Annotated in this window: 103 protein-coding genes (2 of these 103 running past the window's edge); 37 read left to right on the top strand and 66 right to left on the bottom strand. The window is 70.5% G+C overall.

The window, feature by feature from the left end; all coding sequences use genetic code 11:
• The 5 genes from metH to SLUN_RS33755 all read right to left on the bottom strand — a co-directional run.
• A protein-coding gene (gene metH / locus SLUN_RS33775; protein ID WP_108153723.1) for a methionine synthase crosses the window boundary here: on the bottom strand, window positions 1-2,310 show its 5' portion. Its footprint begins 1,188 nt before the window's first position; 2,310 of the gene's 3,498 nt are visible here — the first part of the coding sequence; its start codon is at window positions 2,308-2,310; its stop codon lies off the left edge, out of view.
• Window positions 2,307-3,311, bottom strand: coding sequence for a carbohydrate kinase family protein (locus SLUN_RS33770; RefSeq protein ID WP_108155084.1), 1,005 nt, complete (start codon window positions 3,309-3,311; stop codon window positions 2,307-2,309). Before SLUN_RS33770 ends, metH begins: the two co-directional genes overlap by 4 nt.
• Window positions 3,312-3,389: 78 nt before the next feature.
• A complete protein-coding gene (metK, locus tag SLUN_RS33765; RefSeq protein ID WP_108153722.1) occupies window positions 3,390-4,601 on the bottom strand; it encodes a methionine adenosyltransferase in 1,212 nt (403 codons plus the stop codon).
• A 94-nt stretch (window positions 4,602-4,695) separates the two neighbouring features.
• Window positions 4,696-5,139 (bottom strand): SCP2 sterol-binding domain-containing protein, encoded by a 444-nt coding sequence (locus tag SLUN_RS33760; RefSeq protein ID WP_108153721.1) that lies wholly within the window; start codon window positions 5,137-5,139, stop codon window positions 4,696-4,698.
• The gene (locus SLUN_RS33755) at window positions 5,136-6,398 is read right to left on the bottom strand and encodes an NAD(P)-binding domain-containing protein (RefSeq protein ID WP_108153720.1); all 1,263 of its coding nucleotides are present in this window, start codon (window positions 6,396-6,398) and stop codon (window positions 5,136-5,138) included. The genes SLUN_RS33760 and SLUN_RS33755 overlap by 4 nt, the downstream gene beginning before the upstream one ends.
• Before the next feature lie 153 nt (window positions 6,399-6,551).
• Here SLUN_RS33755 and SLUN_RS33750 point away from each other — a divergent pair, with 153 nt between their 5' ends.
• From SLUN_RS33750 to SLUN_RS33710, 9 genes are all read left to right on the top strand, one after another.
• Entirely contained in the window at window positions 6,552-7,034 is a 483-nt protein-coding gene (locus SLUN_RS33750) for a hypothetical protein (protein ID WP_159100388.1), read from the top strand.
• The gene (locus SLUN_RS33745) at window positions 7,031-8,647 is read left to right on the top strand and encodes a multicopper oxidase family protein (RefSeq protein ID WP_108153718.1); all 1,617 of its coding nucleotides are present in this window, start codon (window positions 7,031-7,033) and stop codon (window positions 8,645-8,647) included. The genes SLUN_RS33750 and SLUN_RS33745 overlap by 4 nt, the downstream gene beginning before the upstream one ends.
• Window positions 8,648-8,777: 130 nt before the next feature.
• Window positions 8,778-9,953, top strand: coding sequence for a nucleotide disphospho-sugar-binding domain-containing protein (locus SLUN_RS33740; protein WP_108153717.1), 1,176 nt, complete (start codon window positions 8,778-8,780; stop codon window positions 9,951-9,953).
• Window positions 9,941-11,791, top strand: a complete 1,851-nt coding sequence (gene asnB / locus SLUN_RS33735) for an asparagine synthase (glutamine-hydrolyzing) (protein WP_108153716.1) — start codon at window positions 9,941-9,943, stop codon at window positions 11,789-11,791. The genes SLUN_RS33740 and asnB overlap by 13 nt, the downstream gene beginning before the upstream one ends.
• Window positions 11,792-11,806: 15 nt before the next feature.
• Window positions 11,807-12,475 carry a TenA family protein gene (locus SLUN_RS33730; RefSeq protein ID WP_108153715.1) on the top strand — a complete coding sequence of 223 codons (669 nt, stop codon included), beginning with the start codon at window positions 11,807-11,809 and terminating at the stop codon, window positions 12,473-12,475.
• Window positions 12,476-12,514: 39 nt separating this feature from the next.
• Window positions 12,515-13,717: a cytochrome P450 gene (locus SLUN_RS33725; protein ID WP_170146634.1), complete on the top strand. Its 1,203-nt coding sequence runs from the start codon at window positions 12,515-12,517 to the stop codon at window positions 13,715-13,717.
• 10 nt (window positions 13,718-13,727) lie between these two features.
• Window positions 13,728-14,012, top strand: coding sequence for a ferredoxin (locus SLUN_RS33720; protein ID WP_108153713.1), 285 nt, complete (start codon window positions 13,728-13,730; stop codon window positions 14,010-14,012).
• Window positions 14,009-16,138: an MMPL family transporter gene (locus SLUN_RS33715; protein ID WP_108153712.1), complete on the top strand. Its 2,130-nt coding sequence runs from the start codon at window positions 14,009-14,011 to the stop codon at window positions 16,136-16,138. Before SLUN_RS33720 ends, SLUN_RS33715 begins: the two co-directional genes overlap by 4 nt.
• Window positions 16,139-16,263: 125 nt before the next feature.
• A complete protein-coding gene (locus SLUN_RS33710; RefSeq protein WP_108153711.1) occupies window positions 16,264-17,475 on the top strand; it encodes an FAD-dependent monooxygenase in 1,212 nt (403 codons plus the stop codon).
• Between the two features lie 106 nt (window positions 17,476-17,581).
• On the opposite strand, the gene SLUN_RS33705 is transcribed toward SLUN_RS33710, so the two are convergent.
• Window positions 17,582-18,112: a VOC family protein gene (locus tag SLUN_RS33705; protein WP_108153710.1), complete on the bottom strand. Its 531-nt coding sequence runs from the start codon at window positions 18,110-18,112 to the stop codon at window positions 17,582-17,584.
• 135 nt (window positions 18,113-18,247) lie between these two features.
• On the opposite strand from SLUN_RS33705, the gene SLUN_RS33700 reads away from it, so the two are divergent.
• The 6 genes from SLUN_RS33700 (at window position 18,248) to SLUN_RS33675 (ending at window position 23,903) form a co-directional block, all read left to right on the top strand.
• A complete protein-coding gene (locus SLUN_RS33700; protein WP_108153709.1) occupies window positions 18,248-18,475 on the top strand; it encodes a hypothetical protein in 228 nt (75 codons plus the stop codon).
• Between the two features lie 56 nt (window positions 18,476-18,531).
• Window positions 18,532-18,837, top strand: coding sequence for a hypothetical protein (locus tag SLUN_RS33695; RefSeq protein ID WP_159100387.1), 306 nt, complete (start codon window positions 18,532-18,534; stop codon window positions 18,835-18,837).
• A 112-nt stretch (window positions 18,838-18,949) separates the two neighbouring features.
• Window positions 18,950-20,353 (top strand): NAD(P)/FAD-dependent oxidoreductase, encoded by a 1,404-nt coding sequence (locus SLUN_RS33690; protein ID WP_108153707.1) that lies wholly within the window; start codon window positions 18,950-18,952, stop codon window positions 20,351-20,353.
• A complete protein-coding gene (locus SLUN_RS33685) occupies window positions 20,350-21,900 on the top strand; it encodes a peptide MFS transporter (protein WP_108153706.1) in 1,551 nt (516 codons plus the stop codon). Before SLUN_RS33690 ends, SLUN_RS33685 begins: the two co-directional genes overlap by 4 nt.
• On the top strand, window positions 21,897-22,916 hold the full coding sequence (locus SLUN_RS33680) for a methyltransferase (RefSeq protein ID WP_108153705.1): 1,020 nt from the start codon (window positions 21,897-21,899) through the stop codon (window positions 22,914-22,916). The genes SLUN_RS33685 and SLUN_RS33680 overlap by 4 nt, the downstream gene beginning before the upstream one ends.
• A gap of 129 nt (window positions 22,917-23,045) precedes the next feature.
• Entirely contained in the window at window positions 23,046-23,903 is an 858-nt protein-coding gene (locus tag SLUN_RS33675) for an LLM class flavin-dependent oxidoreductase (protein ID WP_108153704.1), read from the top strand.
• 74 nt (window positions 23,904-23,977) lie between these two features.
• Here SLUN_RS33675 and SLUN_RS33670 read toward each other — a convergent pair whose 3' ends face one another.
• Both SLUN_RS33670 and SLUN_RS33665 read right to left on the bottom strand, forming a co-directional pair.
• Window positions 23,978-25,273, bottom strand: a complete 1,296-nt coding sequence (locus SLUN_RS33670) for a cation:proton antiporter domain-containing protein (protein WP_108153703.1) — start codon at window positions 25,271-25,273, stop codon at window positions 23,978-23,980.
• Window positions 25,274-25,366: 93 nt separating this feature from the next.
• On the bottom strand, window positions 25,367-25,888 hold the full coding sequence (locus SLUN_RS33665; protein WP_108153702.1) for a hypothetical protein: 522 nt from the start codon (window positions 25,886-25,888) through the stop codon (window positions 25,367-25,369).
• 113 nt (window positions 25,889-26,001) lie between these two features.
• On the opposite strand from SLUN_RS33665, the gene SLUN_RS33660 reads away from it, so the two are divergent.
• Entirely contained in the window at window positions 26,002-26,463 is a 462-nt protein-coding gene (locus SLUN_RS33660; RefSeq protein WP_108153701.1) for a MarR family winged helix-turn-helix transcriptional regulator, read from the top strand.
• Between the two features lie 22 nt (window positions 26,464-26,485).
• On the opposite strand, the gene SLUN_RS33655 is transcribed toward SLUN_RS33660, so the two are convergent.
• Both SLUN_RS33655 and SLUN_RS33650 read right to left on the bottom strand, forming a co-directional pair.
• Window positions 26,486-27,508 (bottom strand): methyltransferase, encoded by a 1,023-nt coding sequence (locus SLUN_RS33655; protein WP_108153700.1) that lies wholly within the window; start codon window positions 27,506-27,508, stop codon window positions 26,486-26,488.
• A gap of 17 nt (window positions 27,509-27,525) precedes the next feature.
• Window positions 27,526-29,148, bottom strand: a complete 1,623-nt coding sequence (locus SLUN_RS33650; RefSeq protein WP_108153699.1) for an FAD-dependent monooxygenase — start codon at window positions 29,146-29,148, stop codon at window positions 27,526-27,528.
• Window positions 29,149-29,356: 208 nt separating this feature from the next.
• On the opposite strand from SLUN_RS33650, the gene SLUN_RS33645 reads away from it, so the two are divergent.
• The 3 genes from SLUN_RS33645 to SLUN_RS33635 all read left to right on the top strand — a co-directional run bounded on the left by SLUN_RS33645 (window position 29,357) and on the right by SLUN_RS33635 (window position 32,795).
• A complete protein-coding gene (locus tag SLUN_RS33645; protein WP_108153698.1) occupies window positions 29,357-30,373 on the top strand; it encodes a methyltransferase in 1,017 nt (338 codons plus the stop codon).
• A 46-nt stretch (window positions 30,374-30,419) separates the two neighbouring features.
• Window positions 30,420-32,018 (top strand): FAD-dependent monooxygenase, encoded by a 1,599-nt coding sequence (locus SLUN_RS33640; RefSeq protein ID WP_108153697.1) that lies wholly within the window; start codon window positions 30,420-30,422, stop codon window positions 32,016-32,018.
• Between the two features lie 90 nt (window positions 32,019-32,108).
• Window positions 32,109-32,795, top strand: a complete 687-nt coding sequence (locus SLUN_RS33635) for an SDR family NAD(P)-dependent oxidoreductase (RefSeq protein WP_108153696.1) — start codon at window positions 32,109-32,111, stop codon at window positions 32,793-32,795.
• A 77-nt stretch (window positions 32,796-32,872) separates the two neighbouring features.
• Here SLUN_RS33635 and accC read toward each other — a convergent pair whose 3' ends face one another.
• The 11 genes from accC to SLUN_RS33580 form a co-directional block, all read right to left on the bottom strand.
• On the bottom strand, window positions 32,873-34,222 hold the full coding sequence (accC, locus tag SLUN_RS33630) for an acetyl-CoA carboxylase biotin carboxylase subunit (RefSeq protein ID WP_108153695.1): 1,350 nt from the start codon (window positions 34,220-34,222) through the stop codon (window positions 32,873-32,875).
• A complete protein-coding gene (locus SLUN_RS33625; RefSeq protein ID WP_108155083.1) occupies window positions 34,219-34,746 on the bottom strand; it encodes an acetyl-CoA carboxylase biotin carboxyl carrier protein in 528 nt (175 codons plus the stop codon). The genes accC and SLUN_RS33625 overlap by 4 nt, the downstream gene beginning before the upstream one ends.
• A 53-nt stretch (window positions 34,747-34,799) precedes the next feature.
• Window positions 34,800-36,497, bottom strand: coding sequence for an acetyl-CoA carboxylase, carboxyltransferase subunit beta (gene accD / locus SLUN_RS33620; protein ID WP_108153694.1), 1,698 nt, complete (start codon window positions 36,495-36,497; stop codon window positions 34,800-34,802).
• Between the two features lie 310 nt (window positions 36,498-36,807).
• The gene (locus SLUN_RS33615; RefSeq protein ID WP_108153693.1) at window positions 36,808-37,119 is read right to left on the bottom strand and encodes an antibiotic biosynthesis monooxygenase family protein; all 312 of its coding nucleotides are present in this window, start codon (window positions 37,117-37,119) and stop codon (window positions 36,808-36,810) included.
• Window positions 37,109-37,471, bottom strand: coding sequence for an antibiotic biosynthesis monooxygenase family protein (locus tag SLUN_RS33610; protein WP_108153692.1), 363 nt, complete (start codon window positions 37,469-37,471; stop codon window positions 37,109-37,111). The genes SLUN_RS33615 and SLUN_RS33610 overlap by 11 nt, the downstream gene beginning before the upstream one ends.
• Window positions 37,471-38,223, bottom strand: a complete 753-nt coding sequence (locus SLUN_RS33605; RefSeq protein ID WP_108153691.1) for an SDR family NAD(P)-dependent oxidoreductase — start codon at window positions 38,221-38,223, stop codon at window positions 37,471-37,473. The genes SLUN_RS33610 and SLUN_RS33605 overlap by 1 nt, the downstream gene beginning before the upstream one ends.
• 20 nt (window positions 38,224-38,243) lie before the next feature.
• Window positions 38,244-38,705 carry an anthrone oxygenase family protein gene (locus tag SLUN_RS33600; protein WP_108153690.1) on the bottom strand — a complete coding sequence of 154 codons (462 nt, stop codon included), beginning with the start codon at window positions 38,703-38,705 and terminating at the stop codon, window positions 38,244-38,246.
• 4 nt (window positions 38,706-38,709) lie between these two features.
• Window positions 38,710-39,183: an SRPBCC family protein gene (locus SLUN_RS33595; RefSeq protein WP_108153689.1), complete on the bottom strand. Its 474-nt coding sequence runs from the start codon at window positions 39,181-39,183 to the stop codon at window positions 38,710-38,712.
• A 36-nt stretch (window positions 39,184-39,219) separates the two neighbouring features.
• Complete coding sequence (locus SLUN_RS33590) at window positions 39,220-40,452, bottom strand: ketosynthase chain-length factor (protein ID WP_218929503.1); 1,233 nt, start codon at window positions 40,450-40,452, stop codon at window positions 39,220-39,222.
• 2 nt (window positions 40,453-40,454) lie between these two features.
• On the bottom strand, window positions 40,455-41,732 hold the full coding sequence (locus tag SLUN_RS33585; protein WP_108153688.1) for a beta-ketoacyl-[acyl-carrier-protein] synthase family protein: 1,278 nt from the start codon (window positions 41,730-41,732) through the stop codon (window positions 40,455-40,457).
• A complete protein-coding gene (locus tag SLUN_RS33580) occupies window positions 41,729-42,163 on the bottom strand; it encodes a cupin domain-containing protein (protein WP_108153687.1) in 435 nt (144 codons plus the stop codon). The genes SLUN_RS33585 and SLUN_RS33580 overlap by 4 nt, the downstream gene beginning before the upstream one ends.
• A gap of 185 nt (window positions 42,164-42,348) precedes the next feature.
• Between SLUN_RS33580 and SLUN_RS33575 the strand changes: the two genes are divergently transcribed.
• Both SLUN_RS33575 and SLUN_RS33570 read left to right on the top strand, forming a co-directional pair.
• Window positions 42,349-42,735, top strand: coding sequence for a SchA/CurD-like domain-containing protein (locus SLUN_RS33575; RefSeq protein ID WP_108153686.1), 387 nt, complete (start codon window positions 42,349-42,351; stop codon window positions 42,733-42,735).
• 10 nt (window positions 42,736-42,745) lie between these two features.
• Window positions 42,746-44,164, top strand: a complete 1,419-nt coding sequence (locus tag SLUN_RS33570; RefSeq protein ID WP_108153685.1) for a multicopper oxidase family protein — start codon at window positions 42,746-42,748, stop codon at window positions 44,162-44,164.
• Between the two features lie 44 nt (window positions 44,165-44,208).
• On the opposite strand, the gene SLUN_RS33565 is transcribed toward SLUN_RS33570, so the two are convergent.
• Genes SLUN_RS33565 through SLUN_RS33515 form a run of 11 tightly spaced genes read right to left on the bottom strand, consistent with a single transcriptional unit; the run spans window position 44,209 to window position 53,768 of the window.
• On the bottom strand, window positions 44,209-44,664 hold the full coding sequence (locus SLUN_RS33565; RefSeq protein ID WP_108153684.1) for an anthrone oxygenase family protein: 456 nt from the start codon (window positions 44,662-44,664) through the stop codon (window positions 44,209-44,211).
• A 5-nt stretch (window positions 44,665-44,669) separates the two neighbouring features.
• On the bottom strand, window positions 44,670-45,050 hold the full coding sequence (locus SLUN_RS33560) for a SchA/CurD-like domain-containing protein (RefSeq protein ID WP_108153683.1): 381 nt from the start codon (window positions 45,048-45,050) through the stop codon (window positions 44,670-44,672).
• Entirely contained in the window at window positions 45,050-45,805 is a 756-nt protein-coding gene (locus SLUN_RS33555; RefSeq protein WP_108153682.1) for an SDR family NAD(P)-dependent oxidoreductase, read from the bottom strand. Before SLUN_RS33555 ends, SLUN_RS33560 begins: the two co-directional genes overlap by 1 nt.
• Complete coding sequence (locus SLUN_RS33550; RefSeq protein ID WP_108153681.1) at window positions 45,802-46,062, bottom strand: acyl carrier protein; 261 nt, start codon at window positions 46,060-46,062, stop codon at window positions 45,802-45,804. The genes SLUN_RS33555 and SLUN_RS33550 overlap by 4 nt, the downstream gene beginning before the upstream one ends.
• Window positions 46,059-46,397: a TcmI family type II polyketide cyclase gene (locus SLUN_RS33545; protein WP_108153680.1), complete on the bottom strand. Its 339-nt coding sequence runs from the start codon at window positions 46,395-46,397 to the stop codon at window positions 46,059-46,061. The genes SLUN_RS33550 and SLUN_RS33545 overlap by 4 nt, the downstream gene beginning before the upstream one ends.
• Window positions 46,376-47,590, bottom strand: coding sequence for a GNAT family N-acetyltransferase (locus tag SLUN_RS33540; protein ID WP_108153679.1), 1,215 nt, complete (start codon window positions 47,588-47,590; stop codon window positions 46,376-46,378). The genes SLUN_RS33545 and SLUN_RS33540 overlap by 22 nt, the downstream gene beginning before the upstream one ends.
• Entirely contained in the window at window positions 47,587-48,786 is a 1,200-nt protein-coding gene (locus SLUN_RS33535; RefSeq protein WP_108153678.1) for a beta-ketoacyl synthase N-terminal-like domain-containing protein, read from the bottom strand. The genes SLUN_RS33540 and SLUN_RS33535 overlap by 4 nt, the downstream gene beginning before the upstream one ends.
• Window positions 48,786-50,159 (bottom strand): class I adenylate-forming enzyme family protein, encoded by a 1,374-nt coding sequence (locus SLUN_RS33530; RefSeq protein ID WP_108153677.1) that lies wholly within the window; start codon window positions 50,157-50,159, stop codon window positions 48,786-48,788. The genes SLUN_RS33535 and SLUN_RS33530 overlap by 1 nt, the downstream gene beginning before the upstream one ends.
• Window positions 50,156-51,853: a thiamine pyrophosphate-binding protein gene (locus SLUN_RS33525; protein ID WP_108153676.1), complete on the bottom strand. Its 1,698-nt coding sequence runs from the start codon at window positions 51,851-51,853 to the stop codon at window positions 50,156-50,158. The genes SLUN_RS33530 and SLUN_RS33525 overlap by 4 nt, the downstream gene beginning before the upstream one ends.
• Window positions 51,850-52,518, bottom strand: a complete 669-nt coding sequence (locus SLUN_RS33520; protein ID WP_108153675.1) for a hypothetical protein — start codon at window positions 52,516-52,518, stop codon at window positions 51,850-51,852. Before SLUN_RS33520 ends, SLUN_RS33525 begins: the two co-directional genes overlap by 4 nt.
• Window positions 52,515-53,768: an aldehyde dehydrogenase family protein gene (locus SLUN_RS33515; protein WP_108153674.1), complete on the bottom strand. Its 1,254-nt coding sequence runs from the start codon at window positions 53,766-53,768 to the stop codon at window positions 52,515-52,517. Before SLUN_RS33515 ends, SLUN_RS33520 begins: the two co-directional genes overlap by 4 nt.
• A gap of 229 nt (window positions 53,769-53,997) precedes the next feature.
• Between SLUN_RS33515 and SLUN_RS33510 the strand changes: the two genes are divergently transcribed.
• The 5 genes from SLUN_RS33510 to SLUN_RS33490 all read left to right on the top strand — a co-directional run bounded on the left by SLUN_RS33510 (window position 53,998) and on the right by SLUN_RS33490 (window position 60,708).
• Window positions 53,998-55,272: an MFS transporter gene (locus SLUN_RS33510; protein WP_108153673.1), complete on the top strand. Its 1,275-nt coding sequence runs from the start codon at window positions 53,998-54,000 to the stop codon at window positions 55,270-55,272.
• A gap of 3 nt (window positions 55,273-55,275) precedes the next feature.
• Window positions 55,276-56,667, top strand: coding sequence for a condensation domain-containing protein (locus tag SLUN_RS33505; protein ID WP_108153672.1), 1,392 nt, complete (start codon window positions 55,276-55,278; stop codon window positions 56,665-56,667).
• A 74-nt stretch (window positions 56,668-56,741) separates the two neighbouring features.
• Window positions 56,742-58,151 carry a DUF6002 family protein gene (locus SLUN_RS33500; protein WP_108153671.1) on the top strand — a complete coding sequence of 470 codons (1,410 nt, stop codon included), beginning with the start codon at window positions 56,742-56,744 and terminating at the stop codon, window positions 58,149-58,151.
• Window positions 58,148-59,572, top strand: coding sequence for an ATP-grasp domain-containing protein (locus SLUN_RS33495; RefSeq protein WP_108153670.1), 1,425 nt, complete (start codon window positions 58,148-58,150; stop codon window positions 59,570-59,572). The genes SLUN_RS33500 and SLUN_RS33495 overlap by 4 nt, the downstream gene beginning before the upstream one ends.
• Entirely contained in the window at window positions 59,569-60,708 is a 1,140-nt protein-coding gene (locus SLUN_RS33490) for a potassium transporter TrkA (protein ID WP_108153669.1), read from the top strand. Before SLUN_RS33495 ends, SLUN_RS33490 begins: the two co-directional genes overlap by 4 nt.
• Window positions 60,709-60,712: 4 nt before the next feature.
• On the opposite strand, the gene SLUN_RS33485 is transcribed toward SLUN_RS33490, so the two are convergent.
• The 3 genes from SLUN_RS33485 to SLUN_RS33475 form a co-directional block, all read right to left on the bottom strand.
• Entirely contained in the window at window positions 60,713-61,567 is an 855-nt protein-coding gene (locus SLUN_RS33485; RefSeq protein WP_108153668.1) for an AfsR/SARP family transcriptional regulator, read from the bottom strand.
• Between the two features lie 29 nt (window positions 61,568-61,596).
• Complete coding sequence (locus SLUN_RS33480; protein WP_108153667.1) at window positions 61,597-62,358, bottom strand: thioesterase II family protein; 762 nt, start codon at window positions 62,356-62,358, stop codon at window positions 61,597-61,599.
• A gap of 118 nt (window positions 62,359-62,476) precedes the next feature.
• The gene (locus SLUN_RS33475; RefSeq protein WP_108155081.1) at window positions 62,477-63,298 is read right to left on the bottom strand and encodes an AfsR/SARP family transcriptional regulator; all 822 of its coding nucleotides are present in this window, start codon (window positions 63,296-63,298) and stop codon (window positions 62,477-62,479) included.
• Window positions 63,299-63,648: 350 nt separating this feature from the next.
• Between SLUN_RS33475 and SLUN_RS39700 the strand changes: the two genes are divergently transcribed.
• The 3 genes from SLUN_RS39700 to SLUN_RS33465 all read left to right on the top strand — a co-directional run bounded on the left by SLUN_RS39700 (window position 63,649) and on the right by SLUN_RS33465 (window position 67,546).
• The gene (locus tag SLUN_RS39700) at window positions 63,649-63,960 is read left to right on the top strand and encodes a putative TOMM peptide (RefSeq protein WP_159100386.1); all 312 of its coding nucleotides are present in this window, start codon (window positions 63,649-63,651) and stop codon (window positions 63,958-63,960) included.
• A 7-nt stretch (window positions 63,961-63,967) separates the two neighbouring features.
• On the top strand, window positions 63,968-66,220 hold the full coding sequence (locus SLUN_RS33470) for a TOMM precursor leader peptide-binding protein (protein WP_257153843.1): 2,253 nt from the start codon (window positions 63,968-63,970) through the stop codon (window positions 66,218-66,220).
• Between the two features lie 105 nt (window positions 66,221-66,325).
• On the top strand, window positions 66,326-67,546 hold the full coding sequence (locus tag SLUN_RS33465; RefSeq protein WP_254709825.1) for a sensor histidine kinase: 1,221 nt from the start codon (window positions 66,326-66,328) through the stop codon (window positions 67,544-67,546).
• A 30-nt stretch (window positions 67,547-67,576) separates the two neighbouring features.
• Here SLUN_RS33465 and SLUN_RS33460 read toward each other — a convergent pair whose 3' ends face one another.
• Window positions 67,577-68,182, bottom strand: coding sequence for a response regulator transcription factor (locus SLUN_RS33460; protein WP_108153665.1), 606 nt, complete (start codon window positions 68,180-68,182; stop codon window positions 67,577-67,579).
• A gap of 125 nt (window positions 68,183-68,307) precedes the next feature.
• Here SLUN_RS33460 and SLUN_RS33455 point away from each other — a divergent pair, with 125 nt between their 5' ends.
• A complete protein-coding gene (locus SLUN_RS33455; protein ID WP_108153664.1) occupies window positions 68,308-69,507 on the top strand; it encodes a cytochrome P450 in 1,200 nt (399 codons plus the stop codon).
• 12 nt (window positions 69,508-69,519) lie between these two features.
• Here SLUN_RS33455 and SLUN_RS33450 read toward each other — a convergent pair whose 3' ends face one another.
• The 16 genes from SLUN_RS33450 to SLUN_RS33375 all read right to left on the bottom strand — a co-directional run bounded on the left by SLUN_RS33450 (window position 69,520) and on the right by SLUN_RS33375 (window position 89,351).
• Window positions 69,520-69,918, bottom strand: a complete 399-nt coding sequence (locus SLUN_RS33450; RefSeq protein ID WP_108153663.1) for a DUF4260 family protein — start codon at window positions 69,916-69,918, stop codon at window positions 69,520-69,522.
• A 22-nt stretch (window positions 69,919-69,940) separates the two neighbouring features.
• Complete coding sequence (locus tag SLUN_RS33445) at window positions 69,941-71,050, bottom strand: alpha/beta fold hydrolase (RefSeq protein ID WP_108153662.1); 1,110 nt, start codon at window positions 71,048-71,050, stop codon at window positions 69,941-69,943.
• Window positions 71,047-72,297 carry an FAD-dependent oxidoreductase gene (locus tag SLUN_RS33440; RefSeq protein WP_108153661.1) on the bottom strand — a complete coding sequence of 417 codons (1,251 nt, stop codon included), beginning with the start codon at window positions 72,295-72,297 and terminating at the stop codon, window positions 71,047-71,049. Before SLUN_RS33440 ends, SLUN_RS33445 begins: the two co-directional genes overlap by 4 nt.
• The gene (locus SLUN_RS33435; protein WP_108153660.1) at window positions 72,294-73,160 is read right to left on the bottom strand and encodes a 4'-phosphopantetheinyl transferase family protein; all 867 of its coding nucleotides are present in this window, start codon (window positions 73,158-73,160) and stop codon (window positions 72,294-72,296) included. Before SLUN_RS33435 ends, SLUN_RS33440 begins: the two co-directional genes overlap by 4 nt.
• The gene (locus SLUN_RS33430) at window positions 73,057-73,908 is read right to left on the bottom strand and encodes a 2-oxo acid dehydrogenase subunit E2 (protein ID WP_108155079.1); all 852 of its coding nucleotides are present in this window, start codon (window positions 73,906-73,908) and stop codon (window positions 73,057-73,059) included. Before SLUN_RS33430 ends, SLUN_RS33435 begins: the two co-directional genes overlap by 104 nt.
• A complete protein-coding gene (locus SLUN_RS33425; RefSeq protein WP_108153659.1) occupies window positions 73,905-74,132 on the bottom strand; it encodes a phosphopantetheine-binding protein in 228 nt (75 codons plus the stop codon). Before SLUN_RS33425 ends, SLUN_RS33430 begins: the two co-directional genes overlap by 4 nt.
• Entirely contained in the window at window positions 74,111-76,102 is a 1,992-nt protein-coding gene (locus SLUN_RS33420) for an HAD-IIIC family phosphatase (protein WP_108153658.1), read from the bottom strand. The genes SLUN_RS33425 and SLUN_RS33420 overlap by 22 nt, the downstream gene beginning before the upstream one ends.
• A complete protein-coding gene (locus SLUN_RS33415) occupies window positions 76,099-77,151 on the bottom strand; it encodes a beta-ketoacyl-[acyl-carrier-protein] synthase family protein (RefSeq protein WP_108153657.1) in 1,053 nt (350 codons plus the stop codon). The genes SLUN_RS33420 and SLUN_RS33415 overlap by 4 nt, the downstream gene beginning before the upstream one ends.
• The gene (locus tag SLUN_RS33410; RefSeq protein WP_108153656.1) at window positions 77,148-80,066 is read right to left on the bottom strand and encodes a type I polyketide synthase; all 2,919 of its coding nucleotides are present in this window, start codon (window positions 80,064-80,066) and stop codon (window positions 77,148-77,150) included. Before SLUN_RS33410 ends, SLUN_RS33415 begins: the two co-directional genes overlap by 4 nt.
• A gap of 2 nt (window positions 80,067-80,068) precedes the next feature.
• Entirely contained in the window at window positions 80,069-80,398 is a 330-nt protein-coding gene (locus SLUN_RS33405) for an acyl carrier protein (protein ID WP_108153655.1), read from the bottom strand.
• A 25-nt stretch (window positions 80,399-80,423) separates the two neighbouring features.
• On the bottom strand, window positions 80,424-82,166 hold the full coding sequence (locus SLUN_RS33400; RefSeq protein WP_108153654.1) for an acyl-CoA dehydrogenase family protein: 1,743 nt from the start codon (window positions 82,164-82,166) through the stop codon (window positions 80,424-80,426).
• A complete protein-coding gene (locus tag SLUN_RS33395; RefSeq protein WP_108153653.1) occupies window positions 82,160-84,076 on the bottom strand; it encodes an acyl-CoA dehydrogenase family protein in 1,917 nt (638 codons plus the stop codon). The genes SLUN_RS33400 and SLUN_RS33395 overlap by 7 nt, the downstream gene beginning before the upstream one ends.
• Window positions 84,073-85,848, bottom strand: coding sequence for a fatty acyl-AMP ligase (locus tag SLUN_RS33390; protein ID WP_108153652.1), 1,776 nt, complete (start codon window positions 85,846-85,848; stop codon window positions 84,073-84,075). Before SLUN_RS33390 ends, SLUN_RS33395 begins: the two co-directional genes overlap by 4 nt.
• Before the next feature lie 49 nt (window positions 85,849-85,897).
• Window positions 85,898-86,098 carry a hypothetical protein gene (locus tag SLUN_RS33385; RefSeq protein WP_108153651.1) on the bottom strand — a complete coding sequence of 67 codons (201 nt, stop codon included), beginning with the start codon at window positions 86,096-86,098 and terminating at the stop codon, window positions 85,898-85,900.
• A gap of 92 nt (window positions 86,099-86,190) precedes the next feature.
• A complete protein-coding gene (locus tag SLUN_RS33380; protein WP_108153650.1) occupies window positions 86,191-88,011 on the bottom strand; it encodes a glycoside hydrolase family 15 protein in 1,821 nt (606 codons plus the stop codon).
• Window positions 88,012-88,271: 260 nt separating this feature from the next.
• Window positions 88,272-89,351 (bottom strand): helix-turn-helix domain-containing protein, encoded by a 1,080-nt coding sequence (locus SLUN_RS33375; RefSeq protein ID WP_108155078.1) that lies wholly within the window; start codon window positions 89,349-89,351, stop codon window positions 88,272-88,274.
• A 236-nt stretch (window positions 89,352-89,587) separates the two neighbouring features.
• Between SLUN_RS33375 and SLUN_RS33370 the strand changes: the two genes are divergently transcribed.
• Window positions 89,588-90,220, top strand: a complete 633-nt coding sequence (locus SLUN_RS33370; protein WP_108153649.1) for a helix-turn-helix domain-containing protein — start codon at window positions 89,588-89,590, stop codon at window positions 90,218-90,220.
• Window positions 90,221-90,298: 78 nt separating this feature from the next.
• A complete protein-coding gene (locus SLUN_RS33365) occupies window positions 90,299-90,829 on the top strand; it encodes a toxin-antitoxin system, toxin component (protein ID WP_108155077.1) in 531 nt (176 codons plus the stop codon).
• A gap of 51 nt (window positions 90,830-90,880) precedes the next feature.
• Here the strand turns inward: SLUN_RS33365 and SLUN_RS33360 are convergent, their stop codons facing one another.
• Together SLUN_RS33360 and SLUN_RS33355 are read right to left on the bottom strand one after the other, a co-directional pair.
• Window positions 90,881-92,008 (bottom strand): tetratricopeptide repeat protein, encoded by a 1,128-nt coding sequence (locus SLUN_RS33360; RefSeq protein WP_159100385.1) that lies wholly within the window; start codon window positions 92,006-92,008, stop codon window positions 90,881-90,883.
• Window positions 92,005-93,321 carry an ATP-binding protein gene (locus tag SLUN_RS33355; protein ID WP_108153647.1) on the bottom strand — a complete coding sequence of 439 codons (1,317 nt, stop codon included), beginning with the start codon at window positions 93,319-93,321 and terminating at the stop codon, window positions 92,005-92,007. Before SLUN_RS33355 ends, SLUN_RS33360 begins: the two co-directional genes overlap by 4 nt.
• 398 nt (window positions 93,322-93,719) lie before the next feature.
• Here SLUN_RS33355 and SLUN_RS33350 point away from each other — a divergent pair, with 398 nt between their 5' ends.
• Window positions 93,720-94,961 carry an ROK family protein gene (locus tag SLUN_RS33350; protein WP_108153646.1) on the top strand — a complete coding sequence of 414 codons (1,242 nt, stop codon included), beginning with the start codon at window positions 93,720-93,722 and terminating at the stop codon, window positions 94,959-94,961.
• Window positions 94,962-95,108: 147 nt separating this feature from the next.
• Here the strand turns inward: SLUN_RS33350 and xylA are convergent, their stop codons facing one another.
• Window positions 95,109-96,278, bottom strand: coding sequence for a xylose isomerase (gene xylA, locus SLUN_RS33345; RefSeq protein ID WP_108153645.1), 1,170 nt, complete (start codon window positions 96,276-96,278; stop codon window positions 95,109-95,111).
• A 159-nt stretch (window positions 96,279-96,437) separates the two neighbouring features.
• Between xylA and xylB the strand changes: the two genes are divergently transcribed.
• On the top strand, window positions 96,438-97,913 hold the full coding sequence (xylB, locus tag SLUN_RS33340; protein ID WP_108153644.1) for a xylulokinase: 1,476 nt from the start codon (window positions 96,438-96,440) through the stop codon (window positions 97,911-97,913).
• Window positions 97,914-98,018: 105 nt separating this feature from the next.
• Here the strand turns inward: xylB and SLUN_RS33335 are convergent, their stop codons facing one another.
• The 4 genes from SLUN_RS33335 to SLUN_RS33320 form a co-directional block, all read right to left on the bottom strand.
• Complete coding sequence (locus tag SLUN_RS33335; RefSeq protein ID WP_108153643.1) at window positions 98,019-99,068, bottom strand: YeiH family protein; 1,050 nt, start codon at window positions 99,066-99,068, stop codon at window positions 98,019-98,021.
• On the bottom strand, window positions 99,068-99,646 hold the full coding sequence (locus SLUN_RS33330) for a cysteine dioxygenase family protein (RefSeq protein WP_108153642.1): 579 nt from the start codon (window positions 99,644-99,646) through the stop codon (window positions 99,068-99,070). Before SLUN_RS33330 ends, SLUN_RS33335 begins: the two co-directional genes overlap by 1 nt.
• 91 nt (window positions 99,647-99,737) lie before the next feature.
• Window positions 99,738-100,643, bottom strand: coding sequence for a LysR family transcriptional regulator (locus SLUN_RS33325; RefSeq protein WP_108153641.1), 906 nt, complete (start codon window positions 100,641-100,643; stop codon window positions 99,738-99,740).
• Between the two features lie 40 nt (window positions 100,644-100,683).
• Window positions 100,684-101,496: an SAM-dependent methyltransferase gene (locus SLUN_RS33320; RefSeq protein WP_108153640.1), complete on the bottom strand. Its 813-nt coding sequence runs from the start codon at window positions 101,494-101,496 to the stop codon at window positions 100,684-100,686.
• 370 nt (window positions 101,497-101,866) lie between these two features.
• On the opposite strand from SLUN_RS33320, the gene SLUN_RS33315 reads away from it, so the two are divergent.
• Window positions 101,867-102,415 (top strand): GNAT family N-acetyltransferase, encoded by a 549-nt coding sequence (locus tag SLUN_RS33315; protein ID WP_170146633.1) that lies wholly within the window; start codon window positions 101,867-101,869, stop codon window positions 102,413-102,415.
• Window positions 102,416-102,867: 452 nt separating this feature from the next.
• Here SLUN_RS33315 and SLUN_RS33310 read toward each other — a convergent pair whose 3' ends face one another.
• The 6 genes from SLUN_RS33310 to SLUN_RS33285 form a co-directional block, all read right to left on the bottom strand.
• Complete coding sequence (locus SLUN_RS33310; protein WP_108153639.1) at window positions 102,868-103,431, bottom strand: SUKH-4 family immunity protein; 564 nt, start codon at window positions 103,429-103,431, stop codon at window positions 102,868-102,870.
• Between the two features lie 17 nt (window positions 103,432-103,448).
• On the bottom strand, window positions 103,449-104,975 hold the full coding sequence (locus tag SLUN_RS33305; RefSeq protein ID WP_217505245.1) for a nucleic acid/nucleotide deaminase domain-containing protein: 1,527 nt from the start codon (window positions 104,973-104,975) through the stop codon (window positions 103,449-103,451).
• Window positions 104,976-105,080: 105 nt separating this feature from the next.
• Window positions 105,081-105,896 carry a WD40 repeat domain-containing protein gene (locus SLUN_RS33300; protein WP_108153637.1) on the bottom strand — a complete coding sequence of 272 codons (816 nt, stop codon included), beginning with the start codon at window positions 105,894-105,896 and terminating at the stop codon, window positions 105,081-105,083.
• Between the two features lie 312 nt (window positions 105,897-106,208).
• Complete coding sequence (locus SLUN_RS33295) at window positions 106,209-106,538, bottom strand: hypothetical protein (RefSeq protein ID WP_159100384.1); 330 nt, start codon at window positions 106,536-106,538, stop codon at window positions 106,209-106,211.
• Window positions 106,539-106,762: 224 nt separating this feature from the next.
• Entirely contained in the window at window positions 106,763-107,617 is an 855-nt protein-coding gene (locus SLUN_RS33290; RefSeq protein ID WP_254709973.1) for an SUKH-4 family immunity protein, read from the bottom strand.
• A gap of 231 nt (window positions 107,618-107,848) precedes the next feature.
• On the bottom strand, window positions 107,849-108,244 hold the full coding sequence (locus tag SLUN_RS33285; RefSeq protein WP_108155075.1) for an ATP-binding protein: 396 nt from the start codon (window positions 108,242-108,244) through the stop codon (window positions 107,849-107,851).
• 272 nt (window positions 108,245-108,516) lie between these two features.
• Here SLUN_RS33285 and SLUN_RS33280 point away from each other — a divergent pair, with 272 nt between their 5' ends.
• Window positions 108,517-108,816, top strand: coding sequence for an NIPSNAP family protein (locus SLUN_RS33280; RefSeq protein WP_108153634.1), 300 nt, complete (start codon window positions 108,517-108,519; stop codon window positions 108,814-108,816).
• Between the two features lie 10 nt (window positions 108,817-108,826).
• Here SLUN_RS33280 and SLUN_RS33275 read toward each other — a convergent pair whose 3' ends face one another.
• Window positions 108,827-112,378: a WD40 repeat domain-containing protein gene (locus tag SLUN_RS33275; protein ID WP_254709970.1), complete on the bottom strand. Its 3,552-nt coding sequence runs from the start codon at window positions 112,376-112,378 to the stop codon at window positions 108,827-108,829.
• Between the two features lie 683 nt (window positions 112,379-113,061).
• Here SLUN_RS33275 and SLUN_RS33265 point away from each other — a divergent pair.
• Window positions 113,062-113,361 carry the start of a helix-turn-helix domain-containing protein gene (locus SLUN_RS33265; protein ID WP_108153632.1) on the top strand. Its footprint extends 549 nt past the window's final position, so the window shows 300 of its 849 coding nt (coding positions 1-300); it begins with the start codon at window positions 113,062-113,064; the stop codon falls past the right edge of the window.

The following is a 113,361-nucleotide window of genomic DNA, read 5'->3' as shown; positions in this document are numbered from 1 at the left end:
TTCCAGGATCGCGGAGACGGGCTGCTTGATCCCCAGATTCACCACGTTGTAGCCATTGTTGGACAGGATGATGTCGACCAGGTTCTTGCCGATGTCATGGACATCGCCGCGCACCGTGGCGAGCACGATCGTGCCCTTGCCCTCCGCGTCCGACTTCTCCATGTGCGGCTCGAGATGGGCGACGGCGGTCTTCATGACCTCGGCGGACTGCAGCACGAACGGCAACTGCATCTGACCCGAACCGAACAGCTCACCCACAACCTTCATACCCTCAAGCAGAACGTCGTTGACGATCTCCAGCGCGGGACGCCCGGACAGGGCTTCGTCCAAGTCCTGTTCCAGACCGTTCTTCTCGCCGTCGATGATGCGGCGCTGCAGGCGCTCCTCCAGCGGAAGGGCGAGGAGTTCCTCGGCCCTGCCCGCCTTCATCGACTTCATATTGACGCCCTCGAAGAGCTCCATGAGCTTCTGCAGCGGGTCATACCCCTCGGCACGGCGGTCGTAGATCAGGTCGAGGGCGACCTTGACCTGCTCCTCCTCCAGCCGCGCGATCGGCAGGATCTTCGAGGCGTGCACGATCGCCGAGTCGAGGCCGGCCTTGACACACTCGTCGAGGAAGACGGAGTTGAGGACCACGCGGGCGGCCGGGTTGAGGCCGAAGGAGATGTTCGACAGACCCAGGGTGGTCTGGACGTCCGGGTGGCGGCGCTTCAGCTCGCGGATCGCACCGATGGTGGCGATGCCATCGCCGCGGGACTCCTCCTGGCCCGTGCAGATCGTGAAGGTCAGCGTGTCGATGAGGATGTCCGACTCGTACACCCCCCAGTTGCCGGTCAGATCCTCGATCAGCCGCTCGGCGATGGCGACCTTGTGCTCGACGGTGCGGGCCTGCCCCTCCTCATCGATCGTCAAAGCGATCAGCGCGGCGCCGTGCTCGACGGCCAGCTTGGTGACCTTCGCAAACCGCGACTCCGGGCCGTCGCCGTCCTCGTAGTTGACCGAATTGATGACAGCGCGGCCGCCGAGCTTCTCCAACCCCGCCTGCAGAACAGGCAGTTCGGTGGAGTCGAGGACGATGGGCAGCGTGGACGCGGTGGCGAAGCGGCCCGCCAGCTCCTCCATGTCGGCAACACCGTCCCGGCCGACGTAGTCGACGCACAGGTCGAGCATGTGCGCGCCCTCACGGATCTGGTCCCGGGCCATCTCCACACAGTCGTCCCAGCGCCCGTCCAGCATGGCCTCGCGGAACTTCCTCGAGCCATTGGCATTCGTCCGCTCACCGATCGCCAGGTACGAGGTGTCCTGACGGAAGGGCACGGTCTGGTAGAGCGAGGTCGCGCCGGGCTCCGGGCGCGGGTCACGCACTGTCGGGGCCATATCGCGGACCCGCTCCACCACCTGCCGCAAATGCTCCGGAGTCGTACCGCAGCAGCCACCCACCAGCGAGAGACCGTAATCGCGTACGAAGTTCTCGTGGGCATCAGCCAGTTCAGCAGGACTCAAAGGGTAGTGGGCACCGTTCTTGCCCAGTACCGGCAGGCCCGCATTCGGCATCGCCGACACTCTCGTCCGCGCGTGCCGAGCCAGATACCGCAGGTGCTCATTCATTTCCGCCGGGCCGGTCGCGCAGTTCAGACCGATCATGTCGATGCCCAGCGGCTCCAGCGCCGTCAGCGCCGCACCGATCTCCGACCCGAGCAGCATCGTCCCGGTCGTCTCCACCGTCACCGAGCAGATCACCGGCAGATCCGCGCCGGTGGCATCCAGCGCCCGGCGGGCACCCAGAACCGCGGCCTTGGTCTGCAGGAGGTCCTGTGTGGTCTCCACCAGCAGCGCATCCGCACCACCGGCAATCATGCCTTCCGCGTTCCGCTGGTAGGCGTCCCGCAGCTTCACATACGGGGCATGGCCCAGAGTCGGCAGCTTCGTACCAGGACCCATCGAACCCAACACCCAGCGCTGCCGCCCGGTCGACGCCGTGAACTCGTCCGCCACCTCTCGCGCGATCCGCGCCCCGGACTCCGACAGCTCGAAGACCCGCTCGGGAATGTCGTACTCCCCCAGCGCGGCGAGGTTCGCACCGAAGGTGTTCGTCTCGACGCAGTCCACACCGACCGCGAAATACGCCTCGTGGACCGAGCGCACAATGTCGGGACGGGTCACGTTCAGGATCTCGTTGCAGCCTTCGAGGTTCTCGAAGTCCTCCAGCGTCGGATCCTGCTCCTGGAGCATCGTGCCCATGGCCCCGTCAGCGACCACCACGCGTGTCGCGAACGCCTCACGCAGAGCGTCGATCCGGGCCGCGCTCATCCCGCTGCCACCGCGTGCCGGGCAACGGGGGCAACGTACCCGGCCAGTTGGCCGGCGGCCGCCGTGCCGTAGGTGCCGCGCACCCGGGCCAGCAGGTCGGCACCGTTCAGCTGGTCGGGCTGGGTGCCGGTGGTCTCCAGGACAGTGGTGGCCAGTGCGCTGCCCAGTTGCGCCGCACGTTTCAGGCCGAGGCCCCACGCGGTCGCGGCCAGGAACCCTGCCCGGAACGCGTCTCCGGCTCCGGTCGGTTCGATCGTGCCCGTCGGCGGGACCGACGGTACGTCGACGGAGTGCAGCCCGGCCCGTTCCACATGGACGCCGTCCGCACCCCGGGTGGTCACCCAGGTGCCGACCCGGCCCAGGATCTGCTGTTCGGTCCAGCCGGTCTTCTCCTGGAGGAGCACGCTCTCGTACTCATTGGTGAAGAGATATGCGGGGTGGGCGAGGAGTTCCCGGACCTCCTCGCGTCCCATGAAGGCGAGCTGCTGCGAGGGGTCGGCGGCGAACGGTACGGCGAGGTCCGCGCATTCGCGCGTGTGGCGGACCATGGCCTCGGGGTCGTTCGGCGAGATCACCACCAGGTCGAGGCCGCCGGCCCGTTCGTGCACCGGGCGCAGTTCGATGGTGCGTGCTTCGCTCATGGCTCCCGCGTAGAAGGAGCCGATCTGATTGTGGTCGGCGTCGCTGGTGCACACGAAGCGCGCGGTGTGCAGTGACTCGCTGATGTGCACCGAGCCGGTGTCGACGCCGTTCTCCTTGAGCCAGACCTCGTAGTCGGCGAAGTCCGTGCCCACCGCTCCGACGAGGTACGGGCCGAGGCCCAGTCGGCCGAGGCCGAAGGCGATGTTCGCTGCGACGCCGCCGCGCCGGATCTGGAGCTCCTCCACGAGGAAGGAGAGCGAGACCTTGTCGAGGCTGCCGGCGATGAGCTGCTCGGTGAACCGGCCGGGGAAGACCATGAGGTGGTCCGTTGCGATCGAACCAGTTACGGCTATGCGCACGGTCACTGCTCCTTGGCTCTGCGGTGGATGGTGCGTTGTGCGGACTCACCGGTCGCTCCGGCCGGGTGAGCCGGCCGGTCAGTCGGCGATGGCCGCCTGGCGCAGCTTCTCGGCGCGGTCGGTGGTCTCCCAGGTGAAGTCGGGGAGGGCCCGGCCGAAGTGCCCGTACGCGGCGGTCTGTGCGTAGATCGGCCGCAGCAGGTCGAGGTCGCGGATGATGGCGGCGGGGCGCAGGTCGAAGACCTGGTCGATGGCGGCCTGGATGACCTCCACAGGGACGGTCTCGGTGCCGAAGGTCTCGACGAAGAGTCCGACGGGCTCGGCCTTGCCGATGGCGTACGCGACCTGGACCTCGCAGCGCGCCGCGAGCCCGGCCGCCACCACGTTCTTGGCGACCCAGCGCATCGCGTAGGCGGCGCTGCGGTCCACCTTCGACGGGTCCTTGCCCGAGAAGGCGCCGCCGCCGTGGCGGGCCATGCCGCCGTAGGTGTCGATGATGATCTTGCGGCCCGTGAGGCCGGCGTCGCCCATCGGGCCGCCGATCTCGAAGCGGCCGGTCGGGTTCACCAGCAGCCTGTAGCCATCGGTACGCAGCCGTACGCCGTCCTCGGCGAGCTGCCGCAGCACCGGCTGCACCACGCTGTCGCGGATGTCGGGGATGAGCAGCGCGTCCAGGTCGATGCCGGGGGCGTGCTGCGAGGAGACGACCACGGTGTCCAGACGCACGGCCTTGTCGCCGTCGTACTCGATGGTGACCTGGGTCTTGCCGTCGGGACGCAGGTAGGGGATGGTCCCGTTTTTACGGACCTCGGAGAGCCGCAGGGCGAGCCGGTGGGCGAGGGTGATGGGCAGCGGCATCAGCTCGGGGGTCTCGTCGCAGGCGTAGCCGAACATCAGGCCCTGGTCACCGGCGCCCTGCTTGTCCAGCTCGTCCTCATCGCCCTCGACGCGCTTCTCGTACGCGGTGTCGACGCCCTGCGCGATGTCCTGCGACTGCGCACCGATGGAGACCGAGACGCCGCAGGACGCGCCGTCGAAGCCCTTGGCGGAGGAGTCGTAGCCGATCTTGAGGACGGTCTCCCTGACCAGGCTCTGGATCTCGGCGTAGCCCTGGGTGGTGACCTCACCGGCCACATGTACCTGGCCGGTGGTGATCAGCGTCTCGACGGCGACGCGCGACGCGGGGTCCTGCGTCAGGAGCGCGTCGAGGATCGTGTCGCTGATCTGGTCGGCGATCTTGTCGGGATGACCCTCGGTCACAGATTCCGAGGTGAAGAGGCGAAGGGACACGAATCCTCCAATGGGCGGCGCGCAGTTGCCGGACGGTCGTTCCCGGCAGACTGCGCGCCCTGGCTGCAGGAGGGCTCAAAGGCAGCTAAAAACGTCAGTCGTCCGCAGGCGGTGTGCTGCGGGAGCCGAACCACTCGATCCAGTTCATGGCGAAGAAGACATCGCCGGAGATCTTCAGACGCCCGTTGACGAACGCGTCCGTGCCCTTCAGTTCGCCGATGGCCAGAGCGAGGAGGTCGTCGATGTCCACGCCGATGACGGCGTCCGCCGGGCGGTCGACGGCGGTCATGGCGACACAGCTGCCGCCCTCGACGACGATGTAGCGGTGGCGTACGCCCAGGGGGGTGTTGACCGCGTACTCGAAGGTCCCGGACCGGCCGCAGGCGCGCTCCGGGCTGAAGCAGGAGCGGAACCACTCGAAGACCAGCCCCAGCAGGCGGTCGACGTCGTCGTCCGGCGACCGGCTGCCACGTGCCGCCGCGCCCGCCTCGGCGAGATGCCTGAGCTGGAGGTGGCGGGCGTCGGGAGGCCGCGTCATGACGCGGCACCGTGGGAGGAGGCCGCGGTCATGTGCTCGATCAGGACGGAGGCGTCCTTGTCGCCGTCGCCCGCCGCGACCACGGCGGCGAATCCGGCTCTGACCGTGTCCAGGACGGGGAGCTCGACCCCTGCCCCGGTGGCGTCGTCGATGGCGAGACGCAGGTCCTTCTCCATGAGCGCGGAGCGGAAGAAGGCCGGTTCGTAGCTCCCCTTGCGCATCAGCTCGGCGCGGAAGCGCATGACGATGGAACTGAATCCGCTCCCGGCGATGGCGGAGAGCAGCTGGTCGCGGTCCAGTCCGGTCCGTATGCCGTAGGCCACTGCTTCGGAGAGCGAGGCGACCTGTGCGCCGAGGAGCAGATTGAAGATGAGCTTGAGGGTGGTGGCCGCGCCGGGGGCGCCCAGGTGCAGGACCTCGGAGCCGATGGTGTCGAGGATGCCGGCGACCTCGGCGACGTCCTGCTCCGCGCCGCTGGTGTAGACGCGCAGCTTGCCCTCGCGGGCCTGGATGGGGTTGCCGACGACGCAGGCCTCGACGCGGCGAAGTCCCGCGTCGGCCAGCCGGATCGCCGCGGTTCGCGCGTACGCCGGGGAGACGGTGGAGGTGTCGACGACAATGCTGCCGGGCGCGAGCACCGGCACGATCTGGCCGAACAGCACGTCGTCCACGGCGGCTTCGTCGCTCAGGCTGAGCAGGACGACGGAGTGGCCGGCGGCCGCGGCCGCGGGGCTCTCGGCCGCGGTGGCACCGGCGTCGACGAGGACGCGGGCCTTGGCGGCCGTGCGGTTGTACACGGTGAGGCCGCGACCGGAGCCGAGGAGCGCATGGGCCATGCCGCCGCCCATGTTGCCGAGACCGATGAAGGCGAGGGGTGTGCGGTCCCCGCCGGCGGCGGGCGTCGCGGGCACGGCCCGCGGGCCGGGAACGGCCCCGGGCCCCGGCGACGGTGGGATGTCGAACACCGTCTGGGTGGTCGTCATCTCGCCGCTCGTGCGGTACTTCCCGAGCCGGCGCCGGTGTTCGACATGCGCCTCGCTCACCTCGAACGTGCGGAACGCACTCTCGTCCGTCCAGTCCGTGATCACGTAGTAGACGGGCGTATCGCCCTCCGTCGCACGGGTCAGCGTCTGGCCGCGGTTGGCGGGCTGACGGGCGATCGCCGATCCCACCTCCCACCAGGTCCTTTCGAACTCGTCCTGTGTTCCGGACTGGATTTCCATCCGCAGGATCACGCGGAAGCGGGGAGTCTCGGCCATCGGTCAGCCTCCAAGGCGTAGGGATGCTGCACCCCAGGTTCTCCGCCAGCGCTCGATGCCGGATCGAGGACCGGTCCGGCCCCCGCCCGCTCGAGCCCCACTCGAGTCGCGCCTGTCACCGTCGAAGATGTCGACGACTTGGAAGGGTTTCCCATGAGCCAGACACCGGACATCCGCCCGGCGGACTCCTTAGACCCTGCCGACGGGGCGGCGCGTTCATCCCTGCGACGACGGGCGAACGGGGCCCCGGCCGTGCGAAAGATCCGGCGGTGGCCGCTGATCACGCTGCGCTGCCTGATCACCGTGTTCCTGCTGCTGACCCTGGTGCAGCCGGTGCTGGCCGGCATGTTCATCACGGGCGATGTGGACCTGCTGGATCTGCACGAGATCAACGCGCTGACCATCGGCTTCCTGAGCTGGCTGCTGGTCATCAACACGGTCCTGCTGTGGCGGCCGGGACGCGGGCCGGCCTGGCCGATCGGGCTGGCGGTGGTGCTCGCCGTCCTCGTACAGACCCAGACCGGCACGGGCTTCTCCAGGTCGCTGGGCGTGCACATCCCGCTCGGGGTCGCGCTGGTCGCCGTTGCGACCGCTCTCACCTACTGGGCCTTCGCCTACCGCGGCGGCCGCCGATGAGCGCGGGCCGCAGCCGCACCGTACCGCTGTCCCGCCGACGGCTGTTGGGGGTGGCCGGCGCCGCGGGCGTGGCCGCCGCGGCCGGAATCGCCGGCTGCGGCAGCCTGACCCGGGAGGTCGCAGGCGAGCTGCTCTCCAGCGCCGGCCGGCTGCCGGAGCCGTTCCGGGTGCCGCTGCCGGTGCCGAGGACTGCCGTGCCGGTGCGCACGGCCAACGGTGTCGACCACTACGAACTGGTGCAGCGCGTCGCCGACGTCGAGATCCTGCCCGGCCTGAAGACCGAGGTGTGGGGGTACGACGGGAGCTTCCCCGGCACCACCCTCGTGGGCAGGTCGGGGCGTCAGATCGTCGTACGGGTGCGCAATGAGCTGCCCGTGCCGACCTCGACGCATCTGCACGGCGGTATCCAGGCTCCCGATTCGGACGGCTATCCGACGGATCTCGTGGTGCCGAAGGGGTACCGGCACGATCCCGCGTCGTCGGGCAAGGGCGATCACGGGCATGGGGCCGGCCACGGCGGGGCGATGCACGTCGCCCCGGCCGACTGGACGTTGTCACAGGGTGCCAAGGAGTACACCTATCCGCTCGATCAGCCGGCCGCGACGCTCTGGTACCACGATCACCGGATGGACTTCAGCGCACCGCAGGTCTGGCGAGGGCTGGCCGGGATGTTCCTCGTACGTGACGACGAGGAGGAGGCGCTGGGGCTGCCGACGGGTGATCGGGACATCCCGCTGATGATCTGCGACCGCGCGTTCGACGAGGACGGCGCCCTGCGCTATCCGTCTCTCGAACCTTCGCTGACGGGCACCCCGGGCGTCGAGGACGCCTACATGGAGGGCGTCATGGGCGATGTGGTGCTGGTCAACGGCGCTCCGTGGCCCGAGCTCGAGGTGGACGCCGCCCGTTACCGCTTCCGTCTGCTCAACGCCTCCAACGCGCGCCGCTACCGGCTCGAACTCGAGCCGGGAGGCCGGTTCACCCAGATCGGCAGCGATGCCGGGCTGCTCGCCGCACCCCGCTCGCACGAGCAACTGCCCATCGCTCCCGCCGAACGCTTCGACGTGGTCGTCGACTTCGCCGCGTATCCGGTGGGGTCCACGGTCACCCTGGTCAATACGCTCGGCGAGGGCCGCACCCGGCAGGTGATGCGGTTCAAGGTCGCCCGGCGTGCGAAGGACGACAGCAACGTGCCGTCCAGGCTCGCCGACGTGGAACCGCTGCGCGCCGCCGCGGCCGTGGCCGAGCGGCGGTTCGACTTCCGCCAGACGAGCACCTCGGACGGCACGAGGATCTGGACGGTCAACGGAAAGCCTTTCCGTTCCGCCGAGTTCGCGGCCAGGCCGCGGCTCGGAACGGTGGAGCGCTGGCGTTTCACCAGCGACTTCCACCATCCGGTGCATCTGCATCTGGCGCACTTCCAGGTGGTGGCCCGCAGCGGCAGGGAGCCGCTGGCCACGGACGCGGGCTGGAAGGACACGGTCGATGTGCGGCCCTTCGAGGTGGTCGATGTGCTGGCCCGCTTCTCGGGCCACCGCGGCCGGTACATGTTCCACTGCCACAACCTGGAGCACGAGGACATGGCCATGATGGCCAACTTCCAGGTGGTGTAACGGAGTTCGGGTTCTCCTCCAGCGGACTACGACCGGACCGATAGGCCGCTGCGTCACCGTCGGCGCATCGCGGACCTCGCCTGATTCCCGGGCGGGACGCAGTCGGCACAGAGAGGGGTTGGGGCGAGCCATGCGCGTACTGTTCACGACCTGGGCCTGGCCTTCGCATCTGTATGCGATGGTGCCGTTGGCATGGGCTTTCCGGGCCGCTGGCCATGACGTGCTGGTCGCGAGCCAGCCGGCCTTGAGCGAGGAGACCGCGAGGACCGGTCTGCCCGGCGTCAGCGTCGGCACGGATGTCGACGCCGTGGGGATGGTGCGCGGCTACGTTCTCCCCACGGCGAACGACTCGGGCGACGGCGGCGGGCAGGCCCCGCGCAGCGGCAAAGGGCCGCGCGCGATGCAGATGTTCTACGCCCATGCCGACTCCATGACCGACGATCTGGCGGCGCTGGCACGCGACTGGCGTGCGGACGCCGTGGTCTTCGAACCGACGGCGCTGGCGGGGCCGTTGGCGGCCGCGGCGGCGGGCGTTCCCGCCGTACGCCTGCTGTACGGAACGGATCTGATGGCGCGGGCCCGCGGCCTGCTGCCGCAGGTCCTCGCCCCGCTCGCCGAGCGCAACGGAGTCACCGACTTCGACCCGTTCGGCCTGCTGACCGTCGATCCGTGCCCGGACGACTTCCAGGTGCCGGTCGACCATCCGCGCCTCGCCATGCGGTACGTCCCCTTCAACGGCCCCGGCGGGCCGCCTCGTCCCCCGCTCGGCCCGCCGGGGACCGCCAGTCGGCGCATCGTGGTGACCTGGGGTCACACGATGGCGCGGCTGGCTCCGGAGCGGTTCCTGGCCGGTCAGGTCGCCGGCGCGCTGGCCGGGCCCGGCACCGAGGTCGTCCTCGCCGTCAGCGCCGGGCAGCGCCGACTGCTCGGCGACCTTCCCGACAGCGTCCGCGTCGTCGAGGACACCCCGCTGCATCTGCTCGTCGACGGCGCCGATCTGGTCGTCGCGCACGGCGGTGCGGGCACGGTGCTGACCTCACTGCGGGCCGGCGTACCGCTGCTGCTCGTACCCCAACTGCCCGACCATCTCGGCCACTCGGGCCGGGTGCTGGCCACCGGCGCCGGCGAGGTGCTCACCCGCGACGAGGCCACCCCGGAGCGGCTGCGCGCCGAGGCGGACCGACTGATCGACGGCGATGCGCACCGCGCCGCCGCGAACAAGCTGCGCGAGCAGATGCTGAGCCTGCCGTCCCCGGCCGAACTGGTCGCCGAGATCGAGTCGAGGGTGGTCGCATGTGCGGCATAGCGGGCTGGGTCGACTTCGAGCGCGGGCTCAGGGAAGAGGCCTCCACGGTACGCACCATGGTGGGAACGCTCGCCAACCGCGGCCCCGACGCCGAGGCCGTGTGGACCGACGAGCGCGCCGCTCTGGGCCACCGCAGGCTCGCCGTCATCGACGTGGACGGCAGTCCGCAGCCGATGGTCGCCGAGGAGGACGGCCGTGCCCTCGCCGTCCTGGTGCACAACGGCGAGATCTACAACTTCCGCCAGGTGCGAGCCCAGTTGGAGTCGCTCGGCCACCGCTTCCGTACGGCCGGGGACACCGAGGTGGTGCTGCGCGCCTATCTGGAGTGGGGCGAGCGGTGCGCGGAGCGGCTCGAGGGCATGTTCGCCTTCGCCGTCTGGGATCCGCGCGCCGGGAAGCTGGTGATGGTCCGGGACCGCCTCGGCATCAAGCCGCTGTACTACGCCGCGGCCGGCCGGGGCCTGGTCTTCGGCTCCGAGCCGAAGGCGCTGCTCGCCCACCCGTCGATCGAGTGCGTCGTCGACACGGAGGGCCTGGCGGAGCTGCTCGCCTACATCGCGACCCCCGGCCATGCCGTCTACCGCGGGATGCGTGAAGTCCCCGCGGGCCATGTGACGGTGGTACGGGACGGTTCGGTCACCGAGTCCCGGTACTGGACACTGCCGAACCACGAGCACCCGGACGATCTCGCGACCACGATCGACACCGTCCGGGGCCTGCTGCAGGAGGCCGTCGCCAGCCATCTCGTCTCCGACGTGCCGCTGTGCACGCTGCTCTCCGGCGGCGTGGACTCCAGCGCGATCGCCGCGTTCGCCGCGCAGTCCGTGACGGACGGCCGCCGGCCCAAGACCTTCGCCGTGGACTTCGAGGGGCACACCGAGCGGTTCCGCAAGGACTTCTGGCACGAGGACCCGGACGCGCCGTACGCCGCCGAGGTCGCGCGCCATGTCGGCACCGACCATGAGCCGGTGGTGCTGCGCACCTCCGACCTCGCCGATCCGGTGGTCGACGCGGCCGCGCTGCGCGCCCAGGATCTGCCGCGCCCGATTCCCGACATGGACCGCTCGCTGTATCTGCTGCTGCGTTCGGTGCGCCAGCGCTCCACGGTCGCCCTGATGGGCGAGGTCGCCGACGAACTCTTCGGCGGCTACCAGTCGTTCCGCGATCCGACGCTGGTGGACACCGCGAACTTCCCGTGGGTCACGATGGGACTGCGGGTCGCCCCGAACGGCATGAGCACGGGACTGCTCGACCCCGGCTTCCTGAAGAAGATCGACGTGCCCGGGTATTCGGCCCAGCGGTACTCCGAGACGGTCGCCGAAGTCCCGCGGGTGCCGGGCGAGTCCGGCCAGGAGCACACCATGCGCGTGGTCGGCCACGCTCACCTCTCACGCTGGCTGCCGCTGCTGCTCTCCCGCGACGACCGCCTCAGCATGGCGGTGGGCCTGGAGCTGCGGGTGCCATACTGCGACCACCGGCTCGTCGAGTACGTCTACAACATCCCCTGGGGGATGAAGACGGCCGACGGCCGGGAGAAGAGCGTACTGCGCTCCGCGGTCGCGGATCTGCTGCCCGCTTCGGTGACCCAGCGCCGCAAGAGCCCCTTCCCGGTCACTCAGGATCCGCGCTACGGCGAGGTGCTGCGCAGCCGCTTCAACGCCGTCGTCGGCGATCCGTCCAGCCCGGTGCGTCCACTCCTCGACAGCCCGGCCTGCGCCGAGCTCGCGAAGGAGGACCGCCCGATCGCGGTGGACGGCTGGGGCGAGCGGCGGAACGTGGAGATGGTCCTCCAACTGGACGCGTGGCTGCGGCACTACCGCGTACGACTCGACATCTGAGAGGGGCAAGGGACCATGCTGCAAGAAGAGCTCAAGGAGCTCGCCGCGCCGATCCTGGACAAGGTCAGGGCGCATCCGTTCTGGTCCGGCCTGCGGGACGGGTCGCTGCCCGGTGAGTCGCTGGCCCACTTCGTCGAGCAGGACACCGGATACCTGCTGCCCTCCTACGCCCGGGGCCTGGCCCGGGCGGCCGCGGCCGCCCGCGGCGACGAGTACACCGCGCTGCTGGGGCGGTCGATCACCGGGACGCTGGAGGCGCGCGACAAGCTGCGCGAGGCGTACGGATCTCTCGCCGGCGAGCTCGGCACCCCGGCGCTCGACCCCGAGGCGGCCGTCGATCCCGCCGCTCACGCCCACAGCTCCTTCTTCCAGGCGGCGACGGCGACGTCGTTCGCCGCCGGGTTCGGGGCGCTGCTGCCGATGGTCTGGTTCAACTACCAGGTTTCCAACGACCTGTTGGAGCGGCACACATCGGGCTCGCGCTATGCGCCCTGGATCGAGATCTACCACCCGGGCGAGGGCTACGGCTACGCGGTGAAGGCCTTCATGGGCGTCGCCGACCGGCTCGGCGAGGAGCTGTCCGGGGCCGAACGCGCCGAACTCGTCGACCACTTCGCCATCAGCACCCGCTACGAGTGGGCCTTCGCCGAGGCCGCCTGGTCCAGGCCGTCCTGGCCGTTCTGACGCTTTATCACCCATACACACTGATCGGAAGGGACTGCCGTGAGCACCCAGACCCCGCCCAGGTATCCGTTCGCGTGGACCCCGCCCATGCAGGTCCCCGAAGCGCTGCGGAACATACACAAGACATCGGCGATGGAAGTGACCCTGCCGAGCGGGGACACCGCCACGCTGGTGACCCGCTACAAGGACGTGCGGGCACTCTTCGCCGACAAGCGGCTCTCCCGCAATATCGCCCGCCCCGACTGCGCCCGGATCTCCAAGGACAACGACCTGTTCATGGACCCGAACATCGACCCGGACCCGCCGGAGCACACCCGGGTGCGGTCGCTGGTCACCAAGGCGTTCACGGCCCGCCGCATCGAGGCGCTGCGGCCCTATGTGCAGCAGGTCGCCGACCAGCTGCTGGACGAGATGGAGGCCGGCCCGCAGCCGGTCGAGCTGAACGAGGCGCTGGCCTTCCCGCTGCCGATCATGGTGATCTGCAAGCTGCTCGGCGTGCCGGCGGAGGACCGCGACCAGTTCCGCGCGTACGTCGACGGCTTCCTGTCGGTGACCAAGCTGTCGCCGGAGGAGGTCGGGGCATGCCGCCAGAACCTGTGGAAGTACCTGGGCGACCTGATCGACTCCAAGCGCGACAACCCCGGCGACGACCTGGTCAGCGAGCTGATCCGGGTGCGGGACGACGAGGACGACAGCCGGCTCAACGACCATGAGCTGCACTTCTGGACGCAGGGTCTGCTCATCGCCGGCTATGTCACCACGGCGAGCCAGATCGGCACCGGCACAGCCGTGCTGCTGCACCACCCGGAGTTCGTACGCGCCATCCGGGAGGACTGGTCGCTCGTGCCGTCGACCGTCGAGGAGCTGCTGCGCACCCAGATCATGGGCTCGTCGGTGGGCACGATGCGGTACGCCATCGACGACATCCCGCTCTCGGACGGCACCGTCATCAAGAAGGGCACCAGCGTCCTGCTCTCCGAGGAGGGCGCCAACGTGGACCCCGAGGTCTTCGAGTGCCCCATGGAGCTGGACATCCGCCGCACCGAGAACCACCACATGACGTTCGGCGCGGGGCTGCACTACTGCGTGGGCGCTGCGCTGGCCCGGATGGAGCTGCAGGTCGCCACGGAGTCCCTGCTGCGCCGCTTCCCGAACATCAGGCTGGCGGCGCCCGCCGAGAAACTGCCGCGTGCGCTGGGCGGGTTCATGGAGGGCTTCACCGAGATCCCTGTCGAATGGTGAGGAGAGCCCGATGCGTGTGACGGCCAACTCCGAGACGTGCGCGGTGAGCAGTCTGTGCGTCTACCGCGTGCCCGGGGTGTTCGACCAGGACGAGGACGGGCTCGTACTCGTCCTGGACGAGTCGCCTGCCGAGAGCCTGTACGAGGAGATCCGCCGGGCCGCCCGCGGCTGCCCGACCAAGTCCATCCGTGTCGTGGAGGATTCGGAAGTCGGCGAAGCAGCCCAGGCGGCTCCGGCAGCTCCGGCAGCTCCGGCAGTGGAAACGGCTGATGCGGCCACGGGCGGTGCCGCATGAAGCGTCTGGCGACCGCCCCGGGCGGCAGGCGGGCCAAATGGTTCTTCCTGGCCGCCTGGCTGATCATCGCGATGGCTCTGGGTCCGCTGGCGGGCAAGGTCGCCGACGTCGAGGACAACGGCGCCAACGCCTATCTGCCGGGCAATGCGGAAGCCGCCCTGGTCAACGACCGGCTGGAGGAGTTCCGTACCGACGAGGTCATCCCCGCGGTCATCGTCTATGTGCGCGACAGCGGCATCACGACGGCGGACCGGGCGAAGGCGGAGGCGGACCGCAAGGAGCTCGCCCCGCTCGTCCCCGGCGGGGCGATCGAGGCGGCGGCGCCGTCCAAGGACGGCAAGGCGCTGCTGCTGACCGTGCCCGCCCCGTACAGCGACGAGTTCTCCGACACGGTGAACAAGGCGCGCGATGTCGCCGGTCAGGATGTGCCGGCCGATCTGGGGGTCAAGGTCGCCGGGCCCGCCGGCGCGCTCCAGGACACCATCAACGTCTTCGACGAGCTGGACGGAACGCTGCTGCTCGGCAGCGCGATCGTCGTCGCCCTGCTGCTCCTGCTGATCTACCGCAGCCCGGTGCTGTGGCTGGTGCCGCTGATCTCGGTGGGCTTCGCCGCCGTGCTGTCCCAGGTGGTCACGTACGCGGGCGGGAAGTTCGCCGGTCTGCCGGTGGACAGCCAGAGTTCGGGCCTGCTGACCGTGCTCGTCTTCGGAGTGGGCACGGACTACGCGCTGCTGCTCATCGCCCGCTACCGCGAGGAGCTGACGCGCGACGAGGACCGGCACAGCGCCATGCAGATCGCGCTGCGCCGTTCGGGCCCCGCGATCCTCGCATCGGCGGGGACGATCGTCATCGGGCTGCTCTGTCTGCTGCTGGCCGACCTGAACTCCTCGCGCAGTCTCGGCTGGGTGGGCGCGGCCGGTGTGCTGTGCGGCTTCCTCGCCATGGTCACCGTGCTGCCCGCCCTGCTGGTCATCCTGGGGCGCTGGGTGTTCTGGCCGTTCGTGCCGCGCTTCGGGCAGGCGCAGCCGGCCGGGCACAGTGGCTGGGCGCGCGTCGGCGCTGCCGTGGGGCGCCGCCCCCGGCTGTCCTGGCTGGCGGCCACGGTCGTCATGGGGGCGCTGGCACTGGGGGCGACGGGCATCAGCTTCGGGCTGACCCAGTCGGAGATGTACACCACGACCCCCGAATCGGTCGCCGGTCAGCGGCTGGTGGCCGCGCACTATCCGGGCGGCTCGTCGGCGCCCGCCGACGTCATCGCGAAGGCCTCGTCCGAGAAGCGGGTCGTGGAGGCCGTCGGCCGGCTCGAGGGTGTCGCCGAGGTCCAGCCGGCCGAGCTCTCGCGCGACCGCGGACTCGTCCATATCCCCGTGGTGTTCGAGGACGACCCCGACTCCCCCGCCGCGGAGCGCGCCATCGACCGGCTGCGGGACACGGTGCACGGGATCGAGGGCGCGGACGCCCTCGTGGGCGGGGCGACCGCTAGCGAGCTGGACACCCAGCGGGCCGTCTCGCGGGACAGCAAGCTGGTCATCCCCGTGGTGCTGGCCGTGGTACTTCTGGTGCTGATCGCCTTGCTGCGGGCGCTCGTTGCACCTCTGGTGCTGCTGGCGACCGTGGTGCTCTCGTACTTCGGAGCGCTGGGAGCGAGCAGCCTGCTCTTCGAGCATGCATTCGACTGGACCGGGGTAGATCACTCCCTGCCGCTGCTGGGTTTCGTCTTCCTGGTGGCGCTGGGCATCGACTACAACATCTTCCTGATGACCCGGGTCCGCGAGGAGGTAGGTCTGCTGGGCCATGTGCGTGGAGTGCAGTCCGGTCTCGCCAGTACCGGCGCGGTGATCACGAGCGCGGGTCTGGTGCTGGCCGCCACGTTCTCGATCCTGGTCTCGCTCCCCCTGGTGACCACGGCCGAACTCGGCGTACTGGTGGGCCTCGGCGTCCTCCTGGACACTTTCCTGGTGCGCACCGTCCTGGTACCGGCCCTCTCCCTGGACATCGGCAAGGCCATGTGGTGGCCCGGCTCGCTGCACCGCCGTCTGAGCGGCGGCGACCCGTCAGCACCCGCGGACTCTGCGGACTCCCCCGCCGATACGGCACGCCCCCAGGGGGAACACATCCCCCGCTGACCACTCACCGCAACGGCCGGCCCGCCCTACCACGGACGGGCCGGCTCCAGGCCCCTGGATCCGGCCCCTGCCGGAGCCAGGGGCCATACGACCGCACAGGAACCACACAGGAAGTGAGACTGAGCATGGGCAACGGAGCAGCAGCAGGGACGCGGAGGGCCGTGCTGATCGGCTGCGGCATCGCGGGCCCCGTACTGGCGATGTTCCTGCAGAGGATCGGCATCACCGCCGTGATCTACGAAGGGATCGATGCGCCCCGGGACGAGGTCGGGGCGTTCTTGAACCTGGCCCCCAACGGACTTGCCGTGCTGGACACGCTCGGCATCCGCGCGGAGGTCGAGAAGTACGGCACGCAGACCACCAGCACCGCGTTCCTCAACCACAAGGGCAAGCAGCTGGGTCTGAACCCGGCCGAGACTCTGCTGATCAGGCGCGGACTGCTCACCAAGGGCCTGCGCGAGGCGGCCGTCGCGCGAGGCGTCCAGGTCGAGTTCGGCAAGTTCTTCGAGAGTGTCGAGCACACCGGCGACGGGATCGTGGCCCGCTTCAAGGACGGTTCTACCGCCGAGGGCGACTTCCTGGTGGGCTGCGACGGCATCCACTCCAAGACCCGGTACACGGTGCTGCCCGACGCGCCCCACCCCCAGTACACCGGGGTGATCGGCACCGCCGGCTACACCCGCAGCGACCAGGCGGCGCCCGCGGACGGCGTGATGCGGATGACGTTCTGCCTGGAGGGCTTCTTCGGCTACCAGACCTTCCCGTCCGGCGAGATCTACTGGTTCGAGAACTACCACCAGGCCAAGGAGCCGGAGCGCGGCGAGCTGGACCGGACTCCGCACGAGGTGTGGAAGCCGAAGCTCCTCGCCAAGCACCGCCAGGACCACCACCCCATCTCGGCGATCATCGAATCCACCCAGAGCGGCATCCTCGGCTACCCGATCTACGACATGCTCTCCATCCCGACCTGGCACAAGGATCTGGTCTGCCTGGTCGGGGACGCGGCTCACGCCACCTCGCCGCATGTGGGCCAGGGCGCGTCGATGGCGATGGAGGACTCGATCGTCCTGACCAAGTGCCTGCGCGATCTGCCCGATCCGCAGCAGGCGTTCGCGGCTTTCCAGGCGCTCCGCAAGGAGCGGGTGGAGAAGATCATCAAGGAGGGCCGCAAGACAGGTAACCAGAAGGCCGCGTCCAACAACTTCCAGCGGACCGTACGGGACCTGGTGCTGCCCTTCTTCCTCAAGCTCGGCGTGAAGGCGACCCACCCCGTCTACGCGTACCGCGTCGACTGGGACGAGCCCACCCCGGCCCCGGCGGCAAGTTCCGCACGCTGAGGCACGCGCCCTCGGGCGCGTGCCTCAGTGCACCACTTTCGGGCTGGGCCGTGTCTGACAAATAGCGCCGGGCGGGATTTGTCAGACACGGCCCAGGGCCGGTCGGCTACTGCCTGTGCGTCGAGATCTGGACGAAGTTGCCCTCGGGGTCGGCCACATAGGCGGACCGCTCGCCCCAGGGCTGATCCTTGGGCGGCATGAGGACCCTCGCCCTGGCCTTCTGCGCGCGGGCGAAGAGAGCATCGACGTCCGGGGTCAGTACCACGACCTCGGACTGGTGCACCTTCGACCGGCCGATGCCCGCAATTCCCGTCGCCTGACGCACGGTGTCGTACGTGGTGAAGGTGATGTAGTAGTCGGGGCCGAGCAGGACCGTGCCGAACACCGCGGGACCTGTGTCCGGGAAGCGGTACAGCACGGTGAATCCGAGAGCGTCCCGGTAGAAGTTGAGCAGCGTGTCGACGTTCGTCGTGTAGAGCGTCGTCTGGCCGTACCGGACCTCCTCCGCCGCCGTGAGCGTCGGCCTGGGCCTGGTGGTCTCGGCCCCGGCGGTGGTGCCGGCCGCGACCAGGCTCACGGCGAGCAGCGCGCTCGCCGTCGCGCCGGCCGCCCACATCCGGGCGGTACGTGCAGCCATTGGGCTCTCCCTTGGTCGATGAAATCCGGCCATTACTGAGCCAGATCCCGGCAGGAACTCGCTCGAGCCGCACTCGACTCCGCTCCGTCACACTCCCCCCGGCTCCCGATGTCCGCACAGGAGGCGAGGCACGGTATGACGACCGTGGACCGGAACAGCACGACGGAACTCGCCGACAGCCATCCGCGGCGCTGGGCCGCGCTGTTCGTCATGCTCGGCGCGGCATTCATGGATCTGCTGGACGTCACGATCGTCAACATCGCCCTGCCGGCCGTCCGGGACGATCTGGGGGCGTCGTTCGCGTCCGCGCAGTGGGTCCTCTCCGGTGTCGCCGTCTTCACCGCCGCCCCCGGCGCGCACTGAGCCCGGACAGCGCCTGGTCGGCGCTCGGTCCCGCGCTCTTCGTCGCGGGGGTCGGGATGGGGGCTGTGTTCGGGCCGGCGTTCACCGTCGCCGGAGCCTCGGTCGAGGCGCGGGACGCGGGGGCGGCCTCCGGCACCCTCGGCGCCGCGCTCCAGATCGGCAACGCGGCCGGGGCGGCCCTGCTCGGTGTGCTGTTTTTCGCGCCGCTCAGGGACGCGGCCGGGCAGGCCCGCTCGGACATGTTCATCGAGGCGTTCCGCGGCTTCAGCTGGTTCACGATCGGCGGGCTCGCGCTGGTGGCTCCGGTGGCGCAGGCGATGCCGCGCCGGGTGGCGGGGTACGCCGCCGACGCGTCCGGCTGAGCCGGACCGGAGCGGGCGTCGAGTTCGGCTCCAGCACTCCTCCGGTGGCCCGGTGCACCGTGCAGCGGACGGTCAGTACCCGTTCGCGAGCTCCGGAGGATTGGAGAAATACATGCGTGGTTCCACCCAGATCCTCGTCATCGGGGGTGGGCCCGCGGGCTCCACCGCTGCCGGCCTGCTGGCCAAGGAGGGCTTCCAGGTCACGCTCTTGGAGCGCGACCAGTTCCCCCGCTACCACATCGGCGAATCGATCCTCCCGTCCTGCCGGCCGATCCTGGAACTCCTCGGCGTCTGGGACAAGGTGGAGGCGTACGGCTTCCAGCCCAAGGGCGGCGCCTACTTCTTCTGGGGTCCGGAGGAGTGGGAGGTCAAGTTCAACAGCCTCGGCGAGAACGGCGCCAACGCCTGGCAGGTCGTGCGCTCCGAGTTCGACGAGCTGCTGCTGCGGCACGCGGCCGAACTCGGCGTCGAGGTGGTCGAGAACATCACGGTCAAGGAACTCGAGTTCGACGGCGAACGCCCGGTGGCGGCCCTGTGGGCGGGCACCAAGGACGCCGCGCAGAGCGGCCGTATCGCCTTCGACTACGTCATCGACGCCTCGGGCCGCGGCGGGGTCTTCGCCGCCCGGCACCTCAAGAACCGTGAATACCACGAGATCTTCCGCAATGTCGCGGCCTGGTCGTACTGGAAGAACGTCAAGCCCCTGGACCGCGGGCCGGACGGCGCGATCGCCGTCCTGTCGTCGGCCGACGGCTGGTTCTGGAACATTCCGCTGCACAACGGCACCACCAGCATCGGCCTGGTCACCGGAAGGGACATCTTCAACGAGAAGAAGAACTCCCTCGGCGGTATCCAGCAGGTCTACGACAAGGCCATCTCCGAGTGCACACACCTGCTCCCCCTCCTGGAGGGCGCCGAGCAGGTCGCCGGCATGAAGGTCGAGCAGGACTACTCGTACACCGCGGAGAGCTTCGGCGGCCCCGGTTATCTGCTCAGCGGCGACGCCGCCTGCTTCCTGGACCCGCTGCTCTCCACCGGTGTGCACCTGGCCACCTACAGCGCGATGCTCGCCGCCGCCAGCGTCTCCAGCGTGCTGCGCGGCGAGGTGGAGGAGAAGGAGGCCTGGGACTTCTACAACACGGTCTACCGGCACGCGTACGAGCGGCTGCTGGTGCTCGTCTCCGTCTTCTACGAGAGCTACCGCGGCAAGGAGCACCACTTCTACAACGCCCAGAAGCTCACCAGCGCCCAGCGCGAGGGCCTCAGCATCCAGGACGCCTTCGACCGCATCGTGACCGGCATCGCCGACCTCGAGGACGCGCAGGACGTGTACTCGCGGGTGCACGCACACCTCAACGGCGCGGAGAGCGGCGACCCCAACCCGCTGGCCAACCTGAACAAGGTGCACGAGCAGAAGCAGGCGCCGATGAATCCGCAGAACGCGGTCGGCGGACTGTATCTCTCCTTCCGGCCCCGCCTGCACCTTGCGCGTACGGAGGGAGAGCGCACCACATGACCACCGCACGCGCTGATCAGGATCCCGGTGTCGGCGGTGCCGGCACCCGGTCCGTCAGAAGCTGGCCGCCGTGGTACCGCACGCTCTTCATGAGCGATGTGTGGGAGCGCTTCGGCTTCTTCGGCATGCAGGCCATCCTCGTCCTGTACGCGGTCGCCCCGCGCTCCGAAGGCGGACTGGGGCTGGCGAAGGCCGATTCCGCGGCGCTGTTCGGCGCGTGGATCGGGCTCGCCTTCATGCTCTGCCTCCCCGGGGGCTGGGTGGCCGACCGGCTGCTCGGCCCCCGGCGGACCCTGATCATCGGGGCGTGCGTCACCACGGTGGGCCACTTCGCGCTGGCCTCGCCGTGGCTGTGGACGACGCCCCTCGGGCTGATCCTCCTCGCGCTCGGCCTCGGCCTGTACAAGCCGAACCACCAGGCCATGCTCAACCTGATGTTCGGCAAGGACAGCGGCCGGCGCGAGGCCGGCATCTCGCTGATGTACGTCGGCATCCAGGTGAGCGCCCTGCTCTCGCCGCTGATCGCCGGATTCCTCGGCGAGCGTGTCGACTGGCACCTCGGCTTCGCCGTCTCCGGTACGGCCATGCTGCTCGGCACGATCCAACTCTGGATCAGCCAGCACCAGTTCAAGGAGGTCGGGAACGCTCCCGGGCGGCCGCTGAACCCCGAGGAGTCCCGGCGGGCGTTCCGGCTGATCGGTACGACCGCCGCCGTGGTGGTCCTGCTGGTCACGGGCGGCGTGGCGTCCGGCGGTCTGGGTCCGGGCGGCGCCATCGGTCTGGTCGGCACGGCCAGCATCATCGCCCCGGTGGCCGCCTACCTGGTGCTCTACCGCAGCCGTGAGCTGAGCCCGGGTGACCGCCGGCGGCTGCGCGCCTTTCTGTGGATCTTCCTCGGCTCGACGCTCTTCTGGTCGATGATCGCGCAGGACGGCTCCTCGCTCACCCTGTTCGCCAAGGAGTCGACGGACCGTCATGTCCTCGGCTTCGACGTGCCGGTGAGCTGGCTGCAGTCCGCGACCCCGCTGTTCATCCTGATCCTGGCCCCGGTGTTCGCCTGGGCGCTGCTGAAGTACGGCGGCAGGCGCAGCGGGGTGCCGGTGAAGTTCTCCGTCGGACTGACGCTGACCGGTGTCAGCTTCCTGATCATGGCGCTGGCCGCGGCCCTCGCCTCGGGCGGCGAGAAGGTCTCGCCGGTGTGGCTGCTCGTCGTGTATCTCATGCACGCCTGCGGTGAGCTGATCGTCGCCGCGGTGGGTATAGCGGCGGTCGCCGATGTACTGCCCCGGAAGTTCATCGCCCACATGCTCGGACTGCTGTGGCTCTTCGCCGCGCTCGGCGGCGGCGCCGGCAGCGGCATGGTCCGGCTCATCGACGTCATCCCCGAGTCCGTCTACTACCTGATGCTCGCGGTGTTCGCGCTGGCGATGGGCGGCGCCATGGCGCTGAACCGGCACGCCATCGTGCGCGGCCTGTCCGGCGACGACGAGCGCGTACCGGGCGACGACACGGACGACACGACCGTCAAGGAGGACAGCCCGGCATGACCACCATCAATCCGTTGACGGACCCCAAGGACCCCTTCGGCATCAGCCAGTTGGGCCTGGGGTTCGCCTCGGCGAAGCTGCTGCTGACCGCCCTGGAACTGGGGGTGTTCAGCACGCTCGCCGAAACCGCCGACAGTGAGGCCGCGGTGGAGGAGCTGCGGGCGGCCCTCGGCCTGCACCCGCGGGCCGCCACCGACTTCTTCGACGCCCTGGTCGCGCTCGGACTGCTGGAGCGCAGCTCCGGCCGCTACCGCAACAGCGAGGCCGCGCAGCGGTATCTCGTACGCGGGGAGAGCTATGCGGGCGGCTTCCTCGAAGGCGCCAACTTCGTGCTGTATCCCGCCTGGGGGCGCCTGACGCAGGCGCTGCGCACGGGCGCCCCGCAGGCCGAGGGCGACTTCGAGGCGATGCTCAGCGATCCGGCCGCGCAGCGGGTGTTCCTGGCCATGCAGGACTCGCTGAGCGCTCCCCTGGTGCCGTATCTGCTCGGAGCCGTGGAGTGGAGCGGCTGGAGCACGGTGACCGATGTCGGCGGCGCCCGGGGCAATCTCGCCGGGCTGCTGCTGCGCGCCCAGCCGCAGCTGACCGGCCGGGTCTTCGACCGGCCGCAGAACGAGACACCGTGCGCCGAGCATGCGCGCACGCTCGGCGTCGGTGACCGACTGGCCTTCACCGGCGGGGACTTCTTCGCCGACGAACTGCCCGAGGCCGATGTCGTGGTGATCGGCCATGTGCTGGCGGACTTCTCGCTGGAGGAGCGCAAGGTCCTGATCGACAAGGCGTTCACGGCGGTACGGCCGGGGGGCGCGCTGCTCGTCTACGACCCCATGCCCGGCGACAAGCCCGATCTGCCCTCTCTGGTCGCGAGCCTGCACATGCTGGTGATGACCCCGGCCGGGGCGGGCTACCACCCGGGCGACTGCGGCCAGTGGATGCTGCAGGCGGGGTTCACCGGCGTCGCCGAGCACGAACTGCCGCTCGGCAACACGCTGGTGACCGGCCGCAAGCCGCGCTGACCGACTGCCGAACCGGGGGCTGCGCCCCCGGACCCCGTACGGCCTTCGGCCGTGTCCTCAATCGCCGGACGGGCTTGAGTTGCCGGCGGTTGAGACACGGCCCAACAGACCGACGATCAAGGAGACCCCGTGGAGATCGGAGTGGGCCTGCCCACGACAGTGCCGGACATCGACGGGCGCCGCCTCGTCGACTGGGCGCGGCTGGCGGAGAACCACGGGTTCTCCAGCCTCGGCACCCTCGACCGTCTGGTGTACGACAGTTATGAGCCGCTGACCTCGCTCGCCGCCGCGGCCGCGGTGACCGAGCGGATCCGGCTGACGACGTCCATCCTGCTCGCCGCCTACCGCCCCGGCACCCCGCTGCTGGCCAAGCAGCTCGCCACGATCCATGAGATCTCGGGCGGCCGGCTGACGGTCGGGGTGGCGGCCGGCGGCCGCGACGACGACTTCCGCGCCACCGGCGCCCCCTACGGCGACCGTGGGAAGCGTCTCGACGGCATCCTCACGGAGCTGCGGGAGGTGTGGGGCGGCAAGGGTCCGGTGCCCGGTATCGGGCCGTTCCCCAAGGGTGCGGGGCCGGAGATCATCGTGGGCGGCCACACTCCCGCGGCGATGGCGCGCGCGGCCAGGTTCGCCGACGGCTGGATCGCCGGCGGCAGCTCAGCGACCGCCTACGCCGAGCTTGCCCGTCAGGCCCGTGCGGCGTGGCAGGACCGGGGCCGTACCGGCGCACCGCGGCTGGTGGCGCTGGTGTACGCGTGCCTCGGCCCGGGCGCCACGGAGGTCGCCCAGTCGTATCTGCGGGCGTACTACTCCTTCATCGGCCCGAAGGCGGAGATGGCGGCCAAGGCGGTCATCACCGACGCGGCACGGCTGCGCGAGACGGCCGCCGCGTACGAGGCGGCGGGCTGCGACGAGTTGCTGGTCTTCCCCTGCACCTCCGATGCGGGGCAACTGGAGCTGCTCGCAGGGGCGACGCTGGGCTGAGAGGCCGAACGCCGCACACAGAAGGGTCCGCCGGCCAGGCCGGCGGACCCTTCTGCTGTCGTGCCGTCAGCCTCTCAGCCCGTCGGCCGGCCGGCCGACGCGACGGGCCGCTCCTTCCCCGCCTCGTCCTCCACCGCGGCCTCGTCGTAGTTCCCGATGGCCTCGGAGCCGCCCGCGCGCCGCTTGAACAGATACAGCAGCGGTCCGGCCATCGCGGTCGTCACCAGCGCCATGACCACCATGAGGGCGTACAACCCGGCGTCGAGGACGCCCAGTTGAAGTCCGATGGTGAGAATGACGATCTCGGTGAGCCCTCGGGTGTTCATCAGTGTCGCGAGGACTCCGCTCTGCAGCGCGGGCACGCCGTTGACCCGGGCACCGACGAAGGCACCGATGAACTTGCCCGAGATGGCGACGAGCAGGATGAGCCCGAGTTCGCCGAGGCCCTTCAGACCGGTCTGCGACAGATCGACCTTCAGGCCGGCGACGACGAAGAACGCCGGGAGCAGCAGCAGCCGGCTGAGGTGTTCGAAGCGGTCGACGACCTGCATCCGGACCAGTTCGGAGGTGCTGCGGGGCATGATGACGCCGAACAGGAACGCGCCGAAGACGAAGTGCACCCCGAGCCACTCGGTGGCCCAGCAGGACAGCATCAGGCCGCCGAGTACGACGATGAGCCGGTCCGCGGTGATCCGCCCGCTGCCCCCTCGGTCGTCGAACAGCCGCCGCAGCCCCGGCTTGACCACGAAGAACATCAGGGCCAGATAGACCGGTGCGAGCAGCATCGCCCACTGATCGCCACCGCCCGAGACCGTGACCACGACGGCCAGCAGCGACCAGGCCACGATGTCGTCGAAGGCCGCGCTGGCGAGCGCGATCCCGCCGATCCTGGTCCGGCCGAGGCCGCTGTCGGCCAGGATTCTGGCCAGTACCGGGAAGGCGGTGACGGACATGGCCGCGCCGATGAAGAGCACGAACCCGGTCCGGTTGGTGGTGTGGTGACTGTTGCTCAGATGGAGCGCGAGCAGCACGCCGAGAGAGAAGGGGAGCACGACCGAGCAGAGCGAGACGCTCGCCGCGACCTTCTCCTTGCCGCGCAGCAGGGCCAGGTCCAGTTCGTATCCGATGACGAACATGAAGAGGACCAGGCCGAGGTTGGCCAGCGCGGTGAGCAGTGGGCGGATGTCGGCGGGGAAGAGGAACTCCGCGACGGCGCCGCCGAACAGCGAGGGTCCGACCAGGATGCCGGCGAGAATCTCGCCGACCACGGGCGGCTGCCCCACATAACGCGCACCGGCGCCGAGGACCCGGCTGAGCACAAGTATCGCCGCGAGTCCGATGAACAGAGCCTGTATCTGATGAGGTGTCATACGCACGCCCCCTGAGCCTGCGGAGAGCCGCCGGAGGGGCCGGCAGCAGCTCTCTCGAAGCTAAGGGGGCGCGCTCAAGGCCCTGTTGAAGGATCAGTGGGCATTCCTCGGGGTTCCCTCGTGAACACTCTCGGGGGCGTGGACGGTGGGCAGCGTGCCGTCACGGTGTGCCGTACGGCAGTCGTCGACGAACTCGCGGGAGAACATGGCGGTGAGGGTCGCCACGCCGCCGCGGACGATGCGGACCTCGCCGCGCTTGAGTACGCCGGTCAGCTTGAGCCGGCGGCCGCCGGACGCGCTGTGCCGCTGCGCGTCCTTGACCTCGGAGCGGCCGGCGAACTCCAGCTCCGACTCGTCGACGACGGTGCCGTCGGGCACCAGGATCTTGAGGATGGAGCGCTCGCCGACGATCCGGACCTCGAGGTCACCCTCGGGGATCGATGCGGACCGCAGATCCACCTGGACCGAGCTGCGGCGGGCGGTCACCTCGACGGTGCGGGCGGCGGTCCAGTGGCCCAGTCGCTTCACATTGGTGTAGTACGCCTCGATGCGTGCGACTTCCTCCGTCCCGGCAGTGCCGGACTTGACCGTGGAAACGGTGTGCTGGGTGTTCATCGCAGTGTTCCTCCTGGAACCCGGGCAACGACCCGATCTTGACTTCCCTTGGAGCTCGACTATCTTGATAGTCAAGCTATCGATGTATTTATCTTGAAGGTCGAGTTACTTGGATGTCAAGCGATAAGAGAGAAAATCTTCAGCGGGAGCTCGGCGCGGAGATCCGCGCGCTCCAGACGGCCGTCGACTCCTTCGACGCCGCGGCCGCAGAGAGCATGGGGATCAACCGCACCGATCTGCACTGCCTCGACGTCCTCATGCAGCGCGAAAGCGCCGCACCCAGCGAACTGGGTGCGGCGCTAGGACTCACCACGGGCAGTGTCACGGCCCTGCTGGACCGCCTGGACCGGCTCGGCTATGTGACCCGCTCCCCCGACCCCAAGGACCGGCGCAAGTCGGTGGTGCGGCCGACACCGGAAGCCGTACGCGCCGTGGACGAGCTCTTCGGCCCGCTGGCGCACGACGGCTTCCGGCAGGTCGCCGGCTACACCACCGAGCAGCTCTCGCTGCTGCTGGACTTCATGCGCAGCAGCCGTGAACTGCAGGAGCGGCATCTGCGACGGATCCGGCCGTGAGACGGCGCCCCACGGCCCCCTGTCAGTCCTTGTGGGCGACCACCAGGGTGACGTCGTGCCCGAGTGAGGTGTGGGTGACCTCGGCGTAGCCCGCCTCCCGCATCCACTCGGCACACTGCTCGAACCGGTAGCCCTTGCCGTGCGGCGTCATCAGCTGCAGGTTCAGGCTGCGGATCAGATTGCGCAGATAGCTCTCGTCGTCATCGACGATCACCGGGTCCCAGACCAGGAACGCCCCACCGGGACGTACCGCGTCGAAGGTGTTCTTCACCAGCTGCTTGCGCTGCTCGTCGTTCCAGTCGACCAGCGCATGCCCGATCATGAGCACATCGGCCTGCGGCAGCGGATCGGCGAAGAAGTCACCGCCGTGGTAGCGGACCTTGCCGGCCATTTCGATCGCCGACATATGGGCGCTGAAGTCCCCTTCCAGCTGCGGCAGATCGAAGACACACGCGTCCAGATGCGGATGCGCCTTCGCCAGACCCGCCAGTACGTTGCCCCGGCAGCCGCCGAGTTCGAGAACCGAGGAGTACTTCGCCCAGCCGAACGACTCGGTGAGCGCCGGGATGAGCGGGCGGCTGGCGTCCTCCGCCATGCCGACGAGCCCGTCCTTCTTCTCATCGCTCTCGTAGAGCTCGCCGAACATGTCCTCGCCGGTGTACGTGGCCGCCTGCGGGGCGCCGGTGCGCAGCGCCTCGCCCAGCTTGTCCCACGCCGGATACATCACCTGGCCGGCGATCCGCAGGAAGCCGCCGAGATACCCCTCGTCACCGGGTACCAGGAACTGCTGCGCCGCCCGCGAGTTGCGGAACTCCCCGCTCGACGAACGCTCCAGGAAGCCGAGTTCGACCAGCGCGGCCAGGAAATGGTCGGTGCCCCGCGTGTGCAGGCCGAGCCGCTCCCTGATCTCGTCCTCGGTGGCCGGCTTCTTCGCCAGCTCCGTGAACAGCCCGATCTCGATGCCCGTCAGAACAAGACGCGCGGGCTGGAAGGCCATCGCCTGCGCCAGCACGGCGCCGGGATGCACAGCCTCGTGTGCGGTCATCTGCGCCCCTCCCCCTCTCACGGAGCCGGTACGGCTGAGGACTCGACGCCCGAGGCCCGGGCGAGCACATCCGCCAGCACACTCTGCGGATCGTCGTCTCCCCCGGCACTCCGCCAGGCCACGAAGGCGTCCGGCCGCACCAGCACCGCGCCGCCACGGCCCACGCCGTAGACCTCCGCCCAGTCACGGTCGGTCGAGCCGAGCTCCTCGTCCGGGCCGATCGTGTGCGTACGCAGCGGAATGCCGAGCTTCTCCGCGATCGGCGCCGCGGCCTCGGCCCAGGCACCGCCTTCGGGTCCGGTCAGCAGCACGAACGAGTCCCAGAACAGGTCGATCGTGGAAATCGTCTCCTCGCCCCGCTTGAGCCAGACGTGCGGGGCACGGGTGCCCGCCTCGCCGGTCAGCTCCAGGTCCGGGGTGAGCACCTTCGTACCCTGGGCGCCGACGATGGACGTGGAGCGGTACCGGTAGCCGAGCGTGATGATCACGTCGTCCACGAAGTCGGCCCGGTCCTGCTCGGTGGAGTAGCCGTGCCGGATGCGGTTGCGCACCAGCGCCTGCTCCGACATGGCGGTGCCCAGCGGACGGCGCTCGGCGTCATAGGTGTCGAGCAGCGCCTCGGTGCCCCAGCCGTGCTGGACGGCGGCGAGCTTCCACGACAGGTTGTGCGCATCGTGGATACCGGTGTTGGCGCCGAACCCGCCCGCCGGCGGGTGCACATGGGCGGCATCGCCGGCGAGGAAGACCCGGCCGGCCCGGAAGGTCTCCGAGACGAGCTGGGCGCCCTGCCACGGCACCTTGTCCATGATCTCGACGTCGATGTCCTTGCCGGAGGCCCGGCGGACGATGTCGATGCACCGCTCGTCGGTGTAGTCCTCGGGCTTCTCGCCCTTCTCCGGGAAGTAGATGGGCGCGGCGAGCCACGGGTCGCAGCCGTGCAGCCGGGACAGACCCATCAGGGTGCCGCCCGCCGAGGCGTAGCACAGGATGAACTTGGTGTCCTTGAGCAGCGTCTCCAGCTCCGGCGCCCGGAAGTAGATGCTCAGGGCGTTGAACACCGTGCCGCGGCCGACCCGCTTGACTCCGAGCGCCTCACGGATGCGGCTGCCCGCTCCGTCGGCGCCCACGAGGTAGTCGGCGCGGATGGTGAACTGCTTTCCGGTTCCGCGGTCTTCGGCGATCGCGGTGACGCCGTCGGCGTCCTGCTCGAACGAGATCAGCTTCGTGTTGAAGCGGACGTCGGCGCCGTACTCCTTGGCCTTGGCCACCAGTACCTTCTCGTACCGGTCCTGGCCACAGCCCATCACACGCTCGGGGCTCACCGTCTCGCCGTCCAGGGACGGCGATTCGAGCAGCTCCGCGTTGTCGATGTCGGAGAACGTCTCGACCTTGATGATCCCGCCCTCGAAGTAGGCGTGGGAGTCACCCATTTCGAGCGCGCGAATGTCCTTACCGAGTCCCGCCGCGCGGAACAGCTCCATGGTCCGGGCCTGCAGGCCCGGAGCGCGGGGGAGCATGGAAGTGCTGTCCCTCTTCTCCAGGAGCATCGTGCGTACTCCACGTCGGCCGCTGAACAGTGCAGTGGACAGGCCGACGGGACCACCACCGACGATCAGCACCGGGATCTTCACGTCATACATGCATATCCCCTCTGGGCAAGCTGGGCTTCCGCCGGGATCCCTCCGCGGCACCCCTGATAAGTAGCCACGCCGACTTGAGACGCAGTGGAGATGCGCCGGTGGCCGGGCGCCCCCAGCGCCTCTTGAGGTGACCTCAACCCGCGCCGGGGATTCTCCGCCCCAGCGGCCTGGCGCCAGGCCATGCGCCGTGTTGGAAGGAGTCCTGCGCATGACGCAAACCAGCCCGGATGTCAGCACGTCGGCCGGAATCATCCGGCTGAGCAACGCGTTCTGCGACGCCAAGGCGCTGCTGACCGCAGTCGAACTGGATCTGTTCACCACGCTGCACACGAAGGGGGCCTCCACCGAGGAGGACATCCGCAAGGAGCTCGGACTGCACGGCAGGGGCCTGAGCGACTGGCTGAACCTGCTGACGGCCCTGGGCCTGCTGGAGCGTGCGGACGGCGGGTACCGCAACGCCAAGGGCGCGGACACGTACCTGGTGCGCGGCGAGCGCACCTGGGTGGGCGGCTTCCTGGAGCGCTCCAACCGCAACCTGTACCCGGCCTGGGGCCGGCTCGGCGAGGCGCTGCGCACCGGCGAGCAGCAGTCCGGCAGCCACTTCGACGTGGTCGTCCAGAACCCCCACATCCTCAAGCAGTTCGTGGGAATGATGGACGCCCTCACTCACGTCGTCGGCCCCGAACTGGTCGGCGCATTCGACTGGTCCGGCTCCAAGTCGGTGCTCGACGTGGGCGGCGCGCGCGGCAACCTGTGCTCGATCATCGTGAAGAACCAGCCGCATCTTCAGGGCCATGTCTTCGACCTGCCCCCGATGGAGCCGCTGTTCGACGAGCACGTCGAGAGCTACGGCCTGACCGGCAAGGTCCACTTCCACGGCGGAAGCTTCTTCACCGAGCCGCTGCCCGTGAAGGCGGACGTGGTGACCATGGGCCATGTGCTGCACGACTGGGACGAGAAGCAGCGCGGTGAGCTGGTGGCCAAGGCGTTCCAGGCGGTGAACCCCGGCGGTGCGCTGATCGTCTACGACCGGATGCTCGACGACGAGCCCGAGCACGTCGAAAACCTCGTCATCAGCCTGGACATGCTGCTCGTCACCGACGGCGGTTCCGAGTACCCGACCTCCGAACTCCTCGAGCACGCCAAGAACGCCGGCTTCGCCTCGACGGAGGTCGCCCCGCTCAGCGACTACGACACGGTCGTCATCTGCCGCAAGGCCGCGTGAGCGCGCTGCCGTCCGGCCGTCACGTCCCGAGGAAAGGAATCCGTCCATGAGCAAGAGCCCTGAGGAGGTCCCGGTCCTCGTCGTAGGAGGTGCGGTGACCGGGTTGTCGACCGCTGTCTTCCTCGCCTGGCACGGGATACGTTCGCTGGTGGTCGAGCGGCACCCGGACACCCTCAGCCACCCGCGCTCGCGTGGCGTCAATCCGCGTACGGTCGAGCTGTACCGGCAGGTCGGGCTCGAGGACCGGCTGTGGTCCGAGGCCAGCCTCGCCACGGACTTCAGCAAGCTGCTGATGATCCGTGCCGAGACCCTGGCGGGAGCGGAGATCTTCAGCGGGCCGACGGACCAGCCCGACCCGAGCGGTTCGGTCAGCCCGTGCGAGTGGGCGCCGATCGACCAGGACCGGTTGGAGCACCTGCTGCGCGAGCGCGCCGGCGAACTCGGCGCGGAGCTGGCGTTCTCCACCGAGCTGAGCTCCTTCGAGCAGGACGAGGACGGCGTCACCGCCGTACTGAAGGACACCGGCACCGGGGCCGAGCGCACAGTGCGCGCCAAGTACCTGGTGGCGGCCGACGGCAGCCGCAGCCCCATCCGCTCCACGCTGGGCATCGAGACCGACGGGCCGGGCGAGTTCGCGACCACGGTGTCGGTGCTCTTCGAGGCGGATCTGAGCAAGGCCGCCAGGGGCCGTCCGGTCGGGGTCTGCTACCTCGACAAGCCGGCGCCCTCGACGATCCTGTTCGCGCACGACGGCAAGAAGCGGTGGATCTTCGCGACCGGGATGCCCGAGGGGGACACCCTCGACGACATCACGGAGGAGAAGGCCGTCGAACTGGTGCGGGCCGCGATCGGGGAACCCGGTCTCGACGTCGGCATCATCGCGCAGCTGCCGGCCGGCGGTGCGAAGTGGCTCAGCTTCGTCATCGGCGCGCAGGTGGCCCGCGACTACCGCAAGGGCCGGGTCTTCCTGGTCGGTGACGCGGCCCATCTGGTCCCGCCCACCGGCGGGTTCGGGGCCAGCCTCGGCATCCAGGACGCCAACAACCTTGCCTGGAAGCTGGCCGCCGTGCTCGACGGCGAGGCCGGGCCCGAGCTGCTCGACACCTACCAGGCGGAGCGGCACCCGGTCGCCTGGATGACGCTCCAGCAGGCCCTGGGAATGATGCAGGAGCGTACGGGCGACGAGGGGGAGGCCCAGGACGCGGCGGACGCCTACGGCACCACGGTGTTCGGCTACCGCTACAGCCCCGGCCCGCCCGTGCCGCCGCAGCAGCTCAGCGGGGAGCCGGGTACCCGGGCTCCGCATCTGGAGCTGGAGCGCGACGGCAAGAGCATCTCCGTGCTCGATCTGTACGGCCGGACTCCGGTGGTCATCACCGCCGAGGGCGGCCAGGCGTGGGTGGATGCGGCGAAGGCCGTCGCCGACGATCTCGGCATCGCACTCGCCGGCCATCGCATCGGCGGTCCCGGCGCGGACGTCACCGCACCGGGGAACGGTGTGGCCAAGACGTACGGCATCGAGGCCGGCGGCGCTGTTCTGGTCCGTCCGGACGGTTTCGTCGCCTGGCGCTCGCCGGGCTCCGTGGCCGACCCCAAGGGCGAACTGGCCGCAGCTGTAAGCCAGTTGCTCTCCCGTACCACCTGATCGAGAAGCTGGTACGCATGAGGGCCCGGCACCCCTGTCCGGGGTGCCGGGCCCTTCGTTCGCCGTCCCGACTCCGGAGAGGCACCCGTCATGGCTACTGTTCCCCGCACCGTGCTGGTGACCGGCGGCAATCGAGGACTGGGGCTGGCGGTCGCGGCCCTGATGCACGCCCGGGGCCATCGCGTCGTCGTCGCCGCGCGTGAGGAGGAGGCGGCCCGCAAGGCCGCCGCCGCGCTGGGCGAGGGCGCTTCGGGCGTCGCCCTGGACATCACCGACCCCGGCTCAGTGGCGCGCGCCGCGGCCGGCACGGGAGCCGTCGACATCCTGGTCAACAACGCGGGCGTACAGCTGGACTGGGGCAATGCGCCCTCCGCGATCCCGCTCGATCTGGTGGAGCGGACCCTGGAGGTGAATCTGCTGGGGTCCTGGCGGGTCGCCCAGGCCTTTGTGCCCGCGATGGTACGGCGCGGCTGGGGCCGGGTCGTCAATGTCTCCAGCGGCACCGGCACGTTCACCATCGGCATCGCCCCGCAGTGCCCCGCGTACTCGGTCTCCAAGGCGTCACTGAACGCCCTCACCGTCATGCTGGCCAAGGAGACGGAGGGCTCGGGGGTCCTGGTCAACGCGGTCAACCCCGGGCTCGTACGCACCCGTATGCGGCCGGAGGCCGAACAGTCCCCCGAGGCCGCGGCCGAGGCCGTCGTCCGTGCGGCGAACCTCCCCGACGACGGGCCCTCGGGGGTTCTCTTCCGCCGGGACACCGTCGTCGGCTGGTGAGCCACGACGGCTCGTGAGACCGACGCACAAACCGCAGGCCCTGACGACACGCTGTCAGGGCCTGCGGCGTCCCGGTGTCAGGGCCGGGTGTCGAGGAAGGACGTGTCGTGCTTGCCGTCCCGGAAGGCCGGTTCGGCGATGACCTCCCGCAGCAGCGGGATGGTGGTGTGCACACCGGGTCCGGCGATCCGGAACTCGGCCAGCGCACGGTCCATCCGGTCCAGGGCATGGTCGCGGTCCGGCGCCCAGGTGATCACCTTGGCGAGCAGGGAGTCGTACTGCGAGGGCACCCGCCAGCCCGGATAGCCGTGTGTGTCCACCCGGACGAAGGGGCCGCCCGGCGGGACGAACTCCTCCAGCGTGCCCGGGCAGGGCGCGAAGTTCCGTGCCGGGTCCTCCGCGTTGACCCGGCACTCGACGGCCGTACCGCGCGGGACGAGGTCCTCCTGCTTGAAGCCGATGGCCTCCCCCTCGGCGACGCGGATCTGTTCGCGTACGAGATCGACGCCGAACACCGCCTCGGTCACCGGATGTTCCACCTGGATACGGCAGTTCATCTCCATGAAGGAGAAGCCCTCGTCGTGGACGAGGAACTCGAAGGTGCCGGCGCCGGTGTAGCCGACCGCGCGGGCGCCGCGCACCGCGGCCCGCGCCATCGCGGCCGTGAGCTCCTTGTGCAGCCCGGGTCCCGGGCTCTCCTCGATGAGCTTCTGGTGCCTGCGCTGTACGGAGCAGTCCCGCTCGCCGAGGTGCAGCACCGTACCGTGGCCGTCGGCGAGCACCTGGACCTCGATATGGCGTGCGCTGTCGCAGAAGCGCTCCATGTAGACCCGGTTGTCGCCGAAGACCGCCTGTGCGGTGGCGCGGGTCTGACGGTAGGCGGGCAGCAGTTCGCTCTGCCGGCGCACCACGGTCATGCCGCGTCCGCCGCCGCCCGCCGCCGCCTTGATGATCAGCGGGTAGCCGATCCGGCCCGCCAGGTCCGTCGCCTCGGCCGCACTGTCGACGGTGCCGGGGCTGCCCGGCAGTACGGGCAGCCCCGCATCCGTCATCAGTGCCCTCGCCACGGCCTTGTCGCCCAGGCGTGAGAGGACCTCGGGCCGCGGCCCGATGAAGACCAGTCCGTTGTCGGCGCAGATCTCGGCGAAGTCGGGGTCCTCGGAGAGGAATCCGTAGCCGGGGTGGATGGCGTCCGCCTCGGTGCGCAGCGCGGCCTCGATCACCGCGGGTGCCGACAGATAGCTCTTGCGCGGCATGCCGGGGCCGATCTGCACCGCGGTGTCGGCGGCCCGCACATGCGCGCTGTCCTTGTCGACGGTGGAGTGCACGGCGACCGTGCGAATGCCCATCTCCTTGCAGGTCCTGATCACCCGCAGGGCGATCTCGCCCCGGTTGGCGATCAGGATCGTGTCGAAGCCCACGGTCATTCCTCCCCGGCCCGGCCTGCGGGGTCCTCGGCGTCGATGAGCACCACCGGCTGTCCGTACTCGACCGGGCCGCCGTCGCCGACCAGCACCTCGACCACCCGTCCTGCTCTGGTGGCCTCGAGCGGATTCATCAGCTTCATCGCTTCGATGATCCCGAGCTGCTGACCCACCTCGACGCGGTCGCCGGGGCGGACGAAGGGCGGCGAGCCGGGTGAGGGGGCGGCATAGAAGGTGCCCACCAACGGCGCGCACTCGTGGAAGCCGTCGACCGACTCCTCCTGGGCCGCCGGCGCGGCGACGGGTTCGCGGGCCGCGGGCGCCGGCCCGTTCTCCCACTCCACCTCGACGCTGGCGGCGCCCAGGGAGACCCGGACCCGGCGCGGATGGCTGGAGCCGACTCGTACGACGTCCGCGATGCTGCGGCAGATGTCGGTGAGAGCCAGCGCACTGGTGTCGTAGTCCAGACCGGCGAGCGGATCGCCGGTCCTGGTGGTGCCGAGGCTCTCCTTGGTCACTTCGTTCATCGGTCTCTCTCCGTAGAACCTGCCGTCGTATCTGCCGTTGCCGTTGGGCCTGTTCATGTACGAGATTCCGGGTCGTGGGCCAGCCCGAAGGCGCGGAAGCGCCGTCGGCGCGAAGCCGGTGACACGGTGCCGCCGCGCAGCTCGCGGAGCGCGACAACGGCCGCGCGGCGCACGGCGTCGCTCATCGCCGTGGTGTTCCTGTGTCCGCCGCCCTCGGGCTCGGGGATCACTCCGTCGACCACGCCGAGGCGCAGCAACGAGGCCGCGTCCAGGGCGAGTTCGTCGGCGGCCACCGCTGCCTCCGCCGCGTTCTTCCAGAGGATCGCCGCGCAGCCCTCCGGGCTGATCACCGAGTAGGTGGCGTTCGCGCACATCAGCACCCGGTCGGCCACACCGAGCGCGAGCGCTCCGCCGCTGCCGCCCTCGCCGGTCACCACGGCCACCACGGGCACGGGCAGCGAGCCCATCAGCCGCAGGTTCTCGGCGATGGCGTTGGACTGGCCCTTCTCCTCGGCGGTGAGTCCCGGGTAGGCGCCGGGGGTGTCGATCAGGGTCACCACCGGGATGCCGAGTTTGGCGGCGAGCCGCATCAGCCGGGCGGTCTTGCGATAGCCGGCCGGCGAGGGCATGCCGAAGTTGCGGCTGACGAGTTCGGCTGTGGTGTGGCCCTTCTGATGGCCGATCACCATGACGGGCAGTCCGTCCAGGCGGCCGATGCCGCCGACGATCGCCGGGCACTCCTCGCCCGCCCGGTCGCCGTGCAGTTCGACGAAGCCGTCCAGCCAGTAGCCGATGTGTTCGAGCGCCGTGGGCCGGCCCGCCTCACGGGCCAGCTGGACGCAGTCCCAGGCGGGGAGCTGGTCCAGGAGCTGGCTGTCGCGGACGACGGGGTCCTCTTCGCCCGCGCCCCAGCCCTCGCCGGGCTGCTCGGCCACGGCCAGCAGCCGGCTGAGCCGCGCGCGCAGTTCGGTGCGCGGCCAGACGTCGTCCACCAGGCCGTGCTCCAGCAGGAATTCGGCGGTCTGGAAGCCTTCGGGAAGGCGCTGCCCGATGGTCTGCTCGATGACCCGCGGACCGGCGAAGCCCATCCGTGCGCCGGGTTCCGCGACCACCACGTCGGAGAGGGTCGCGAAGGAGGCGGCGACCCCGCCGTACGTCGGGTCGGTGACCAGAGTGACGGTGAGCAGCCCGGCCTCGTCGAGCTCGGCAAGCGCGTTGCTCGTCTTGGCCATCTGCATGAGGGAGAGCGCGCCCTCCTGCATGCGCGCCCCGCCGGAGGCGGTGACGATCAGCAGCGGCACCCGGTCGGCGAGCGCGGTCTCGGCGGCCGTGGTGATCGCCTCGCCCGCCGCCACGCCCAGGCTGCCGCCGAAGAAGCGGAAGTCCATGACCGCGGCGACGAGCGGCCGCCCCTCGATCCGGCCGCGGACCACCAGCACGGCGTCCTGCTGCCCGGTGCGCGCTCTGGCCTGCTGCAGCCTTTCCGCGTACGGCCGTTGGTCGACGAAGTCCAGTGGGTTGAGCTGGGTGGCCGGTACGGGCACCGCTTGCGTGCTGTGCGCGTCGAAGAGCTGCTCGATACGGCAGGGAGCGTCGAGCCGCGCGTGCGCCCCGCACTCCGGGCAGACCCGCAGCAGACGCGTGTAGCGCTTGCCGTAGACCAGCGAGCGGCAGCCGGAGCAGGAGACCCATGCCGCCTGCTCGCCGGCGGCGGCGTTGGGGTTGCCGGCGGGTTGAACCGTGGTGGTCATGTCTGGGGCCTCTCTTCCGTATCAGGCCGGATCAGGGAGCGGCCCGCCGCGGAGCGGCTGATGTCTACTGCGGTGCGTGCGAGCGTGCCAGGGCGTGTTTTAGAAGTAGCGCCGTCCGCCCGGAGGGCGGGCCCTGCGGCGTCTGGTGTGTGCAATCGCAAGGCGGAGGATCGCCCTCGTACTGGACGTACTTGGGCGACTCCGACAACATCGCGAGTGCGCGTGCCAGGCGCCGCGGGGCAGGCGGGACTTCTAAAACACGCCCTAGGGCACGCGAGCCCGGCAGGATCCGGAAGAGAGGCCCAGCCCTTCAGTAGGCCGCCTCTACCTCAAAGATGCCGAACGGCACGGCGAGCCGGGTGTCGCGGTACGGGCGCAGGGGCGCGGTGTCCTCGCGGTGTCCGGCGCTCTCTTCCCAGCGCCGGAACGCGGCCAGGTCGGCCCAGCGGCTCACGACGACGATCGCTGTGGGGTCCAGCGGGGAGCGCAGCAGCTCATTGCCGAGCATCCCCGGTACCTCCGCCAGCCGCTTGCTGACCAGGTGGTACGCGGCGCGTACCGCCTCCAGCTGCTCGTCGTCGTGGGCCGCCTGGTAGACCAGGACCCGTACCTCATGCGGCATGTGAGGCGGCCTTGCCCTCGACGTGGGCGACCACCCGCATGGTGTTGAACGAGCCCTTGCCGCGGTAGGGGTGGAGCCGTTCGCGGTGGGCGAGGTGGGCATCGCTGGACTCGAACTCGCGGAAGCCGGGCTCGTCGGTCCAGTCGCTGACGATGAAGTAGACGCTCTCCTCGGCGGTGTCCTTCGACAGCCACTGGCCGAGGCAGGCGGGGTGGCCGGTGACCGCCTGGGTGCTGCCGCGCCAGGCCTTCTCGAAGTCCGCCTCGAGGCCCGGGTTGATCTCCATCCGCAGGAGTACCCGGAACGCGCCTTCGTTCCCGGTGCCGCCGCTCTTGCCGTTTCCGCCTGTCATCAGGAGATCCCTCCGTCGACGCCGATGGTGGACCCGGTGACGTACCGGGACAGGTCGCTGGCGAGCCAGAGGATCGCCCCCGCGACCTCTTCGGGGGTGCCGAGCCGGCCCAGCGCGGTCTTGGCGCTGTACCGCTCGATCATCAGCTGCTGCTGGTCCGCGGGCAGCTTGTGCAGGTTCTCGGTCTCGATGACGCCGAGTGCGACGACGTTGAAACGGATGCCCTTGGAGCCGAACTCCTTGGCCAGGGACCGGTTCAGACCGACGATGGCCGCCTTGGTGGTGGTGTAGTGGGAGCGCAGCGGGATGCCGGCCTCGACGGCCTTGGAGCCGATGGTGACCACGGACGAACCCCTCCGCAGCAGCGGCAGGGCGTTCTGGATCACCAGATGCGTTCCGGTGATGTTGGTGTCGATGATCCGCCGCCACTCGTCGAACGGCAGTTCCGCGTACGGGATATGGCTGATGGCGCCCGCGTTGTTCACCACGAGATCGAGGCGGCCGAAGTGGGACTTGGCCTGCGCCAGCAGCGCGGCGACATCCTCGGGATCGGAGACGTCCGCCTTGACGACATGGTGGTTGCCGCCGGTCTCCTTCAGTTCCTTCTCCAGCGACAGGACAGCGTCGCTGGAGTTCTGATAGCAGGTCAGGACATCGACGCCGGCCTGGGCCAGCGCCCGTACGATGCCCCGGCCGACTCCTCGGGTGCCTCCGGTGACCAGGGCTTTCTTGCCCGTAAGGCCGAGATCCATGATTTTTCCTCCGGGAGAGTTCAGAGCAGCAGGGCGAGGGCGAGGCAGTTGACGAACAGGGCGAGCACGGTCAGGACGCTGCGCCGCTGGTTCCAGGCGCCCCAGTGCCGGCGCGGGTCGTTCTCCTCGAAGTCCTCCGGCAGGTTCTCCGGATCGAGGGTCTGCACCCACTTGTTGACCGGGACGTTCTTGGTGATCGAGATGGTGACGGTGGCGACCGAGAGCGCGGCGCCGATGATGAACAGGGCGCGGACCGCCTGGCCCGGCGCGATCACGGCCAGTACGACATCGCCGGCCAGTGTCCCGAGCAGGCACACCGGCATCGCCGGGTCGTAGCGCGTGGCGAAGAAGGAGTGCGCGTGCACATAGCGGTCGGCGGGCAGAGCGGCGAGCAGTGGCCAGCCGCCGAGCTGGGTGCCGAGGAGCACGCCGGCGGCCAGCCCGTTGAGCAGGACGACCAGCGGGACCAGATAGGCGATCACCTGACTACTCCTGGCCTGCCGTGGTCCGGCGGGTGGCCGCGGCTTCGACCTTCCGCTTGATCAGGTCCATCTGGATGCCGGTGTTGCGGTTGAGGTGCTCGGTCATGCCCGCGTCGCTGGCCGGGGCCTCGGGCTTCATGTGGAAGTCCTGCACCCAGCGCATCCGTACGCCGTCGTCCTGCTGGGTGTACTCCCAGTACAGGCGCATGAATTCGAACGGTCCGGTCTCGACACGGTAGGCGTGGACGGTCCTGGTCTCCGGGTCGGGGATCCGCAGGGATACCCAGCTCCAGACATTGCCGTCGTCGTCCGGGTGCATCGTCAGCCGGAAGGTGATCTCCTTGCCCTCCTCCTCGAGCACCTCGACGGAGGCGTACTCGCTGAAGAGCTGCGGCCAGGACTTCAGGTCATTGGTCATGTCCCAGACCAGGTCCATCGGCGCGTCGATCACGATGCTGTTGTCGGTGTGTCCCGCCATGGCGGCCTCCTGCCGGTAGTCGGTGTGGCGCAGTGGTCAGCCGGCCCGCCCCAGGACGAGCGCGGCGTTGAAGCCGCCGTGCCCTCGGGCGACGACGAGCGCGGTGTGCAGTTCCTGGCGGCGCGGTTCGCCCAGCACCAGGTCGATGTCCTGTCCCGGGGCGGGTGCGGAGGGTCCCACGGTGTGCGGGATCACCTGGTCGCGCAGCGAGAGCAGCGCGGTGGCGACGTCGAGGGCGGCGCCGCCGCCGTACAGCCGGCCGGTCAGCGTCTTGGGCGCCGTGACGGGCACGCCCCGCGGGCCGAAGACCTCGGCGAGCGCCTCGGCCTCGGCCTGATCCTCCGCCGGTACGCCGAGGGCGTCGGCGAACACCACGTCCACGGCGCCCGGTTCGAGCTGGGCGTCGGCGAGCGCGGCCGCGATGGTGCGGCGCAGCGACGGCGGGCGCTCGGAGCCCGGCGGCGGGTCGAAGCCCGCCGCATAGCCGAGCACCCGGCCGTAGTTCTTCTGCGCGCCGCGGGCCTCGGCGGCCGCGGCGCTCTCCACGATGATCATCGCGCCGCCCTCGCCGGGCAGATAGCCCGACGCCTCGGTGTCGAAGGGCAGATAGGCGCGGGCCGGGTCCTGGACGGTGGACAGATTGCCCGTGGACAGCTGCGCGGTCAGTCCGTACGGGCACAGCGATGCGTCCGTCCCGCCGGTGACGACGAGCCGGGATCCGGTACGGATCAGCCGCCTGGCCTGGCCGATGGCGTCGAGGCCGCCGGCCTGCTCGCAGCAGATCACTCCGCAGGGGCCGCGCAGCCCGTGCCGGATGGAGACCTGGCCGGTGGTCGCGGCGTAGAACCAGGCGATGGACTGGTAGGCGCCGACCCACTCGGGGTTGTGCTGGTAGAGGTTCTCCATCTCGTGCTGGCCGAACTCGGTGCCGCCGGAGGAGCTGGAGGTCACCACGGCCAGTTCGTACTCGGGCAGTTCGGCCGTGTTGACCTCGGCGTCGGCGATGGCCGCCTCGGCCGCGGACAGACCCAGATGGGTCCAGCGGTCGGTCTGCTGGATCAGCCGGCTGGGCACCTGCTCCTTGGTGACGAAGCTCGGCACCTCGCCCGCCAGCCGTACCGGATACGTGGAGGGGTCGAAGCGGCTGATGCGTCCGATCGCCGGCTTCCCGGCGAGGACGGCGGCCCAGTGGGCCTCGGCGCTGAGCCCGGTCGGCGCGACGACACCGAGGCCGGTCACGATCGGGGCCTGTGCAGCGGTGGTACTCACCGTCAGCTCCTCCCGTTCCTGGCCACGCCCGGGCGGGCCAGCACCATTGCGCTCTGGAAGCCGCCGAAGCCGCTGCCGACGCTGAGCACCACATCCATCCGGTGCTCGCGCGCGGTCAGCGGCACATAGTCGAGATCGCACTCGGGGTCGGAGGTGCGCAGATTGGCGGTGGGCGGCACCACCTGGCGGTCCAGCGCCAGAGCGCAGGCCGCCACCTCGATGGAGCCGATGGCGCCCAGCGAGTGGCCGACCATCGACTTGATGGAGCTCACCGGGACCTTGTACGCGTGGCCGCCGAGCGTGCGCTTGAAGGCGGCGGTCTCGTGCCGGTCGTTCTGCTTGGTGCCCGAGCCGTGCGCGTTGATGTAGTCCACGGACGTCGGGGCGAGGTGCGCCCGGTCCAGGGCCACCTTGATCGCCTCGGCCATCTCGCGGCCATTGGCTTTGAGGCCCGTCATATGGAAGGCGTTGCTGCGTCCCGCGAAGCCGACGAGCTCGCCGTATATATGGGCGCCGCGGCGCTGGGCCGCTTCCTTCTCCTCCAGTACGAGGACCGCGGAGCCCTCCGCGAGGACGAAGCCGTCGCGGTCCTGGTCGAAGGGGCGGGAGGCGTGCTCGGGATCGCCGTTGTTGGGCGAGGTGGCCTTGATCGCGTCGAAGCAGGCCGCGGTGATCGGGGAGAGCGGGGCGTCGGTCGCGCCGGTCAGCACGACGTCGGCGGTGCCCTCCTCGATGAGCTGCGCGCCGTGCCCGATGGAGTCGAGCCCGGAGGTGCAGCCGGTGGAGATCAGGGCGACGGGGCCTTCCGCGCCCACTTCCCAGGCGACCTCGACGGCCAGGGTGCTGGGCACCATGTAGCCGTACAGATGCGGCACTCCATAGGTGTGGTCCACCAGCCAGTGCCTGCCGGCGTCGCTGAGGAGGACGTACTCCTCCTCCAGGCCCATGGTGCAGCCGACGGCGCTGCCGATGCTCACGCCGATGCGCTCGGGCGGGGTGTTCGCGAAGTCGAGTCCGCTGTCCTCGACGGCCTCACGTGCGCTGACCACCGCGAACTGTGCCGCGCGGTCCATACGGCGGACCTGACGCGGATTCAGCCCGGCGGCCACCGGGTCGAAGTCGGCCTCGGCGGCCACCTGCGAACGGAAGGCGCTGGGATCGAAGAGCGTGATCCGGCGGGTCGCGGTGCGCCCCGAGGAGATCAGGTCCCAGAAGGCCTCCCTGCCGACCCCGCCCGGGGCCACCACACCGATGCCGGTGATGACCGCGGTACGGGTCACTGGGCACCGCCCACCTGGGGGTTGGACTCCTCGGGCCGCTGGACCTTCTCGGTGTCCACATGCCCCAGCTCGGGGCGGGGCGCCAGCGGTGAGAGATGGAAGGCCCCAGTGGCCGTCTCGGTGCCCGTGTTGACCAGCCGGTGGCGTACACCGATCGGCACCAGCAGCGAGTCGCCGGGCCCCAGCGTGATCGGCTGCCCGTCCATCGTCATCTCCAGCCGGCCGGAGACGACATGGAGGAATTCCTCCGAATACGGGTGGTAGTGCTCGGTTACGAAGTCCCCGGGCTCCAGGGTCAGCACTCCGCCGAAACCGGAAGTGCACCCCACTGTCCTGGGGCTGAGCGTCGTCCGGATGTCGCCGCCGCGCCGGGTGTTGGCCTCGACGTCGTCAGCGTGCACCCGCACGGTGCGCGTGATCTCGGTGGTCACTGCCCGCCTCCTCAACGACCTGGTTCGTCCAGTGGCCCGAACCGTCGCAGTCGTACCTACAGACCGGCTCGAAGGGGCGTTGATGTGCCTGCCCCGGCGCCCGGTGTACCGCCGCTCGAGTTCACAGCGAGCGCGGTGTTGCGCCATGGCGCGCAGGAGCCCACCCATCGAAGGAGCAGCCAGCCATGCCTTTCGCCGCCATCACCTACGACATCAAGGCCGGCTACGAGAAGGAGATCACCGAGATCTTCACCGGCTTCCGCAGGGTGGGCTCCCCCGTCGTCAAGGGCGATGGGGGCGAGGAGACCGCGCGCATTCTGGCCACCGCCGTCTTCATCCGCGACGACACGATGGTCCGGGTCATCGAGTACCAGGGGGACCTGAAGGCCATCGCCCGGCACATGGCGGTGCAGCCGGGCGTGCGCGAGGTCGAGGAGCGGCTCGCCCCCTATCTGACCAGGCCCCGCGCGACGGACACCGTCGAGGGGTTCATCGCCACGTTCGAGCGGAGCCTGCTCACCTGCATGGCGCAGATGTCCGTGCGCGACGCGACCGCGCAGTCCACGAACTGAGGGAGATTCCGTGCTGAACCGCAGAAGTCTACTCAAGGCGGGCACGGCGGCCGGTGTTCTGGCCGCCGTGCCCGCTGGTCTGGTCATCGCGGCCCAGCCCAGACAGGCCACCGAGCCCACCAGGCCGTTCACCGTGCCGCTGAGGGTGCCGCGGCCGCTGCGGCCGGTCCGGCTGGCCGACCACGACCTCTACCGGCTGACGACACGGGAAGCGGATGTGGCCATCCTGCCCGGGACGACGTCCCGGGTCCGTACGTTCAACGGGGCGCTGAGCCCGCTGATCGTGGCGCGGCGCGGCCGTCCGGTGGTCATCGAGCAGGCCAACGCGCTGGACGTGCCGTTCTCGATGCATCTGCACGGCGGGCATGTCCCGGCGCACTCCGACGGGCACCCCGACAACGAGGTGGCGCCCGGCCGGAGCAGGCTGTTCCACTACCCCAACACCCAGCTCGCGTCGACGATGTGGGTGCACGACCACTCGCACCACGCGCACGCCGAGAACATCTACCGCGGAGCGGCCGCCACCTATGTGCTGACCGACCCGGCCGAGGACCGGCTGCCGCTTCCCAAGGGCCAGTACGACGTCACGCTGCAGCTGCGCGACGCCAAGATCGAGGAGAACGGCACGCTCGTCTACGACCTGCACGGGTTCCAGGACCGGCCGACGTTCCTGGTGAACGGCTCCCCCAGGCCGTACTTCGAGGTGGCCGCCCGCAAGTACCGCTTCCGGCTGGTCAACACCTCCAACGAGCGGGCCTTCGTACTGCGGCTGGGCGAGGGTGAGGAGTTCACCCACATCGCCACCGACGGCGGGCTGCTGCCCGCACCGGTGCCGAGCCGGATCCTGCAGGTGTGGCCGGCCGAACGGCAGGAGATCGTCGTCGACTTCTCCAAGTACCCGGTGGGCTCGAAGGTCGTCCTGCAGACGATGATGACATTCCCCGGCGAGGCACCCGAGGTACTGCGCTTCGACGTGGTGCGCAGCGCCGCGGATCCCAGCAGCGTGCCCGGCCGGCTGCGGCCGGCACCGGACCTCGGTACGCCGACGGTGGAGCGGCAGTTCGCGATGTCGTTCGACCCGGCGAGCCAGCAGCATCTGATCAACGGCCGGCCCTTCGACGTCAACCGCGTCGACTTCCGGCCCAGGCTCGGCACCACGGAGAGCTGGACGATCGAGAACAAGGACACGGCGTTCACCATCCCGCACTCGATGCACCCGCATCTGGAGCACTTCCGGGTCGTCGAGCGCAACGGGAAGCCGGCCGGGCCGAGCGAGGCGGGGCTGAAGGACACCGTCACGGTGATGCCCGGCGAGAGCGCCCGGATACTGATCAGGTTCACGGACTACACCGGGATGTTCATGTTCCACTGCCATCTGATGGGCCATCTGACGATGGGCATGATGGGCCAGATGGAGATGGTGCGCTGACCGTCCGCCCCTCACACAGCAGAACCGCCGCGGCGGTCACCGTGTCAGATGACGGTGACCGCCGCGGCGTTGAGCGCCAGAGCGATGACGGAGAGCAGAGTCCGCAGGAGATGCCAGCGGCGCCACAGCGGCCGCGGGTCCTCCCAGTCGGCGGGCAGCTCGTCCGGGTTGTCGACGGCCTTGACCCTGCGGTTGATCGGCACATTGCACAGATGGGACACGGCGGAAACGCCCAGCAGCAGTATGGCGGCGGCGCCGAACAGTGCGCGGGCCGTGCTGTCGTCGGCGGTCAGGGCGAGCACCGCCGCGAGCAGCGTGGAGGTGAGGACGACGACCGGCATGGTCGGGTCCCAGTTGCGGCCCAGCAGTTTGTGCGCGTACACGTAGGTGCCCGTCTCCATGGCGAAGAGCGCGGGAAGCACGCTCAGCGCGACGGCGAAGAGCACCCCCGCGGTGACACCGCTGCCGAGGAGAACGGCTATCCCCAGCACCTCGGTCATGGCGCTCAGGCCTGTGCCGGGTGGGTGTCGACGGTGAGCTGGGCGATGGAGCGCATCGTCGCGTTGCGGAAGTACGCGGCGAAGCCGGCCGGCGACGAGGTGTCCCGCTCCTCGGCCAGATAGGGCTGGAGCTTCTCCTCCAGGATGTGCACGCCCTTCTGGGTGGCCATGTGGCGGCCGATGGCGGCGAAGTCGCCGTCGTAGTGGATGACGCGCACCATCACGTCGTCCTTGATGAACACCCCGGTGCCCAGGAGCCGTCCGGCGGCCGCGCCGTCGTCGCCCGCGTAGTCGGGGGTGTCGACCCGGTTGAAGTGGGCGAAGATCTCGGCGATCTCGTCCTCGTGCCCGGGCTTGACCCGGTAGGTGATCGCTGCGTACGGCATCAGATTCCTCCATCGACGGTGATCGTGGCACCGGAGACATAGCGGGACGCGTCCCCCGCCAGGAAGAGCACGGCCCCGGCGACGTCCTCGGGCCGGCCGAGCCGGCCCAGGGCGGTCATCGAGGCGATCCGCTCCCGCAGCTGCGGGGGCAGATCCCCACCGGCCTCACTCTCGGTGACGCCCGGGGCCACGGTGTTGACGCGAATGCCGCGCGGCCCGAGCTCCTTGCACAGCGCCCGCCCGAGGCCGACGAGAGCCGCCTTGGACGCGGAGTAGTGGGCGCTGAAGGGGCGGCCGCGCAGAGCGACCGACGAACCGATGTTGACGACGGACGCGCCCTCGGAGAGCAGGTCCAGGACGGCCTGGGTGACCAGATAGGCGGAGGTGACATTGTGGTCGAACAGCCGCTGCCACTCGGCCGGTTCGAGATCGCCGAACTTGGCGTGGCCGTCGATGCCGACGTTGTTCACCAGCACCTCGAGCCCGCCGAGCTGTTCCTCGCAGACCTCGGCGAGCCGTCTGGCTCCGTCCGGGGTGGTGACATCGGCGCGTACGGTCAGATGGCCCTCGCCGAGCTCGCCCAGTTCCCGCGCGAGCGATTCGGCGGCCTCGCCGTCCTTGCTGTGTCCCGCCACCACCTGCGCCCCGGCACGGGCGAAGGCAAGCGCCGCCGCCCGTCCGATGCCTCGGGTGCCTCCGGTGATGAGCACTCGCTTTCCGGCCAGTCCCGAGGTGACGGCATCTTCCGCGCTCATGCCGCCTCGGGGAGACTTGCGTTGATCATCTTGAGCAGAATGCGCGGCGTCTCGGCCTCCACCACGGCGTCGTCGGAGAGTTCGACGCCATGCTCGCGCTTGATGACTCCGGTCACCTGGAGCAGCGCGAGGGAGTCGTAGCCGAGGTCGATGAAGGGAACGTCCAGCACCGCGTTGCTGTCGAGGTCGATGCCCTCGGACTCGCCGGCGCATTCGCGGAGCTTGCCGGCAAGCTCCGCCAGTGTGAACTCGCTCACTGGATCCTTCCTCCCTCTTTGGTCCAGACATAGAAAGACTGCGCCATCGCGTCCTTGGGCTCTCGCCAGTTCGGGTCGTACGGCGAGACGCACTCGGCGAGCCGGGTGTTGATGTCGTCGTAGAGCGGGTGGCTGCGGGCCTGGTAGAGACGCGGACTGATGTCCTCGTCGGCCTCGACGAGATGGAAGTACAGGTCGTGGAAGGTGAACAGGGACCGCCTCGCCACACCGATCATGTGGGGCAGCTCGCTCGAGTCCGACTCCTCGAAGATCTTGGCGATGTCGCCGGTCTTGCCCGGCTCCATCCGAGCCACTATGAGCGTCCGGTGTGCCACCGTCGGCCTCCTTCGTGGAATGTACTGGGAAGACCTGCGGTTGGCGGGCCTTTCAGAACCGTGACAGGCAGCGCTGGAGCACTGCTCGACCCGCCGTCCAACCTGCCTGCCGGGGCGAGGAATTCATCGAGGTCCACCGTGCGGGGGCCGTCGACCCCCGGGCTGCGCCACGCCACATCGTCCCGGACCTGACGCGTCCGGTCGTGGAAGTAGACCGCTTCGAGTCCGCCCCCCGGCGCGGTGGCGAGCAGCGGGTTGGCTGCCAGGAAGTCGCGTACCCCGGCAGAGTCCCTCGCAACATGCAACCAGGTGCCCAGATGCCGTACGGGAGTGGGAGCGGGCACGGTCACGGCGTTCAGCCGCATCTTGTACTGGACGATGGGGCGGGCCAGGAAGGGTGCGCCGCCGGACAGATCGACAGCGGCGACGCCGTGCCGCCACGCCCACTCGAAGACGAAGTACTCGGCGGCGATGAGGGCTCCCGCCCTGCGCAGCGCGGGGTCGGCGTCGAGCACTCCGGTGAGCCGGAAGCGCAGGGTGCGCCGCCGGGCGTCCCAGCGGCACAGTGCTCCGGCGATGCGCTCGCCGGCAGGGCCCCCGGCCCGTACGAAGAAGAGATGGCCCTGGCGCAGCAGGCACTCCCGCATCACGGTGGGGTCCTCGCTGACGGCGTACGGACCGTAGCGGTCGCGCACGGTCGGCAGCAGCATCCGCCGGCGGAAGAAGTCGAGGTCCTCGTCGCTCCCGGCGTGCTCCCAACTCCAGCCGTCCACACGCTGGTTGCGCCGGAACCGGTCCAGATTGCGGCGGCTGCGGCCGGCCAGCACGGTTGCCAGGTCGCCGCGTATCGGCACGATCTGGTGGACCCGGGCGGGGAGTATCAGCGAGCGCTCGCGGGGCAGTGCGGCGAGGCGGCGGGCCGATGCGGCGACCATGACCAGTTCGGGTCCTGCGGCGGACGGGGAGCCCGGGCTGCCGCTGTGGCACTCGATCTGGGCGAGCAGCCCTTTGCCGATCTCGTACGGGCCGGTGTAGGAGGCGCTCGGGCCGCCGTCCGCGCCGTGGGTGTGCACGGACCGGCGGGGCAGCGCTGCGCGTAACTCGCCTTCGTAGAGCCGGCGCAGCTGGGCGACGGCGGGCTCGGCGCTGTGCCGCCAGCCGTAGTCGGCCCGGGCGCGCATCGTACGGATCATCGGGTGCTCCCATCCGGTGAGGTCAGGACGAGGGAGGAGTTGTTTCCGGCGAAGCCGAAGCTGTTGACGAGGCAACTGCGGGGTGCGCCGGGCAGCCGCCTCGGCGCGGTGAGCACGTCGATCGCCCGCCCGGCCGCCTCCGGGGAGTCGAGGCCGGGGGTGCCGGGGGCCGTGCCGGTACGCAGGAAGCCGAGGGCGGCGGCGATTCCGGGCGCGGAGGAGGCGTGCATGAGGTGGCCGATGCCGCCCTTGTGGCCGCTGACAGGGACGGCGACCCAGCCGCGCGGCGCGCCCACGGCTCCGAGGGCGGCGAGTTCCACGGTGTCGCCCTGGACGGTGCCGGTGGCGTGGGCGTGGATGTAGCCGACGCGTTCGAGTCCGGCGTCCTCGAGGGCGGCGAGGACGCAGTCGGTGATGGCCGCTTCGTCCGAAGCGGCGGGGCTGCGGCCGTTCACGCGGGCGGCCGCGCCGGCGAGGACGGCCTGGGGGGTGATGCCACGCTGTTCGGCGGCCGCCGCGGTCTCCAGCAGGATCGCTCCCGCGCCCTCGCCGAGGCTGGTGCCGTCGCGTGCGGTGTCGAAGGGGCGGGCGCCGGTGGGACTGAGAGCGCCGGTGATGGCCATGCCCGCGTATTCGTAGGCGTTGAGTACACAGGTGCCGACGACGAGGGCGGTGGTGCCGCAGCCGGAGCGCAGCCAGGTGCGCACGTAGTCGAGGGCGAAGGAGACGGAGGCGCAGGCCTGGGAGAGGTAGACGGTCTCGGCGCGCGGGGAGACGCCGGGCAGATCGGCGGGCGAGGGTCCGGCGAACTCCTCGCGTCCCCAGCGGGTGGTGGTGCCTTCGCGGGAGTCGTCGGCCTCGTCGGCCAGTGGTGTCTGACCGACTGCCACCACGAGGGTGCCGGGACCGAGTCCGGTGAGGGAGGCCTCGCGGAGTGCCTGCGCGGTGGCTGCGCGGGCGAGCCGGCTGCGCCGCGAGTGGAGCCGGTGCGCGTCGTGGGCGGTGACCGCCAGGTGCGCGTCGTCGAGCGCCGCGGTCACCGTGCGGTCGAAGCCCGCGGCGGCCAGGTCCGCGTGCGGGCGCAGGGCCCGGGAGCCGGACAGCAGGCCGCTCCAGTAGGCGTCCGTGCCCCACCCGTAGGCGGTGATCAGGCCCAGGCCCGTAATGACCGTGTCAGGTACGGATCGTCGGGCCATCAGCGCTGTCCTCCCGAGGTCGCGGCCAGCCGGCGCAGCCGCTGACGGTCCGCCTTGCCGCCCGGCAGCCTCGGCAGCGCGCCGACCTGGATGAAGCGTGGCCGCAGCAGCGGCGGCAGGCCCCGGTAGCAGCGGGTGCGCAGCGCCCGTTCGCTCGGCGGGCGGCCCGGGTCAGCCGGCTCGACGAAGGCGAACACCGCGTCGCCGTGGGCCTGTTGGGTCGGCACACCCACCACCACCGCGTCCCCGACCGACTCGTCCGCGCGCAGCACGTCCTCGATGGTGGCGGGCGCGTGGTTCTCGCCGAGCACGATGATGATGTCCTTCAGCCGGCCAAGCACGCTGAGGTAGCCGTCCGGATCGAGTGCGCCCGTGTCGCCCGTACGCAGCCAGCCGTCGCCGGGCAGCGCCTCCCGCGTGGCGTCGGCGCGGCCGAGATAGCCGGTCATCAACCCCGGTCCCCGGACCAGGACTTCGCCGGTGTCCGGGGCGATGCGCACCTCGGTGCCGGGCAGCGGCGTGCCGACCGTTCCCGCGCGACAGTGCGTGGCCGAGGACAGCGCCACATTGGGGCCCGCCTCGGTGAGCCCGTAGCCGTCGTGCACGGGTGCGCCGACGACATCGAGGAAGTGCGCGGCGACGGCGGCCGGCAGTACGGCGCCCCCGCAGCCGCGGACCGTCAACCGCGCCAGGGCGTCGCGCAGTACGGGATCGGAAGCGGCGGCCCTGACAAGGAGTGTGTAGAGGAAGGGGACCCCGTCCAGGGAGGTCGTACGGCGCCCCTTCACATCGGCCGCGACCGCTTCCGGGCGCAGCACCGTGTGCACATTGAGCTCCCCGCCGAAGCGGCGCCAGATGCCGAACACGCTGAATCCGTAGGCGTGGTTGAGCGGGAGCGGCAGCAGGAGTGCGTCGTCGCCGTCGATGCCGAGATGGCGGGCGGTCGCCTCGGCCTGGTAGTCGAGAGCGGACCGGGACAGCGCGACCGCCTTGGCCGCGCCGGAGCTGCCCGACGTCAAGAACACCGCGCCGGTGCCGGGTTCCGGCGGCCGGGCCGGCCGGCGGCGCGTGGCCGTGACGACGGGAGCGAGCTCACCCCCAGCCGGTGAGGCCACCGGGCCGACCTGCGGCGGCCAGTGCTGTACGGCGGCGGAGTGGCCGCGCAGGAACAGCGGCACCCCCAGCCGCGAGGCGGCGAGCGCGGTGACGATCACGGCGGGCCCGGTCGTCGCGTCGACGCCGACGGCGAGGGAGGGGCGGCCGGGCCCGATGTCACGGTCGAGCGCGGCGACGGTCCGCTCGACCGCGGTGCGCAGGGCGGTGGGAGTGATGAGGTCCCCGTCTATGACCAGGGCGCCGGGAGCCGCGTTCATGTCTCGTCCCCCGCGCCGTCTCCGCCCGTCAGGAACAGCCGCCTGATGCCCGGCGGCACATCGTCGTCGGGCACCGTGATCCGTACGAGAGCGATGCGGCCCGATTCGGCGGTCTCCCGCGCCCGGCGGAGGGCGGCCGGGACGGCGTCGGCACCGTCCGGCGACTCGGCCTGCCCGCCGAGGCCGCGTACCACGTCGTCCACGGGGAGCGGCCGGGCGAACCGGGTCAGTCCGGTGGGCGCGGCCAGTCCGTGGCGCAGCAGCCGGGGCCAGCCGTAGCCCTGGTTGTCGAAGACCAGCAGGACGAGTCCGAGGCCGAGTTCGGCCGCGGTGGGCAGGGCGTCCAGGCCCATCTCGACCCCGCCGTCGCCGCACACCACGACGGTGGGGCGGCCTTCGGAAGCGAGGGCGACGCCAGGCGCTGCGGCGGTGCCGAAGCCGAGCATCGTCTGCTCGCCGGGGACCACGGTCCGCGCGCCCGGCCCGACCCGGTGGACCGGCCAGTGGTAGGACCAGATGTCGTTCATGCCGTTGTCATGGACGGTGGTGGCGTCCGGGAAGATCTCGGCGAGTGCGTGCAGCGCGGTACGGGCGGGCGAGCCGGCCCGGTCGCCCTCGGCGGTCCAGCTCAAGCAGGCCGTACGGCGGGCGTGTGCCGCGGTCTCCAGCCAGTCGGCGGCCTCCCGGCTCCGCTCCGGCAGCAGCGCGGCGAGCCTGCTCACGGTGGCAGCCCCGTCGCCGAGCAGCGCTGCGGCGGGCTCCACCACTCCCCCGCCGAACGCCGCCGGGTCGCAGTCGATCTGCACAAGACGGACCGACTCCAGGGTGTCCCAGCCCATGCGGGCGGTCTCCTCGAGCCGGCTGCCCACGGCGAGGACCGTGTCGGCGCCGCACTGGACGGTGTCCAGCGGCGGTGTCGCGTACAGGCCGACCGAGCCGCAGACCAGCGGATGGTCCTCCGGTACGGTGCCGCGCCCTGCTGCCGTGGTCATCACCGGGGCTCCCCAGCGTTCGGCGAGCGCGAGGGCGGCGGGGCCCGCGCCGGACGCGCGGGCGCCGCCGCCGAGGAGCAGCAGCGGGCGTTCGGCACCGGCCAGGATCGCGGCGGCCCGCCGCAGTTCGGACTCCTCCGGTACGGAGAGCAGCCGGCGCACGGGCCCGTTGCCCGACGGCGCACCGGCGGGGATCGCGGCCTCGGTCACCTCGTGGGCGACCTCGACCACCGTGACCCCGGGCCGCCCGTTGAGCGACATGTGGACGGCCCTGCGCAGCGCCCATGTCAGTGCCCCCGGGTCCTGAACCCGCAGATAGGTTGTGGTGAACGCGGCGGCCAGCGCCACCTGGTCGACATCCTGGAAGCCGCCGCGGCCCAGCCCGTCGGCGGGGATGCGGGTGGTCACGACGACGACCGGCGCACACACCGAGTCGGCTTCGACGAGGGCGCTGACGGCGTCGCCGAAGGGCGGTCCCGCGCCGAGGGCCAGCACCACGGGCCGGCCGGTGACCAGGGCATGGCCGATCGCCATGCAGGCTCCGGCGCGGTGGGCACGTACGCCCACGGCCCGCAGTTCGGGGTGCGCGTCGGCCGCGTCCAGCAGCCCGGGTTCGTCGGTGGGCAGTCCGAAGACGGTCTCGCAGCCCGCGTCGGCGAGGCAGTCGGCCGCCTGCTGCCAGGCGGCGGGGACGCCGCTCATGTCCCGGCCACCTCCCCGCGGGCCGCGCGCAGCAGCACGCTGTCAAGTCCGGCGGGCATGTCACGGTCGGGGTCGAGAGCACGCACCCCGGCGGTGGGGGCGCCGCCAGGTCCGATGAGCGCGGCTACGGCCAGCACGGTCTCCTCGCCCGCCCGTTGACCGTGCACGACCTCGCAGACCACGGCAGCGGGCACGGTGCCGCCGCGGACGGCGGCCGTCGCCCAGCGCAGGGCGGCTGCGCCCGCGCCGCCGGGCGTCACCAGCGCGTAGCACGGCGCCGCCCACTCCTGCTCGACGGTGAAGCGGCCGAGCAGCAGGGAGGGCTCCAGGGCCAGCGACACCGACGGGCGCAGCCGCCGCGTCGTGTCCTCGCACGTGGCGACGAACTCGGCGACGGCACGCAGGCAGTGGTCGGTCGCGGCGAGCACGATGGGCGCGTGCCCAGGGGGTTCCGCATCGGCGACCAGGGCGCCGAGGACTCGGGTGACCAGCTGTACGGTCCCGGGACCCGGCCGGCCCACGCCGGCGACAAGCGTCCGCGCGAACCCCGCCCGCACCCCGGTGCCGGGACCGTCCGTGCCGTCACCGGCCGCGCCGGGACGGTGGGCGGACGGGCAGTCCGTGCCGGGAGGGTCGGTGCCGTACGCCCGGGTCGCGACGCTCATCGCAGCGGTCCCGTGATGACCGACTGCCGCAGCCCGGCCTCCGCGGACAGCAGCAGCGGCCGGCCGATCAGCCGCCCGTCGCGGCGGACGCTGCTGGCGTGCACGCCGTACCCGCCGAACGGCTGGTTGCCGTCCTCGGCGTCCAGGGTGGTGGCGTTGCGGCTGATGACACCGGTGCCCAGGGTCTCTCCCGTCAGCCGCGGCTCGCCCAGCGCCGAGACGTACATGCCCCGCTCCAGCTCCTCGGGGCTGCGGGCCCACTCGCGGAGCATCTCCGGGTCCTCGTACGGCACGATGCAGAAGACCGGCGAGAAGAGCTCCGGCGGGTGGAAGTCCACGCCTTCGGGGAACACCAGCAGCGACGGCTCGACCAGCATCCGCTCCAGGTCCACCTCGCCGCCACTGACCAGATGGTCGGCGTTCAGGGTGAGGAACTCCGCCGCGCCTTCCGCGGCGTCCTCGTAGACCAGCGGGGTCAGTACGGTGTCGGGCCAGGCGCGCGCTCCTACGGTGAGCACGGACAACTCGGCGCGCAGCTGCTCGACGATCGCGTCGAGCCGCAGCCGGTGGACGAAGATGACGTCCGGGCACAGGCAGTCCTGACCGGAGTTGTACAGCCGGGCGCGCAGGATGGCACGGCAGGCGGCGCCGGGCTCCGTGCGGGGGCCGACGATCAGAGGGTTGGGCCCTGAGCCCATGACGAGGAAGAGCGGCCGGTCGCCGACGGACTTCATCACGTTGTGGGCATTGGCGGGCTGGCCGGTGAAGACCACCGCGTCGGACTCCGAGCAGATCGGCTTGAACTGCCGCTGGGAGACGTCGGCCATCTTGATCCGCTGGGCGTGATCCGGGTCGAGACGGCTGCTGATCAGCTTGTGCACGGCGTATGCGGTGTCCCGGACACGGGCCGAGGGGCGGATGATCACCTCGTCGCAGTAGAGCGCGGGGATCAGGCCGAACAGCGCATAGGAGTAGAGGATATTGTTCGACGGCAGGAACACCGAGAGCCGCGACAGCTGCGGCGGGCAGCTACGGGCCAGCTCCCAGGGTGCTCCCGTCAACGCCCCCACGGAACGCAGGAGTTCATCGCGGGCACTGCTGTAGGTGGCCACCCGGGTCAGTACCGAAAGCAGCTCGTCACGGCAGGTCAGCAGCGCCGTTGCGGACCTCATCGCCTTCTCGTGCGCGGCTTCGAGGTTGGGCCAGGTGCGGGTGAACGACTCCAGAACTGGCATGGACGGATGGCTCATCGAGCTGTCTCCTCGCGGCACAGGGGTGTCGGCGGGGCCGACGGAACCGGCAAGAGCCGAAGGTCTCCAGCGGTAATCGCGACGCGCTCAAGTCCCGCTCGGGGAGCGATTCCCGGTGTCGGACCGCATCGGCTCCAGTTGCTCTCAAGAGCGCCCGGCTAGCGTGCAGCGGCCGCCGGCATCGTTCACCGTGCGGCGGCCGTCCGCATCGTTCACCAGGAGCGCCGCTATGCGTGATTCACCGCGGAACCGGCCGCTTCTCCGACTGGCACTGTCCCTGTTCGCCCTGCGGCTCGGCGCCACCATGACGGCGGTCGGACTGCCCCTGCTGGTGCTCCAGCGGTACGGCTCCGGGCTGCTGGCAGCGCTCACGCTCGCCCTGGAACTGCTGCCGAATGTGCTGTTCGGGGCGGTGGTCGGAGACCTCGTCGACCGCGGGGACCCGCGCCGGTACGCGATGGGAGGCGCCCTGGGCGGGGCCCTGGTGATCCCCCTGGTGCCTGCCGCGAGCGAACTGTGGCAGATCCAGGTGCTCGCCTTCGCCTCCGGAATCGCCTACGCCTTCGGGGTGCCGGCCCGGATGTCGCTACGCGCGGTCGCCGTCCCGGCCGGCTCCGAGCTGCGCGGGAACGCCATGCTGGTGTCGGCGCAACGGCTGCCGAATCTGATCGGTCCAGCGGTCGCCGGGATGCTGGTGCCCTTCGGGTATTCGCTGCTGTTCCTCGCGGACGCCGCGTTCGCCCTGATCGCCGCCCTGCTGCTGATCGGTCTGCCCGCGCCGGCACCCGTACCGCCGGACGATCAGGTGCGTGCCGCGCCCGTGGAGCAGGGGCGCGCGGCGCTGCTGGCCGTCACGCTGCGCCGGATGTTCGTCGACAACGTCCGGGAATTGACGCGGCTCGTCGCCAAGGACCGTTTCCTGGCGGTGATGACGCTCACCTCCTTCACGTACATGTTCGGCTTCGGAGTCAGCAAGCTCTTCCTTCCGCTGTACGCCCTGCACCACTACTCCGACGTCCCCGGGATGTTCGGATATCTCGCCGCCGGAATCGGCCTCGGGGCCTCGCTCGGCGGTTTTCTCGCCGCCGCGTTCGGCCGCTTCCGGCAGGGCGCCGTCTATATGACGGTGAATGTCGTCGAGGGCATCTGCTGGCTGCTGCTGCCGCTGCTCGACCATCCGGCCCCGGCGATCGCGGTACTGGTGCTGGCGGGCGCCTTCGAGGCAGTCGGCACGGTGGTCTTCTACGCCGAGGTGCAGAGCCGCCTCGCCGCCAGGATGACCGGCCGGTACTTCGCGCTCCTGATCCCGCTCTGCGATGCCTTCCTGGTGCTCGGCGTCTGGGTTTCGGGAGCGCTGACCGGCTTCGGCGAGCTGGGTCTCGCCGCCCTGATCGCCATCGTCATGGCAGGTCCCGCACTGATGCTCGCGCCCGGGCTGCTGAGCGGCAGTGCGCGCGAGCCGGAGCGGGAGCCCGTCGCCGCCCTCACCGCCGAGGAGCGATAGCCGATGGATACCGAGGAGCGTCGGCGCCGTACGCGCGCAGCCCTCCCGCTGCGGGGCGTCGAACCGTACGGGCTCCAGCGCGAGATGCTGCTGCGTGCGGAGTACGGGGCCGATGGACATCCAACGACGCACCGCTATCCGCCGGTCCATGAACTCCTGCTGCTGCGCGGCCGGTTGGACACCGATCGGCTGGTCCGCGCGGTGAAGCAGGTCACGGAGAGTGTCGATGTGCTGCGCGGGCGGCTGCGCTCCCAGCGCGGCGCGGTGCGCTGGGTGCCGGACTTCGGGCGTCCGCCGGCCCGCCTGGAGGAAATCGAGCCGGGTCCGGCACGGCAGGTGATCCGTGCTTCGCTGCGGGAGGCTGCCGAGGCGTCGTTCCATCTGCAGGAGGATCCGGCGGCCCGCTTTCGGCTGGCGAGGACGGGACCGGACGAACATCTGCTGCTGATCGTTCTCGATCACGCCTGCGCGGACGGACGCACGCTGATCCTGATCGTCCGTCGACTGCTGCACCAGTACGCCGTGCTGGCCGGTCAGCGGACCTCCCTTCCCGCTCCCCTTCCTGAATTCCACGCCTTCGCCGGACAGTTCGACGAGGCGTCCGCCGAACGCGCCGCCGCACGGGCGCACTGGGAGAACGCTCTGGGCAGAGCGGCCGATGGGCGACGGCGGCCGCACTTCCCGGGAGCCGTCGACCGCGGGACGGGTCCGTACCGCACCGACGCCGCCGCCCAGTCGGCACTGGGCGAGGAGGACGTCCGCACGCTCAACCGGCTCTCCTCGGCCGTGGGCGCCGATCGGCACCGGCTGCTGCTGGCCGTGACCCAGCTGGTCATCTCCGCCTGGAGCGATGAGGCCGATCCGCTGTTCGTGCCCTTCAACTACTTCCGCAACGGCCGGCACCGGCGCGACTGGCTCAATGTCCCGGGCCCACTCGCCGAGCACGCCGTCACCGTGCCCCCGCACCGGCACACCGACGAACTCGGTGACTGGCTCGAGGGCTTCGTGCGCGCCAATGACGCGGCGCCGCCCTTCCACGGACTGTCGCTGCGGGAGCTGGAAACACCGGCCACCGAGGGCAACCGGACCGCCGTCTTCAACTTCCTTCCGCCGCTTGGCCGGCTGACCGCCGCAGGGCTCCAGATCCTCCCGTGTCCGCCGGAACTGGCCGCCGGGATGGAGCCCGACGACCAGTTCGCACGCTTCCCGCTGCGCGTCCGGCTGGTCCAGGACATGGACGGGCCGCTGATCATCCGTGTCGAGCACGACCCCCGGGTCCTGCCGGACGGCACACCGTTCCTCGCCGCGGTGGTCGGCCTGGTCCGGGCCGCGGCCTCACGGACCGGCCTGCCGCTCACCGAGGCGTACCGGCGGATCCGGCAGCACTGGACATGACCGCACGGGACGAAGACAGGCGCCGGGCCGGACCCATCGTTTCCCTTACCTCACGAGTCAGGAGTCAGCCGGAGATGAACAGCACCGAGACAACCGACCAGATGCAGCACGCCGCTACGGCAGTGGTCCCCGCACTGTCCCGGTACTGGGAGACGGTGGGCCGGGCCGTCCGGGCCATGCACGAACACAGGTCCCTGCCGGGCGACTTCACGCCCGGTGCGGAGCTGCCGCCGCTCGACGGCCCGGTGCGGCGCTACCTCGAAGCCTCCGAGGCCGCGGTCGCCCGGCTGCCCGACTACCGCGAAACCCGGATGCGGCTGCTGGATCTGCGCCGCAACCCCGGCACGCGTACCACCAAGACCTTCGGCTCGCTGCTGATGGTGGCCAGGGCCGTCGCGTACATCCGGCGTACCGGCGAGCCCGTCACCCTGCTCACCCCGTCCTCCGGCAACAAGGCCACCGCTCTGCGCGACGCCGTGCTGCGCGCCCACCGGGCCGGGCTCGCGGACCGGGACCAGCTGCGGATCGTGAGCGTCGTACCGGAGCGCTCCCGTGCCAAACTCTGGGACTCACCGCTCAGCTCCGACCCCGAACTGCGCCGCCGCAACCCCGTCGTGACCTACCCGGGCCCGGACCCGGCGGGCGTCAAGGAGCTCGCCCGCGCCTACTACGACGAGTACGGCGACCTGCTGCGTACGCGCTACGGCAGCGCACTCTGGTACACCCTCGACATCGCCAACTACCAGGCCGCGGACACCGTTCGGGCACTGATGGAGGCGGAGCTGATGCCCCCGCCGCCGGCCCACGGACGGGTGCACGCACACGCCGTGTCCAGCGCCTTCGGTCTGCTCGGCCATCACTACGGCACCTCACTGACCGGCGGCGGCGAAGAGCGCATGCCGCCGCGCTACTTCCTCGTACAGCACCTCAGCACCCCCGACATGGTGCTGGATCTGCTGCACGGCGACGCCTCCCGGGAGCGGATGCCGCGCTTCACCCTGGAGACCTCCACCGGGCTGTACCACCAGAGCTCCGACCCGCACTTCCCGCGCACCACGCACCATCCCGAGGAGGTCATCGACCCGACCTTCTACACGCGAGCGCCCATGACCAGCCGGGTGATGACGCCGCTGATCAAGGCGAACGGCGGCGGGGGCGTCGTCGTATCGCTGCACGAGTGCCTGGCCCGCTATCCGCAGATCCGCGAGATGCTGCGACCGGCCGGCGTCGAGCTCCCGCACGATCCGCGCACGGTGCGCGAGTGGTCCCTCGTCATGGTCTTCACGGGAGTGATGGAGGCCGTCGACCGGGGGCTGCTGACGGAGCCCGAAGTGCTGGTGCACGGTTCGGGGTCGTACGCGGAGACCGACTTCTCGCCGATACCCGCCCAGCGGCTGCAGCGGGCGGCGGACACCGCCGAGCTGCACCCGGTCGTGAGCCGCGCCATGGGGCCCGCCGCCTCGCACCGGGGACGGCGGTCATGACCGGCACCGCGTCGGCGGGGACGGGAACCTCGCACCCCTGGTTCCGTGACGAGAGCAGGCCCGCACCGTCGAGTCTGCGGACGGCGTCGCCGGCCGAGGTGACCGCGCTGCTGCGGGGGGAGCTGGCAGGGCTGAGCGTGTCGCTGCCGGGGCCCTGGGTGCCGGCGCAGCCGTTCGTACTGCCCCGGCAGTCCTACGACGAGCTGTTCGACGTCGCCCGTACGCTGCTCGCTCTGGTACGCCGGGCGGTCCTCGCCCTCGACGGCGGCTGGCCGGGCCGTATCGAGGCGCTCGGCGCGGACCCGGCCGACTATCCGCTGCTGTCCGGGCAGGACAACACGGAGACGGCGTACTGCTCGATGATGGCCCGCCCGGACATCGTCATCGGTGAGAACGGGCCGCAGCTTCTCGAGTTCAATGTCAGCGGCACCTTCGGCGGCCCCAACGAGTCCCACGGTCTGACCGCCGTCTGGCAGCGAACTCACAGTGAGCGCTTCTTCGGGCACGACCCGCTTCTCGCCCGGGTGCGCGCCTTCGAGGATGTGTGCTCGAGCCGCCGGCTGCCCAGGGCGGTCGCCATCATCGGAAGTCTGGGCGATCTCCAGGACGATGCCGACGTCCGCTTCCAGGAAATTGAGCTGGAGCAGTTCCGCAGGCGCGGCTTCGCCGCCGACTTCTTCGAACCGGATCAGCTCCCGGACGCGCTGGGACGTCCCGGCAACCTGCGCTATCCGCTCGGTCTGCGTAATTTCGCCACCGCCGACTGGACGGAACGCGGTCAGAGTCTGCGGCCGGTGTATGACGCGCAGCGCGCGGGGCTGCTTCTTCTTCCGCCGCAGAGCAGCGGGCTGCTCGCCAACAAGAAGGCTCTGGCGCTCGTTTCGGAGGGCCGTCCCTGGATGACCCGCGCCGAGCGCGCCGTGGCCGACCGCCATCTGCCGTGGACCCGCATCACGCTGCCCGGCCGCACCCGCTGGGAGGGCGGGGACCACGACCTCTCCGAGCTGCTCCTCGGCCGGCAGGAACGGTTCGTCCTCAAGAAGGCCATCGGCATGATGGGCCGTGAGGTCCTCGTCGGCCGGCACACCGAGCCCGCCGACTGGCGGCTGGCCGTCGAGGCGGCGTTCGCCGCCGCGGACAGCGTGGTCCAGCAGTACGTCGAGCCCGCCTCCTGCGATCTCGAACTCACCGACGGGAGGGCTGTGTTCACCGCTCAGGTGGCGCCCGTCCTCAGTCCGATGCTCTTCGGCGACCGGCCGGGCGGCTGCTGGGCGCGGTTCCTCGCCGACGAGGCCGACAGGTCGGCGTCCCGCGGGGTGATCAGTGTCGGCGGGGCGGGTGCCGCGGAGAACGCGGTGCTCACCTGGGCGGATCCGGCCGATGCCGCTGCCAGTACCCGTGCCGGGGAGGCCGGCCGGTGATCCGACGACACGAACCCCCCACACTCGTCGTCATCGGCACGGGCTCGCTCGCCCGCGCCGTCTGTGTCACGCTCGCCCGCACGCCCGCAGCGCAGGGGCCCGGCCAGGTGCATGTGCTCGGCCGGGACAGCGGACGGGCCTCGTCCGTCTGCTATCTGGCGCGGGCCGAGGCGGCACTCTGCCGGGTGCCGCGCCGGTTCGTCCCCGGTGAGCTGGACTCCGACGACGGACTGCTGAGAGAGCGGCTGGCGGCGATCCGGCCGGGCACGGTGCTGGTGTGCGCGTCCTGGCATTCGCCCTGGGAGCGGGACCGTACGCCGTCCGCCTGGACGAGAGTGCTCGACCGCTGCGGCTTCGCGGCGACGCTGCCTCTTCAGGCGGCCGTCGCGCTGCGGGTCGGCAGGGCGCTCCAGCAGGCCGCGCCACAGGCGCAGTTGGTCAACGCCTGCTATCCGGACGCGGTCAATCCGCTGCTGCACCGGCTGGGTCTGCCGGTCGTGTGCGGCGTGGGCAACGGGACGCTGATCACCGCATCGGTGGAGACGGCACTCGGACCCGCGGCCCGCCGGGGGCTGCGGGTGCTGGCGCACCACCGTCATCTGCACCGGCCCGACCACCCGGACGACGAGGCCAGGGTCTGGCTCGGCAACCATGAACTGGGCGGCGTGGGACAGCTTCTGGCCCCGCAGCGGGGCGTGCCGCGCGAGGCGCTGAACCCGGTCACCGCGCACACGGTGGCCCGCCTGCTCACCGCACTGCACGGCGGTCCGGAACTGCGTACCGCCGTGCCGGGACCGCAGGGGCTGCCCGGCGGCTATCCCGCACGGGTCACCCGGCGGCGGGTCGACCTCGATCTGCCGTACGGGCTCAGCCTCGCCGACGCCGTCGGCTACAACGAACGGCTCACCTCGGCCGAGGGGGTGCGTATCGACCGGGCCGGCGATGTCCACTTCGCCCCCTCCGTGCGGGAGGCGCTGCGGCCCCATCTGCCGCAGCTGTGCGAGGGCTTCCGCGGATCGGACACTCAGTGGGCGGCAGCCCGGATGTGGCAGTCGGCCCAGGTGCTACGGCGCCGGGAGGATCCGGCCGATGCCGTGCACGCGCGGGGGGCCGGCGGCCGGGCCACCGGGGCGTGAGCGTTCAGCGCGCCCGCAGGCCCCGCCCGACACCTGCCCCGACTCCGGCTCCCACCCGCGCGAGTTCGGACTGGATCTCCAGTTCGAGTGAGGACTCCAGCATCGCGCGCTGCAGATGCTGGAGACGGGGCGAGGGGTCGAGCCCCAGCTCGATGGAGAGCACCGTACGCAGCCGCTGATAGACCTCGAGCGCGTTGCTGCGCCGCCCGGAGCGGTACAGCGCGAGCATCAACTGCCCCTGGGTGTCCTCGTGCATCGGATGCTGGGCGGACAGTCCGGACAGCTCCCCCACCAACTCGTGGTGGCGGCCGAGCCGCAGATCGGCCTCGATACGCTGGTTGAGGATGCTCAGACGCGACTCCTCGAGCCGGGTCGCCTCGATCTCGAGGAGCGCTCCGCACTGGACGTCGACGAGTGCGGGGCCGCGCCACAGGGCGAGCGCCCCCCGGAAGGATTCGGACGCGACCGGGCAGTTGCCGCTCTCCAGGGCGCGATGTCCGGTCCCGGCGAGCCGTTCGTACTCACAGACGTCGACGACCCCGCCCTGGGTGTCGAGCAGATAGCCGCCCGACTCGGTGACGAGGATGCTCTTGGCGCCGTTCGGCAGCTCGGGCCGGCAGGCCCCGCCGATTGCGGTGGCGATGAGGTTGCGCAGCTGAAGGATGTAGGTCTGCAAGGTGGTCTGGACACTGCGTGGCGGGGCTTCGCCCCACAGCTCCTCCACCAGTGAGCCCACCGAGACCACTTGGTCCGGGTGCATGGCGAGCAGGGCGAGGACCTTGCGTGGTTTGACTGCAGTGGGGACGACAGAAACTCCCGACTGGACGACCCGGCAGGGTCCCAGCACGCTGATGTCCATATCCGCTACTCCCTTCGAGGCGTTGAGGCTCAGGCGATCGGACGGGGTGTGGCGACAAGGCGCAGTTGTGCCGCGAGCAAGGTGGGCAGGTCCGCGCCGCGGACGAAGAAGTGGCCGCCGGCGACAGTCCGCAGATCGAAGGCGGCGCTGGTGTAGCGGCTCCATGCGGCAACCGTGGGAACGGTGGCGACCATGTCCTCGCTGCCCGCGAAGGCGTGCAGCGGAGTGGACAGCGCTCCGCCGGACCCCTCCCGCAGACTCCGTGCGAGCTGGAGGTCGTCGCGCATGGTGGAGAGCAGAATGCCCAGCCACTTGGGCCGCTCGAAGAGATAGGGCGGCAGGGTGCCGTACCGCGCGAGCGCGGCCAGCAGTCTGTCGTCGGGCAGATCCGCCTGCTCGACGAGCGGGGTGGGCAGATGAGGCGCGGCGCACGCGCCGACGCCGACGAGCACCGGCGGCCGGTGCCCGGCACGGGTGCGATGGAGCGCGAACCGGTAGGCGACCAGGGCGCCGAGGCTGTGCCCGTAGAAAGCGTGCGGCACATCGAGCAACGGGCCCAGGTTCGCGTCGAGTTCGGCGAGCAGCTGCGCGGAGTCGGTGATGCGCGGCTCCCGCAGTCTGGTCTCCCGCCCCGGCAGCCGGACCGGAAGGACCTGGACGTCCCGCGGGAAGCGGGGACGCCAGCGGGCGAAGGCCAGAGCCCCCGCACCCGCGTGATGGAAGCAGAACAGCCGGAGCGCCGGGTCGGGCAACTCCGAGATTCCGGGCGCCACCGCAAGGTACTGGTTCACGCCGCCTCCTCACACCGCACCGGGTTTCGACTACGCGGGTCCCGATCGTCACGACCACCGCTGGAAGGCCGCTTGATCGGAGCTGGAGTGACGTGGAGCGGGTGTGCCGGGTGCGGCGTCAGCCGGTGAGAGCGCCGGCACCACCCGGGCGTCCGGGGCCACTCCACACGTCCATGGCTTCCTCACCTCGGAGGATTGCCTGGTGAAGCCGCTGAATTCGAGGAGAGGGCTCAAGGCCCAGTTCCTCGACCAGGGTTTCGCGAAGGCGCTTGTAGGAGATCAGCGCATCGGACGACCGCCCGTCCGCGCAGTAGGCGAGCATCTGCTGCGCCCGCAGACTCTCGTGCAGGGGGTGGTGCTCGCACAGTGCGCTCAGCTCGCCGAGCACTTCGCGGTGCCTGCCGAGCCGCAGGTCGGCGCCGATACGGCGTTCCAGTGCCCCGAGCCGGCTCTCCTGGAGCCGGGTCACCTCGATACCGAGATGGCGCCCATGGGGTACGTCGGCCAGTGCCGGGCCGCGCCACAGCTTCAGGGCCGCGGTGAGCTGGCCCGACGCGGAGGCCATGTCGCCCACTTCGTAGGCGGTGTGGCCGGCGCCGGTGAGGCGGTCGAACTCCAGGGCGTCGACATCGGCGGGGTCCGCGTCGAGCAGATAGCCGCCGTGCCGGGTCACCAGGACGTTCTTGTCCCATACCCCGGCCGTCTCGGGGATCGCGGAGCGCAGTCTGCGCCGCAGCTGCAGGATGTACGTCTGCAGCGTGGTGGGCGCGCTGCGCGGCGGTCCCGCGCCCCAGAGCTCTTCCATGAGCACCGGGACGGGCACGATGTGCTGTGCGTTGAGGGCGAGAAGAGCCAGGATCTGCCGTGGTTTGGAGGCGCTGGGAAGCAGAGAGACTCCCACGGCCTCGCCGCGGAGACTTCCCAGTACTTCGACGCGCACCCTGCGCCCCCTGTTCGGCATGGCCTTTTCCTCACCCCGTCGGACAGCTCCCTTGTGGCAGGAAGCTGGTTCACCGGAGGGTCCCATACGGCAAATACGCAGAAACAGTGACCAGATCACAAGCCATGTATGGAGATCACCTGGAGGGGGCCTATGAAATCTTCACATCCAGGGAGATGACGTCTCCACTGTTCGATTCCAGTCACCCGCCAGCACACTGCTGTCGTATGCGCAGCCGAACATCCGCACGGGAACGACCTGACCGGCACCGTTCACATCACGATGGGAGCACCAAGATGTCTGGTTACGCGTCCAGTGGAACCGCAGCTCAAGGGGCCTGCACCACATCCGTGGAACACGACTGGCGTTTCGCCGAACTCGTCGCACGGAGCTTTCTGCAGCCGGAGCTCGCCCTGCGGTACGCGCTGGAACCGCGCAATGTTCTCGCCGAATTCGGCATTCCGATAGCGCCGGAAAGCATCATCCCCGCGCTGCCGGCCGAGGCGGACACCGAAGTCACGATCACCAACCTCAGCTCGGCCGATGAGAGCGACCCCGCCTTCAGCGTTCCCGGGGCCCGCTTCGCCTGCATCTGCGCCACACGGCAGGCCCTGGTCCCCGAGCCTGTGCGACAGGGCGCCGTCGGCACCCTGCCCATCTGAGCTGCACGTGGATTCCCTATGGCCACGGATCGGGTTCAGGCGACACCTCACCACCGCCGTAGTACCGGGCGAGGCGACCTATCTGGTCTCCGAACAGGGTGTCACCGCGATCGAGGGTGAGGCCGTCGCGGTCCTCGCTCCTCTTCTGGACGGCAGCAGGGATCTGTCCGCGCTCGTGCGGGACACCCAGGGCCTGCTGTCGCCGACCGAACTCGGCAGTCTCCTGGGGAAGCTGACGCAGGCGAATCTGGTCACCGGATGCGCCGCGCCGCCTCAGGCCGACTTCACGGACAAGGACGCCGCGGCGTTCTGGGAAGCCGCGGGGCTCGAGGCGGCGAGCGCGGGAGAGGCTCTGACGAGGGGCCGGGTCCGACTGCTGGACCTGGCCTCCCTCGGCGGAACTGCCACCCGGGGCGCCTTTCTCAACGTCGGGGTCGCGCTCAGCGGCCCCGGCGGCTGCGCCCTGACGGTCGTCCTGTGCGACGACTATCTCCTGCCTCAGCTCAAGGAGATCGACAAGGAACAGCGCAGGTCGGGACGTCCCTGGATGCTGGCCAAACCACACGGTGTCGAGCCCTGGATCGGGCCGGTGTTCCAGCCGGGCGAGGGCGCGTGCTGGAACTGCATGGCCTACCGGCTCAATCACCACCGGCAGCCGGAGCAGCATGTGGGGCAGGCGCTCGGGCTGTCCTCCGCCGCGGCGCCGCCGCGCGCGACCATCGCGGCGAGCCGGTCCCTCGCTCTCCAGGCGATCGCCCTGGAAGCGGCCAAGTGGATAGCCGGCTACCGCGATTCGAGCCAGATGGCCATACGAGTTCTGGACAACCTTTCGCTGAGTGTCCGGTCGCATCCGGTCGGACAGCGGCCTCAGTGTCCTGAGTGCGGCGACCCCCGGCTGGTCGGGGAGCGGGTGCAGCAGCCCGTCGCCATCACATCGCGGCCCAAGAAGACCCTCACCGGCGGCCACCGGGCCCTGACGTCCGAGCAGGTCCTGGAGCGTTACGAGCATCTGGTCGGCAGGGTCACCGGCGTGGTCAGCATGCTGCAACGGGCGCCCGGCGGCCCGGACTTCCTCAACTCGTACCACTCGGGGCCCAATCCGGCGCTGACCCACCGCAGTCTGACGGCGTTCCGTTCCAGTCTGCGCAGCCAGAGCGGAGGCAAGGGAACCACCTCGCTCGATGCCAAGGTCGGCGCCCTCTGCGAGGCGGTGGAACGTTACTCCGCCACGCTCCACGGGGACGAACCGCGGATCCGTGCCAGCTTCGCGGAGCTGGCCGGCGACGCCATCCGCCCCAATCAGTGCCAGCTCTACGATGAACGGCAGTACACGAACCGGCTGCAGTGGAATGCCGTACAGCCGCCGTTCCAGTACATCTGCGACCCGTTCGACGAGAAGACCCCGATCGACTGGACGCCGATCTGGTCGCTCACCCACGGCAGGCACCGGATGCTGCCGACCCAGATGCTCTACTACTCCGCACCGCCCGCACAGGGACCGTGCTTCGCACTGGCCGATTCCAACGGCAACGCGGCGGGCAGCAGCATCGAAGACGCCATCCTGCAAGGCTTTTTCGAGCTGGTCGAACGGGATGCCGTCGCACTGTGGTGGTACAACCGCACCCGGCAGCCCGGCGTCGACCTGAATTCCTTCCCCGACCCGTGGATCGACGAGATGCACGCCCAGTACGCCCAGCTCAAAAGGGAGTTCTGGGTACTGGATCTCACCTCGGACCTGGGCATCCCGGCCATGGCCGCGGTCTCCCGCCGCATCGACAAGCCGGAGGAGGACATCATGTTCGGCTTCGGCTGCCACTTCGACCCCGGCATCGCGCTGAGGCGGGCGCTCACCGAGCTGAACCAGCTGCTGCCCGCCGTACTGGGTCCGCCCTGCGCCGACGATCCGCAGCTCATCGACTGGTGTACCCGCCGCACCCTCGCCAACCAGCCCTACCTGGGCCCCGACCGGAGCGTTCCCGCGAAGTGCCGTGGCGACTACGGCTACACGCTGCGCCCGGACCTCCTCGACGACATCAAGGCCGCTGAGCAGCTGGTGCGCGAGCACGGCATGGAGCTGCTCGTCCTCGACCAGACCCGGCCCGACCTCGGGCTGCCGACCGTGAAGGTGATGGTGCCCGGACTGCGGCACTTCTGGGCCCGCTTCGGCTCGGGACGGCTGTACGACGTGCCCGTACGGCTGGGCCGGCGGAATACGCCCATCCCCTATGAGCAGCTCAATCCGATTCCGCTGTTTGTCTAGTAATGGCCATCACGTCCCCTCGGTGCTCGCCTAGGATCGAGACACGCGAAGCGGTGCAACGGGGGTCACATGCTTGACGTGAATCGAACCCAGGAGAGAAAGCACTTGCACAGCCCGGACCGCAGCGATTCGGCCACGCCTCCGCGCAGCGGAGGCGACGCGGGTCTGGCGCCCAAGATCGCTCTGACCATTCTCCTGGTCGCTCTTGGCAGTGTGCTGGCCGCCGCGACCCTGCATCTGCTCACGGTGCAGCAGAGCCTCACCGACCTCATCGGGGGCGCGGCGGCCCTGCTCGGGATGTTCGCCTGTCAGGTCGTGCTGTCGGCGCCCAGACGGGTGCGGCTGAGGCGCGGACAGCAGTACTGGATCCTGGCCGTGCAGGTGGGGCTCACCTATCCCCCGATCCTCTTCATGGGCACCGCCTGGGTGGGGGTCACCGGCTTCCTCGCCGGCTCCCTGCTGCTGGTACTGCGCCCGCCCTGGTCGTGGCTGTCAGCCGGAGCCACCGTCGTGAGCACCATGGCGCTGACGACGTCCTGGAGCGGCAAGACCGTCATCGACGTCGCCTATATCGGCGTCTCCACCGTCCTGATCACGAGTCTGGTCTACGGACTGACCGCGCTCTCCGAGATGGTGCTCCAACTGCGCAGCGCACAGCAGGAGATCGCCCGGCTCGCGGTGGAGCAGGAGCGGCTGCGCTTCGCCCGCGATCTGCACGATCTGCTGGGCTACAGCCTCTCCGCGATCACGCTGCGCAGCGAGCTGACGCTGCGGCTGGTCGATCAGCATCCGGCGCGGGCGCGGGAGGAACTCTCGACGGTGCTGGAGATCTCCCGCCAGGCGCTCGCCGACACCCGGCAGGTCGCCCGCAGCTACCGCGACATGTCCTTCCCCGCGGAACTCGCCTCCGCACACTCGGTGTGCGGCGCGGCGGGCATCGACATCGAGGTCGACTGCACGCTGACGGATCTGCCGGACCAGGTGGGCACGGTGCTCGCGACCGTCCTGCGTGAGGGGATCACCAACATCCTGCGGCACAGCCGGGTGCGCCGCTGCCGCATCTCGGCCCACCGGGCCGGGAACGGCGCGGTGGTGCTGCATGTGATGAACGACGGGGTCGCCCGCACCCCCGAGGAGCCGTCCCTCTACGACGGCAGCGGAATCGGCAATCTCTCCGCCCGCGTCTGCGCGGTCGGCGGCGCACTGACCGCCGGCGTACGGGAGGACGGCTGCTTCCATCTGGAGGCCGAAGTTCCGCTGGACTGCGGAGGGAAGCGCCGGGTGCCGCAGCAGACACGGGTCCTGCTGGAACGGCAGATCACGTAGTCCGGACCGCTCAGAGCCCGGGCGGGCCCCTCAGAGCCAGCCCTGCTCGCGGGCGATACGGATCGCGTCGACCCGGTTGCGCGCCCCCAGTTTGGTGACGACCGTCGTCAGATAGTTCCGTACGGTCCCCACGGTCAGATACAGCCGGCCGGCGATGTCGGGCGCCTCCGCGCCGTCGGCGGCCATCCGCAGTACCTCGGTCTCACGGGCCGTGAGCGGATTGTCCCTGGCCGCCCAGGCGTCGAGCGCGAGCTGCGGGTCTATCACCCGCTCTCCCACGGACACCCGTCTTATCGCGTCGGCGAGCTGGCTCGGTGGCGCGTCCTTCAGGATGAACCCGGACACCTGCGCCTCCAGCGCCCGGCGCAGATTGCCGGGGCGGCCGAGACCGGTGAGGATCAGGGTGCGGCAGGACGGCTGCTTGGCGTGGACCTCGGCGGCCGCGGCCAGCCCGTCCAGGCCCGGCAGATCGATGTCCAGCACCGCGACATGGGGATGGTGCAGTAACACGGCGGGAAGAATGTCCCGTCCGGTACCGACCTCCGCCACGATCTGAATGTCGGACTCGAGATTGAGCAAGGCGACCAGTGCCCCCCGCACCATGTGCATGTCCTCCGCAAGGACCACTCTGATCATGTGCCATGGTTCACCCAGCACTCGGCTCCCCCATCCTGCCGTCAGCGAAGGCAGACGATACCTCCCCGAGTCGCTCTGAACACCAGCTCGAGCACATCCCGAGTACCAGGTCGGACGGTGTGGATATGCCTCAGGAATCCACCGTGCGCAGCTATCCACCCGCTCGCCGCTCGGCGACCGAACTGCCGGAGGAGTACGCGCGGCTGCGCAGTGACGCTCCGGTGACCGACGTCGTGATGCCCAGCGGTGACGGAGCGTATCTGTTCAGCCGTTACGACGATGTACGTAACGTGCTCTCCGACCCCCGGTGCAGCAGAGCGGCAACGGTGCTTCCCGAGTCGCCCCGGCTCACGGCCGTCCCGTTCGACGCGGGCGGTCTGTTCACCATGGACCCGCCCGAGCACACCCGGCTGCGCTCTCTGGTGTCGAGTGCCTTCACAGCGCGCCGGGTTGACATGCTGCGGCCCCGCATCCAGGAGCTGGCGGACGAGCTGCTGGAGCGGATGGCGGAGCGGGGCGGGCCCGTCGACTTCAACGACGCCTTCGCGTTCCCGTATCCCGTCGCGGTGATCTGCGAGCTGCTTGGTGTCCCGTTCGCCGACCGTGAACTGTTCAGGGGCTGGTCGGACGCGATTCTGTCGCTCACCGCGCACACCCCGGAGCAGATGCTGGAGCGCAAGCTGGCGCTCGTCGCCTATCTGCAGCAACTCGTCGCCGACAAGCGGCAGAAGCCGGGCGACGATCTGCTCAGCGCGCTCGTCCAGGTGCGGGACGAGGACGGACCGCTGACCGAGCACGAGCTGATCACCATGGCGATGACGCTGCTGATCGCCGGGCACGAGACGACGGTCGGGGTGCTGGGGACGTCGGTGTTCACGCTGCTGCGGCACACCGGCGGGCTGGGTGTGGTGCCCGCGTCACCCGAGCCACTGGCCACGCTGGTGGAGGAGCTGTTGCGGGTCAACCCCATCGGGGACGGCGGTCCCCTCAGGGTCACCACGGCCGAGATCGAGCTGGCAGGGACCGTTGTGCCGACGGGCAGCGCGGTGATCGGGGCGATCTGTTCCGCGAACCGGGACGAGAGCCGGTTCGCGGATGCGGACCGCTTCGACCCGGGCCGCCGGGGCGCCCCGCATCTGGCCTTCGGACACGGCCCGCACTACTGCCTGGGCGCGCCGCTGGCGCGCGCCGAGCTGCAGATCGCGCTGTCCTCACTGGCCCGGCGCTTCCCTTCGCTGCGGCTTGCCGTACCGGTGGAGGAGGTCCGGATGCACACCGGGCTGCTCGTCAACCGGCTGGAGTCGCTGCCGGTGAACTGGTCCTGACCGGGCGGTGGTTCAGTACCGCAGGCCGTCCGGCCTGCGGGGCCCGTATCCGAAGGCGCGGTCGACGGCGATATGCCCGAGCCACCCGAGCCCGGCGACGGCGGTGCGCCGGCTGCGGGTGATGGCGGCGAGGGTGAGCAGCACGGCGGGTACGGCGGGCGAGTGCAGGACGTTGTAGGGGCGTACGGCGTAGGGGGGCAGCCGCTCGAAGCCGGGGGCGGCGGCGATGCCGTAGAGCAGGGCGACGTCGGGGAGCACGGCGGTGGTCCACAGGACGCGGCTTCGCGCCCCGCCGAGGCGGGCGCCGGTGACGAGGGCGGCGATCCCGATCCCGCCGCTGAGGGCGCGGCCGGCGGGAGCGTGGTAGGTCCAGCCGGAGCGGCTCGCTTGAATTGCCCTCGCACCGTTCATACGGCGACCCGCCCCCTCCGGCTCAGCACCCGCTGCGTTCCGCCCGACACGGCCAGAACCCCGGCGCACCGCACCACGCCCACCGCCCCAGCGCCCCCCGCAGCAGTGCCACCCGCACCCGTGCCAGCTCCCCCGGTGCGCCGTGTTCGTCGTCCAGGAGCAGAACCTGGCGTCGGGCACCCGCGTCCCGCAGCAGCTCTCCCGTCTCCGTCAGCGGCACGATGTCGTCGCGCAGTGCAGCCGCGTACGTCACCGGAATGGTGATCCGCCTCAACTCCTCCTCGCTCAGCGCCCATTCGCGTACGGCGTCGAAGACCTCGCCCGGCTCGCAGCCGATGAGGTGTGCGAGCGTGAGCACCGTCGTGGCCGGGACCCGGCGCTGCCACTCGCGGTCGAGGAAGAAGTGGCGCAGCGGCGCGCCCACGGTCGCCACACCGCGGATGCGGTCGTCGACAAGGGCTGCGCGCAGGGCCAGGTGACCGCCGAAGCTGAGGGCGATCGCGGAGGTCCGCCGGACATCGGCGCGGTCCGCGACCGCGTCGAGCACCGCGCCGATCATGCGGTGACTGTCCGCCCGGTACGGCAGCGTGTTCTCGCCCACGCCGGGCAGCTCGGTGACGGCCAGGGCCACGCCGAGGGCATCGGCACGGGCCAGGATCGGAGCCCACTGTTCCTTGACGCTGACGATGCCGCCCATGACGACGATCAGCGGGCGCGGCTCGGATGCCGAGAGCCCCGCCGTCCAGCAGGCGAACCGGCCGTCCCCCACCGCGAGTTCGAGCCGCTCGATGCCGCGCCGGGTCCTGCGCCAGCGGTCGAAGGTGCGCACGCACCGCTGCCCGGCGCGAAGCCGCTCGGCGTCGTCCGCGGTCGCGTACGGGAAGCGGGCGAGGCCGTAGTGGCGGCACGCGTCGAGGTGAGCGCCGCGGCCCGCGAGACCGTCCGCCGTACGGTTCCAGACCGCGGCCCAGGAGTCGGGGCCGCCGCCCTCCGCGCTCCTCACCCGGGCCAGCAGCTCTCGGCAGCGGTCCGGCGTGAGCCCCTGGGCGCGGGCGTGCAGCAGGACGTACCGCTTCAGTTCCTCCAGCGGAGGCAGGCGTGCCCCGAGCCGTAGCTCTGTCGCGTCGTTCATGTGCGCAGCTCCGTCCTCGAAGGTGCCGCGGCCGGCTCGGGCCGCAGGCCGGGGAAGTAGGCGGGGGCGAGCACCCGCCGCTGGAGCACGGGGCTCGCGTTCAGCGCGCGGTAGACCGTGCGCCGCAGCGCCGCCGCGGGAGGCGCGGAGAGGCTGAACATCCGCTCCTGGCGCAGCTGCAGCCCCCGGGAGCGCCGGACCGCGCCCACCCTGTCCCGCTGGAAGACGTTCACAGCCGCGGCCAGCGCCGCCGGCCGCCCGCCGCGGGGCGCGTCGAGCGCCCGCGCGAGCAGCGGGGCGAGGGCGACCGCGTCCGCCAGGGCGTGGTTGACGCCCTGCCCCAGGATCGGCGACAGGGTGTGCGCGGCGTCGCCGATCAGTACGACTCCGGGCGCCGACCAGCGCCGTACGTCCGTGGTGAAGATGTCGAGCAGGGTGGTGTCGGACCAGCTGCGGATGCCGTCGGCCGCTTCCCGCTCCAGCTCCGGCGCGAGCTCCGCGAGCCGCGCGTGCAGCCGCCCGAGGCCGCCCGAACGCAGCTCGCGCAGACCGCCCTTGGGGATGTTGAGACCCACCCGCAGGGTGCCGTCGGTGCTGGGCAGGAAGAGTCCGTGGCGGCCCGAGCTGATCCGCACCCGGTAGGCCCGCCGGTCCCAGGCCGCCGGGAACGGCAGCTTCATCCAGACGACGTCCCGCTGCAGCGGGGTGCGCTTCGCGCCGTGGTCGAGGCCGGACATCCGGCGTACGGAGCTGTAGCGGCCGTCCGCGCCGACGGTCACGTCGGCCCGTATCTCCATCACCCCGTCGGGGGTCTTGGCGCGGACCCCGCGTACCGAGCCGCCGTCCCGCAGCAGCCCGACCGCGGCGGCCGGTTCGAGCACGGTGCAGCCGCCGCCTTCCTCCGCCGCATCGGCCAGCGCGGACAGCAGCACCGGCTGGGCCAGCTCGACCGGATGGCGGTAGGCGTACGGGAAGGTCTCGAAGCGTACGTCGAGGACGCGCGCGCCCCCGTCGGCGATCTCCAGCCGGTGCACCTCGTGGGTGTGCTCGCGCACCCGCTCCAGGAGGCCGAGTCCGGCCAGCAGCCGCACCCCGTCCGGCGATACGGACTCACCCCGGAAGGCGCGGGCCCCGCCCGTGCGCTGTTCCAGCAGGACCACCCGGCGTCCCAGGCGTACCAGTGCGAGAGCGAGCGCGCGGCCGCCGGGACCGCCACCCACCACACAGACCTCTGTCGTGATCGTCATGCCTGTGCCTCGTCCTGTCCGGTGTTCGCGAGCGCCTCCATGAGGCCGGCGTCGAGCATGGTGGACGCGGCGGTGTCGCTGGTGTCCCCGAAGCCCGCGTCGAAGAGCGCCACGCTCACCGTGTACCGGCGATCCACCAGGCAGGTGTGGAAGGTCCATTCGTCCCCGGTCCCCCGCGATCCGTCCGGTCTCAGGACCTGCACCCTGCGCTCCTGCGGCCCGAAGCCGAACTCGGTGAAGCGGAACCGCATGCCCTGCCCGATCGCCTTGCTGTACGCCTCCTTCAGGGTCCACAGCCGTACCAGCGCGCCATTGCGCCGCTCGTCGGCGATCTGCGCGAGGGCCTTGCGCTCGTGCGGCGTACACACCTGGTTCTCGGTGCCGAGTCCGAGCATCGGCCGGTCCCTGAGCTCGGCGTCCACGCCGATCCAGCCCTTGCGGGTCAGCCCGACCAGCAGCAGCGTGTCGGTGTGGCTGAGGCTGATGTCGATCTGGTCGAGGCCGCGCAGATAGGGGCGCCCGCCCGGTTTGTAGGCGAGCTCCACACTCTGCGGTGAGGCTTCGATGACCGCGCACGCGACATGCTTGAGCAGCAGCCTGGAGGCCACGAAGCGGGACCGTATCTGATAGTGCGTCATGGCGGAGAAGCGCGCGTAGTCGCGGCCCAGCAGCGGGCGCAGCTCGGGCGCGTCCAGGTCGGCGGGCAGCCAGTCGTCGAGCTGGGCGTGGACGACGACGCTCCCGTACTCCCGTACCGCGTCACGGACTTGTTCCCAGGGGCCCTCCGGGCCGGTCACCCGAACGGGCCGGGCGAATCCCTGCTCCGTCGCGGGGTTCGCCACGGGTCCCGGAAAGATCACCATGCCAGCCCTCCAGCCGCTTCACCACTCCGTCGAGTACGTCCGCCGCGGCAGCTCCGTCGAGCACTCTGTGATCGAAGGTCAGGCCGAGGCTCATGACCGGCGCTGCCACCACCCGGCCGCCACGCACCACGGCACGGTCGGCCACCCTCCCCGCGCAGAAGGTGACCGCCGTGCCGCCGTAGGAGTGGAAGACATCGACAACGCGGTGCCCGAGTGAGCTCACCGCGAAGGTCCCGAGCCGCTGGGCCCTGGCGCCCGGACTGCGTACTCCGAGCCGGAACACCAACTCCCCGACAGGCGGCGGCAGTTGACTGAGCAGCCGCACTGCGGCGGCGCCGGGAAGGTCGTGCGGGTCGCTCTCGCGGCACAGGTCCACCAAATCCTGGATCTCCGTCAGTGACGCCACGTCCATCCGCGGCAGTACGGCGGTGAGCACCACACGCTCGCCGCCCTCGGTCCTGCGGTCGAGTGCGAGCTTGGCCGCCACGTCCGGCAGCGCCGCGGTACGCGGCCGCAGCACGCCCCTGGCCATCGCACGGGCCTCGGGATGCCGGGCGACGATCCGCCCGGCGGCGTACAGCAGATAGCTCACCACCGAGTACCGCCGGCCGGCTTCGCGTGCGGCGGCCCGGTGCTCCTCGATCCGGGTCATGTCGACGTCGGCGCCCAGATGTACGGGGGCCGCCGCGCGCGCCCAGTTCAGGAAGTAGCGCGTATGGCGCCTGGCCCGGTCGCCGGACACGCTCATGTCCCCACCGCTACGGTCCAGATCTCGCTCAGACTGCGGGCCTCGAGCATCTCGGCGACCGGCACCTGCCTGCCCAGCTCCGTCTCCAGCAGGGAGACGAGACGCAGCAGATGGACCGAGTCCCAGCAGGGGAGCTCGGTCAGCTCGCGTCCCGCGTCGTCCGGCTTCAGGTCGGTGCCCAGGTGTTCGTTGGCGAGGGAGATCAGATCGACGACGGTGTGCATGGATCCACCACCTCCTGGGCGCGGTCGTGCGTGAGGCGCAGCCGCAGCCGCACATGGGAAGGGACGAGCGGAAGCCGCTCGAGCGCGTGCCGGTAGCGGATCGCGCCACCGGTCGCCGAAGCCGTCTCCGAAGCCGTCTCCGAAGCTGCCGTCTCCGAAGCCGTCTCCGAAGCTGCCGTCTCCGAAGCCGTCTCGAAGCCGTGCGCCGGGCAGAACGCGCGCTGCGCCTCGTTGGCAGGGGTCTGCCGCCACCGGGCGTGTACGGCAGGCAGTCCGGCGTCCCGGGCGGCGTGCAGCAGCCCGGCCAGTACGGCGTTCTCGATCCCGCGGCCGAGCACCCGGCAGCTGACGACCATGTTCTCCAGGTGGAGCCCCGCACGATCCCTGCGGGCGAACACCGCGCCGACCACTCCGTCCTCGCCGTAGCGGTCGGCGGCGCGCACCGCGAGCACCAGCGCGTCCGGATCCTCGGCGAGCCGCTGGATCTCCGCGCCGGTCAGCCGCTCTCCGGTGAGGTTGAAGCGGTTGGTGCGCAGGCTCAACTGGGCGATCCTGGACAGCTCATGGGCCTTCGCGGGGCCCGCGTCGACTGCGATGTCCAGGCTCCGCAGAAAGCTGGCGTAGTCCTTCGACGCCGCCTGCCGGAGCTCACGCTGCTCGCGTTCGCGGTAGCGCGAAGCCCGGCCGCGGTCCTCCTCGGTGACGGAGGGGACGTCGAACCAGCCGTCGGCCAGCAGCCGTTCGGTGTGGTGGGCGGGCTCGCCGTCCAGGGGCACGACGGCGGCTCCGGGCACCCCCGCCCGTACGGCCTCCCGCTCGAAGGCGCTGTCGTCGGCGAAGACCACGGCCGACGGCGAGATGCCCAGATCTGCCGCAATCTTGCGGATGCCTTCGGCCTTGGAGCCCCAGTCGGCGACGACGCTGACGAAGTCGTCGCTGCTCAGCGGCCAGTCGGGGTGGGCGGCCAGGGCGCGGGCGACCGGTTCCGGGTCGTTCTTGCTGCACACGGCGAGCAGCACGCCCTGCGATGCGAGCTGTTCGACGGTCCGCCGGAAGCCGGCGAAGGCGCCCGCGCGCAGCGACCGGGCGGCCCGCACCCTCTCGGGTCCGTCCTCGGCGAGTATGCCGTCCCACAGGGTCCCGTCGAGGTCGAGGACCAGGCACTTCTTGGCGTCGCCGCGCTGCGCCCGGGCCAGGTGCGCGCTCTCGCGGGCGTATCCGGCGAGCAGGCCGGCGGTGCAGTGTGCGTCGGCGTAGGCTCCCAGCCGCGGATCGTCGGCGCGCACGCCGGCCGAGGTCAGCGGCTCCAGGTCGAGTACGGCCACTCCCGCCGCCGGGTCGCACATCCGCAGCAGATCGGCGTTGAACTCCCGCCAGACCGCGCCCAGTTCGGCCCGCTGTGCGAGTCCGGTCAGCTGATGGGTGAACCGACGCAGCAGCGGCACGGTGTTCAGTACGAAGGTCGCCCCGGCCGGGGCGTGCGCCGCGTGGGTGCCGGCCAGTTCGGCCAGCAGCAGCCGCAGCCGCTCGGCTTCGAGGGCCACGTCGTACGGCTGCCAGGGTGGCCGCACCCGGTCCCAGACGGTGAGCGGGTCCAGTACGCACAGGGTGAGCTCGGGCTGATGCACGTACAGCTCGGAGGCCGGATCGGCCAGGTCCTGGACATAGCCGCCGTTGCCGCCCGCGTACGGGATCAGCAGCAGTCCGTGGCGGGCGAGCTGGGCGGTGAGCGCGGGGACGAGTCCGGCCGTGGTGGAGCGTCCGGTGACCGCGATGCGTACGGCCGGGGTCGAGGGGTGGGCGGCGAGCACGTCGGAGGGATTCAGCCGGGCCAGCAGCCGTCCCGCGAGGTCGAGTTCACCCTCGTCGAGCCGGACGAGCAGCTGGGCCACCTGGGGGTACGCGTCGACGAGCCCGCCCGCTTCGTGGAGGGTCCGTAGCTCCTGCTGTGCTGCGCCTCGCGCGCTCATCCCGTCGCCTCCACTGCGAATCCGGCCTTGATCCACTTGCTGGACTCGATCGCGATGCCGACCGCGCGCCCCCCGGCCCCCAGCCGCGGCAGCAGCCGCTCCAGCTGGAGGAAGACCAGCGCGTTCCCGTTGTTCCCGGTCTCCGCGACACAGGAGACCTCCTCCCACTCGAGGCCCTGCCGCAGTTTCCTCGTGATGCGCTCGGTCATCCGGCCGCTGAGCTGTGGCGGAAGGACATGGCCGAGGCTCGCGGCCGGCCAGTCGAGCAGGTCGAGCAGGGTGTCGAGCACCTCCTGGGCCAGCACCGGCACCCGGGTCTCGACGGCCTTGTAGTCCTCCGTCACGGCGGGCCGGCCGGAGTAGCGGTCGGCCTGGCCGAACCACTCGACGCGCTGGCCGGGCGCGCTGCCGAGACCGCCGAGCCAGTGGTCGGCCCGGGTGAGCAGGGCACGGGCGGCGCCGGGTGCGCGGCTGAGGACGACGGCTCCCGCGCCGTCGCCGAACAGCACGTAGTTGACGAGCTGGGAGGGCGGCATGGCGCGGAAGTCCTGGCGCAGATCGAGGTGTTTGCTGCAGACGTCGCCGCCGATGACCAGGCCGACGGGCTTCTGGCCGCGGGCGCCGTTGGCGAGCAGCGAGGAGGCGAGTGCCATCGCCTGTACGGCGCCGGAGCAGCCGGACTGGAGCTGGTAGACGGGCACTCCGTCGATGCCGAGCCGGTCCGCGACGAGTGCGGCCGTGGTCGGCATGAGAGCGTCCGGTGTGGCGGTGGCGACGACGATGAACGCCACGTCGTCGGGGTCGGCCCCCGCGTCGGCGAGCGCCCGGTCGGCGGCGTCGGTGCACAGGTCCTCCAGGGTCCAGCGGACCGTTCCACCGTTGAGGTCGACGGCGAAGTGCCGGGTCCTCGTGCCGATGAAGGTCTCGACCCACTCCGGCGCGATGCCGAGCCGGCCGGCCAGCGTGGCGTTGTCGACGGGCTCCCCGGGGAGTGCGGTGCCGACACCGGCCAGCCGGAGCGGTCCGCCGCGGCCGCCGGGTGTGCTCACCGGGCCACCGCCGCGATCAGCTGCTCGCTCAAATACGCGATCAGCGACTCAACGCTGACCAGGCTGGAGAGCATCTCCGGCATGGAGAGCTCGCCGAGTTCGGGGAAGCGGACCTCCAGCCGGTATTTGAGCTCCATCAGCATCACCGAGTCGAAGCCGAGGTCGTCGTAGAAGCGCAGCGCGTCGTCGAGTTCGTCGTGCCGGCCGCCCCTGACCGTGGCGACGGCCTCGCGCACTCCCTGGCGTACGCGGTCCGGGGCGGCGACGCCGTGGGCCGCGGCGGGCGATCCGGCCGGCCGCGGCGCGGGGGCCGCCGTGGTGAGCTGCTGGTGCCAGGACCGCCACTCGGTGGAGAAGGCGTGGGCGGGCATCCGTACGGCCTGCTTCCCGGCGTCGGGGTAGAAGGTGTCCCAGGCCGGGTCGAGCCCGTCCTGGTGGAGGTGGGCGAGGAGTTCGCCGAGCTCGCGGAGCCCGGAGTCCTCGTTGCGGCAGACGCCGAGGGCGGGGATCTCGCGGGCCGCGCCGATGCGCCGGATCAGATTGCTGAGGACCGGCTTGGGACCGATCTCGACGATATGGGTGGGCGGCCGGTCGCAGAGCGAGGTGATGGCGTCCTCGAACCGTACGGTCGCGCAGATGTGCTCCGTCCAGTAGGCGGCGTCCAGTTCCTCGCCGGGCGTGAGCAGCCGGCCGCGTACGGTCGAGTGGAAGGGCAGCCGGGGCCGGCCGGCGGGGATGCGGGACGCGACCCGTTCGAAGCGGCCCAGCATCGGTGCCATCAGCGGTGAGTGAAAAGCGTGCGAGACCCGCAGCGGGGTGCACATCAGGCCGCGTTCCTCCAGCTTGGCGCGGATCCGCTCGAGAGCAGCGAGGTCGCCGGAGAGCACGGTGGCGCCGGGCCCGTTGAGCGCGCCGACGCCGACGGTGGGTTCGTCCGCGACCAGCGCGGCGGCCTCCGCCGGGCGGGCCCGGGTCGCCAGCATCCCGCCGCCTTCCTGGAGTTGCTGCATGAACGCGCCGCGCACGGCGACCAGCCGGGCGGCGTCCGCCAGGTCGAGCGCCTCGGCGACGACGGCGGCGGCGAACTCGCCGATGCTGTGCCCCACGACGGCCGCGGGCCGCACCCCGAGCTCCATCAGGGTGCGCGCCAGGGCGTACTGCACGGCGAACAGGGCGGGCTGGGTGGTGCCGGTCCGGTGGACGACCGGATCCCCGGCGAGGATCGCCTCATGAACGGGGGTGACCGTGTACGGCTGCAGTGCCTTGGACGCCTCTTCGAGGAAGGTCCGGTAGACGGTCGAGCCCTCGTACAGTCCCGCGGTCATCCGCGGGTACTGGGCGCCCTGTCCGGTGAACGCGAAGGCCAGCACCGGTTCTTCGGCGGCCGCTGTGCGTTCGTCGTACTCAGTCTCGAGCTCCGCCGCCGCGAACAGCCGGGAGGCGAGTTCCTCGGGCCCGTCGGCGGCGGTGGCGAAGCGGTACGGCAGGGCGGCACGGGACCGGTTGCTGGTCCAGCACAGCCGGGCGAGCTCCTCGCCGGTGCGGCCCGCGACATCCACGGCCTGGAGCCGCAGATTCCGGCGCAGCGCCCGGGGGGTGTCGGCGGACAGCGTGAACACCCCGACGCCGGGCCCGGGTTCGGCGGGCGCGGCCGGCAGTGGGGCGGTGGCGAGCACCACATGGGCGTTGGTGCCGCCCATGCCGAAGCTGGAGACGCCCGCCCGGCAGCCGTCGGCGGGCAGCGCGAGCGGCTCGGTGATCAGTTCCATGGAGCGGCGGGCGAGACCGAGCCGCGGATTCTCCTCACCGCTCCAAGGACTCGCCGGTACGACGCCGTGCCGCAGCGAGAGCACGGTCTTGATCAGTCCGGCCATTCCGGCCGCGCCCTCGGTGTGCCCGATCGCGCCCTTGACCGCGCCGACCGCCAGGGGCCACTCCCGTACGCCCTGTTCGTCGCGGAACACATCGCCGAGCGACAGCACTTCGATCTGGTCGCCGAGCGGTGTGCCGGTGCCGTGCGCCTCGATGAAGCGGATGTCCTGCGGAGCGGCTCCGGCCCGGCGGCAGGCGGTGGCGATGACCTCGCGCTGGGAGGCACGGTGCGGCGCCATGATGCCGTTGCTGCGGCCGTCCTGGTTGACGGCGCTGCCGAGGATCACCGCGTGGACCGGGTCCCCGTCGCGTACCGCGTCCTCGAGCAGGCGCAGCGCCACCACACCGACGCCCTCGCCCCGCCCGATGCCGTCGGCGGCTTCGGAGAACGGCTTGCACCGCCCGTCGGGGGCGGCGAGCCCGGCCTGGGCGTAGATCTCGTCGAGCACCGAGCCGACGACGATGTTGACGCCGCCGGCGAGCGCGAGGTCGCACTCGCCGGTGCGCAGCGCGGTGCAGGCGAGATGCACGGCCACCAGCGACGAGGAGCAGGCGGTGTCCACGGTGAGGCTGGGGCCTCGCAGATCGAGCTGGTAGGCGATGCGGTTGGCGAGCATGGAGCGGCCGCTGCCGGTGCCGGTGCGCGGGCTCACTCCCTCGGGCGCGGCGAGGCTGAGCCGCATCCAGTCGTCGGACATGGAGCCCACATAGGTGCCCACCGAACCGCCCGCCAGCCGGGTCGGGGAGATTCCGGCGTCCTCGATCGCCCGCCAGGAGCACTCGAGGAGCAGCCGCTGCTGCGGATCCATGGCCCTCGCGTCGGCGGTGGGGACGGCGAAAAAGGCGCGGTCGAAGGCGTCGGCGTCGGTCAGGAAGCCGCCGGGCACGGCGGACGCGCCGCGTGAGGCCGGGCGTTCGCCGATGGCGTGCGCCCCGCTCAGCAGCAGCCTCCAGTACGCCTCGGGACCTGGCGCGCCGGGGAATCTGCAGTCCAGACCCACCACCGCGACCGGATACTGGGAAGGGCCTGAGGTACGGCCCATGGTCACACCTCCCGATGCTCGCCGCCGGCCTTGGTGAACTCCTCCGCGAGGTGACGGGCCAGATCGTCGGCCGTGGGGTGGTCCCAGGCGACGGTCGGTTCGAGGAAGAGCCCGAACTCCTCCTCGATGTCCCCGTAGAGGCTGAGCGCCGCCACCGAGTCGAGCCCGTACTCCGCGAAGGGGACGCGCGGACCGATCTCGTCGGCGGGGCGCTGGAGATACTCGCTCAGCCGTGTGATCAGCCAGGTGCGGAAGTCGTGTGCGTCGAACTCGGCCACAGGCTTGGTCGACCAGGGGGCCGGGGCTTCTCCCCCGGTGGGTTGCAGCACCATCTGATGCTCCTCAACGTGTCTGCGGTCAGCCGGCGATCGGGGTGTCGTACAGGTCGTAACTGCGGGCTTCGTGATAGCGGTTCAGTACCTCGTTGAGCAGCTGGTTCTCCCAGCCGTCCGGGAGTTTCGGCAGCGGGTGGCCGAGCCGCTTCACCAGCCGGGTGAGCGCGGCGGCGAGCCAGGCGGGGGAAGCGAGGAACGGGTCGTCGTCCGGGTCCTGGTGCCGCCAGACGCCCAGGCAGGCGGCGCCCGCCAGCAGCAGCGTGTAGCGGTCGGCGATGGCGTAGGCCTTGGGGCTGGCCAGGACGGTGCGGTCCTTGGGCGCCATGTCCCGGCACTCGGCCTGGAGGCTGCGGAGCTCGTCCTCGAGCGCCGCGGCGAGGGTGGTGAGCGCCTCGGTGTACTCGCCGGCCCGCCGGCCTTCGGTGCCCGCGATGGACTCCGCCGCGCCCTCCAGCGAGGCGATCAGCGCATCGCTTCCGGCGACCAGCACCAGCCGGGCCGGGTCGAGCGGCGGCAGCCCGTCGCGGATCCGGAACAGGCCCTCCGGGGCGCCCTTGCCGGTGAACCAGGCGGTGCGGGCGAGCCTCGGCAGCTGCGGGATGATCGTGGCCTGGCAGGCTGCCGTGCCCGCGTGCCCGAGGCTGATCATGGGCAGATCGCGCACATGCTTCTGGAAGGCGCCGTAAGCCCCGTTGCGTACGTAGAAGTTGGCGCCGAGGACGATGGACAGGTCGTAGGCGGTCTCGGTGAGCAGTTTGGGCAGCAGATACTTGACGGCGGCCGCGTACACACTGGTGGCCTCCGGGACGAGATGCACGGCCCGGGTGGCGGCCAGCGCCAGACAGTCGCTGATCAGCAGATCCGTGAAGGCGCCGACGATCGTGGCGCGGGCGTGCGGGATCTCCAGCACGGAGCGGTGGTAGAGCTTGCGGTCCAGTGCGAAGCCGACGGCCGTGCGCAGCGCGGTGTCACCGCCGCCGAGGATCATGGAGGGCAGCACGCTGCGGGTGATCTGGAAGGAGCGCAGGGCCAGTTCGACGCCGTCGCCGAGCTTGCCGACGAGGGCGTCCGCGGGCAGCGGGCAGTCGGTGAACTCCACGCCCGCGTTCTGGCAGCCGCGTACGCCGACGGTCTCGTACCGCGGCAGATAGCCGTAGCGGTCGGCGGGCAGCACGGCCTTGTCGACGAGGAGCACGGAGTGGCTGCGGCTGCCGACGCTCTCCTCGGTGCGGCTGAACAGCACCAGCGCCTCGGCCCGTTCGACGTTGTTGATGACGTGTTTCGCACCGGAGATCACAAAGCCGTCGTCGGTGGGTGTCGCGCTGAACTCATTGCGTACGAAGTCGTTGCCGTGGGCGAGTTCGTGGTACGCGACGGCCAGCCGCCCGCCGCCGAGCAGCAGATCGGCGACCCGCCGCTGCTGCTCGGGGGTGCCGGCCGTCCAGATCGCGATGGCCGCGATGAAGGTGGTGGCGCCGTAGCCGAGTCCGAGGCTGGCGTCCCGGCGGAAGACTCCGCGCAGGACCCGGCCGAGGGTGTCGATCCGGTCGAGCCTGCCGCCGAGTTCGATGGGCACGAATTCGGCGTTCAGCCGGAACTCCGCCAGGACCTGCTCGGCCTCGGCGAGCAGTTCGCCGCGTTCGTCGGCGGCGAGCAGCGCGTCCAGGCCGAGCGGGTTGTCGGGGTCGCCGGGGTCGCCGAAGCGCCGTTCCAGCTCGGCGACGCGCTGCTGGATGCGGACTTCTTCCTGGTTCGGGGTCAGCATGGCGGTCCCTCTGCGATACGGCCGGGCAGCAGGGAGAACAGCTCTCCCGCTTCGTACTGTGCGGTCAGCCGGCCGAGCAACCGCTCGTACAGCGACTCCAGTTCGGCGTCGTAGGCGGCGGGCGGGCGGGGCTGCGGTCCTGTGATGCCCGGCACCGCCTGTTCGAGCCGGTCCACGAGCCGGGCCAGTACGGCTTCGAGCCAGAGGCCCGAGGTCCACAGCTCGGCGGTGCGCACCTCGCGGGCGAGGCGCCGGTTGTGCTGCCAGACGCCGAGGCAGCAGGCGGCGGCGAAGCACATGCTGTAGCCGCGCGCCAGATCGAAGCTCTCCACAGGTGCGCCGCCGGGCACGGGGCGCGCGGCCCGCATTCTGGTGTGCAGCTGATCGGCCGCGGTGGCGAGCGTCCGGGCGAGCGCTGCCGCCCGGCCGAGCTCCGGGTCCCGGGATGCCTGTGCGCCGAGTACTTCGGCGGCCGTCGGCAGCGAGCCGAGTACGGTGCTGCCGCGGCGCGCCAGCAGGCTCAGCTGTCCCGGGCGCAGGCCGGGCAGCTCGCGGGCGTAGGAGAAGGTGGCGGCGACGGCGTCCGGTTCGCGGTCGTGGTCCGGGTGGTAGCGGGCCAGGGTGCGGAACTGGGCGGTCAGGGCATAGAGGTTGACCATCGTGTTGCCGTCGAAGATCCCGACGATGCGGTGGTCGCGCTCCAGTTTCTGGAACCGGCCGTGTGCGTAGTGGTCGGTCAGGACGGCGCGCGCGCCGAGCACTCCGCGCAGCCGGTTCAGGATGTCGTCCACGACGGTCGGCACCAGGTATTTGGCGACCGCGGAGGTGACGCTGAGCTCGTCGGGCAGGGTGTGGATGGAGCGGGCGGCGACGGTGCTCAGCGCTTCCATGGCGAGCAGGTCGGCGTAGGTCTCGGCGAGCGTGCGGCGGGCCGCGGGGAGGTCGAGCAGCTTGCGTCCGTACAGCTCGCGCTCGGCGGCGAAGCGGTGGGCGACGCGCAGCCCGTGGTCGGCGGCGCCGAGCGAGAGCGCGGTGCACAGCGAGCGGGTGATCTGCAGGGCCTTGAGTACGACTTCGGGGCCCTCGCCCTCGCGTCCGACCAGGCAGCAGGTGCCGACGGGCGCGCGGTCGAAGGCGATACCGCTGATGTCCGCGCCGCGGATGCCGAGAGTGTGCACCTTCGGCAGGGTGCGGTAGCTGTCCTCGGGCAGTTCGTTCTTGTCGACGAGCAGCAGGCTGAAGCCGCGCGGGCCGCCCTCGGCGGCGGTGCGGGCCAGCAGGCAGACGAGCCGGCCCCGGGTGGCGTTGTTGATCAGCCACTTCTCGCCGGTGATGAGGTAGCCGCCCTCGGTGCGCTCGGCGACGACCTCGCCGGCCATCAGATCGCTGCCGTGGGTGCGTTCGGTCAGTCCGAGGGAGACCGGCTCACCGGCCCGTACGAGGGAGGCGAGGCGCTCCGCTCCGACACGGTCCTCGGCGACCCACACACAGACCGCGCCGAGGAAGGTCTTTCCGTGTCCGATGGCAGTGGTCAGATCGCGGCGGGCGATGGTGCGCACGATTTCGAGCAGCTGGGGGAAGCCGGTGAGCGAACCGCCGTACTCCGCGGGGATGTAGTAGTGGTGGACGCCTAGGGCGCCCAGCAGTTCGCAGGCCTCCGCCGGGAACTCCTCGGCAGCGTCCTCGCTCGCGGCGCGGGCGTAGGAGAGCGGTCCTGCGGCGTTGGGGTCGCCGAGCCGCTGGTCCAGCTGTTCCGCGAGCTGCCAGCGCAGACCGGGAGCGGCCTCCTCGGCGTCCGGGGCGTGCACGGCCGCTACGGTCCGCAGGGTCCCGGTCCGCTCCGTGGTCCCGGTCCGCTCCGTGGTCCCGGTCCGCTCGGCGGTGCCGGTCCGCTCGGTGGTCGCCGTCATCCGCCGGCTCCGTGGGGGACTTCCTGCCCCGCACCCACCGAGACCAACTGGCGGACATCCGGGTGCAGCACCTCGTGCAGCGGCTGTATCCGTCCGTCGAGGAAGAGCTGCCGCATGGCGGTGCGCTGAAGCTTTCCGCTGGTGGTGCGCCGTACGGTGCCGGGCCGCACCAGCAGCACGTTCTCGGCGGCGACCTCGAACTCCTTGGAGACGCACATCCGTACCGCGGCGGAGAGCGAGGCCAGTTCGGCCTCGAAGCCGGAGCCGGTGCGCACCTCCTGGACGACGACGACATGGTCGCGGTCGGACTCGACGGCGAAGGCGGCGCTGGAGCCGAAGAGCGCGCTCACGCGCTGGACGCTGCGTTCGATGTCCTGCGGGTAGAGATTGCGACCCGCGACGATCATGATGTCCTTCATCCGCCCGGTGATGTAGAGCTGGTCGCCGTCCATGGCCCCGAGGTCTCCGGTACGCAGATAGCCCTCCTCACCGTCCTCGGTGGTGGCCCTGAAGGCGAGGGCGTTCTCCAGCGGGCGGTTCCAGTAGCCGCGGGCCACGCTCTCGCCGCGCAGCCAGACCTCGCCCACCTCTCCCGCCGGAAGCCTTCTGCAGTTCGCGGGGTCGACGATGGCCACCTCGCACCCCTGCGGCCTGCCGGAGCTGACGAGCGTCCTGACGGGGCTGCCGACCGAGGCGGGCCGCAGCCGGTGGTGTTCGAGTTCGGCGGCGTCCACCTGCCGCGTGTCGGCCGTGCGCCCGGGCGCTCCCCCGGTCACCAGCAGTGTGGACTCGGCGAGTCCGTAGCAGGGGTAGAAGGCCTCCTTGCGGAAGCCGGCCGGCGCGAAGCGCTCGGCGAAGGCGTCCATGGTCTCGGCCCGTACCGGCTCGGCACCGTTCACGGCCGTCTCCCAGCGCGAGAGATCGAGCTCCGCTATCTGGTCGTCCTTGATCCGGCGCAGACACAGGTCGTACGCCAGGTTGGGGCCGCCGCCCGTGGTGATGCCGTACTCGTCGACCATCTGCAGCCAGCGCAACGGGCGCTTCACAAAGGTCATCGGCGGCATCAGCACTCCGGCGCCGCCGAGCCACAGCGGGTGCAGCAGATGACCGACGAGCCCCATGTCGTGGTGGAACGGCAGCCAGCCGCCCACCCGGGACCGCGCCGTGGTGCGCATGGCCTGCTGGATGGCGCGCTGGTTGGCGAGCAGATTGCGATGGGTGACCATGACGCCCTTGGGCTCGCTCACCGAGCCGGAGGTGTACTGCAGAAAGGCCACGTCGTCGGGGAACAGGTCCGGCATCCGCCAGGCGTCCGCGTCGCCGACCTCGGCGCGGTCCGTGGCCAGGCAGGCGACCTCCTGGTGGCCGATGTTGGCCAGCAGCTGGGAGACGGACGAGGCCATCGCGGCATCGGTCAGGATGTAGCTGACCGAGGCGTCCCTGACGATGTTCGCGACCCGTTCGACGTTCTGCCGCGATCCGACCGGGGCCGGTGCGGGCACGGCGACGGCCCCGGCGTACAGACAGCCCAGGAAGCTGCTCATGAACTCCCGTACGTCGCTCTGGAGGATGAGCACCCGGTGGCCGTGCGATCCGCGCTCCTGGAGCCAGGAGGCGAGCCGCTTGGCCCGTTCACCGAGTTCCCCGTAGCTGAGCACATCGGATTCCAGCTCGCCCTGCTGATCCGCACGGACGCAGAAATAGGCCTCCTGGCGTGCGAGTTCCGACGCTCTGTGCGACGCGAGTTCGGTGAAGTTCCGGTGTGCAGCCATCTTTTCCCCCAGAGCCGCGTACTTATGGCCAGAGCTTGGGAAATCCGTCTCAAGGCTGCCTTGAAGGCGGCTCGACCTCACCGAAAAGGGTGCGATATTCACGGCTGTCTTCTCGCGGGAACCTGTCAGTGGGCAGGATTTCCTCATAGTGGATGCCGGGGATCCATACCCAGTACATCCCGTAGGCGATGAGGGCCCGGCCCACGGGACGCAGCACATTGACAAGGACGAACGTTCGCAACGACGACATGGCCGATCTCCTCTGCGCGGAAATGCCAGTGCCGTACGACAATGCGCCGCCCCGCTCGACTCTCACTCCAGGAGCGGGCCGCCCACCTGCGTTCAGGACAGCCGCAAGGCGGTGTCTATCAGCGGCACATGGCTGAATGCCTGCGGGAAATTTCCCACCAGCCGGCCGCGCCGGGTGTCCCATTCCTCGGCCAGAAGACCGAGATCGGTACGCAGCGCGAGCAGCCGCTCGAACAGCCGGCGTGCCTCCGCCCCGCGGCCGATCAGTGCGAGATCGTGCGCGAGCCAGAAGGAGCAGGCCAGGAAGACCCCTTCGCCGCCGCGCAGTCCATCACCGCCGAGGGTGTCGGAGCCGCCGTCGGGCACCGGATAGCGGCGTACGAAGCCGTCGTCGCACAGCTCCCGCTGGACGGCCTCGATGGTCCCCACCACGCGCGGGTCGGAGGGCGGCAGAAAGCCCATCTGCGGGATGAGCAGCAGCGAGGCGTCCAGCTCGCGCGAGCCGTAGTACTGCGTGAAGGTGTTGCGCTCGGGGTCGTAGCCGTGGGCGCAGACGTCGCGGTGTATCTCGTCGCGCAGCGCGCGCCAGCGCTGCACCGGGCCCTCCAGCGGCAGCCTGGAGAGTCTGCGTACGGTGCGGTCCGCGGCGACCCAGGCCATCACCTTGGAGTGGACGAAGTCACGGCGTGGGCCGCGCACTTCCCAGATGCCCTCGTCGGGCTCGCGCCAGTTGGACTCGAGGTGGTTCATGAGCTTCATCTGGAGGATGTGGGTGCTGTCGTCGCGGGAGAGCCCGGAGGTCTGGCCCAGCCAGAGGGCGTCCACGACCTCGCCGTACACATCGAGCTGGAGCTGGTTGGCGGCGCCGTTGCCGATCCGGACCGGGCCCGACTTCTCGTAGCCGGGCAGCCAGGGCAGTTCGGCCTCCGGCAGCTCGCGCTCGCCCGCCACTCCGTACATGATCTGGAGGTTCTGCGCGTCCCCGGCCACGGCCCGCAGCAGCCATTCGCGCCAGCGGCGTGCCTCCTCGTGGTAGCCGGTGCGCAGCAGGGCGGTGAGCGTCATGGCGGCGTCGCGCAGCCAGGCGTAGCGGTAGTCCCAGTTGCGTACGCCGCCGATCTCCTCGGGCAGTGAGGTGGTGGGAGCGGCGACGATTCCGCCGGTGGGCGCGTAGGTGAGCGCCTTGAGGGTGATCAGCGAGCGGACGACGGCTTCCCGCCAGGGGCCGGAGTAGCTGCACTGGCCGGTCCACCGGGACCAGAAGTTCTCGGTGTCGGCGAGGAGTTGGGCGGCGTTGGGCCGGGGCGGCGCGTCGCCGTGGGAGGGCTGCCAGCTCAGGGTGAGGGTGACGCGCTCGCCCGCGCCGACGCTGAACGCCGCGTGGGTGGTCAGATCGCTGCCGTAGGTGTCGACGTCGGCGTCCAGCCAGAGCGCGTCGGGACCGGCCACGGCGACCAGCCGGTCGCGGCCGCCGGGTCCGTGCTCGCGCTGCACCCAGGGGACGATCCGGCCGTAGCTGAAGCGCATCCGCAGTGCGGAACTCATGCGGACCCGCCCTGAGACGCCCTCCACCATTCGTACGAGACAGGGTGCGGCATCCGGCCGACCCCGGCCCGCGCCTCTGGGCGGCATGAAATCAATCAGCCGAACCGTTCCTTCGGGGGTGTCCCACTCCGATTCCAGGACAAGTGAGTCACCGCGGTAGCGGCGGCGGGTGGCGGCTCCCGCGCCGTCGGCGAGGCCCGCCGGGGCCAGCCGCCAGAAGCCGTGTTCCTCGGTGCCGAGCAGCCCGGCGAAGACCGCGGGCGAGTCGAAGCGCGGCAGACAGAACCAGTCGACCGAACCGTCCCTGGCGATCAGGGCGGCGGTCTGCATGTCCCCGATCAGTGCATAGTCCTCGATGAGCGCAGCCACACGAACTCCCGGAACACCGTCGCAGCCGTTCCCGGGGGCGGACCCCCGAATCCCCGGCGGAACGCAGGGGATTCGGGCACGTTACGCGTGACACCTCAAGTCTCGGCGGGCCCGGGAAATCGCCGCTGGGGAGAGGGGAACGCGACCGGGCTGCGCAGCCCCGCCCGGTTCACCGCGCGGACGCCGAAGAAGACCGACTGACAAGGGGCAGCCCGTTCCGCTTTCCCCGGCCTGCCCGCGGTTCCGGTTCCGGCTCCCGTTCAGCCGCTGGAGACGGCCCTCAGATGCGACTTGCCCCGCCGCAGCAGCGGTTCGGCGACCCGGGCCTCACGCAGCACCAGCGTCATCCGGGTGAACCCTCTGTCCTGAAGGCTCGCGGGAGTCTCGTCGACAATCCGGCACTCGGTACGCCCCCACCGCGGATCGGGGTGATTCAGCGGTCGTACGGCCCCGTCGTGATGGACGGCGGCCGCCCCCGCGTCGCGCATCCAGTGCGACAGTCCGCACCGGTAGGCGGCGTCCATGATCGGGTCCTCGGCGATGTCGCCGCGAATGGCCTGAAGAACTCGGTCTCCGTCGTAACTCTCCAGAGCTGATTCCAACTGCGCGAGCAGGGGCAGGCACCAGCTCGTCTCGCGGTCGGCGAGCACCATTCCCGCGTCCGGGTGGAACAGCACGAACCGCAGGAAGTTCTGGCCCGGCATCGCCGTGGGATGCGGCCCGACGCCATGGAACAGCGCCTCGAAGGCAGGGTTGGCGTGCGCGACGTCCCAGCGCCGGTCGAAAAGCACGGAGGGCAGCGGTACGGCGTCCATCATCGCGGCGTAGTCGCGCAGGTAGGACTGTGTCTCGGGGTCGGAAGGGCCCGCGGCCGCCGACGGATCCAGCGGCTCGGCCGGGGTCACCGGCAGCGCCGGAGCCACGGGGGCGTACGGACGCACGGGCCCGGACGGAAAGGCGGGCCCGGACGGGCGCGCGGGGCCCAGCGGAGGCACCGGCACCGACGCTCCCACAGGCAGCTTCCAGGGCTGGGGCGGATCACGGTCGACGGCGAGACGGAAGAGCCAGCCCCCCTGCTGGTCGCTCATCTCGAGGGCCTGGACGAGAGCGCAGAGCTTCTCGTCGGTCCACTCCTGGGCAGGGGTCCGCTCCCAGCTGCCGTACGCGCCCGTGCTGATCTTCAGCCGCGCGGCCACGTCCTCCACGCTCAGGCCGAGTTCCTCCCGGCGCCGCCGGAGCACATCGGTGACCCGCCTCGCCCGCACCGCGCCACGCGCGGTCCCGGCACACCCTCGCCGCCCATGGACACCAGGCCGTTCCACGCCTGCCTCATGTGTCATCGAGAACGCCACCCTTCTCGAAGTCCCGCTGCGGCAGCGCCCTTTGGATCTTCACACCGCTTGGCGATCCTGCTACCGCAAACGCGGCCATGTCAACTATCGTGGCATTCAACGCCGCTGAGCGCTCAGATCGCGCCACAGCTGTGGCAAGTCCTGGTCGTATTCATCCGAGACGGTTAGTCTCCCGGCAGCCCACTGCCTGCGGAGCGACCTCGCGTGATCTAGGAGACCTACTGGTGACAGACGGCTTCTTGGTTCCGGGCCGGACGGCCACAGGCCCGCTCGCGGCATCCATCGCCCGCGTCGCAGAACTCGTCGGCAAGCTCGGACTGAGCCACGGCGAGATCTTCGACGTGGACCAGCTCTCCGAGGCCTCCGGCGTCCCCGCCGACGTGGTCGGCGCGCTCCTCGACGGCCACCCGGCCGGCGAACCCGACCTTCAGACACGCTTTCTGCAACGCTTCGACCTGCTGCGCAGTACCCGGCTCAAGCCCAACGGCCGCCGGTACACCCAGCAGGAGATCGCCGACGGCGCGGGCATGTCGCGTCAGCAGGCCGGCGCGCTCATCAACGGCGACCGCCGGCCGACCATGGAGCACTGCGATGCGATTCAGAGGTTCTTCGAGGTCCACGCCGGATTTCTTACCGCGGACGACGCCGATGCGCTCAACGGCGCGCTGCAGCGTACGGAACAGAAACTGCTGCACGACTACACCGGCGAGAGCGACCCGCTGGAGCGGCTGCTGCAGGACCATGGCGTACGGGGCATCGCCTGGCGGGCGGCCCAACTGCCCACCGACAAACACCGGGACAAGGTCACCGAGTGGCTCGACATGCTCCTGGAGAGCGTCAAGCCGACAGAACCCTGATTTCAGGACAGCGTTGGAAACACGCGTGTGCGCGCGGGAGCTGACGGGGAGAGGAGAACGGTGAGCATAGGCAAGGAGATGCGCCGGCTGTGCGGCGAGCTGATCGCCGGAATCGATCTGCCCGCCCCGGCGGACCCCGCCGATCTCTATGCCGCCCTGTGCGCGGGAATGAGCAGGCGCCGCGGCAGGCCCGTCCGGTTCCGCACCGCCTCGTTCCCGCCCGGCACGGCCAGCGGTCTCTGGCTCGACATGACGGACCAGGACCTGATCGTCATCGAGGAGCGCACCGCCCCGGACCACCAACTGGTCATTCTCGGCCATGAGCTCTGGCACATGAAGGCCGGGCACTGCACGCATCACGTCGACGGCGCGGCCGTCGCCGCGCGGCTGCTCTCGGCCGAGGCCGACCTCCAGGCGACCGTGCTGAAGGTCGCGGCCAGAACCGGCTTCGACCAGTCCGAGGAGAACGAGGCGGAGAGCTTCGGTCTGCTGCTCAGCAGCAAGTGCCGTTCCTGGCTTGCCGGTTCGACCGGCCGGGGCCCCCTGCGGCGGGACGGACTCGCCGGACGGATCGAGGCGTCCTTGGGATACCGCGGGCCACAGGGCTGATGCCCGGACCGATCCGGCGGCGGTGGTGTCCACTGCCCGCCGGAGTGCTGCTCAGCGGGCCTTCTTCCGGTCGAACCAGATCGTGGCGAACGTCGGCGTGAGCCCTGCCCAGAAGAGCACTTGGGGCAACAGCCGGTCGGTCCAAGGGACTTGGGCGATCAGCAACGCGCACAGCATGGACCAGGCCGCCTGGGCCACTACGAGGCGGGCCCACCGACCGCGGCGCATCAGCGACTGCACATTGAGCCGGACTCCGGTGCGCCTTCGGCGGTAGCGCAGCAGGGCGCCGACGATCCAGATGGCGGTCACCGGCACGAGGTACCACAGGCGCTGGCCGAGCGAGAGCGGCAACTCCCGCTGCACCTCGCCCTCGACGGCGAACAGGTCCGTCATCACTCCGGCGAGGCCGAGACAGAGCAGGGCGAGCCAGCGCATGCCGCGCAACATGCGGTACGTGGCCTGGTCGAGCCCGCGCTGCATCGAGTCGGAGTCCGGTGCGGCGGCGAGCCCGGAGGCGTACAGGTCGGCGGCCTGGACAGCCTTGACGCCCGGGGCGTCGGCTGCCTTCCCGGTCTGCCTGGCCAGGGCCTCGACGTGGGTGGGGTCGAGTCGGAGGATGGCGCGGTCGAGCTGGTCGGCTACGGCGCTCTTGCCCGAGAAGCCGGCGATCGACCGTGCGACTTCGAGGGGGTAGACCTCCTCGGGGCCCAGGCGTATCGCCTCCACGGCCAAGTCGGCCGCCTCGCCGGAGAGGCGGGCGACGTCGTGGTGCTGGAGCTCCTGGGTGGCGGTCGCCTTGGCGTAACGGACCACCGACATGCGCCATACGGCGTCGGCGAGCATGGCACAGCCGTACCAGTGGTGGGGGTCGATGCGAACCGCTTCGCGCAGTACGGGCTCGGCCTCGCGCCATGACCTGCTGGGCACGCGGATCAGCGCCTCGGCGCGCAGGATGAGTGCGCCGTAGTCCTCGGGGGCGAGTTCGAGCGCCTGGCCGGCAGACTCCAGTGCCTGCTGTGGCCGCTGCGTGTTCAGGTGGCAGTAGCCGACCTTGACCCAGGCGCGTACGTCCCCGGGGTCTTCGGCGAGGTGCTGCCCCAGCAGCGCCCTGGCCTGGTCGTAGCGTTCGAGCTCGATGAGGCCTTGAGCCTGTTCGATGGTCGGGTGCAGTGTGGTCACAGCTTCCGCTTCTTCTTCAGATAGGCCACCAGGTCGTCGTACATCCCGCCCTCGTTCGCGTACATCGCCACGTTGCGGGCGGCCGCGAACCACGGCTCGGTCGAGGGCGCGATCTGCCCGGCCGCGGCCAGCATGTCCTTCATGCCGATCATGCGCACGGTGCCGGTGCGGGCCGAATCCAGCAGCGCGTACTCGGCCGCGCCCTCGCACAAGTGGGCCAGATCGGCGCCGGACAGGCCGTCGGTGGCTTTGAGCAGCTTGCTCAAGTCGACATTCTCGATGGGCCTGTCGCGCAGGTGATAGCGGAGGATCGCCTCCCGAGCCGGGCCGTCGGGCGGCAGCACCAGCAAGGTCCGGTCCAGTCGGCCGGGGCGGCGCAGGGCAATGTCCACATCCCAGGGCACGTTGGTCGCGGCGAGCACGAACACGCCTTCGTTCGCACCCGCGTCGATGCCGTCCAGCTCGGTCAGTAGCTGATTGACGGTGTTGCGCATCCCGTTGCTCTGGGTGCGGCTGCGCTTGCCGCCGAGCGCGTCCACCTCATCCAGGAACACCACGCACGGGGCCTGGCGGCGGGCGGTCTGGAAGACCTCGTGCATGTTGCGCTCGGAGTTGCCGATCCACATGTCGAGCACGTCGTTGACCGACACGGACAGGAAACTCGCACCGAGCTCACCGGCGACGGCCCGCGCGATGAAGGTCTTGCCGCAACCAGGCGGCCCGTAGAGCAGAAGACCGCCGCGCAGACTCTTGCCGTACAGGCGGCGCAGCTCCGGATTGCGCAGCGGTGCCAGAAATGCGGCCTCCAGACGCTCCTTGACCTCCGGCATACCGCCCACATCGGCGAGGCGGACGGTACCGGGCAGCTCCACGTCCCAGGCGGCGGCATCACCGGGATCGCCGTTGCCGTCCACGGCGAGCGGCGCCTCCGTGAACCGGGGCGGCACGACATCGCCGACCTGGTTCTCGGCGGCCTTCCAGTCGAAGCCCACGGTGGATCGAGGGGCGGGGGCCGGAGGCTGCTCGGGCGCCGAGGCTCGCGGCGGTGCGGTGGTTGAGGCGGCCGGGGGCGGTGCGGCAGCCATGGCTTCACCGGGCCCGACCGCCGGCGCGCCCATGGCCCGGGCCATCAACTCGCGCGCCTGGACATCACAGGGCGCGTGCTGCAGTGTCACGGCCACCTCAGCCACCGCGGCGTCGGTGTGCCCCGCATTCAGCAACAGCTCGGCCAGGTGCAGACGTAGGAGCACGTCGTCGGGCGCGGCCGCAACGGCCGTACGCATGCTCTGTATCAGAGGAGATTCCGCCAGCATGGCCCACACTTTACGTAGGCGGCGCGTGTGACCTTCAGGTGCCCTTGTGCTCTGACGCATCGCCTGCCTCGCGGAGGCTTGTGGCCCATGGCGCTGTGAGTGAGCCACCGCGATCGCCGGACCAATCCGCAGACAGTCCGCAGGGCGTGAGCACCTGTCGGGGGCCGGTAGCCGCCACGCGCCCATCTGCACCGCCCGCTGCTTGCGCCACGGCGCGAGGCTAAGCGGCCCCGGCGAAGTCCGGGCGGCGTCGCGGGCCGATGGCTGTCGCCCGGCTGCGTTGTCGTCAGTCGCCGACGCTCCGCGTGGACTCCTTCCTCCGCCTTGCCAGACTCGGCCCTCCACCCGCTCCTTCACCCACCCGGACTTCCCCGACACCGCTTAGGCTCGGCGCCAAGATGAACGGCAACCACACGCGTAACCACACACCCCTTGAGCCCAAGGCCGACCGGGAGACTGTGCGACGGCACAATCTCAGCCTGGTGCTGCGGGCTGTCCGCGACGAGGGCGAGGTGACCCGGGCCGGGGTCTCGGCGCGGGTCGGGCTGACCCGCGCGGCGGTCTCCTCGCTGGTGGAGCAGTTGATGGAGAGCGGCTTCCTCTCCGAGTCCGGGAAGACGTTCAGCGGTCAGGCCGGCCGGCCCGGCACCGTACTGAAGGTGGCTCGTACCGGTGTCGCCGGCATCGGGGTCGAGATCAACGTCGACTATGTGTCGGTGTGTGTGGTGGATCTGGCGGGCACCGACCGGGTGCGGCTCGTCGAGCACCTCGACAACCGGGGTGCGGCGCCCGCCCAGGTGCTCGGCCGCGCCGCCGGGATCGCCGCCCGTGCGCTGGCGTCGGCCGCGGAGCAGGACCTGCGGCCGGTCGGCGCGGAGCTGGCGCTGCCGGGGCTGATATCGGCGGGAACGGTCCGCCAGGCGCCCAATCTCGGCTGGACCCGGGTCGCGGCCGAGGGCCCGTTCGCCGAGGCGCTCGCCGCCCTGCGGCCGGGCCTTGCCGCGCTGCCCGTGCGCTCGGAGAACGAGGCCAACCTGGCGGCGCTGGCCGAGCTGTGGTTCGGCGGTCTGGGCCAGGTGCGCAGCTTCCTGTATCTGACGGGCGAGATCGGGGTCGGCGGAGCGCTGGTCCTGGACGGTGAGCTGCTGAGTGGGGCGCACGGGTTCGCCGGGGAGATCGGCCATGTCGTGGTGGAGGCGGACGGGCCGGAGTGCCGCTGCGGTTCGCGGGGCTGTCTGGAGCAGTACGCCGGTCAGTCGGCGCTGCTGCGGGCCGCGGGCATCGACGAGAACGCCGGCGCGGCGGGCGTGGCGGAACTGGAGCGGCGGGCCCGGGAGGGCGACGAGCGCGCGGTGACTGCGCTCCGGCAGGCCGGGCTGATGCTGGGCCGGGTGCTGTCGGGCGCGGTGAACCTCTTCGACCCGGACGCGGTGGTGCTCGGCGGGATCTACCGCCCGCTGATGCCATGGCTGTCCCCGGCGGCGGGCGGCGAGCTGGCCGGCCGGGTGGTGTCGGGTCTGTGGCCCGAGGGCAGCGGCCGCCTGCGCGCCTCGTCCCCGGCGGCGGACGCGGCACGGGGCGCGGCGGCGCGGGTGGTCCAGGACGTCCTGGCGGACCCGGTGGCGTACGCGGTGCCCTGAGGGTGTACGGCCTTCGGCACAATCCAGCCTCGCCGACGATTGAGGCGCGGGGTCCGGGGCGGAGCCCCGAAAGCAAGCCCCGCCGGCGATTGAGGCGCCGGGCCCCGGCACAGGCGCAGCGCCCGAGCAAGGCCCCAGGCCGCCCTCTCAGCGCACCCCGAGCAGGTGGTCCATCGCCAGCTGGTCGAGATACTCGAAGCCCATCCCCCGCTCCCCCGCCGCCTCCACGTCGAACTCCTCGAACGCGCCGCGGTCCGCGAGCAGCCCGGCCACCCCGTCCGCCGCCGTGGGCAGCATCAGCTCATCCAGACGGGACGCCTTCAACGCCTCCCGCACCCGCGGATCCGCGCGGAACGCCGCCGCCCGCTCCCTCAGAATCAGATAGTTCCGCATGCATCCCGCCGCCGAGGCCCACACCCCCTCGAAGTTCTCCGTCCTCGGCGGCTTGAAGTCGAAGTGCCGCGGGCCCTCGTAGCCGCCCGTCTCCAGCAGGTCGACCAGCCAGAACGCCGTACGCAGATCGCCCGCCCCGAACCGCAGGTCCTGGTCGTACTTGATGCCGCTCTGCCCGTTGAGGTCGATGTGGAAGAGCTTGCCCGCCCACAGCGCCTGGGCGATGGAGTGCGTGAAGTTCAGCCCGGCCATCTGCTCATGGCCGACCTCCGGATTGACGCCGTACAGCTCCGGCCGCTCAAGGCGCTCGATGAAGGCCAGCGCATGCCCGACGGTGGGCAGCAGAATGTCGCCGCGCGGCTCATTGGGCTTGGGCTCGATGGCGAAGCGCAGGTCGTAGCCCTGCTCGGTGACGTACTCCCCCAGCAGGTCGAAGGCTTCCTTCATCCGGTCCAGTGCGACGCGCACGTCCTTCGCCGCGCCCGACTCCGAGCCCTCCCGTCCGCCCCACGCGACATAGGTCTGCGCCCCGAGCTCGGCGGCGAGGTCGATGTTGCGGATGGTCTTGCGCAGCGCGTACCGGCGTACGTCCCGGTCGTTGGCGGTGAAGGCGCCGTCCTTGAAGACGGGGTGGCTGAAGAGATTCGTGGTGGCCATCGGCACCACCAGACCCGTCGCGTCCAGCGCCTGCCGGAAGCGCTTGACGTGCGACTCGCGCTCGGCATCGGTAGCACCGAAAGGGATCAGGTCGTCGTCGTGGAAAGTGACGCCGTACGCGCCGAGCCCGGCGAGATGCTGCACGGACTCGACGGGGTGCAGGGCCGGCCTGGTCGCGTCCCCAAAGGGGTCCCTGCCCTGCCAGCCGACCGTCCAGAGGCCGAAGCTGAACTTGTCCTCGGGGGTGGGGGTGAAGCGTTCCGACATCGCCTTGACCGCCTTCGATCCACGGTTTGTTTGCTGACCTTACTAATATGACACGGCCCCTCCCCGCCAATGAAGCCCCCCAGCACCTGTTGCCGCCGGACACCTTGACGTAATTTGTTTCCCGGACGGCCAAAATGGCCGGAAGGGAGTGGTGAGGCAATGCCGACGCATCCGGTCGTCATCGGCGTGGACAGCTCGACCCAGTCCGCCAAGGCGGTGTTCATCGACGCGGTCACCGGCCGTACGCTCGCCGTCGGCCGTGCCCCGCACCAGGTCAGCGGCGAGGGCGGCGCACGCGAGAGCGACCCCGAGGTGTGGTGGCACGCGCTGTGCGAGGCCGTCACCACCGGACTCAAGGATTCTGGTCTGTCCGCGTCCGCGGTGACCGGCATCGCGGTCGCCGGGCAGCAGCACGGCCTGGTCGTCCTCGACCGCGCCGGGCGTCCGGTGCGCCCCGCGCTGCTGTGGAACGACACCCGCTCCGCCCCGCAGGCCGCCGCCCTCACCGAGGCCCTCGGCGGCCCGGACGCCTGGACGGCCCGTACCGGATCGGTCCCGGTCGCATCTATGACGGCCGCGAAGTGGCAGTGGCTGCGGGAGCACGAGCCCCGGTCGGCCGCGGCGGCGGCCGCCGTACGACTCCCCCACGACTTCCTCACCGAACGGCTGGCGGGCACCGCGGCCACCGACCCCGGGGACGCTTCGGGGACCTGCTGGTACTCCACCGCCACCGGCGCGTACGACCCCGAGCTCCTCCAACTGATCGGACTGGACGGCGACTTGCTGCCCCCGGTGGCGGCCACCGGCGCGGCCCGTATCGGCTCGCTCACCGCCGCTGCCGCCGGGGAGCTCGGCCTGCCCGCGGGTATCGCGGTCGCCGCGGGCACCGGCGACAACATGGCCGCCGCGGTCGGCCTGGGTCTCGGCGGCGCGGGGCTGCTCGACCATCCGGCCCTCAGCCTCGGCACCTCGGGAACCGTCTTCGCCGCCAGCCGCACCCGGCCCGCGTCCGCGGCACTGGCCGGTTTCGCCGCAGCCGACGGTACGTATCTCCCGCTGGCCTGCACGCTGAACTGCACGCTCGCCGTCGACAAGGTCGCAGCCCTGCTGGGACTGCACCGCGACACCGCGGAGGCGGGCGGGGAGGTCGTCCTGCTGCCGTATCTCGACGGCGAGCGCACTCCCGATCTGCCCGCCGCCTCCGGTCTGCTCATGGGTCTGCGGCACACCACGACCCGGCAGCAACTCCTGGGCGCCGCCTACGAAGGCGCGGTCGTGACCGTGCTGCGGGCGCTGGACGAGGTGCTGCGCGCCTGCGGCCTCGACGCAGCCGATCCGGAGGTCGCCGCCCGCCCGCTGCTCCTGATCGGCGGCGGCGCGCGGGGGCGTCACTGGGTGGAGACCGTACGCCGCCTCTCCGGCCGCCCGCTGGTGATCCCCGGGAGCGACGAACTGGTCGCCCTCGGCGCGGCGGCCCTTGCCGCGGGAGCGGCGACCGGCGAGGACCCGGTGGCGCTGGCGAGTAGCTGGCAGGGGGGAGGCGGGACGGAACTTCCGCCGGTGGAACGGGACATGGAGACGTGGGAGCGGGTCTCGGACGTACTGGAGCGGGCGGCGCCGACGCTGCTCGGCTGACGCCCCGGGGTCGACGCTTCTCACCGGACGCCGGCGCCCCGGCTGCTCGGGCTGACACTGCTCGGCCGGCGCCCGGCGTCGGCGCTGCTCAGCCGGCGCCCGCCGTCAGCCCATGACCAGCAGCACTCCGGCGTACGACACCCCCGCCACCACCGCCCACGAGCAGAGTCCCAGCGCCGCCACCCGCCCGCCCGTGCGGGTCAGCGACGGCAGATCGACCGCGCTGCCGAGCCCGAACAGCGCGGCGGCGAGCAGGAGTTCCTGCACCGTCTGCGTCGCGTCGATCGCCGCCGCCGGAAGCAGGTCCGTGCTGCGCAGGACCACCATCGCCAGGAAACCGACCACGAACAGGGGGACCAGCGGCAGCCGCTTCCTGCCCGGCGGGGCCGCATGCGACCCGGCCCGTCGGCGGCGTACGGACAGCGCCACCGCCGCGACGAGCGGCGCGAGCAGCGCCACCCGCATCAGTTTGACCAGGACCGCCTCGCCGAGCGCACCGGGACCGGCCGTCTGGGCGGTGGCGACGACCTGGCCCACGTCGTGGACGCTCGCGCCCACCCACCGGCCGAACTCCGCATCGCCCAGCCCCAACGGCTGTTGCAGCAGCGGCAGTACGGCGATGGCGAGCGTCCCGCAGAGGGTCACCAGTGCCACCGATGTCGCCGCGTCGCGCTCGTCGCTGTCCGCCGCCTCGCTCACGGCGCCGATCGCGGACGCCCCGCAGATCGAGTACCCGGCGGCGATCAGCAGCGGCTGATCGCCGGGCAGGCCCATCCGGCGGCCGAGCCACCAGGTGCCGAGGAAGGTCGCCGCGACGACACCGAGCACCATGGTGACCGTCGCCCAGCCGAGGCCGAGCACATCGGCCAGGCTCAGCTTCAGCCCGAGCAGGACGATGCCGATGCGCATCAGCCGTTTCGCTGCGTACGAGAGCCCCGGGCGGGCCGCTCCCCGGACGACGGAGCGCGCACCGGGAAGATGCGCCGCCACGATGCCCAGGACCACCGCCGCGGTCAGCATCGGTATGCCTGGCAGCAGTTGGTGCACGGACCAGGCCACCGCGACACCGGCGACGGCGAGCGCGAGTCCGGGCAGTCGGCGCGGCGGGACAGCGGAAGGGGGCGCCTTGGCCGCCCGTTCCCGGAGCAGTGCCATCAGCGGTCGGCCGGCAGCTCGTAGACCCGGCGGACGCTGCTGCCGATACGGGAGATGTCCGCGCCGTAGACATGGAGGGATATCGCACGGCCGGCGCCCGCGTTCCAGACGCGGTGGATGTCACCGGGCGGCGCGAATCCGCACACCGCGCCCAGGCCGTTGACCACATCGCCGGTGGCCACGAGACGGGCGGCCGTGCCGGTGGCCGGGGACGGCAGGAGCCGGTAGCGCCGCTCGTACTCCTCGCCCTCGTGCACACCGGTCGTACACCACGACACATGGTCGTGCACGGACGTGCCCTGGCCTGGCAGCCAGACGAGCGCGACGACCGAGAAGCTCCCGTCGTGCTCGGCGTGCAGCAGGTGCTGGCGGTAGCAGGCGGGGTCGCTCTCGCACTGCTCCGGCGTGAGCAGATCCTCCGCGCCGAGGTGCGGCGCCAGGTGCTCACCGACCAGATGCGCCGTCAGGTCCGGTGGCAGTCCGCGGCCGACCGCCTCGCGCACCTCGGCGATCAGCACGTCGAGACGGTCGGTCGTACGCGCGGCCCTGAAGGCGGTCGATCCGGTCGATGCGGTCATACGGGCAGGGTCGCGTCACCCGATCCATCACGTCCAACGACGACTTCTTCGCCACTTCCCAAGCCCCGCTTATGGATGACGGCTGCGAATCTCAGCAGCCGACCTTGTTGGCGGCCACCGTCCTGAGCTCGTCGAGTACCAGCGCAGTCGCCGGGATCCGCAGATGCTCCCGCAGGACGTACGCCGAGATCTGCCGCCGGGAGGCGGGCTGCAGCGGCCGCCCGGTGACCTTCCGGTGGCAGAGGAAGTTCAGTACGAGCGCCGGGATCATCGCGACGCCGAGCCCCTCCGCGACCAGGCTCTGCACCACGAGGTTGTCGTCGGTCGTGAACGCGATGTCCGGCGCGAAGCCCAGCTCCGCGCATTCGTGCAGGAGGTTGGCCCGGCAGCGCAGGCACCCCGCTATCCAGCGTTCCTCGGCCAGATCCGCCAGCTGCACCGCCCGTCGCCGTGCCAGGGGATGCCCGGCCGGCAGCAGCACCGTCAACTGGTCCTCGAGCAGCGGGATCTCCACGAGCTCGTCCGGCACGTGTTCATGCAGACCGGGGTAGGTGAAGGCGAGCGTGATGTCGCATTCGCCGCGCACCACGCGCTGCAGCGACTCGGGCGGCTCGTTCTCCAGCAGGTCGACGCGGACCCCGGGATGCCCTGCGGCCAGCCGCGCCATCGCCTCGGGGATGATGGTGGCACTGGCGCTGGGGAAGGCGCACACGCGGACGCGTCCCGAGCGCAGCCGGGTGAGGGCGCCCATCTGCTGCTGGGCCGCGGACATGCTGTCGAGGATGACCGTGGCGTGCCGGGACAGCGCCTCCCCCGCCTCGGTGAGACGCATTCCGCGGCCGACCCGGATGAACAGCGGTGTGCCGACGTCTCGTTCGAGGGCCTTCATCTGCTGGGTGATCGCGGGCTGCGTATAGCCGAGCGCCCGGGCGGCGGCGGAGTACGAACCGGCCCTGACCACTTCATGGAACGTCTTGATGTGCCGGGAATCGAACACCCGCGCATCATAAGCAATTTTTGGGGGCCGCGGGTCCTGACTACGGCTTGCGGGCCACTCCCGCGTACAGAGAGGCCGCCTCGTTCCCCTCGCTGACCTCGTCGACGCCGAGCTCCGGGTGCCACCGCGTCAGCTGGACGACGCCCGGCTCCGTCGGCTCCAGCCCCTCGAAGAAGCGCCCGACCTCGGCGAGCGAGCGCGGCACGAGCGTGACGCCGCCGGCCGCGTACATGTCGACGCCGCGCTGGACGGCCAGTGGGTCGAAGTCGGCGGTGAGCTGGGACAGTACGAGGTAGCTGCCGGACGGCAGCGCGTCCACGAGTTGGCGCACCAGCTCGTACGGCCGGTGCTCGTCGCCGACGAAGTGCAGCAGCGCGACGAGCGAGAGAGCGATCGGCTGCTCGAAGTCCAGGACTTTCCTTGCCTGTTCGAGGATGCGGCCGGGCTCGCGTACATCCGCCTGGATGTAGTCGGTCACGCCCTCCGGCGTACTGCGCAGCAACGCCTCCGCATGCTTCAGAACAATCGGGTCGTTGTCGGTGTAGACGACCCGGGACGCGGGGGCGACGCCCTGGGCTATCTGGTGCAGATTGGGTTCGGTGGGGATGCCGGTGCCGATGTCGAGGTACTGGCGTACGCCCGCCTGCCCTGCCATCCATCGCGTGACGCGCTGCATGAACCACCGGTTGGTCCGGGCGACATGCTTGGCGCGGTTGTCGATGCTCATGATGTGACGGCCGAGCGCCTCATCGACCGGGTAGTTGTCCTTGCCGCCCAGGAACCAGTCGTACACCCGGGCCGGATGCGGCTTGCTGGTGTCGATCCTGGGGACGGGGGGCTCGCTCCCGGCCATACGAAGCTCCCTGGATGCTCAAGATGCTGAGGAATTCCCAGCGTCATCGATCATGTGATCCTCGCAGGAGGATGGACCTCGGGCAAGTAACTCCAGGTCCTGGAGGGGAAGTTCAGCGCGCAGACCGGGGACGGCCGCGCTGATCAACCAGCGGGCGGTGTCGCGGACGAGGACGAGTTCGGTGCCTGTCCGGCGGTGGGTGGCCCGCTGCGCGGATCGGTCGGAGACGAGAGAGGGGCCGCACGGACGCCGCGATACCTACGCCAAGACCCATCTCGCGACATGTCTCGGCCCGACCGGGACGATCACCACGTCTGCCGAGGCCGTAAAGCGGTGGACAGCCCTACGGTGCTGGGCGAGCATCTCCGCGATGAACAACGAACTTCCCTCAATCCCCAAACGCGTCCGCTTCGTCGAGCTCACCGCAAAGGCGCTGCGGGCGCTTGCCGACGGTGACCTGGCTGGCGGCAGCGCCGAGGCCGGGGTCGCCCTTGACGAGTACTTCGTCTGCGACCGGGCCCGCTGGATCTTCGGCCATCGCGCTGACCAGCTCGCCGAGGACCGGTCTGCCGCGCCCTGGATCACGCGGGCCGCGGTGTCCGAGCCGGACGGGGCCGTCGTCGGCGACGCCGGGTTCCACGGGCCGCCGGACGAGGCCGGCATGGTCGAGGTCGGCTACACCGTCGTGCCCGGGTACCGCCGCCAGGGCTATGCCCGCGCCATGCTGACGGCGCTGCTTGTCAGGGCCGCCGCCGAACCCCGTGTCAGGACCGTGCGGGCCACTATCAGATCCGACAACAACGCCTCCCTGGCCACCATCGCGGGCTTCGGTTTCACGCGCGTCGGCGAGCAGGGGAACGAGCGCGACGGGCTCGAGATCGTCTTCGAGGTCCCTGCAGAAGCGATTCAGGCCGAGTAGTTCTACGGCCTCGGCGGACATGGTGTGCGTCCCGGTCGGGCCGTGACATGAGAAGGGCCGTACGGGTTGGGTGAGTTGTGAAGCTGACCTGGGCCCGTGGGGCCTGTTCCGGGAAGGCTGACGAACGGCATCACACGCAACAACTGACCGGACGGCGGATACGGCCGAACGCCCCAGTCGTCGGCCAGCGCGTCCACGATGACCAGCCCGCGCCCTCCCTCATCCACACCAGCAGGCAACCAACGGGGTAGCGTGACCTCGCCATTCAGCAGCCAACGGGTTCGCCGCCGTCGACTTTGATCGACGAGGGAGGGCACCAACGCGTTCGGCGAGGAGAGCGATCTGGAGGTCGGCCCCGAGGGCGCCCGTTCCCCGGGAGGCGTCCAGGACCTCTACGCGGCGGCCCTTGGTCGGCTCAGCAGGTCCGACCCACGCAGCCCGAGGACGCGTCCTCACCAGATGCCGTGTTCCAGTTCCTCCAGTGACAGATTCCACTGGGAGTCCTCGTCGGCGAAGGGGGTGAGGTCGAAGGCACCGACCACTTGCTTGAAACGCGCTGACAGCTCCTCCGGGTCAACGTCGTTGTCGTGGTCGACCTCAAGTTTGCGGAATTCGATGAGCGCGTACACCAGGGACTCGACATCTCGGTGGAGCTCGATATAACCGGTGGCTCCTTCCGGGAAGGCGTAGATCGTTCCCGACTTGGGATCGACGGCCACGAGAGAGGTGAACAAGTAGCCGAGCATCCACCACGACCGGCTCTCCGCCGGACAAGGCATTCCGTAGTGATCGAAACGACTCCCCAAGGTGATCGCGTCCAAACTGGCAGGGTACGGGTCCTCAACGTTCTCCCGAGAGGCGAAAACCTCTGAATGCGGAAGCCCAACAGAGCTCAGAAAGTTCGCCGAGCGCGGATCGAATTCAGCGTGCCCGCTCTGCGGGAAGTACACAATGTTTTCCAGCCCATAGGCCCGCACCAACTGGATCGAAGTAACGGAGAATTTCACGATCGCCATCCTACCTTACCGTGCCGCTACTTACCATGCGCCTGTTTCAAATAGTCGAGGTATCTAGTGTGCTCCGCGTTCGTGGTGGTTCCGTTGGGCTTATAGTAGTCGGCGACGTGCGTGACGTTCAGGTCATTTTTGAAGTAATAATCCAGCCAGCGCGCACATTGAGGATTCTTCCTGCAGGGTTCTCGTTCTGTGAAAACCTCGGTGAGTCCGTCCTCTTTTCCATTGTGTATGAGCGGGCGTCCAATCATTCGCTCGGAGTGTCCGTTCTTATTGCTGTAACCGACGAGAATGGATTCCTTTCCGGTCCCTGGATCGATGTACCGGCCGGCGGCGTAGTTGGTTCCCTTGTAGTCGTCTCGCGCGATTCGGGCTGCCTGCGTTGCTTGCACGAGATCGTCTTTGCTGTCGAAGTCGATCTTCCTCGAAGGAGCCCTGCCGGGATGTGTTGCATCGGCGTAGAACTCGCTCTTCTCTTTGGGAGTGTCGGGAATCCATGCCTTCCCGTTGTTGAGTACCACGCCGTTAAGTCGGCTCTTGTCAGCATCGTCGAGAGAGTTCGTTCGCCCGTCTTCATAAAGACGCTGCACCGACCCGTCGGCGTTGAGCAAATAGGTGCGGACTTCATCGTCGCCGCCGCCATTCTTACACTTCTCAAACTCCCGCTTACGGCGCTCGTCTTCCTCTTTGTGGCCGCTTTTACTCTTGTCGATCTTGCCGCCGTGCTCCTCAAGGGTCTTGACCATTTCGTCGGCCTTCTTATCGACCGCATCCTCGGCCTTGTCCATCACGGTGGCGAGCTTGTGGAACCGACTGTCCTTCTTGACCGAACTCTTACGATTCCCGCCACCCTCCTTGAAGGAACCTTTCTTCTTGTCGAAGTTATCGGCCGTCTTCCTGTAATCACCAGAGGCGCGGTCGAACTCATCGAACTCGATGACCAGACCCTGAGCCATGTCCGCGTTGCCTGGGGCCATGACGTCGTATGTACCGCCACCGCCGAGCCGGTCCGTGAACAGCTTCTCGATCTCCGCGAGGATCTTGCTCTCGATTTTCTCAGTGACGATCGACGTGATCTCACTGATGGCATAGTCGATGGCCTCATGGACGGCCACGCGCGCAATACCTATGGCGGCCGCGGACAGCAGGCCGCTCGCGCCGAAGGTGAAGAACATGCCGACGACGCCTGCGGTAGCGGCGGCAGCGGCGGTCGTGAGGTCCGCGATGATAGCGATCTTGCAGCCGAGAATCAGGTCTGCGCACTCATCGAGTGCGCCTGCCAGGTCGTCGCAGCCTTTCGCGAACGTGGCCAGATCCCTGGTAGTGAGCTTGCCCCAGCGCCGATCGATGGCCGTGACGGTCTCGCCCTTGCTCCTACCGCCGACGATGTGCGAGCAGGCGTCGTTGCCTTCCCGGACCGCATCACGGACGCCTTCGGCAAGGTTCCTGTAGTCCTTGGCCGAGCCCTTCACCTCGTCCTCGTCGATCTGCGGCCAGTCGACCCCCACCAGGTTCAGGACCTCGACCAGGTCATCGGGCAGCTTCATTCCCACGTGCGACTCCCCCGTCGTCGGCCGGTCCACGCCAGCCTTGACGCTGATTGATAGACCGTCAACTTCTTTGCATGACAGTCATATCAAATGAGTCCGAGCTCACTCCGCCGGGTCTTGGCTCCAGTCCGACCGCTCAGCGTGAGCTGCCAATCGAACGATCGCTTCGTCCAGACCGATCACGACGAAGCGGCTGGGAGTGACCACGACGGCCCGAACAGGCGCCCCAGGGCGGAAGTTGAGATGCCGGCCCTTTTCGACGCAGTGGAGCTGTACAAGCCCGTCCGCCCAGGCGACTGCGAGAAGCGGTCCGTCTTCGCTCCATGCCGCGTCGAGGGCCACTACTCCGCACGCACGGCCAATCAGGGGGGAAACCAAGGGGTCATGGCCAGGAGTCCATACCCGCACCGTCCCGTCCGTTCCACCGCTGTAGAGCAGTGGTGCCGTCGCGCCTCCTCCGAGAGGGGCCTCGAGTGCCGCCACAGCTGTCACGCGCCCCTCATGAAGTGCCGCCGCGCCCGTCACATCGCCGAACACGCGCACTGTGCCGGACGCATCCCCCAGGACTGCGATTCCCTTGTCCGAGCTCACTGTTGTGGCGATCGCTGTGCCCACGTGGTCCTGCAGCACTTCCACAAGGATCTGCTTCTCGTCCGGTCCGTCGTTCAGCAACGCCTCGATACCTGAGCGGGACTGATGATCCACCCGTGTTCTGTCGGCGTGTGTTCGGCCGGCTGCGTCCAAGGCGAGAAGCGTGCCGTCCGAGAGCGCGGACAACCCGGTGATGTTCGACGTTCCTGACGCTGTCCGCCCCTGCGGCGAGCCATCCTCCATACTCAGCAGACGGACGGTACCGAGGTGGTCGACGGTGGCAAGGGAACCTTCCAAGGGGCCGGTTCCGACCGTCAGCGAGGCCACCGGTCCCGGCCATGGCGGAGCGACATCACCCTTCACTCTCACCCAGTCCACCCTCCAGGGTCCGCCTGTGGCGAGCGCATCGAGAGCCGGCGCCAACCTTGGGTCGGCGCCTTCCCAGAGAGCGGTGCGCAGGACCAGTGCGCGGGAGGGCGGCGACTGATCCCGGCAAAGGGACTGCCCTGCCCTGAGCCAGGCATTTCGCAGACCACCGTGCTCCTCGTCGGCGTCCGCCTCATAGGCGGCCGTGACGAACCAGGGGTCGGCGGCACAGACAGCAGCCGGGTCTGACAAGTCGACCGGCTTCGAGGTTGCTCAAGCGGTGGCGTCCACACCGAAGGTCGGAGGGTGCGCTGCTCCCCATTCCTCGAAGCGCTGAGGATCCGTCCACTGTTCCAGGTCCAAGTCCAGCTCTGCCCAGCCTCGCCCGGTCAGCGCCTCGTGAGGGGCAGTTCCGGTGCGGGCCTCGACGATCAGGCGTAGATGGGCCAGACCGGCGAGTTTCCCCGCGAACTCGGCGACGTCTTCGGAGCGAACGTCCGGCAGCACGATCACGGTCCGTCGCGTATCGGGGCCCAGTCTGTCCAGCAGCTCGCCGGGAGCGCGCGCCACGACGTCCAGTTGGTCTGCCAGAGCCCAGGTCAAGCCTTGCAGACTGTCGCCGGCGAAAGGCGCTACCACATGGACGGCTCGCTCGGCAGGCACTCCCGAACTGCCTCCGTGGCGAACCAGCCATGCAAGCAGCGTCGACTTGCCGCATCCTTCAGACCCCGATATCAGGCAGAGCCTCGGCGCGTGCGGATCCTTCAGCCAGCCCAGAAGTGCTGTGGCTGCGGGCTCACGGCCTGCCGCGGGCCGCTCCCATCGCGTCACTGACGCCTCGCCTGCTCGGCAGCGCGGGTGATCAGGTCCTTGAGACCCTCCTCACGGGAGGCAGCAGTGTCTCCGTAGTCGAAGCTGTGCGTGAACTCCGCGTGCGGGAAAGTTTCCTGCAACCAGACCGCGCAGTAGTGGCCGGGCATGAGGCACGGCTCCAGCTCGCAGTAGACCCGTCGTACCTGTGTGGCTTCCACGCCGCTGCCCGACAGCCGCCGCCAGATGATCTCCTCGGGGTGGAGCTGCCCCGGTCCGGTCGCCTCCGTCACGATCTGCTTGGCCCCGGAGGCATCGACGTACTCGAAGGCGGAGGAGAAAGGGAAGTTGAGCGTGTGGCGGACGTCGTCGAGGACGCGGGGCCACCAGTTCTCCCGCTCGGCGAAGGCCTGCTCATCGATCCGACGCAGCTCCGCTTTGAGCTCACGGAACACCGCCGCGGCCTCCGCCAGCCCCGACGAGGCAGCGAACCGCGGCTGCGCAAGATCCAGGGCCACCATCGACTCGCAGAAGGTGGCCAGGTTGCTGCTGACGAACATGTCGTCGCAGACGTCGACGAGCACGACTGCATGCACCGCTCCGTCGGGGCGGACGCAGAGATGTGCCAGGCCATCGCCACCGATCCGCGGCCACGCGTACATCTCCGTCGGAACTGCGGGCTGCGACAGGCGGGCGGCGGTCACCCCCAGGGCCGTCGGCTGGTCGGGACGGGGGCTGCGGAAGTAAGGCGCCACACTCTCAGGAACACCGGTTTCCTGCAGGAACTCCCTCGCCTCTTGAGGAAGGTGTGCGCTTTGGAGGTCCGCCGGCCCAAACCTGCGGAGGCCGTCGCGGCCGAAGTGCTGGAGCATCTGGTCCGGGAGACCCGGAACGGGGGCGGGCATGGCTACCTCACGAGCAGGCACGGTTGGCGGACATGTCCGACCCTAACCGGCGGAGGCCGGAGCCGAGCGAGGAGTCTGCCACCAGGCCGGAACCAGGCGGCCGGGGCTGGTGAAGGGCTGCAGGTGGCGTCGTCGGTGACACAGCCTCCGCAGTCGGGCATGCAGCGGCCGAGTGGTCTGCGAGAGGCTGGCGCCGCCTCAGGAATGCGGCCGGGGCCTCAGCGTGGCCCACACGGTCTTGCGGGTCGGCGGGTCCGGGCTGAGGTCGACGCCCCAACGGTCCGCGAGGGCCTGCACGATCAGCAGGCCGCGTCCGCTCTCGCACTCGGCGTCCGGCGCGGTCGTCGGCGCGGGCGAAGGCATGCGCTCGGCGCGTACATCGGTCACTTCGATGCGCAGGACGCCGTGGGTGTCGAGTACCAGGGTGAGCCGGAAATCACGCCCCGTGACGCGCCCGTGCTGGATCGCGTTGGCCGCGAGCTCCGCGACGATGTGCTCGGCGGCCTCCGACGGCATCTGCCAGTCGGCGAGTTGCCGCTCGGTCAGCCGGCGCGCGATACGCGCCCCGCGTCGGGTGGACGAGAGCAGCACCATGAAGCGGCGGCCGGCGATGGCAGGTTCGGCACCCGTGTCAGATGCGAGGCGGTGAGGAATCTGTACGTTCACGTGACTCAACGTGTCTGACCCGTCGCAAGCAGACCAGTGACACAGGCGGTACCGCGAGTGCCGGTACCGCACGTCACGCACGCCGTACCGGGCTGTCACGCACACTGGGGTGACGACAAGTCGGTTCCGGAAGCGGCGCAGGTACCGGCACGCCGCAGGAGGTGTGGCGCAGCAGTGCACACTGGGTGAGGATGTCTCCCATGCCCAAGACGACACAGTTGCGTACGTACACCGTCCGGGACGGCCTGCTCGACGAGTGGGTGGGGCGATGGCGGGACGAGATCGCGCCGCTGCGCCTGGAGTTGGGGTTCGCGATCGGCGGGGCGTGGATCGACCGGGAGCGCAGCCAGTTCGTCTGGCTGATCTCCTACGACGGCCCCGAGACGTTCGCGGAGCGCAATGCCGCCTACTGGGCGTCGCCCGAGCGCAAGGCGATGAACCTTGACCCGGACGACTACCTCGTCAGCACGGACGACCGCACGGTCGAGGAACGCTACTGATCACTGTCGGTCACGACAGGTCGAGCGGCAGCATGTGGTGACGCCGCTCCTCCTCCGTGAGCGTGCGGAAGACCCGGGTGCGCGCGGCTGCTTCCAGACGGTCGTAGTCAGGGACCGCCGGCCACACCCGGGCCGTCCCGTCCGCGGAACCGGTCAGCAGCCGCGCGCCGTCGCGGGACCAGGCAACCGACGTCACTTTGTCCTGGTGCACTCCGACGACTGCGGCCTCCTCGAAGGTGGCGGCCGACCAGACCCGTACCGTGCCGTCGTCCGACCCGGTGGCGATGGACCGGCCGTCGGGAGACCAGGCGACGGCACGGACCCGGCCCTCGTGGCCCTTCAGTAGGTCGATGCGTCGTCCTGTGGCCGCGTCCCACACGGCGGCTTTCCAGTCGCCGGAGGCGGTGGCGACCTGTGCTTCGTCCGGGGACCATGCCGCGTCCTCCACGTAGTTGTCGTGGCCACGAAGGACGGTGAGCTGCCGGCTCTCGGTTGTGTCCCACAGACGGCAGGTGCGGTCGTCGGAGCAGCTGGCGAGCAGCCGCCCGCTCGGTGACCAGGCCACGCGCCCCACCCAGTCCTGGTGCTCCGTCAGCTTCATCAGTTCGGTGCCGTCGCGGGCCGCCAGCACGCGTACGGTGCCGTCGTGCCCGCCGGTGGCGAGGCGACGGCCGTCGGGAGACCAGGCGCAGCCTTCGACGACCTCACCACGGTGCTCGAACAGCGTGCCGCCCCGACCGTCGGCGACCTGGAGCAGGCCGTCGTTGGTGCTGAAGGCGAGCCGGTCCCCCTGCGGTGCCCAGGACACGCTCCACGCCCGGTCGTCCAGTGTGGTCGTGGGACCGGCCGGAGCGCCCGTTGCCGCGTCCCATACACGTACCGTGCCGTCGTCCGAGGCCGTGGCGATGAGGCTGTCGTCGTCCGACCATGCCGCCTCGTTGACCGGCCCCTGGTGCCCGTCGGCGCACATGGCCTCGGCGCCGCGCGGCCGCAGGTCCCACACCACGCCGGTGCCGTCGGTGGAACTGGTGGCGAGCCGGGTGCCGCACGGCGACCAAGCGACGCCCCACACCGTGTCGGTGTGTCCGCGCAGCACAGCCAGGACCTTCGCGTCCTCGGTGCCGACGATGCGCACGGTCCGGTCGGATGACGCGGAGGCGAGCATCCGGCCGTCCGGGGACCAGGCCAGGTTCCACACGTAGTCGGTGTGTCCGCGCAGCAGCAGCCGCAGTTCGCCGGTGGCGGTGTCCCAGATGCGGGCCGTGTGGTCTCCGGAGCCCGTCGCGAGGGACCTTCCGTCCGGGGACCAGGCGACACCCTCGACGAAGTCGGAGTGCCCGGTCAGCGTCACGTCGGCCGCGCCTGCCGCCGCGTCCCACACGATGACCGTCTGGTCATGGGACGCGGAGGCGAGGCGACGCGCGTCCGGGGACCAGGCGACGCCCCAGACGTCGCCGCCGTGCCCGCGCAGTTCGTGTACGAGGGTCCCGGTCCCGGCATCCCAGACGCGCACGACCTGGTCCTTGAAGCCGGCGGCGACGTACCGGCCGTCGGGCGACCAGGCCACCTGCCTGCCGACGTCCTCGGCGCCGGAGAGCAGGCGCAGGGGCTCGCCTGACGCCGCGTCCCAGATCCTGACGACCCGGTCCCGCCCGGCGGTAGCCACCTTGGTCGAATCGGGCGACCAGGCGACGGACTCGACCATGACTCCCTCGCACGGCAGGACCAGCAGAGTGCGACCCGAGTGCGCGTCGTGGATGCGAGCCGTGCCATCCCTCGACGCGGTGGCGAGCATCCGCCCGTCCGGGGACCAGGCAATGTGACGGACGGTGTCCGTGTGCCCGTCGATGCGCGTACGGAGGTGGCCGACGGCAAGCGCGGCCATCAGGCCACGACGGGCCGACGGTGTGGGCGTGCATTCGCCGAGCGCTGCCAGGGAGAGCAGCAGGGCGCGTTCCGGCTCGGTCTCCGCGCTGGCGAGCACCGTGCGGCCGATGCTGTCGGAGACACGGCTCAGGAAGGTCAGGTCACGGCGCTGCGAGGCCTCGACCAGCGCACGGGCTGGAGCGGAAGCCCCGCCCGAGCCCTCCAGGGCTTGGAGCCAGCGTCGGGCCGCGCCGAGCCGTTCGCCGGTGAGGAGGTAGTCGTCGCTGCGGCCCGACCGTTCCCAGTCCCCCGCCCAACGTTCCAACTCGGCACGCTCACGCAGCCGTTCGGCGTGCGCCTCGACCTCCTGCCGCAGCGGGGCCCACTGACGGAACAGGGCCTCATGCGTCACCTCCGCGTACGGCTCCTGTCCAGCGGGCACATCGCCGCGTACGCCGGTGCGCAGCAGGCGCGCGTCGATGAACGCGTCCACCACATGGCGCTCCTGCTCCGTCAGCTCGGAAAGCATTACGTGCCGGCGGGCGACGTCCTGGCCCTCCACGGTGACGAACTTGAGCAGGACGCGCAGGACGGCGTCGATGCCCACCCCCGAACCGAGGCTCGCCACAGTATTGTCGGCCTGCCGCGCCAGCGCGCCGGGTACGCCGCCGAGTTGGCGGTACAGCTCCTCGGTGACCGTCCCGCCGGGACCGGACGCGAAGTACAGCTCCTGGAGAAGGTAGGCCAGCAGCGGGAGCGCGTCGTCGGTGCCGGTCTCGTCGACGATGGTGTCGACCACTCCGGGCGCGAAGCCGAGGCTCACCAGGGCTCCCGGGCACTCCACCACTTGGGCCAGCTGTGCCCGGCCCAAGGTGCCGATGGCGACGGGATGCTGGAGCAGTTCGGCGTGGCTGGTGCCGAGGAGCCGGCCGAGCAGGTCCACCCGGAGCGTGGCCAGCACGCGGACTGCGGGGTCGCGTTCCAGGCACTGGCGCAGGGCGTCGAGGAACTGGGCGCGTTCCCGCTCCCCCGCGAGGGTGACGAGCTCCTCGAACTGGTCGATGACGACCAGTACTCGTCGGAAGCGTCCGCCGCGCAGCCGTGACAGCTCCGCCCGCAGACCGTCCGGGCCTTGGCGCAGCCGCCGCAGCACGGCAGCGGCCGGCTCCTGCCCGCCGACGGCATCGGCGAGTGCTGCGGCGAGTGCGGCGAGCGGGCTCGCTCCGGGTGAGAAGGCCGGGACGAGAGTCCACCGGCGCTCTCTGAGCCGGGGCATCACACCGGCCCTGACCAGAGAGGACTTGCCGCTGCCCGATGCGCCGACCAGGAGGAGGAAGCGCTCAGCGGGCCGGGTCGCGGTGCCGTGGAGTCTGCGGGTGAGCTCGGCGGCCTGCGACTCGCGGCCGAAATAGACCGGTGCCTCGTGCTCGTCGAACGCGTCCAGCCCGGGGTACGGGACCCTGTCACGCGGCCATTCGACCCGCGGCGATGCGGGGTTCTCCAGCCGGTACACGAAGACCTGGCCCACCACCATGGCCACCACGAGCAGACCGATGGCCGGTACGGACACGCGCTGGATGACCTGCAACACCCAGGGAACGTCGTCGGTGCTGGTGGCGTAGTTGGTGGCGATGCCCAGTAAGCATGCGACCAGCACCAGCATGATCTGGAGCGCCACCTGCATGCGCTGCCTCATGCACCACCCGCCGCTGTCCGGCCGCTCGCGTGCATCTGCGGCACTCCCCCGCCCCCGTTCTGTCGGTGTCCCCGAACCGCTCACTCCCGAGGCCAGGTTCGTCTCGGCTCGGACAGCAGTTGCGCGGGCACTATGCGCCTGAACATCATCGGTGCGCACGGTGACCCGTTCAACAACGAACGGAGAAACCGGCCAGATGCCTCGCCGGTTCCGCACACTTCGAAGCGGAGCGATACATATGGCCCGCAGCGGGAGGTCAAGGCTTCATCGGATTACGTTGCCGACGGCACGAAACCGGGGGGATCCTGACGCCACCGGCCTTACTGGCCCGCAAAGCAGCCTTGAAGTTCTGCTCCAGAAGCCCCGTCATGCGCTCCATGCGATCGGTGTTCAGATGGTCGAGGTCGATGTTGAGGAGGTCGCGCGCGGTGGGCCGCCGTAGGCGGGTGAGCGGGTAGGCGGAGACACCAGCGAGCGGGTAGAGCCAGTCCGTCGGAGGAGTGGCGTTGAGTGGGGCGGGGGCGGACAGCGCTGGGCACTGAGGGACACACGATGGGGTGCCGCTTCGCCGCTTCGGGCTGCTCAGCCGGTGGTGCGCCGTAGCCTGCCGTTAAGGGCGCGACAGTCTGTACGCCGGTGGTGGTGGTGAAGGTGGCAGGCGAGCGGAACGGGGGTGGTGCGGGGTGGAGTTCACGGGACCGGTTGAAGACAACGACGACGCAGCGGAACTCTTCCGCGTGATCGGCCGTCAGCTGAGGCTGCTGCGGGAACGGACCGGGCTGACGCAACGGGAGCTGGGCGAGCAGCTGGGGTACAGCGAGGACCTGATCCGCTCGTTGGAGCGCGGCCGGCGCACACCTCAGCCGGACTTCCTGGCGGCGGCGGATGAGTTGCTGGACGCGGGTGGACTGCTGCGGGCTGCGACGGAGGACGTGGGGCGGGCGAAGGCGCGGGCAAGGGTGCGGCACCCGGCGTGGTTTCAG

Source organism: Streptomyces lunaelactis, assembly GCF_003054555.1.
GTDB lineage: Bacteria > Actinomycetota > Actinomycetes > Streptomycetales > Streptomycetaceae > Streptomyces > Streptomyces lunaelactis.
Note: the sequence above shows the minus strand (reverse complement) of the source record. Positions and strands in the feature narration are given on the sequence as shown.

Excerpts from the sequence above, each read along its gene's own strand:
- SLUN_RS33555 (WP_108153682.1), bottom strand. The coding sequence starts at position 45,805 with ATGAGCGCGGAAGATGCCGTCACCTCGGGACTGGCCGGAAAGCGAGTG.
- SLUN_RS33640 (WP_108153697.1), top strand. The coding sequence starts at position 30,420 with ATGAGCAAGAGCCCTGAGGAGGTCCCGGTCCTCGTCGTAGGAGGTGCG.
- SLUN_RS33455 (WP_108153664.1), top strand. The coding sequence starts at position 68,308 with ATGCCTCAGGAATCCACCGTGCGCAGCTATCCACCCGCTCGCCGCTCG.
- SLUN_RS33755 (WP_108153720.1), bottom strand. The coding sequence starts at position 6,398 with ATGGCCGAGACTCCCCGCTTCCGCGTGATCCTGCGGATGGAAATCCAG.
- SLUN_RS33700 (WP_108153709.1), top strand. The coding sequence starts at position 18,248 with ATGACGACCGTGGACCGGAACAGCACGACGGAACTCGCCGACAGCCAT.
- SLUN_RS33330 (WP_108153642.1), bottom strand. The coding sequence starts at position 99,646 with ATGACCGCATCGACCGGATCGACCGCCTTCAGGGCCGCGCGTACGACC.
- SLUN_RS33690 (WP_108153707.1), top strand. The coding sequence starts at position 18,950 with ATGCGTGGTTCCACCCAGATCCTCGTCATCGGGGGTGGGCCCGCGGGC.
- SLUN_RS33680 (WP_108153705.1), top strand. The coding sequence starts at position 21,897 with ATGACCACCATCAATCCGTTGACGGACCCCAAGGACCCCTTCGGCATC.
- SLUN_RS33495 (WP_108153670.1), top strand. The coding sequence starts at position 58,148 with ATGACCGGCACCGCGTCGGCGGGGACGGGAACCTCGCACCCCTGGTTC.
- SLUN_RS33610 (WP_108153692.1), bottom strand. The coding sequence starts at position 37,471 with ATGACAGGCGGAAACGGCAAGAGCGGCGGCACCGGGAACGAAGGCGCG.
- SLUN_RS33395 (WP_108153653.1), bottom strand. The coding sequence starts at position 84,076 with ATGACGGCGACCACCGAGCGGACCGGCACCGCCGAGCGGACCGGGACC.
- SLUN_RS33510 (WP_108153673.1), top strand. The coding sequence starts at position 53,998 with ATGCGTGATTCACCGCGGAACCGGCCGCTTCTCCGACTGGCACTGTCC.
- SLUN_RS33635 (WP_108153696.1), top strand. The coding sequence starts at position 32,109 with ATGGCTACTGTTCCCCGCACCGTGCTGGTGACCGGCGGCAATCGAGGA.
- SLUN_RS33425 (WP_108153659.1), bottom strand. The coding sequence starts at position 74,132 with ATGCACACCGTCGTCGATCTGATCTCCCTCGCCAACGAACACCTGGGC.
- SLUN_RS33665 (WP_108153702.1), bottom strand. The coding sequence starts at position 25,888 with ATGAACACCCAGCACACCGTTTCCACGGTCAAGTCCGGCACTGCCGGG.
- SLUN_RS33375 (WP_108155078.1), bottom strand. The coding sequence starts at position 89,351 with ATGACACATGAGGCAGGCGTGGAACGGCCTGGTGTCCATGGGCGGCGA.
- SLUN_RS33310 (WP_108153639.1), bottom strand. The coding sequence starts at position 103,431 with ATGGCGATCGTGAAATTCTCCGTTACTTCGATCCAGTTGGTGCGGGCC.
- SLUN_RS33710 (WP_108153711.1), top strand. The coding sequence starts at position 16,264 with ATGGGCAACGGAGCAGCAGCAGGGACGCGGAGGGCCGTGCTGATCGGC.
- SLUN_RS33645 (WP_108153698.1), top strand. The coding sequence starts at position 29,357 with ATGACGCAAACCAGCCCGGATGTCAGCACGTCGGCCGGAATCATCCGG.
- SLUN_RS33400 (WP_108153654.1), bottom strand. The coding sequence starts at position 82,166 with ATGCTGACCCCGAACCAGGAAGAAGTCCGCATCCAGCAGCGCGTCGCC.
- SLUN_RS33450 (WP_108153663.1), bottom strand. The coding sequence starts at position 69,918 with ATGAACGGTGCGAGGGCAATTCAAGCGAGCCGCTCCGGCTGGACCTAC.
- SLUN_RS33695 (WP_159100387.1), top strand. The coding sequence starts at position 18,532 with ATGGGGGCTGTGTTCGGGCCGGCGTTCACCGTCGCCGGAGCCTCGGTC.
- SLUN_RS33575 (WP_108153686.1), top strand. The coding sequence starts at position 42,349 with ATGCCTTTCGCCGCCATCACCTACGACATCAAGGCCGGCTACGAGAAG.
- SLUN_RS33660 (WP_108153701.1), top strand. The coding sequence starts at position 26,002 with ATGTCAAGCGATAAGAGAGAAAATCTTCAGCGGGAGCTCGGCGCGGAG.
- SLUN_RS33760 (WP_108153721.1), bottom strand. The coding sequence starts at position 5,139 with ATGACGCGGCCTCCCGACGCCCGCCACCTCCAGCTCAGGCATCTCGCC.
- SLUN_RS33305 (WP_217505245.1), bottom strand. The coding sequence starts at position 104,975 with ATGAAGCTGCCCGATGACCTGGTCGAGGTCCTGAACCTGGTGGGGGTC.
- SLUN_RS33275 (WP_254709970.1), bottom strand. The coding sequence starts at position 112,378 with ATGAGGCAGCGCATGCAGGTGGCGCTCCAGATCATGCTGGTGCTGGTC.
- SLUN_RS33365 (WP_108155077.1), top strand. The coding sequence starts at position 90,299 with ATGCGCCGGCTGTGCGGCGAGCTGATCGCCGGAATCGATCTGCCCGCC.
- SLUN_RS33535 (WP_108153678.1), bottom strand. The coding sequence starts at position 48,786 with ATGGCCCGACGATCCGTACCTGACACGGTCATTACGGGCCTGGGCCTG.
- SLUN_RS33730 (WP_108153715.1), top strand. The coding sequence starts at position 11,807 with ATGCTGCAAGAAGAGCTCAAGGAGCTCGCCGCGCCGATCCTGGACAAG.
- SLUN_RS33285 (WP_108155075.1), bottom strand. The coding sequence starts at position 108,244 with ATGGTGCTGCTCTCGTCCACCCGACGCGGGGCGCGTATCGCGCGCCGG.
- SLUN_RS33740 (WP_108153717.1), top strand. The coding sequence starts at position 8,778 with ATGCGCGTACTGTTCACGACCTGGGCCTGGCCTTCGCATCTGTATGCG.
- SLUN_RS33685 (WP_108153706.1), top strand. The coding sequence starts at position 20,350 with ATGACCACCGCACGCGCTGATCAGGATCCCGGTGTCGGCGGTGCCGGC.
- SLUN_RS33520 (WP_108153675.1), bottom strand. The coding sequence starts at position 52,518 with ATGAGCGTCGCGACCCGGGCGTACGGCACCGACCCTCCCGGCACGGAC.
- xylB (WP_108153644.1), top strand. The coding sequence starts at position 96,438 with ATGCCGACGCATCCGGTCGTCATCGGCGTGGACAGCTCGACCCAGTCC.
- SLUN_RS33420 (WP_108153658.1), bottom strand. The coding sequence starts at position 76,102 with ATGAGCGCGCGAGGCGCAGCACAGCAGGAGCTACGGACCCTCCACGAA.
- SLUN_RS33715 (WP_108153712.1), top strand. The coding sequence starts at position 14,009 with ATGAAGCGTCTGGCGACCGCCCCGGGCGGCAGGCGGGCCAAATGGTTC.
- xylA (WP_108153645.1), bottom strand. The coding sequence starts at position 96,278 with ATGTCGGAACGCTTCACCCCCACCCCCGAGGACAAGTTCAGCTTCGGC.
- SLUN_RS33440 (WP_108153661.1), bottom strand. The coding sequence starts at position 72,297 with ATGACGATCACGACAGAGGTCTGTGTGGTGGGTGGCGGTCCCGGCGGC.
- SLUN_RS33355 (WP_108153647.1), bottom strand. The coding sequence starts at position 93,321 with ATGCTGGCGGAATCTCCTCTGATACAGAGCATGCGTACGGCCGTTGCG.
- accD (WP_108153694.1), bottom strand. The coding sequence starts at position 36,497 with ATGACCACCACGGTTCAACCCGCCGGCAACCCCAACGCCGCCGCCGGC.
- SLUN_RS33500 (WP_108153671.1), top strand. The coding sequence starts at position 56,742 with ATGAACAGCACCGAGACAACCGACCAGATGCAGCACGCCGCTACGGCA.
- SLUN_RS33605 (WP_108153691.1), bottom strand. The coding sequence starts at position 38,223 with ATGGATCTCGGCCTTACGGGCAAGAAAGCCCTGGTCACCGGAGGCACC.
- SLUN_RS33280 (WP_108153634.1), top strand. The coding sequence starts at position 108,517 with ATGCCCAAGACGACACAGTTGCGTACGTACACCGTCCGGGACGGCCTG.
- SLUN_RS33530 (WP_108153677.1), bottom strand. The coding sequence starts at position 50,159 with ATGAACGCGGCTCCCGGCGCCCTGGTCATAGACGGGGACCTCATCACT.
- SLUN_RS33595 (WP_108153689.1), bottom strand. The coding sequence starts at position 39,183 with ATGGCGGGACACACCGACAACAGCATCGTGATCGACGCGCCGATGGAC.
- SLUN_RS33315 (WP_170146633.1), top strand. The coding sequence starts at position 101,867 with ATGAACAACGAACTTCCCTCAATCCCCAAACGCGTCCGCTTCGTCGAG.
- SLUN_RS33430 (WP_108155079.1), bottom strand. The coding sequence starts at position 73,908 with ATGAGCGTGTCCGGCGACCGGGCCAGGCGCCATACGCGCTACTTCCTG.
- asnB (WP_108153716.1), top strand. The coding sequence starts at position 9,941 with ATGTGCGGCATAGCGGGCTGGGTCGACTTCGAGCGCGGGCTCAGGGAA.
- SLUN_RS33410 (WP_108153656.1), bottom strand. The coding sequence starts at position 80,066 with ATGGGCCGTACCTCAGGCCCTTCCCAGTATCCGGTCGCGGTGGTGGGT.
- SLUN_RS33745 (WP_108153718.1), top strand. The coding sequence starts at position 7,031 with ATGAGCGCGGGCCGCAGCCGCACCGTACCGCTGTCCCGCCGACGGCTG.
- SLUN_RS33350 (WP_108153646.1), top strand. The coding sequence starts at position 93,720 with ATGAACGGCAACCACACGCGTAACCACACACCCCTTGAGCCCAAGGCC.
- SLUN_RS33390 (WP_108153652.1), bottom strand. The coding sequence starts at position 85,848 with ATGGCTGCACACCGGAACTTCACCGAACTCGCGTCGCACAGAGCGTCG.
- SLUN_RS33445 (WP_108153662.1), bottom strand. The coding sequence starts at position 71,050 with ATGAACGACGCGACAGAGCTACGGCTCGGGGCACGCCTGCCTCCGCTG.
- SLUN_RS33515 (WP_108153674.1), bottom strand. The coding sequence starts at position 53,768 with ATGAGCCATCCGTCCATGCCAGTTCTGGAGTCGTTCACCCGCACCTGG.
- SLUN_RS33405 (WP_108153655.1), bottom strand. The coding sequence starts at position 80,398 with ATGGTGCTGCAACCCACCGGGGGAGAAGCCCCGGCCCCCTGGTCGACC.
- SLUN_RS33655 (WP_108153700.1), bottom strand. The coding sequence starts at position 27,508 with ATGACCGCACACGAGGCTGTGCATCCCGGCGCCGTGCTGGCGCAGGCG.
- SLUN_RS33335 (WP_108153643.1), bottom strand. The coding sequence starts at position 99,068 with ATGGCACTGCTCCGGGAACGGGCGGCCAAGGCGCCCCCTTCCGCTGTC.
- SLUN_RS33460 (WP_108153665.1), bottom strand. The coding sequence starts at position 68,182 with ATGATCAGAGTGGTCCTTGCGGAGGACATGCACATGGTGCGGGGGGCA.
- SLUN_RS33385 (WP_108153651.1), bottom strand. The coding sequence starts at position 86,098 with ATGTCGTCGTTGCGAACGTTCGTCCTTGTCAATGTGCTGCGTCCCGTG.
- SLUN_RS33750 (WP_159100388.1), top strand. The coding sequence starts at position 6,552 with ATGAGCCAGACACCGGACATCCGCCCGGCGGACTCCTTAGACCCTGCC.
- SLUN_RS33435 (WP_108153660.1), bottom strand. The coding sequence starts at position 73,160 with ATGGTGATCTTTCCGGGACCCGTGGCGAACCCCGCGACGGAGCAGGGA.
- SLUN_RS33540 (WP_108153679.1), bottom strand. The coding sequence starts at position 47,590 with ATGATCCGTACGATGCGCGCCCGGGCCGACTACGGCTGGCGGCACAGC.
- SLUN_RS33670 (WP_108153703.1), bottom strand. The coding sequence starts at position 25,273 with ATGACACCTCATCAGATACAGGCTCTGTTCATCGGACTCGCGGCGATA.
- SLUN_RS33615 (WP_108153693.1), bottom strand. The coding sequence starts at position 37,119 with ATGCCGCATGAGGTACGGGTCCTGGTCTACCAGGCGGCCCACGACGAC.
- SLUN_RS33705 (WP_108153710.1), bottom strand. The coding sequence starts at position 18,112 with ATGGCTGCACGTACCGCCCGGATGTGGGCGGCCGGCGCGACGGCGAGC.
- SLUN_RS33625 (WP_108155083.1), bottom strand. The coding sequence starts at position 34,746 with ATGAACGAAGTGACCAAGGAGAGCCTCGGCACCACCAGGACCGGCGAT.
- SLUN_RS33290 (WP_254709973.1), bottom strand. The coding sequence starts at position 107,617 with ATGCTCCAGCACTTCGGCCGCGACGGCCTCCGCAGGTTTGGGCCGGCG.
- SLUN_RS33565 (WP_108153684.1), bottom strand. The coding sequence starts at position 44,664 with ATGACCGAGGTGCTGGGGATAGCCGTTCTCCTCGGCAGCGGTGTCACC.
- SLUN_RS33525 (WP_108153676.1), bottom strand. The coding sequence starts at position 51,853 with ATGAGCGGCGTCCCCGCCGCCTGGCAGCAGGCGGCCGACTGCCTCGCC.
- SLUN_RS33650 (WP_108153699.1), bottom strand. The coding sequence starts at position 29,148 with ATGTATGACGTGAAGATCCCGGTGCTGATCGTCGGTGGTGGTCCCGTC.
- SLUN_RS33485 (WP_108153668.1), bottom strand. The coding sequence starts at position 61,567 with ATGGACATCAGCGTGCTGGGACCCTGCCGGGTCGTCCAGTCGGGAGTT.
- SLUN_RS33560 (WP_108153683.1), bottom strand. The coding sequence starts at position 45,050 with ATGCCGTACGCAGCGATCACCTACCGGGTCAAGCCCGGGCACGAGGAC.
- SLUN_RS33720 (WP_108153713.1), top strand. The coding sequence starts at position 13,728 with ATGCGTGTGACGGCCAACTCCGAGACGTGCGCGGTGAGCAGTCTGTGC.
- accC (WP_108153695.1), bottom strand. The coding sequence starts at position 34,222 with ATGACCGTGGGCTTCGACACGATCCTGATCGCCAACCGGGGCGAGATC.
- SLUN_RS33505 (WP_108153672.1), top strand. The coding sequence starts at position 55,276 with ATGGATACCGAGGAGCGTCGGCGCCGTACGCGCGCAGCCCTCCCGCTG.
- SLUN_RS33320 (WP_108153640.1), bottom strand. The coding sequence starts at position 101,496 with ATGGCCGGGAGCGAGCCCCCCGTCCCCAGGATCGACACCAGCAAGCCG.